The organism is Rhizobium sp. LjRoot30 (genome assembly GCF_964253915.1).
GTDB lineage: Bacteria > Pseudomonadota > Alphaproteobacteria > Rhizobiales > Rhizobiaceae > Metarhizobium.
The window spans coordinates 1-112,612 of sequence record NZ_CAXUSG020000001.1 but is presented as its reverse complement, the minus strand read 5'-3'; the positions used below and the strand labels follow the sequence as shown (position 1 = coordinate 112,612).

Annotated in this window: 106 protein-coding genes, 1 tRNA gene, 1 other RNA gene and 3 pseudogenes (1 of these 111 cut by a window edge); 46 read left to right on the top strand and 65 right to left on the bottom strand. The window is 62.7% G+C overall.

The window, feature by feature from the left end; translation table 11 throughout:
• Positions 1-421 carry the 5' end (the start) of an aminopeptidase gene (locus ACSQ3I_RS00555; RefSeq protein WP_435995284.1) on the bottom strand. Its footprint begins 830 nt before the window's first position, so the window shows 421 of its 1,251 coding nt (coding positions 1-421); its start codon is at positions 419-421; its stop codon lies off the left edge, out of view.
• A gap of 149 nt (positions 422-570) precedes the next feature.
• Here ACSQ3I_RS00555 and ACSQ3I_RS00550 point away from each other — a divergent pair, with 149 nt between their 5' ends.
• From ACSQ3I_RS00550 to ACSQ3I_RS00535, 4 genes are all read left to right on the top strand, one after another.
• Complete coding sequence (locus ACSQ3I_RS00550) at positions 571-1,320, top strand: helix-turn-helix domain-containing protein (protein WP_435995282.1); 750 nt, start codon at positions 571-573, stop codon at positions 1,318-1,320.
• Positions 1,321-1,624: 304 nt separating this feature from the next.
• Entirely contained in the window at positions 1,625-2,503 is an 879-nt protein-coding gene (yddG, locus tag ACSQ3I_RS00545; protein WP_435995280.1) for an aromatic amino acid exporter YddG, read from the top strand.
• Between the two features lie 71 nt (positions 2,504-2,574).
• Positions 2,575-3,699: a glycosyltransferase family 4 protein gene (locus tag ACSQ3I_RS00540; protein ID WP_435995278.1), complete on the top strand. Its 1,125-nt coding sequence runs from the start codon at positions 2,575-2,577 to the stop codon at positions 3,697-3,699.
• Complete coding sequence (locus tag ACSQ3I_RS00535; protein ID WP_435995276.1) at positions 3,696-4,625, top strand: UDP-glucose 4-epimerase family protein; 930 nt, start codon at positions 3,696-3,698, stop codon at positions 4,623-4,625. Before ACSQ3I_RS00540 ends, ACSQ3I_RS00535 begins: the two co-directional genes overlap by 4 nt.
• 111 nt (positions 4,626-4,736) lie before the next feature.
• Here ACSQ3I_RS00535 and ACSQ3I_RS00530 read toward each other — a convergent pair whose 3' ends face one another.
• The 3 genes from ACSQ3I_RS00530 to ACSQ3I_RS00520 all read right to left on the bottom strand — a co-directional run bounded on the left by ACSQ3I_RS00530 (position 4,737) and on the right by ACSQ3I_RS00520 (position 6,749).
• The gene (locus ACSQ3I_RS00530; RefSeq protein WP_435995274.1) at positions 4,737-5,798 is read right to left on the bottom strand and encodes a peptidase M14; all 1,062 of its coding nucleotides are present in this window, start codon (positions 5,796-5,798) and stop codon (positions 4,737-4,739) included.
• Between the two features lie 69 nt (positions 5,799-5,867).
• Entirely contained in the window at positions 5,868-6,494 is a 627-nt protein-coding gene (locus tag ACSQ3I_RS00525; protein ID WP_435995272.1) for a hypothetical protein, read from the bottom strand.
• A gap of 96 nt (positions 6,495-6,590) precedes the next feature.
• Entirely contained in the window at positions 6,591-6,749 is a 159-nt protein-coding gene (locus tag ACSQ3I_RS00520) for a hypothetical protein (RefSeq protein WP_435995270.1), read from the bottom strand.
• 313 nt (positions 6,750-7,062) lie between these two features.
• Here ACSQ3I_RS00520 and ACSQ3I_RS00515 point away from each other — a divergent pair, with 313 nt between their 5' ends.
• The 4 genes from ACSQ3I_RS00515 (at position 7,063) to ACSQ3I_RS00500 (ending at position 13,535) form a co-directional block, all read left to right on the top strand.
• Entirely contained in the window at positions 7,063-9,366 is a 2,304-nt protein-coding gene (locus ACSQ3I_RS00515) for a transglycosylase domain-containing protein (protein WP_435995268.1), read from the top strand.
• 276 nt (positions 9,367-9,642) lie between these two features.
• Positions 9,643-11,556 carry a molecular chaperone DnaK gene (dnaK, locus tag ACSQ3I_RS00510; RefSeq protein WP_435995266.1) on the top strand — a complete coding sequence of 638 codons (1,914 nt, stop codon included), beginning with the start codon at positions 9,643-9,645 and terminating at the stop codon, positions 11,554-11,556.
• A gap of 79 nt (positions 11,557-11,635) precedes the next feature.
• A complete protein-coding gene (gene dnaJ, locus ACSQ3I_RS00505) occupies positions 11,636-12,772 on the top strand; it encodes a molecular chaperone DnaJ (RefSeq protein ID WP_435995264.1) in 1,137 nt (378 codons plus the stop codon).
• 235 nt (positions 12,773-13,007) lie between these two features.
• Positions 13,008-13,535: a MarR family winged helix-turn-helix transcriptional regulator gene (locus ACSQ3I_RS00500; RefSeq protein WP_435995262.1), complete on the top strand. Its 528-nt coding sequence runs from the start codon at positions 13,008-13,010 to the stop codon at positions 13,533-13,535.
• 79 nt (positions 13,536-13,614) lie between these two features.
• Here the strand turns inward: ACSQ3I_RS00500 and ACSQ3I_RS00495 are convergent, their stop codons facing one another.
• The 8 genes from ACSQ3I_RS00495 to ACSQ3I_RS00460 all read right to left on the bottom strand — a co-directional run bounded on the left by ACSQ3I_RS00495 (position 13,615) and on the right by ACSQ3I_RS00460 (position 21,759).
• The gene (locus ACSQ3I_RS00495) at positions 13,615-14,289 is read right to left on the bottom strand and encodes an amino acid ABC transporter permease (RefSeq protein WP_435995260.1); all 675 of its coding nucleotides are present in this window, start codon (positions 14,287-14,289) and stop codon (positions 13,615-13,617) included.
• A 191-nt stretch (positions 14,290-14,480) separates the two neighbouring features.
• The gene (locus tag ACSQ3I_RS00490; protein WP_435995258.1) at positions 14,481-15,278 is read right to left on the bottom strand and encodes an ABC transporter substrate-binding protein; all 798 of its coding nucleotides are present in this window, start codon (positions 15,276-15,278) and stop codon (positions 14,481-14,483) included.
• A gap of 82 nt (positions 15,279-15,360) precedes the next feature.
• Positions 15,361-16,569, bottom strand: a complete 1,209-nt coding sequence (locus ACSQ3I_RS00485; RefSeq protein ID WP_435995256.1) for a pyridoxal phosphate-dependent aminotransferase — start codon at positions 16,567-16,569, stop codon at positions 15,361-15,363.
• A gap of 181 nt (positions 16,570-16,750) precedes the next feature.
• Positions 16,751-18,238 carry an aldo/keto reductase gene (locus ACSQ3I_RS00480; RefSeq protein WP_435995254.1) on the bottom strand — a complete coding sequence of 496 codons (1,488 nt, stop codon included), beginning with the start codon at positions 18,236-18,238 and terminating at the stop codon, positions 16,751-16,753.
• 26 nt (positions 18,239-18,264) lie between these two features.
• Positions 18,265-19,266, bottom strand: coding sequence for a branched-chain amino acid ABC transporter permease (locus tag ACSQ3I_RS00475; RefSeq protein ID WP_435995252.1), 1,002 nt, complete (start codon positions 19,264-19,266; stop codon positions 18,265-18,267).
• Positions 19,266-20,174, bottom strand: coding sequence for a branched-chain amino acid ABC transporter permease (locus ACSQ3I_RS00470; protein ID WP_435995250.1), 909 nt, complete (start codon positions 20,172-20,174; stop codon positions 19,266-19,268). The genes ACSQ3I_RS00475 and ACSQ3I_RS00470 overlap by 1 nt, the downstream gene beginning before the upstream one ends.
• Positions 20,171-20,941, bottom strand: coding sequence for an ABC transporter ATP-binding protein (locus tag ACSQ3I_RS00465; RefSeq protein ID WP_435995248.1), 771 nt, complete (start codon positions 20,939-20,941; stop codon positions 20,171-20,173). The genes ACSQ3I_RS00470 and ACSQ3I_RS00465 overlap by 4 nt, the downstream gene beginning before the upstream one ends.
• A complete protein-coding gene (locus tag ACSQ3I_RS00460) occupies positions 20,938-21,759 on the bottom strand; it encodes an ABC transporter ATP-binding protein (RefSeq protein WP_435995246.1) in 822 nt (273 codons plus the stop codon). Before ACSQ3I_RS00460 ends, ACSQ3I_RS00465 begins: the two co-directional genes overlap by 4 nt.
• Positions 21,760-21,866: 107 nt before the next feature.
• On the opposite strand from ACSQ3I_RS00460, the gene ACSQ3I_RS00455 reads away from it, so the two are divergent.
• From ACSQ3I_RS00455 to ACSQ3I_RS00415, 9 genes are all read left to right on the top strand, one after another.
• The gene (locus tag ACSQ3I_RS00455) at positions 21,867-22,649 is read left to right on the top strand and encodes a GntR family transcriptional regulator (RefSeq protein ID WP_435995244.1); all 783 of its coding nucleotides are present in this window, start codon (positions 21,867-21,869) and stop codon (positions 22,647-22,649) included.
• A 19-nt stretch (positions 22,650-22,668) separates the two neighbouring features.
• Positions 22,669-23,019, top strand: a complete 351-nt coding sequence (locus ACSQ3I_RS00450; protein WP_435995242.1) for a TIGR04076 family protein — start codon at positions 22,669-22,671, stop codon at positions 23,017-23,019.
• Positions 23,020-23,021: 2 nt separating this feature from the next.
• Positions 23,022-24,077 (top strand): aldo/keto reductase, encoded by a 1,056-nt coding sequence (locus ACSQ3I_RS00445; protein WP_435995240.1) that lies wholly within the window; start codon positions 23,022-23,024, stop codon positions 24,075-24,077.
• Positions 24,077-24,511 (top strand): DUF4440 domain-containing protein, encoded by a 435-nt coding sequence (locus tag ACSQ3I_RS00440; protein WP_435995238.1) that lies wholly within the window; start codon positions 24,077-24,079, stop codon positions 24,509-24,511. Before ACSQ3I_RS00445 ends, ACSQ3I_RS00440 begins: the two co-directional genes overlap by 1 nt.
• Before the next feature lie 38 nt (positions 24,512-24,549).
• A complete protein-coding gene (locus tag ACSQ3I_RS00435) occupies positions 24,550-25,812 on the top strand; it encodes an ABC transporter substrate-binding protein (protein ID WP_435995236.1) in 1,263 nt (420 codons plus the stop codon).
• A 253-nt stretch (positions 25,813-26,065) separates the two neighbouring features.
• Entirely contained in the window at positions 26,066-26,794 is a 729-nt protein-coding gene (locus ACSQ3I_RS00430; RefSeq protein WP_435995234.1) for a transcriptional regulator NanR, read from the top strand.
• Positions 26,795-26,892: 98 nt separating this feature from the next.
• A complete protein-coding gene (locus ACSQ3I_RS00425) occupies positions 26,893-27,519 on the top strand; it encodes a ribonuclease D (protein ID WP_435995232.1) in 627 nt (208 codons plus the stop codon).
• 105 nt (positions 27,520-27,624) lie between these two features.
• Positions 27,625-28,887 carry a hypothetical protein gene (locus ACSQ3I_RS00420; protein ID WP_435995230.1) on the top strand — a complete coding sequence of 421 codons (1,263 nt, stop codon included), beginning with the start codon at positions 27,625-27,627 and terminating at the stop codon, positions 28,885-28,887.
• A gap of 124 nt (positions 28,888-29,011) precedes the next feature.
• Positions 29,012-29,353, top strand: a complete 342-nt coding sequence (locus ACSQ3I_RS00415; RefSeq protein ID WP_435995228.1) for a hypothetical protein — start codon at positions 29,012-29,014, stop codon at positions 29,351-29,353.
• A gap of 156 nt (positions 29,354-29,509) precedes the next feature.
• Here the strand turns inward: ACSQ3I_RS00415 and ACSQ3I_RS00410 are convergent, their stop codons facing one another.
• Positions 29,510-30,979 carry a nicotinate phosphoribosyltransferase gene (locus ACSQ3I_RS00410; protein WP_435995226.1) on the bottom strand — a complete coding sequence of 490 codons (1,470 nt, stop codon included), beginning with the start codon at positions 30,977-30,979 and terminating at the stop codon, positions 29,510-29,512.
• 183 nt (positions 30,980-31,162) lie between these two features.
• Here ACSQ3I_RS00410 and ACSQ3I_RS00405 point away from each other — a divergent pair, with 183 nt between their 5' ends.
• The gene (locus ACSQ3I_RS00405; protein ID WP_435995224.1) at positions 31,163-32,947 is read left to right on the top strand and encodes a hypothetical protein; all 1,785 of its coding nucleotides are present in this window, start codon (positions 31,163-31,165) and stop codon (positions 32,945-32,947) included.
• Between the two features lie 104 nt (positions 32,948-33,051).
• Here ACSQ3I_RS00405 and rpsA read toward each other — a convergent pair whose 3' ends face one another.
• The 3 genes from rpsA to aroA all read right to left on the bottom strand — a co-directional run bounded on the left by rpsA (position 33,052) and on the right by aroA (position 36,925).
• Entirely contained in the window at positions 33,052-34,755 is a 1,704-nt protein-coding gene (gene rpsA / locus ACSQ3I_RS00400; RefSeq protein ID WP_435995222.1) for a 30S ribosomal protein S1, read from the bottom strand.
• A gap of 167 nt (positions 34,756-34,922) precedes the next feature.
• Positions 34,923-35,561 carry a (d)CMP kinase gene (gene cmk / locus ACSQ3I_RS00395; protein WP_435995220.1) on the bottom strand — a complete coding sequence of 213 codons (639 nt, stop codon included), beginning with the start codon at positions 35,559-35,561 and terminating at the stop codon, positions 34,923-34,925.
• Complete coding sequence (gene aroA, locus ACSQ3I_RS00390; protein ID WP_435996216.1) at positions 35,558-36,925, bottom strand: 3-phosphoshikimate 1-carboxyvinyltransferase; 1,368 nt, start codon at positions 36,923-36,925, stop codon at positions 35,558-35,560. The genes cmk and aroA overlap by 4 nt, the downstream gene beginning before the upstream one ends.
• A 267-nt stretch (positions 36,926-37,192) precedes the next feature.
• Here aroA and ACSQ3I_RS00385 point away from each other — a divergent pair, with 267 nt between their 5' ends.
• The 3 genes from ACSQ3I_RS00385 to ACSQ3I_RS00375 all read left to right on the top strand — a co-directional run bounded on the left by ACSQ3I_RS00385 (position 37,193) and on the right by ACSQ3I_RS00375 (position 38,987).
• Positions 37,193-37,579 carry a TIGR02300 family protein gene (locus ACSQ3I_RS00385; RefSeq protein ID WP_435995218.1) on the top strand — a complete coding sequence of 129 codons (387 nt, stop codon included), beginning with the start codon at positions 37,193-37,195 and terminating at the stop codon, positions 37,577-37,579.
• A 146-nt stretch (positions 37,580-37,725) separates the two neighbouring features.
• Positions 37,726-37,801 (top strand) — tRNA-Ala (locus ACSQ3I_RS00380).
• A 127-nt stretch (positions 37,802-37,928) separates the two neighbouring features.
• Complete coding sequence (locus ACSQ3I_RS00375; protein ID WP_435995216.1) at positions 37,929-38,987, top strand: hypothetical protein; 1,059 nt, start codon at positions 37,929-37,931, stop codon at positions 38,985-38,987.
• 111 nt (positions 38,988-39,098) lie between these two features.
• Here the strand turns inward: ACSQ3I_RS00375 and ACSQ3I_RS00370 are convergent, their stop codons facing one another.
• Complete coding sequence (locus tag ACSQ3I_RS00370) at positions 39,099-40,472, bottom strand: DUF4214 domain-containing protein (protein WP_435995214.1); 1,374 nt, start codon at positions 40,470-40,472, stop codon at positions 39,099-39,101.
• 241 nt (positions 40,473-40,713) lie between these two features.
• The gene (locus ACSQ3I_RS00365; RefSeq protein ID WP_435995212.1) at positions 40,714-41,265 is read right to left on the bottom strand and encodes a hypothetical protein; all 552 of its coding nucleotides are present in this window, start codon (positions 41,263-41,265) and stop codon (positions 40,714-40,716) included.
• Positions 41,266-41,501: 236 nt separating this feature from the next.
• On the opposite strand from ACSQ3I_RS00365, the gene ACSQ3I_RS00360 reads away from it, so the two are divergent.
• Positions 41,502-41,744, top strand: coding sequence for a hypothetical protein (locus ACSQ3I_RS00360; RefSeq protein ID WP_435995211.1), 243 nt, complete (start codon positions 41,502-41,504; stop codon positions 41,742-41,744).
• 52 nt (positions 41,745-41,796) lie between these two features.
• Here the strand turns inward: ACSQ3I_RS00360 and ACSQ3I_RS00355 are convergent, their stop codons facing one another.
• Positions 41,797-42,066 carry a hypothetical protein gene (locus tag ACSQ3I_RS00355; RefSeq protein ID WP_435995209.1) on the bottom strand — a complete coding sequence of 90 codons (270 nt, stop codon included), beginning with the start codon at positions 42,064-42,066 and terminating at the stop codon, positions 41,797-41,799.
• A 354-nt stretch (positions 42,067-42,420) separates the two neighbouring features.
• On the opposite strand from ACSQ3I_RS00355, the gene ACSQ3I_RS00350 reads away from it, so the two are divergent.
• Together ACSQ3I_RS00350 and ACSQ3I_RS00345 are read left to right on the top strand one after the other, a co-directional pair.
• Positions 42,421-43,383, top strand: a complete 963-nt coding sequence (locus ACSQ3I_RS00350) for a phosphatase PAP2 family protein (protein WP_435995207.1) — start codon at positions 42,421-42,423, stop codon at positions 43,381-43,383.
• An 85-nt stretch (positions 43,384-43,468) separates the two neighbouring features.
• Complete coding sequence (locus ACSQ3I_RS00345; RefSeq protein WP_435995205.1) at positions 43,469-44,230, top strand: SDR family NAD(P)-dependent oxidoreductase; 762 nt, start codon at positions 43,469-43,471, stop codon at positions 44,228-44,230.
• 104 nt (positions 44,231-44,334) lie between these two features.
• On the opposite strand, the gene ACSQ3I_RS00340 is transcribed toward ACSQ3I_RS00345, so the two are convergent.
• Positions 44,335-44,556 (bottom strand): hypothetical protein, encoded by a 222-nt coding sequence (locus ACSQ3I_RS00340; protein WP_435995203.1) that lies wholly within the window; start codon positions 44,554-44,556, stop codon positions 44,335-44,337.
• Between the two features lie 332 nt (positions 44,557-44,888).
• Between ACSQ3I_RS00340 and ACSQ3I_RS00335 the strand changes: the two genes are divergently transcribed.
• The 3 genes from ACSQ3I_RS00335 to ACSQ3I_RS00325 all read left to right on the top strand — a co-directional run bounded on the left by ACSQ3I_RS00335 (position 44,889) and on the right by ACSQ3I_RS00325 (position 47,901).
• Positions 44,889-45,605 (top strand): YoaK family protein, encoded by a 717-nt coding sequence (locus ACSQ3I_RS00335; protein ID WP_435995201.1) that lies wholly within the window; start codon positions 44,889-44,891, stop codon positions 45,603-45,605.
• 138 nt (positions 45,606-45,743) lie between these two features.
• The gene (locus ACSQ3I_RS00330) at positions 45,744-46,916 is read left to right on the top strand and encodes a TMEM43 family protein (RefSeq protein WP_435995199.1); all 1,173 of its coding nucleotides are present in this window, start codon (positions 45,744-45,746) and stop codon (positions 46,914-46,916) included.
• Between the two features lie 199 nt (positions 46,917-47,115).
• Complete coding sequence (locus ACSQ3I_RS00325) at positions 47,116-47,901, top strand: YdcF family protein (RefSeq protein WP_435995197.1); 786 nt, start codon at positions 47,116-47,118, stop codon at positions 47,899-47,901.
• 3 nt (positions 47,902-47,904) lie between these two features.
• Here ACSQ3I_RS00325 and ACSQ3I_RS00320 read toward each other — a convergent pair whose 3' ends face one another.
• A complete protein-coding gene (locus tag ACSQ3I_RS00320) occupies positions 47,905-48,375 on the bottom strand; it encodes a hypothetical protein (protein WP_435995195.1) in 471 nt (156 codons plus the stop codon).
• A 158-nt stretch (positions 48,376-48,533) separates the two neighbouring features.
• Here ACSQ3I_RS00320 and ACSQ3I_RS00315 point away from each other — a divergent pair, with 158 nt between their 5' ends.
• Positions 48,534-49,166 carry a trimeric intracellular cation channel family protein gene (locus tag ACSQ3I_RS00315; protein WP_435995193.1) on the top strand — a complete coding sequence of 211 codons (633 nt, stop codon included), beginning with the start codon at positions 48,534-48,536 and terminating at the stop codon, positions 49,164-49,166.
• Positions 49,167-49,182: 16 nt separating this feature from the next.
• Here ACSQ3I_RS00315 and irrA read toward each other — a convergent pair whose 3' ends face one another.
• Complete coding sequence (gene irrA / locus ACSQ3I_RS00310) at positions 49,183-49,602, bottom strand: iron response transcriptional regulator IrrA (RefSeq protein WP_109458586.1); 420 nt, start codon at positions 49,600-49,602, stop codon at positions 49,183-49,185.
• Between the two features lie 331 nt (positions 49,603-49,933).
• Between irrA and fabA the strand changes: the two genes are divergently transcribed.
• The 3 genes from fabA to fabI are packed head-to-tail and all read left to right on the top strand — an operon-like array spanning position 49,934 to position 52,541.
• Positions 49,934-50,449, top strand: coding sequence for a 3-hydroxyacyl-[acyl-carrier-protein] dehydratase FabA (gene fabA / locus ACSQ3I_RS00305; RefSeq protein ID WP_435995191.1), 516 nt, complete (start codon positions 49,934-49,936; stop codon positions 50,447-50,449).
• Positions 50,450-50,507: 58 nt separating this feature from the next.
• Complete coding sequence (fabB, locus tag ACSQ3I_RS00300; protein WP_435995189.1) at positions 50,508-51,728, top strand: beta-ketoacyl-ACP synthase I; 1,221 nt, start codon at positions 50,508-50,510, stop codon at positions 51,726-51,728.
• Between the two features lie 6 nt (positions 51,729-51,734).
• Positions 51,735-52,541 (top strand): enoyl-ACP reductase FabI, encoded by an 807-nt coding sequence (fabI, locus tag ACSQ3I_RS00295; RefSeq protein WP_435995187.1) that lies wholly within the window; start codon positions 51,735-51,737, stop codon positions 52,539-52,541.
• Positions 52,542-52,601: 60 nt separating this feature from the next.
• Here the strand turns inward: fabI and ACSQ3I_RS00290 are convergent, their stop codons facing one another.
• The 13 genes and pseudogenes from ACSQ3I_RS00290 to recR form a co-directional block, all read right to left on the bottom strand.
• The gene (locus ACSQ3I_RS00290; RefSeq protein WP_435995185.1) at positions 52,602-53,618 is read right to left on the bottom strand and encodes a class I SAM-dependent methyltransferase; all 1,017 of its coding nucleotides are present in this window, start codon (positions 53,616-53,618) and stop codon (positions 52,602-52,604) included.
• 176 nt (positions 53,619-53,794) lie between these two features.
• Entirely contained in the window at positions 53,795-55,945 is a 2,151-nt protein-coding gene (gene pnp / locus ACSQ3I_RS00285; protein WP_435995183.1) for a polyribonucleotide nucleotidyltransferase, read from the bottom strand.
• A gap of 393 nt (positions 55,946-56,338) precedes the next feature.
• Positions 56,339-56,608 (bottom strand): 30S ribosomal protein S15, encoded by a 270-nt coding sequence (gene rpsO, locus ACSQ3I_RS00280; RefSeq protein WP_435995181.1) that lies wholly within the window; start codon positions 56,606-56,608, stop codon positions 56,339-56,341.
• 171 nt (positions 56,609-56,779) lie between these two features.
• Positions 56,780-57,712, bottom strand: a complete 933-nt coding sequence (gene truB / locus ACSQ3I_RS00275; protein WP_435995179.1) for a tRNA pseudouridine(55) synthase TruB — start codon at positions 57,710-57,712, stop codon at positions 56,780-56,782.
• A gap of 10 nt (positions 57,713-57,722) precedes the next feature.
• Positions 57,723-58,130, bottom strand: coding sequence for a 30S ribosome-binding factor RbfA (gene rbfA / locus ACSQ3I_RS00270; RefSeq protein WP_109458594.1), 408 nt, complete (start codon positions 58,128-58,130; stop codon positions 57,723-57,725).
• Positions 58,131-58,292: 162 nt separating this feature from the next.
• Positions 58,293-58,676, bottom strand: a complete 384-nt coding sequence (locus ACSQ3I_RS00265; RefSeq protein ID WP_435995177.1) for an IrmA family protein — start codon at positions 58,674-58,676, stop codon at positions 58,293-58,295.
• A 215-nt stretch (positions 58,677-58,891) separates the two neighbouring features.
• Positions 58,892-61,315, bottom strand: a pseudogene (infB, locus tag ACSQ3I_RS00260) (translation initiation factor IF-2); the annotation flags it as partial.
• A gap of 246 nt (positions 61,316-61,561) precedes the next feature.
• Positions 61,562-61,666, bottom strand: a pseudogene (locus ACSQ3I_RS00255) (hypothetical protein); the annotation flags it as partial.
• A 101-nt stretch (positions 61,667-61,767) separates the two neighbouring features.
• Positions 61,768-62,457: an RNA-binding protein gene (locus ACSQ3I_RS00250; protein WP_435995175.1), complete on the bottom strand. Its 690-nt coding sequence runs from the start codon at positions 62,455-62,457 to the stop codon at positions 61,768-61,770.
• Positions 62,457-64,079, bottom strand: coding sequence for a transcription termination factor NusA (gene nusA, locus ACSQ3I_RS00245; RefSeq protein ID WP_435995173.1), 1,623 nt, complete (start codon positions 64,077-64,079; stop codon positions 62,457-62,459). The genes ACSQ3I_RS00250 and nusA overlap by 1 nt, the downstream gene beginning before the upstream one ends.
• Before the next feature lie 47 nt (positions 64,080-64,126).
• Positions 64,127-64,729, bottom strand: a complete 603-nt coding sequence (rimP, locus tag ACSQ3I_RS00240; RefSeq protein WP_435996215.1) for a ribosome maturation factor RimP — start codon at positions 64,727-64,729, stop codon at positions 64,127-64,129.
• A 245-nt stretch (positions 64,730-64,974) separates the two neighbouring features.
• Positions 64,975-66,213, bottom strand: coding sequence for a lytic murein transglycosylase (locus ACSQ3I_RS00235; protein WP_435995171.1), 1,239 nt, complete (start codon positions 66,211-66,213; stop codon positions 64,975-64,977).
• Between the two features lie 12 nt (positions 66,214-66,225).
• Positions 66,226-66,831, bottom strand: a complete 606-nt coding sequence (recR, locus tag ACSQ3I_RS00230; protein WP_435995169.1) for a recombination mediator RecR — start codon at positions 66,829-66,831, stop codon at positions 66,226-66,228.
• Between the two features lie 58 nt (positions 66,832-66,889).
• On the opposite strand from recR, the gene ACSQ3I_RS00225 reads away from it, so the two are divergent.
• Entirely contained in the window at positions 66,890-67,501 is a 612-nt protein-coding gene (locus ACSQ3I_RS00225; RefSeq protein WP_435995167.1) for an MOSC domain-containing protein, read from the top strand.
• On the opposite strand, the gene ACSQ3I_RS00220 is transcribed toward ACSQ3I_RS00225, so the two are convergent.
• The 4 genes from ACSQ3I_RS00220 to ffs form a co-directional block, all read right to left on the bottom strand.
• Complete coding sequence (locus ACSQ3I_RS00220) at positions 67,502-68,113, bottom strand: LysE family translocator (protein ID WP_435995165.1); 612 nt, start codon at positions 68,111-68,113, stop codon at positions 67,502-67,504.
• Between the two features lie 58 nt (positions 68,114-68,171).
• Positions 68,172-68,495, bottom strand: a complete 324-nt coding sequence (locus tag ACSQ3I_RS00215) for a YbaB/EbfC family nucleoid-associated protein (protein WP_435995163.1) — start codon at positions 68,493-68,495, stop codon at positions 68,172-68,174.
• Positions 68,496-68,516: 21 nt separating this feature from the next.
• Positions 68,517-70,391, bottom strand: a complete 1,875-nt coding sequence (locus tag ACSQ3I_RS00210; protein ID WP_435995161.1) for a DNA polymerase III subunit gamma/tau — start codon at positions 70,389-70,391, stop codon at positions 68,517-68,519.
• Positions 70,392-70,470: 79 nt separating this feature from the next.
• Positions 70,471-70,567: signal recognition particle sRNA small type (ffs, locus tag ACSQ3I_RS00205), an RNA gene on the bottom strand.
• 62 nt (positions 70,568-70,629) lie between these two features.
• Between ffs and ACSQ3I_RS00200 the strand changes: the two genes are divergently transcribed.
• The 4 genes from ACSQ3I_RS00200 (at position 70,630) to ACSQ3I_RS00185 (ending at position 73,160) form a co-directional block, all read left to right on the top strand.
• Entirely contained in the window at positions 70,630-71,061 is a 432-nt protein-coding gene (locus tag ACSQ3I_RS00200; RefSeq protein WP_435995159.1) for an HIT domain-containing protein, read from the top strand.
• A gap of 2 nt (positions 71,062-71,063) precedes the next feature.
• A complete protein-coding gene (gene nudC / locus ACSQ3I_RS00195; protein WP_435995157.1) occupies positions 71,064-72,023 on the top strand; it encodes an NAD(+) diphosphatase in 960 nt (319 codons plus the stop codon).
• A 4-nt stretch (positions 72,024-72,027) separates the two neighbouring features.
• Positions 72,028-72,723 (top strand): helix-turn-helix transcriptional regulator, encoded by a 696-nt coding sequence (locus ACSQ3I_RS00190; protein WP_435995155.1) that lies wholly within the window; start codon positions 72,028-72,030, stop codon positions 72,721-72,723.
• A 68-nt stretch (positions 72,724-72,791) separates the two neighbouring features.
• The gene (locus ACSQ3I_RS00185; protein WP_435995153.1) at positions 72,792-73,160 is read left to right on the top strand and encodes a VOC family protein; all 369 of its coding nucleotides are present in this window, start codon (positions 72,792-72,794) and stop codon (positions 73,158-73,160) included.
• Between the two features lie 64 nt (positions 73,161-73,224).
• Here the strand turns inward: ACSQ3I_RS00185 and ACSQ3I_RS00180 are convergent, their stop codons facing one another.
• A complete protein-coding gene (locus tag ACSQ3I_RS00180; protein WP_435995151.1) occupies positions 73,225-74,079 on the bottom strand; it encodes a prephenate dehydratase in 855 nt (284 codons plus the stop codon).
• A gap of 11 nt (positions 74,080-74,090) precedes the next feature.
• On the bottom strand, positions 74,091-74,846 hold the full coding sequence (locus ACSQ3I_RS00175; RefSeq protein WP_435995149.1) for a 3-deoxy-manno-octulosonate cytidylyltransferase: 756 nt from the start codon (positions 74,844-74,846) through the stop codon (positions 74,091-74,093).
• A gap of 156 nt (positions 74,847-75,002) precedes the next feature.
• On the opposite strand from ACSQ3I_RS00175, the gene ACSQ3I_RS00170 reads away from it, so the two are divergent.
• Positions 75,003-75,584: a c-type cytochrome gene (locus tag ACSQ3I_RS00170; protein WP_435995147.1), complete on the top strand. Its 582-nt coding sequence runs from the start codon at positions 75,003-75,005 to the stop codon at positions 75,582-75,584.
• Between the two features lie 66 nt (positions 75,585-75,650).
• Here the strand turns inward: ACSQ3I_RS00170 and ACSQ3I_RS00165 are convergent, their stop codons facing one another.
• Positions 75,651-76,598, bottom strand: coding sequence for an AEC family transporter (locus ACSQ3I_RS00165; RefSeq protein ID WP_435995145.1), 948 nt, complete (start codon positions 76,596-76,598; stop codon positions 75,651-75,653).
• Positions 76,599-77,037: 439 nt separating this feature from the next.
• Here ACSQ3I_RS00165 and ACSQ3I_RS00160 point away from each other — a divergent pair, with 439 nt between their 5' ends.
• Entirely contained in the window at positions 77,038-78,030 is a 993-nt protein-coding gene (locus tag ACSQ3I_RS00160; protein ID WP_435995143.1) for an adenosine kinase, read from the top strand.
• On the opposite strand, the gene ACSQ3I_RS00155 is transcribed toward ACSQ3I_RS00160, so the two are convergent.
• Positions 78,023-78,565: an SH3 domain-containing protein gene (locus tag ACSQ3I_RS00155; protein ID WP_109458615.1), complete on the bottom strand. Its 543-nt coding sequence runs from the start codon at positions 78,563-78,565 to the stop codon at positions 78,023-78,025. The two genes, ACSQ3I_RS00160 and ACSQ3I_RS00155, sit on opposite strands and share 8 nt — an antisense overlap.
• Positions 78,566-78,764: 199 nt before the next feature.
• Here ACSQ3I_RS00155 and ACSQ3I_RS00150 point away from each other — a divergent pair, with 199 nt between their 5' ends.
• Entirely contained in the window at positions 78,765-79,766 is a 1,002-nt protein-coding gene (locus tag ACSQ3I_RS00150; protein WP_435995141.1) for a 2-hydroxyacid dehydrogenase, read from the top strand.
• 18 nt (positions 79,767-79,784) lie between these two features.
• On the opposite strand, the gene ACSQ3I_RS00145 is transcribed toward ACSQ3I_RS00150, so the two are convergent.
• The 4 genes from ACSQ3I_RS00145 to ACSQ3I_RS00130 all read right to left on the bottom strand — a co-directional run bounded on the left by ACSQ3I_RS00145 (position 79,785) and on the right by ACSQ3I_RS00130 (position 83,836).
• On the bottom strand, positions 79,785-80,255 hold the full coding sequence (locus ACSQ3I_RS00145) for a GNAT family N-acetyltransferase (protein ID WP_435995139.1): 471 nt from the start codon (positions 80,253-80,255) through the stop codon (positions 79,785-79,787).
• Complete coding sequence (locus tag ACSQ3I_RS00140) at positions 80,252-81,019, bottom strand: molybdopterin-synthase adenylyltransferase MoeB (RefSeq protein ID WP_435995137.1); 768 nt, start codon at positions 81,017-81,019, stop codon at positions 80,252-80,254. The genes ACSQ3I_RS00145 and ACSQ3I_RS00140 overlap by 4 nt, the downstream gene beginning before the upstream one ends.
• 46 nt (positions 81,020-81,065) lie before the next feature.
• A complete protein-coding gene (gene recF / locus ACSQ3I_RS00135) occupies positions 81,066-82,190 on the bottom strand; it encodes a DNA replication/repair protein RecF (protein ID WP_435995135.1) in 1,125 nt (374 codons plus the stop codon).
• Positions 82,191-82,264: 74 nt separating this feature from the next.
• On the bottom strand, positions 82,265-83,836 hold the full coding sequence (locus tag ACSQ3I_RS00130; protein ID WP_435995133.1) for a phytoene desaturase family protein: 1,572 nt from the start codon (positions 83,834-83,836) through the stop codon (positions 82,265-82,267).
• Positions 83,837-84,182: 346 nt separating this feature from the next.
• Here ACSQ3I_RS00130 and ACSQ3I_RS00125 point away from each other — a divergent pair, with 346 nt between their 5' ends.
• The 3 genes from ACSQ3I_RS00125 (at position 84,183) to ACSQ3I_RS00115 (ending at position 87,326) form a co-directional block, all read left to right on the top strand.
• Entirely contained in the window at positions 84,183-84,971 is a 789-nt protein-coding gene (locus ACSQ3I_RS00125; protein WP_435995131.1) for a cyclase family protein, read from the top strand.
• A gap of 237 nt (positions 84,972-85,208) precedes the next feature.
• Positions 85,209-86,795: a phytoene desaturase family protein gene (locus ACSQ3I_RS00120; protein WP_435995129.1), complete on the top strand. Its 1,587-nt coding sequence runs from the start codon at positions 85,209-85,211 to the stop codon at positions 86,793-86,795.
• Positions 86,796-86,819: 24 nt separating this feature from the next.
• A complete protein-coding gene (locus tag ACSQ3I_RS00115; protein WP_109458621.1) occupies positions 86,820-87,326 on the top strand; it encodes a MarR family winged helix-turn-helix transcriptional regulator in 507 nt (168 codons plus the stop codon).
• 60 nt (positions 87,327-87,386) lie between these two features.
• Here ACSQ3I_RS00115 and ACSQ3I_RS00110 read toward each other — a convergent pair whose 3' ends face one another.
• The 12 genes from ACSQ3I_RS00110 to ACSQ3I_RS00055 all read right to left on the bottom strand — a co-directional run bounded on the left by ACSQ3I_RS00110 (position 87,387) and on the right by ACSQ3I_RS00055 (position 101,134).
• A complete protein-coding gene (locus tag ACSQ3I_RS00110; protein WP_435995126.1) occupies positions 87,387-88,205 on the bottom strand; it encodes an endonuclease/exonuclease/phosphatase family protein in 819 nt (272 codons plus the stop codon).
• A gap of 17 nt (positions 88,206-88,222) precedes the next feature.
• Complete coding sequence (locus tag ACSQ3I_RS00105; protein ID WP_435995124.1) at positions 88,223-89,683, bottom strand: phospholipase D-like domain-containing protein; 1,461 nt, start codon at positions 89,681-89,683, stop codon at positions 88,223-88,225.
• Positions 89,684-89,894: 211 nt separating this feature from the next.
• Positions 89,895-91,901 carry a 3-hydroxyacyl-CoA dehydrogenase NAD-binding domain-containing protein gene (locus ACSQ3I_RS00100; RefSeq protein WP_435995122.1) on the bottom strand — a complete coding sequence of 669 codons (2,007 nt, stop codon included), beginning with the start codon at positions 91,899-91,901 and terminating at the stop codon, positions 89,895-89,897.
• Positions 91,902-91,914: 13 nt separating this feature from the next.
• Positions 91,915-92,310, bottom strand: coding sequence for a RidA family protein (locus ACSQ3I_RS00095; RefSeq protein ID WP_435996214.1), 396 nt, complete (start codon positions 92,308-92,310; stop codon positions 91,915-91,917).
• Positions 92,288-92,716 (bottom strand): acyl-CoA thioesterase, encoded by a 429-nt coding sequence (locus ACSQ3I_RS00090; RefSeq protein ID WP_435995120.1) that lies wholly within the window; start codon positions 92,714-92,716, stop codon positions 92,288-92,290. The genes ACSQ3I_RS00095 and ACSQ3I_RS00090 overlap by 23 nt, the downstream gene beginning before the upstream one ends.
• A gap of 13 nt (positions 92,717-92,729) precedes the next feature.
• The gene (locus ACSQ3I_RS00085; RefSeq protein WP_435995118.1) at positions 92,730-93,908 is read right to left on the bottom strand and encodes an acyl-CoA dehydrogenase; all 1,179 of its coding nucleotides are present in this window, start codon (positions 93,906-93,908) and stop codon (positions 92,730-92,732) included.
• Positions 93,909-93,924: 16 nt separating this feature from the next.
• On the bottom strand, positions 93,925-95,100 hold the full coding sequence (locus tag ACSQ3I_RS00080; protein WP_435995116.1) for an acyl-CoA dehydrogenase family protein: 1,176 nt from the start codon (positions 95,098-95,100) through the stop codon (positions 93,925-93,927).
• Between the two features lie 4 nt (positions 95,101-95,104).
• The gene (locus ACSQ3I_RS00075; protein ID WP_435995115.1) at positions 95,105-95,947 is read right to left on the bottom strand and encodes an enoyl-CoA hydratase family protein; all 843 of its coding nucleotides are present in this window, start codon (positions 95,945-95,947) and stop codon (positions 95,105-95,107) included.
• 181 nt (positions 95,948-96,128) lie between these two features.
• Positions 96,129-96,575: a cupin domain-containing protein gene (locus tag ACSQ3I_RS00070; protein ID WP_435995113.1), complete on the bottom strand. Its 447-nt coding sequence runs from the start codon at positions 96,573-96,575 to the stop codon at positions 96,129-96,131.
• A 99-nt stretch (positions 96,576-96,674) separates the two neighbouring features.
• Positions 96,675-97,466, bottom strand: coding sequence for an SDR family NAD(P)-dependent oxidoreductase (locus ACSQ3I_RS00065; protein WP_435995111.1), 792 nt, complete (start codon positions 97,464-97,466; stop codon positions 96,675-96,677).
• 10 nt (positions 97,467-97,476) lie between these two features.
• A complete protein-coding gene (locus ACSQ3I_RS00060) occupies positions 97,477-99,798 on the bottom strand; it encodes a bifunctional salicylyl-CoA 5-hydroxylase/oxidoreductase (protein ID WP_435995109.1) in 2,322 nt (773 codons plus the stop codon).
• A 232-nt stretch (positions 99,799-100,030) separates the two neighbouring features.
• Positions 100,031-101,134 (bottom strand): LLM class flavin-dependent oxidoreductase, encoded by a 1,104-nt coding sequence (locus tag ACSQ3I_RS00055; protein ID WP_435995107.1) that lies wholly within the window; start codon positions 101,132-101,134, stop codon positions 100,031-100,033.
• Positions 101,135-101,271: 137 nt separating this feature from the next.
• On the opposite strand from ACSQ3I_RS00055, the gene ACSQ3I_RS00050 reads away from it, so the two are divergent.
• Positions 101,272-101,814, top strand: a complete 543-nt coding sequence (locus ACSQ3I_RS00050) for a winged helix DNA-binding protein (protein WP_435995105.1) — start codon at positions 101,272-101,274, stop codon at positions 101,812-101,814.
• A 7-nt stretch (positions 101,815-101,821) separates the two neighbouring features.
• On the opposite strand, the gene ACSQ3I_RS00045 is transcribed toward ACSQ3I_RS00050, so the two are convergent.
• The 6 genes from ACSQ3I_RS00045 to ACSQ3I_RS00020 all read right to left on the bottom strand — a co-directional run bounded on the left by ACSQ3I_RS00045 (position 101,822) and on the right by ACSQ3I_RS00020 (position 108,140).
• Entirely contained in the window at positions 101,822-102,415 is a 594-nt protein-coding gene (locus tag ACSQ3I_RS00045) for a VOC family protein (RefSeq protein WP_435996212.1), read from the bottom strand.
• A 245-nt stretch (positions 102,416-102,660) separates the two neighbouring features.
• Complete coding sequence (locus tag ACSQ3I_RS00040) at positions 102,661-103,479, bottom strand: ATP-binding cassette domain-containing protein (RefSeq protein WP_435995103.1); 819 nt, start codon at positions 103,477-103,479, stop codon at positions 102,661-102,663.
• Between the two features lie 15 nt (positions 103,480-103,494).
• Positions 103,495-104,355 carry an ABC transporter ATP-binding protein gene (locus tag ACSQ3I_RS00035; RefSeq protein WP_435995101.1) on the bottom strand — a complete coding sequence of 287 codons (861 nt, stop codon included), beginning with the start codon at positions 104,353-104,355 and terminating at the stop codon, positions 103,495-103,497.
• Entirely contained in the window at positions 104,352-105,245 is an 894-nt protein-coding gene (locus tag ACSQ3I_RS00030; RefSeq protein WP_435995099.1) for an ABC transporter permease, read from the bottom strand. Before ACSQ3I_RS00030 ends, ACSQ3I_RS00035 begins: the two co-directional genes overlap by 4 nt.
• Complete coding sequence (locus tag ACSQ3I_RS00025) at positions 105,238-106,245, bottom strand: ABC transporter permease (RefSeq protein WP_435995097.1); 1,008 nt, start codon at positions 106,243-106,245, stop codon at positions 105,238-105,240. Before ACSQ3I_RS00025 ends, ACSQ3I_RS00030 begins: the two co-directional genes overlap by 8 nt.
• Positions 106,246-106,607: 362 nt before the next feature.
• Complete coding sequence (locus tag ACSQ3I_RS00020) at positions 106,608-108,140, bottom strand: ABC transporter substrate-binding protein (RefSeq protein ID WP_435996210.1); 1,533 nt, start codon at positions 108,138-108,140, stop codon at positions 106,608-106,610.
• 352 nt (positions 108,141-108,492) lie between these two features.
• Between ACSQ3I_RS00020 and ACSQ3I_RS00015 the strand changes: the two genes are divergently transcribed.
• From ACSQ3I_RS00015 to ACSQ3I_RS00005, 3 genes and pseudogenes are all read left to right on the top strand, one after another.
• Positions 108,493-110,646, top strand: coding sequence for a thiamine pyrophosphate-dependent enzyme (locus ACSQ3I_RS00015; protein WP_435995095.1), 2,154 nt, complete (start codon positions 108,493-108,495; stop codon positions 110,644-110,646).
• A gap of 8 nt (positions 110,647-110,654) precedes the next feature.
• Positions 110,655-112,211 carry an indolepyruvate oxidoreductase subunit beta family protein gene (locus ACSQ3I_RS00010; RefSeq protein WP_435995093.1) on the top strand — a complete coding sequence of 519 codons (1,557 nt, stop codon included), beginning with the start codon at positions 110,655-110,657 and terminating at the stop codon, positions 112,209-112,211.
• Positions 112,212-112,271: 60 nt separating this feature from the next.
• A pseudogene (locus tag ACSQ3I_RS00005) lies at positions 112,272-112,416 on the top strand (integrase core domain-containing protein); the annotation flags it as partial.
• Between the last annotated feature and the right edge of the window lie 196 nt (positions 112,417-112,612).

Sequence of the window (112,612 nt, the reverse complement as noted above, 5' to 3'; positions counted from 1 at the left end):
TCTTTTCCAGCGCCGGCTTGTAGGCCATCGAATTGGCACGGTTTGCCCGCGCCACCTTGGCCGGATCCTCGGCCGACAGCAGCATCGGGTTGTCGCCGGCAATCGCCAGCCGGGCAGCACCGTTGGCAAAGGCCTTGGCCATGCCATCATAAAGCCAGCCGGACGCCTTGTCGAAACTCTCGTCAGGCGCATGGCGGTAGCGGGCGAGCGTCGCCTCCTCGTCGGCATAGAAGGTGGTGACGAGGCCGGCGCCGGCAAGATAGGCATGCTTGGTGATCAGCCGCGCCAGCGGCAGGGCGGCGATCGGCGCGGTCACGACGAGATCCTGCCCCTTCTGCAGCTGCAGGCCCACCCGGATGGCGGTTTCCGCGAGCTTTTCGAGTTTGACGGGATCGACGGGGGACGAGGAGGAAACGGTCATGGACGGCTTTCTGTGTTGTCTGCTTCGCATGACTATGTAGGCCATGACCGGACAAAACTGAATGCGCACGCCCAAGGATTTTGGCTTTTGCCGGAAAGCCGGCCAATGATATAGAGCCGCCAGACGCACTCCTGCCAGCGCGGATCACCATGGACGTTTCGGCCAGCGACGACTATCTCGGCTTTCGCAGCTATGGCGGCGAGGCGGAGCTGCATTGCCATGATTTCCACCAGATCGTCCTGCCGCGGCTCGGCGTGCTGGAACTGGAGATCGGCGGCAAGGGCGGCGTCGTGGCGAGCGGTCGCGGCGCAGTCATTCCCGCCGGCACCCGCCATGCCTTTCGCGCCGGCGGGCGCAACGGTTTCATCGTAGTCGACGCCCGCTGCCCGGCTCTGGATGAACCGGCCGTCGCCCGCTATTCCGCTTCCGCCTTCTTCGAGGTCCGCCCTGCCGTGCAGGCCTTGCTCGACCATCTCTCTGCTGCCGCCGGGGAAGGCGAGGTCACAGGCAGCCTGCGCAGCAATTGGTGCGGCCTGCTGTATGCCGCCCTTTCGCAACCGGCCAAACCCTCCGCCGATGGCTCCACCCGACATCTCGACCGCGCGCTCGCCTTCATGCGCGCCCATCTCCACCGCCCGCTCGGCGTCGCGGACATCGCCCGCGAGGCCGGCGTCGGCGAGACGCGGCTGCACGGCCTGTTCCGCACGCATCACGGCACGACGCCGCATGCGATGTTGATGGAGATACGCCTCGACGCCGCCCTCGAGCTGCTGGCGAATACGGAACTGCCGATCGCCGATATTGCGCTCCTAACCGGCCATGCCGACCAGAGCGCGCTGACCCGCCGGCTGCGCCAGTCGCGCGGCATCACGCCTCTGCGGTTTCGCAAGGGTCATTGAGCCGGGCACGCCGTCCTTTCATCGCATGCGAAGGATTTGCACAAAATCACGCAGGATCTGGCTATCCGGCTTTTCGATGAGCGGTTAGGCATCTGCCGAGATGGCGACGGGAGACTTTGGCATGAGCGGGTGCCACCTGCCCCTTCTCCCCCTGGGGAGAAGGGTCCGTAGGACGCAACGGGATGAGGGGGTGCCACAAGCGCATCCCCTGCCGTATGCCCCCCTCATCCGACCCTTCGGGCCACCTTCTCCCCGCTGGGGAGAAGGGAAAAAACAACGGCCTCAATGCCAGACAGGAAACGACATGACGACGGCAAACCGCACGAGAGCAACGACGATCGGCATCGTGGCGATCCTTCTCTGGGCGTGCCTCGCCCTGCTCACCGCCAATGCCGGCAGCCTGCCGCCGTTCGAGTTGCTGGCGCTGACCTTTGCTGTCGCCTTCATCGCGGGCATCATCCTGCTCGCCGTGCGGGGCCGGGCGGCGCTGGCGGAGATGCGCCAGCCCTGGCAGCCCTGGATCGTCGCTTTTCTCGGTCTGTTCGGTTATCACGCCCTGTATTTTTACGCCTTGCAGACGGCGCCGGTCGCGGAGGCGAGCCTCGTGGCCTATCTCTGGCCGCTGTTCATCGTGTTGTTTTCCGCCTTGCTGCCGGGTGAAGGCTTGAAACTGCGCCATGTCGTCGGCGCCCTGCTCGGTTTTGCCGGAACCGGCATCATCATTCTCGCCCGCAACGGCGGCGGGGAAGGGTTTACCGGCGCCGTCAGCGGTTATCTCGCCGCCTTTGCCTGCGCCCTCGTCTGGTCGGGTTATTCGGTGCTCAACCGCCGCTTCGAAGGCACGCCGAGCGGCATGATCGTCGGCATCTGCGGCGCCGTGGCGCTCGCGGGCGGGCTTTGCCACCTGGCGTTCGAAACCAGCGTCGCGCCGGATACCGGCCAGTGGATCGCCATTTTCTGCCTCGGGCTGGGGCCGGTCGGCCTCGCCTTCCTGGCGTGGGATCATGCCACCAAGCACGGCCATCTGCCGCTGCTCGGCGCGCTGTCCTATCTGGCGCCCCTGATTTCCACCGCGCTGCTGGTGGCGACCGGCGCAGCACCGGCCACACTGACGCTTGGTCTTGCCGCTTTGCTGGTCCTCGGCGGCTCCGTCTTGGCAACCGTCGGCGGCAAGCGCGGCTGACGCTTTCTTCTTGGAAAGGCGGGCGGCCTGTCGTATCACCGGCCCCGTTTCTCCGATCCGAAGGCCCCGGCATGCGCGTCCTGCATTTCTTCAAGACCTACTGGCCCGATACGTTCGGCGGCGTCGAGCGGACGATCCATGCCATCGCCAAGGGGACCGCACCGCTGGGGGTACAAACGGACGTGCTGTCGCTCAGCCGGGAGCCGGACCTGAACACGGTGCTGTTCGAGGGGCATTGGGCCCATAAGGCAAAACTCAATCTGGAAGTCGCCTCGACCGGTTTTTCCCTGGAGGCATTCGGACGTTTTCGGGCGCTCGCGGCGGAAGCGGACATCGTCCACTATCATTTCCCCTGGCCGTTCATGGACCTGGTGCATTTCGCCAGCTGGCTCAAAAAACCGTCGCTGGTCACCTACCATTCCGACATCGTCAAGCAGAAGGGGCTGCTGACACTCTACCGGCCGCTGATGCGGGCGTTCCTCGGCAGCGTCGACCGCATCGTGCCAACCTCGCCCAACTACCTGCAATCGAGCCTCGACCTGCGCGATTTCAGAGACAAGTGCACGGTGATCCCGATCGGCCTCGACCGCGCCTCCTGTCCGCCGGCCAGCGAGGAAAGAAAGGCGGCATGGCGGCTGAAACTGCCGGAAAAATTCTTCCTCTTCGTCGGCGTGCTGCGTTACTACAAGGGCCTGCACATCCTGATCGACGCGGCCAAACGCACCGGGCTGCCAGTCGCCATCGTCGGCGCCGGGCCGATGGAAGCGGAACTAAAACAGCAGGCGGAGCGGCTTGGCGCCGGCAATGTGTTTTTCCTCGGCGCGCTCGACGACGAGGACAAGAGCGCGCTGCTAGAACTGAGCTACGCCACCATTTTCCCTTCGCACCTGCGCTCGGAGGCCTTCGGCCTGTCGCTGGTGGAAGCATCGATGTTCGCCAAGCCGATGATCACCTGCGAGGTCGGCAGCGGCACCAGCTACGTCAACCTGAACGGCACGACCGGCATCGTCACCGCGCCGAACGATCCCGACGCCCTTGCCGAGGCGATGACCCGGCTTGCCGGCGACCCGGCCCAGGCCGCCGTCTTCGGCCAGGCGGCGCTCGCGCGCTACGAAGCACTGTTCACCATCGACCGCATGTGCGCCGCTTATGCCGATCTCTACGGTGAGCTTCTGTCGCGGAACAGGCCAAGATGATCCTGGTCACCGGCGCCACGGGTTTTGTCGGCCAGGCCCTGACAAAGGACCTTGCTCAACGCGGGCTGGCCTTTCGCGGCGCGAGCCGTGCGCAGGGAACCGATTACGTCGCGGTGGGTGAGGTGACGGCCGGTACCGATTGGAGCGCGGCGCTCGACGGCGTCGACACCGTCATCCATCTCGCAGCCCGCACCCATGTGCTCAACGAAACCGCGGCAGATCCGCTCGCCGCCTACCGCGCCGTCAATGTCGATGCCACGCTCAACCTCGCCCGCCAGGCGGCGCGGGCCGGCGTGCGCCGCTTCGTCTTCCTGAGTTCGGTCAAGGTCAATGGCGAGCGCACGCTTCCCGGCCACCCATTCCGCGAAAGCGATCCGCCTCGGCCGGAAGATGGCTACGGCATATCGAAACGGGAAGCCGAAGACGGCCTGTTTGCGCTGGTCGGCGAAACCGGCATGGCGGTGACCGTGCTGCGCCCGCCGCTGGTCTACGGCCCGGGGGTGAAGGCGAATTTCGCCAGCCTCGTCAGGCTGTCCACGGCCGGCCTGCCTTTGCCTTTCGGCGCCGTTCGCAACGAACGGTCGCTGGTCTATGTCGGCAATCTGACCGACGCCATCATTCGCGTTCTCGATCACCCCGCCGCCGCCGGAGAGGTGTTTCTGGTCGCCGATGCCAAAACTCCGTCCATCGGTGCGCTGGCGAAGGAGATCGCCGCGGCTGCCGGAAAGCCGGCGCGCCTGATTTCCGTTCCCCCGTTCTGGATTTCCGGGGCGCTGAAATTTTTGGGCCGTGGGGCGATGGCCGAGCGGCTGCTCGGCTCGCTGACGGTGGATACGGGCAAGATCGCCGGCCTTCTCGGCTGGACGCCGCCCTATTCGCTACAGGACGGATTGCGTGCGACCCTTGGGTCGAAGCCGCCTGCATAGAAAGCGATGCATCGCGGCGAATATGCTCCGGCATTGCCGCCGGAGATCAGCCAAACAGGCATGTCCTCCGTTCCCGGCACCCCGCAGTACAGACGCCCGAAATCCCTCCGATCAATCCTCCAGCGTGCCCGGCTTGCGGTTCGCACGGCTCGGTGAATCGCAGGCGATCTTCATCAAGTCGCCGCGGCGGCGGGCGAAGCGGCTGGAGACGCGGGTGACGATCAGGCCGGCCTGCGGCGCCCGCACCTCGATGGCACCATCCGGGAAACCGGGGCGGGTGACGATGGTCGCCAGCCGTTCGCCGGCCTCGACGCGGTCGCCGATGTCGCGGTGAAAGAGAACTGTGCCCGCTTCCGGGGCGCGGATCATCTCGATATTGTCGAGCGGTGCGGCCGGGCCGGCAAAGGCAGGTAGAGGTTCCGACACGGCCCTGACGATACCGCGGGCGACGAGGAACCGGAAAAGCCCTTCGGCATCGGCGGCCGCCATCTCGGGATAGACCTCCCGCGTGCCGCGCAGTTCCAGCGTGGTCGACAGCCGGCCGGGCAGGCTGGTTTTCCGCTCGCCGGCGCCCTCATGTTTCCAGGCATATCCTACCGCTTCCTCGAAGGCGGAGCTTTCGCCGTCAGAGAGCAGTACGGCATCCATGGACAGCGCCGAAGCCAGATCAGACGCCTCCGGCCAGAAGGCGGTGTCGATATAGGCATATTGCAGCGATTCATCGTCGCAATGCAGGTCGAGCACCAGATCGGCGCCGAGCGCCATGTGCAGAAGCTTGCGCTTCAGTCGGTCGGTGGCGGAAAACCGATCGAGATCGGCGAGCAGCGTGTCGCGCTTTTCCAGTGGGATCAGCGGAAAATCGCGGTTGAAATTCGCCCGCGAACCAAGGTCGAAACGCCCCTGCAACTCGCCGAAATGCAACTGCGCCAGGCCGATCGGGTTGGCATGCGGCACGATGGTCAACGAACCGGCAATCGCCCCCTCCGCTTCGGCATGGCGCAGCCGCTCGCAGAGGAAATGGATGAGCGCCGTGCCCGGCAGCTCGCCGGCATGCAGGGCCGCCTGGATGTAGACGGTCGGCGCCCGGCTGTCGTTGCCCTTGAAGTGGAAGACCGGCAGGCGCCAGGCGATGCCGGGCGTATCGCCTTCAATGGTGATTTCGGAAATATCCATGGTCTTTTCCTTCCCGCGCCGCATTCAGGCTTGCCTATCGCCTATTCCTTCGGCCGGACGAAGGCAAGCTCAGCCTTTCAGGTCGGGACCGGGTGGAAACCCCCGGTAGAATTCCGCATGGCTTCCCTCATGGTTGGCCATGCCCGGCTTGGTCAGCAGGCCGCGGGGAGCGGCAAAACTGCGGATCGTGCGGCGCGGCATTTCGTGCCACTGGATATTGACCGCCCAGAGTTTCGGAAAGAAGCACAACGACGCATAAGGCAGGTGATCGTGGATCCACCAGGCAAGAGACTGCCAGCCGCCCTCCTCGCGCCGCCGGTCCCAGGCCCACGGCACGACGATCGTCGCCGTGGCACCCATGAAGCCCTGCGCGTCGCGCCGGTCCCAGATGTGGTCGGCGGAACTGGCCTCGTTGGAGGAACAGTTGAGATTGTGCTTGTTGCCGAAACCGTTGACAGCGGCATTGCGATACGCTGAGCGCACATGGATACGCCCGAATGTCTGCTGCAACGGTTCGAGCAGCTCCTCGCACAGCTTGGTGCCGGCAGCGATCGCCAGGTCCGGATCGTCCGGTATATTCGGTATCTGGTAGAAATCGGCGATTTCCGAATGCAGGAATTCGCGCATGAAGAAGTTCTGGGAAAGCCGTACCCGGCCGAACTCCTCCAGCCCCTTCATCGATCCCGGTTTCTTCATCTCGTCCTCCACCCCTCTGCCCTATGCCGGAAGGGCGAACCGGAAACCACCCGATTCCTGCGCAAGTCGCCTGGGATGGCGCCTTGGGTGGCCGGTTCAGCCGTTCAGCTTCAGTTGTAACTGTACGCCGTTCTTCAAAACATATTTCGGCTTGGTGGAAAGGTCGATGCGGGCGAGCCGCTTTCGGCGCATCTCCATCTCGCGCTCGCGCGCCGCCCTGCACTGCGCCACCACCGCCATTGCCCGTTCGATCACCTGTTCCGCATGGGTTATAACGATCTCCTTTGTTCACTGTATGTTCTCATTGGAATTTTGATCTGTCAAGAGAGAGGAACACCGGGATTTTCAGGCACCGGCACCAGCCGGAATCTTCCAGCAAGGGATTGAGGTCGTTAACGTTTTCTCAACAAAGCCTTTAACGCCCCCTTAAATCGCCGCATTTAAAGTTCATCGCCAATGCCGGGGAAAGAACGGCCGCAACGCATGTGCCGTTCGGCAACTTCAAGGCTTTGGGCGGCACGCAAAACGCTGACCGCATCGAACAGAACGGGACGCAGCCGGTCGGCATATGGCAGGGAACGACAGATCACGTCAGCGCATTGAACCTTCCTTCGAGGCGGACCGCCCGCGTGGCGGCGGCGAGATGCGCATGGAAGCGGAAGACCGCATCGGCGGATCGGGGCGCGGCGCACGGCCGGCAAAGGCAGCCAAGCCGGCGAAGGCCGGCAAGACCCGCCGCGCCAGGGGCGGCGGCATCAGCGGTTTCCTGCGTTTCGTCACCTACTGGTGCCTGGTTCTCGGCATCTGGGGCGGCATCGGGATCGCCGGCCTGGTCATCTATTACGGCGCCCGCATGCCGAGCGCCAGCACCTGGTCGATCCCCGACCGGCCGCCGAACATCAAGATCACCGCCGTCGACGGCACGACGATCGCCAACCGCGGCTCCACCGGCGGCGAGGCTTTGTCGCTGGAAAACATGTCGCCCTATATTCCGATGGCGGTGATCGCCATCGAGGACCGGCGGTTCTATTCGCATTTCGGCGTCGATCCGCTCGGCCTTGCCCGTGCCATGCTGACCAACGTCACCACCGGTCGCATGGTGCAGGGCGGCTCGACGCTGACGCAGCAGCTGGCGAAAAACATGTTCCTGTCGCAGGAGCGCACGCTGGAGCGCAAGGTGCAGGAAGTGCTGCTCGCCTTCTGGCTGGAACAGAGCTACTCCAAGGACCAGATCCTGGCGATGTATCTCAACCGCGTGTTCTTCGGCTCGAACGCCTATGGCGTCGAGGCGGCCTCACGGCGCTATTTCAACAAGTCGGCCCGCGACGTCAATCTCGGCGAGGCGGCGCTGCTTGCCGGCCTGCTGAAAGCCCCGTCGCGGCTTTCGCCGGCGCGCGATCCGGCCGCGGCCGAGGCGCGTGCCCAGCTGGTGCTGGGGGCGATGCGCGAGGAAGGTTTCATCACCGAAACCGAGATCAAGACGGCGATGTCGCAGACACCGACGCAGGCGAAAAGCTATTGGTCGGGCGCCGAACACTATGTCGCCGACATGGTGATGGACCAGCTGCCGGCGCTCGTCGGCGACATCAAGGAAGATTTGGTCGTCGATACGACCATCGATATCGGCCTGGAAAAGAAGGCGGAAGAGGCCCTGACCAAGGCACTCGACGCCGACGGCAAGAAGCTCAACGCCTCGCAGGCAGCACTCGTGTCCATCGACGGCACCGGCGCCGTCCGCGCCCTCGTCGGCGGCCGCGACTATGCCGAAAGCCAGTTCAACCGCGCCGTCACCGCCAAGCGCCAGCCGGGGTCGGCCTTCAAACCCTTCGTCTATGCCGCAGCGCTGGAGATGGGCATCAGCCCCGGCTCGATCCGCAACGACGCGCCCGTCAAGATCGGCAAGTGGACGCCGGAAAACTACGACCTGAAATATCGCGGCCAGGTGACGCTCGCCTCGGCGCTCGCCAATTCGCTGAACACCATCGCCGCCCAGCTCGTCATGGAAGTCGGGCCGGCGCAGGTCGCCAAGGTCGCCCACCGGCTTGGCATCGAATCCTCGCTGCAGGCGAATGCCTCGATTGCGCTCGGCACCTCGGAAGTCTCGCTGCTGGAGCTGACTTCGGCCTACGCGCCGTTCATGAACGGCGGCTACAAGGCTACCGCCCATGTCATCCGCCGCATTTCCACCGCCTCCGGTACGGTGCTGTACGAAAACACCTACGACAACCCGCCGCGGGTGCTGAGCGAGGCGGTGGTGATCAACATGAACGCCATGTTGATGCGGGTCATCACCGAAGGCACCGGCAAGAAGGCACGGCTCGATGGCTGGCAGGTGGCGGGCAAATCCGGCACGACGCAATCCTTCCGCGATGCGCTGTTCGTCGGTTACACCAGCAACCTGACCACCGGCGTCTGGTTCGGCAACGACGACGGCAAGTCGATGAAGAAGGTCACCGGCGGCGGCCTGCCGGCGATCGCCTGGCACGATTTCATGACGGCGGCGCATGAAGGGCTGTCGCCCGCGCCGCTCTTCGGCAGCGGCCAGCCGGCCGAAGAAATCCCGCCGAGCACCATCGAGCCGGCGGAAGAACTGCCCTCGACCATCGGCGACATCATCTCCAACGCCGACCCCGAAACCAACGGCAATTTCCCCGACCTGCCGGCCGAAGGCGTCGGCGGCGAGGCGACGGCCTCCACCCCCCGCCGCCTGCCCGGCGACCTGGAGGAGGGCGTGCCCATGGAGTTCCCGGAAGACAGTACCGATGCCGCGCTGAACCAGGATCTGGTGCCGCCGGCGGAGGTCGGTGGGAATGCCGTGGTTTCAACGCAAAACCAGCGCCGGACGCTGCTTGACGTGCTCATGGGTCAATGAGGTTTTCATCCGCCCGGGGATGACTTATATCAGTGCGAACGGCGCGCTTGTCCGCTGTGGCCGATTCGCGTGACCATACCCCCTGATTTTGTGTAGCAAAGGGCTCAATTTGCTCGCTTCTGGGCGATCATCCGCCTTGCAGTCGTCAAAAGCCCTTCTTATATACGCCGCATCGCCGCAGCACACGCTTGCGAAATCCAACAGACCATCCCGTAAGGGGCTGTCACAGGAATGCCTGGTAAGGGTCCCGACAGCTTGCTTCAAGGAGAGAATGATATGGCTAAAGTTATTGGTATCGACCTCGGAACCACGAATTCCTGCGTCGCCGTCATGGACGGCAAAGACGTCAAAGTGATCGAAAATGCCGAAGGCGCGCGTACGACGCCGTCGATGGTGGCATTTTCGGATGATGGCGAGCGCCTCGTCGGCCAGCCGGCCAAGCGCCAGGCCGTGACCAACCCGACGAACACGCTCTTCGCCGTCAAGCGCCTCATCGGCCGCCGCTACGAAGATCCGACCGTCGAGAAGGACAAGAAGCTCGTTCCCTTCGACATCGTCAAGGGCGACAATGGCGACGCATGGGTCGAAGCCAACGGCAAGGGTTATTCCCCCTCGCAGATCTCGGCCATGATCCTTCAGAAGATGAAGGAAACCGCCGAATCCTACCTCGGTGAAAAGGTCGAGAAGGCCGTCATCACCGTTCCCGCCTATTTTAACGACGCCCAGCGCCAGGCCACCAAGGATGCCGGCCGCATCGCCGGTCTCGACGTGCTGCGCATCATCAACGAGCCGACCGCGGCAGCGCTTGCCTACGGCCTCGACAAGAAGGACGGCAAGACCATCGCCGTCTACGACTTGGGCGGCGGCACCTTCGATATCTCGGTTCTCGAAATCGGCGACGGCGTCTTCGAAGTGAAGTCGACCAACGGCGACACCTTCCTCGGCGGTGAAGACTTCGACATGCGTCTCGTCGAATATCTGGCCGGCGAGTTCAAGAAGGACCAGGGCATCGACCTCAAGGGCGACAAGCTGGCCCTGCAGCGCCTCAAGGAAGCTGCCGAAAAGGCCAAGATCGAGCTGTCCTCGTCGCAGCAGACCGAAATCAACCTGCCGTTCATCACGGCGGATGCGACCGGTCCGAAGCACCTGACGATGAAGCTGACCCGCGCCAAGTTCGAAAGCCTGGTCGACGACCTGATCCAGCGCACCGTGGCACCCTGCAAGGCCGCCCTCAAGGATGCCGGCGTGAGCGCCGCTGAAATCGAGGAAGTGGTTCTCGTCGGCGGCATGAGCCGCATGCCGAAGGTACAGGAAGTCGTCAAGCAGCTGTTCGGCAAGGAGCCGCACAAGGGTGTCAACCCGGATGAAGTCGTCGCCATGGGCGCCGCCATCCAGGCCGGCGTTCTGCAGGGCGACGTCAAGGACGTCCTGCTGCTCGACGTTACCCCGCTGTCCCTCGGCATCGAAACGCTGGGCGGTGTCTTCACCCGTCTGATCGATCGCAACACGACGATCCCGACCAAGAAGAGCCAGACCTTCTCGACCGCCGAAGACAACCAGCAGGCCGTCACCATCCGCGTTTCGCAAGGCGAGCGCGAAATGGCGCAGGACAACAAGCTGCTCGGCCAGTTCGACCTCGTCGGCCTGCCGCCGTCGCCGCGTGGCGTTCCGCAGATCGAAGTGACCTTCGACATCGACGCCAACGGTATCGTCCAGGTTTCGGCCAAGGACAAGGGCACCGGCAAGGAACAGCAGATCCGCATCCAGGCTTCGGGTGGTCTCTCCGACGCCGACATCGAAAAGATGGTCAAGGACGCGGAATCGCATGCGGCCGAAGACAAGAAGCGTCGTGAAGTCGTCGAAGCCAAGAACCAGGCCGAAAGCCTGATCCACTCCACCGAGAAGTCGGTGAAGGATTTTGGCGACAAGGTTTCGGAAGCCGACCGCAACGCCATCACGGCTGCGATCGAAGCGCTGAAGACCGCCACCGAAGCTTCCGAACCGGATGCAGAGGACATCAAGGCCAAGACCCAGACGCTCATGGAAGTCTCCATGAAGCTTGGCCAGGCGATCTATGAAGCCCAGCAGGCCGAAGGCGGCGCCGAGGCCGGCGCTGGCGGTGACGACAACGTGGTCGATGCCGACTACGAAGAAGTCAACGACGACGACGATCGCAAGCGCTCCGCGTAAGGCTGAGCCAAGTCTAATATGACAATGAACTCCGGCTGCCTCGGCAGCCGGAACGCTATTGACCGGGGTCTCCAACTTTATGGCTAAAGCTGATTTTTACGAAACGCTCGGCGTCGCCAAGACGGCGGACGAAAAGGAGCTGAAAAGCGCCTTCCGCAAGCTGGCGATGCAGTATCATCCGGACAAGAATCCGGACAATGCCGAAGCAGAGCGCAAGTTCAAGGAAATCAACGAGGCCTATGAGACGCTGAAGGACCCGCAGAAGCGGGCGGCCTACGACCGTTTCGGCCACGCTGCCTTCGAAGGCGGCATGGGTGGCGGCGGCGGTGCCGGCTTCGGCGGCGGCGGCGGTTTCTCCGATATCTTCGAAGACATCTTTGGCGAGATGATGGGTGGCGGGCGTCAGCGCCGCTCCTCCGGCGGACGCGAACGCGGCGCAGATCTGCGCTACAACATGGAAATTTCGCTGGAAGAATCCTTCGCCGGCAAGACGGCGCAGATCCGCGTACCGACCTCGATCACCTGCGATCTCTGCACCGGTACCGGCGCCAAGCCCGGCACCAGCCCGAAGACCTGCGCCACCTGCCAGGGCTCCGGCCGCGTGCGTGCTGCGCAAGGTTTCTTCTCGATCGAACGCACCTGTCCGACATGCGGCGGGCGCGGCCAGACGATCACCGATCCCTGCACCAAGTGCCACGGCCACGGCCGCGTCACCGAGGAGCGTTCGCTCTCCGTCAACATTCCGGCCGGCATCGAAGACGGCACCCGCATCCGCCTTCAGGGCGAAGGCGAGGCCGGCGTGCGGGGTGGCCCGGCGGGCGACCTCTACATCTTCCTCTCCGTCAAGCCGCATGAGTTCTTCCAGCGCGACGGCGCCGACCTCTATTGCACCGTGCCGATCTCGATGACGACGGCAGCGCTTGGCGGCAAGTTCGACTGCGCCACGCTCGACGGCACCAAGTCGCGCGTCTCGGTCCCAGAGGGTACGCAACAGGGCAAACAGTTCCGCCTCAAGGGCAAGGGCATGCCGGTGCTGCGCTCCAACCAGGTGGGCGATCTCTACATCCAGATCCAGATCGAGACGCCGCAGAAGCTGACCAAGCGCCAGCGCGAACTGCTGCAGGAATTCGAGCAGATCTCCTCCAAGGAAAACAACCCGGAATCGACCGGTTTCTTCGCGAGGATGAAGGATTTTTTCGACACTCTGAGTGATTGACGCCCGTATTGCGTCGTTTTTGCAAGGCCGGCAAGCGATTGCCGGCCTTTTGTTTACATGAAATCCGCAAGCACGGAGATGGCATCGGCCCCTCCCCGATTCTGGCGGTTTTGTCGTCAATTAAATCGATTGTATAACTGTACTTGCGGCACCTGCAGGGACTGAGGCTAATCATTTGACATTTCAAATATTGGCCCCTAGATCATCTGTTGCGGCTATATGTGGACACATGAACATGGGCGTCGAGACGATGGAAGCGGACAGCGAAACAATCGATCTGGAAATCATCGCCCATGGCGTCCATGGCGGCGGCAAGCCGGAATTGCGGCTGTGGCTGCGCATGCTATCGACCACCAAGCTGATCTCGCAGGAAATCCGCCGCCGGCTGCGGTCCGAATTCGGCGCCACCCTGCCGCAGTTCGACCTTCTGGCCCAGCTTTACCGCGAACGCGACGGTCTCCGCCTCGGCGAACTCTCCAAGCGCACCATGGTAACCAACGGCAACATCACCGGCCTGGTCGAGCGGCTGGAATCCGACGGGCTGGTGCTGCGCGAAACGCCCGACGGCGACCGGCGCGTGACGGTGGCCAAGCTCACCAAGCGCGGCGAGGAGTATTTCAGTTCCATGGCCAAGGCGCATGAGGGCTGGCTGCGCGACATCATGGCCGATGTCGATCCGGACATGGTGGCGACGCTGCTGACACAGATCGGTGTCGTCAAGACCTCCGCCAACAACCACCTCTCCGCCGGCGCTTTCGACTGAAGGCGCGCACGCCTTAAAGCATTTTTTGTTTTGCCGCTTTGTCCGACGCCAAAGCGATTCCGCTTCGGCTGGAAATGCTTTAGCGCACCTTTTCCTTCTGGAACCGCTTTTCGAGCAGGCTGACGAAACGCACCATCGGCCACAGGCAGATGATGTAGATGATTGCTGCGCCGATCAGCGGCGAAGGGTTGGCATGCAATGCCTGCGCATCCGTCGCCTCCTTCAGGAGTTCCGGCAGGGCAACCGTCGAGGCGAGCGCGGTATCCTTGAACATCGACACGCAGTTGCTGGTGGTCGGCGGGATGACGATGCGCATCGCCTGCGGCAGCACCACCAGGCGCAGGGTGACGATGAATGGCAGGCCGAGCGCGGCGGCGGCCTCGAACTGCCCCACTGGCACGCTCTGGATGCCGGAGCGAAACACTTCCGCCGAATAGGCCGCCATGACGATCGACAGCGCCAGCGCCGCAGACGTCCAGGACGAGAAGCGGATGCCGAGGAACGGCAGCGCATAATAGATCAGGATCAGCACCACCAGCACCGGCGCAGCGCGAAAAATGTCGATGTAGAACACCGCCAGCAGCCGGAAGGGTTTTGGCGCATAGAGGCGGACGAGGCTGATGAACAGACCGGCCGTCACCCCGAAGACGATGCCGGCGATGCCAAGCAGGAATGTGGTCAGCAGGCCGCGCATCAGGGCCGGAAAGCTGGCGACCAGCACGTCGTAGTTAAAGAAGGTTTCGACCAGCGTCATCGGCGTTCCAAGCGGCTTGCGGGGCAACTCCGGCTAAAGGCGCGCAGCGGATTCGGCATCCGGAATTGCTGGGGAAAAAGATGGCCGGAGCGTGCTGCGGCTTCTGGGAAGCGCAATGCCCCGGATCATGGAGAATGCCCGCGCCGGACGATCAGCCGGCGCGGGTCTTCGATTGGTTCAGCGCAAGGCGATCAGGGCGTCGGGATCGGCAGCTCGGTCACCGTTGCCGAACCGGCCGGTGCGTCGGTGCCGAACCACTTCTTGTGGATCGCGGCCAGCGTGCCGTCCTTCTTCATCTCGGTGATGGCGGCATTGGCCTTTTCGAGCAGCGGATGGTCCTTGGTCATCATCAGGCCATACTGTTCGCCGGTCTTGATGCGTACCTTGACGGTGAGGTCCTTCATCTTCAGGAAGGCGTATTCCATGCCCGGAATGTCGCTGACGGCGGCATCGACGCGGCCGGCGGTCAGATCCATCAGCAGGTCCTGCTGGGCGTTGTAGCCCTTGATTTCGGTGATGCCGAGCTTTTCCTGGTTGTCCTTCGACCACTTGTCGCCGGTGGAGCCGGAGAGAACGCCGACGATCTTGTCCTTGAGGTCGGCTTCGGCCGCAACGCCCGATTCCTTCTTGGCAGCAATGCCCATGTCGGCATCATAGTAAGGCTGCGTGAAGGACTGGCTGCCGAGACGCTCCTTGGTGATGGTGATCGAGGAAATCGCCACGTCGATGCGCTTCGAGCTGGTGGCCGCAAACAGCGCCTGGAAGCCGAGGTCGGAGATTTCGGTGGTCAGGCCGAGACGCTTGGCGACTTCGGTGGCGATATCGACTTCAAAACCCTCGAAGGTGCCGCTCTCGGTCTTGTATTCGAACGGCGGGTTGCTCGGGTAGGATCCGATCACCAGCGCATCGGCGGCAGCGGTATGCGCGGTGGCGGTCATCAGGCCGACGGCAGCCATGATGCCCATGAGATGACGGCGCGTAAAACTCATTTCGTTCTCCCTCTGGCGTTGAGCCATTGTGCACTTGATTGTTCTTCACTTGCCTGCCGGCCGTGCGGGGCCGGCAATCTCTTTATGACAGGGCATCAACCATTCGGTCGAGCGCCGTTGCAATCTGATCCTTATCACGGAAAACGCACATCCGCAGGAAGGCCTTCGACGAGTCGCCGAAAAGATAACCGGGCGCCAGGCCGACTCGGGCGGCCTCCAGAATCCGGGCGCAGGCGGCCCTGGAATCCGGCTCGCCCTCCAGCGCGAAAAAGGCGTACATGCCGCCCTTCGGCTTGTCGGGCAGGATCATGCCCGGGATCGACGGCAGCCGTTCGTAAGCGAGATCGAGGCCGGTCTTGGCGCGGTCGCGGATTTCAGCGACCAGCGGTTCCCCCTGGCGGATCGCCGCCACGGCGCCCGCCTGCACCATGCCCGAGGTGCCGCTGTTGATATACTGCGTCATGGCGCCGAGATGGGCGGCGACACCGGTCGGATGCGTCAGCCAGCCGATACGCCAGCCGGTCATCGCCCACGCCTTGGAAAAACTGTTGATCGAAATCACCCGGTCGTCATCGCCGGCGATCTGCAGGATCGACGGCGCCACCGGGCCATCGAAATACAGCCGGCCGTAAACCTCGTCGGAAAGGATCCAGATGCCGGTCTTGCGGCTGAAATCCAGAAGCGCCTGCATCTCCTCCAGGCTCGCGGTCCAGCCCGTCGGGTTGGAGGGGGTCGAGAGGAAGATCGCCCGGGTGCGGGCATCGCAGCGGGCGAACAGCTTGTCGAGGTCGAGGCGGAAATCCGTGTCGAAGTCGAGCGCCACCGGGCGCGGCTCGCCGCCGATCAGGTGGATGGCATTATGGATGTTCGGCCATTGCGGCGCGACGTAGACGACGTTGGTGCCGACATCGACCAGCATTTCCAGCGCGATGTAGAGCGCCTGCATACCGCCCGGCGCCACCGTGGTGCGCTCGATGCCGATTGGACAGCCGTGCAACGCCGTCTGGTATTCGCTGAGTGCGACATTGAGCGGATCGAGGCCGCGCATGTTTGGAATGTAGAAGGTCTTGCCTTCGTCCAGCGCTGCGGCCGCCGCATCGCGGATGAATTTTGGCGTCACCACATCGCCTTCGCCGTACCACAACGGAATGACGTTGCCGAGTTCGCGGGCACGCATGGCGAGCAGCGCGATGTTTTCCGTATGCAGGTCCTGGATCTGCGGCCGGATGCCGGAGAGGGCGTATTGCCCCGAATTATGTCCCTGCCTGAACGAAGCATGGTTGACGGTCATCGAAACGCTGCCCTTGACGTGTTTTTTGCCCGTTTCCGCAACAAAGGCGGAAAAAACGGCTCGTATATTGCGAAAGGGTGAAACAAATCCTCGCGCATTTCAAGCGAGAAGTTTTAAGTTTAAAAAGAATCTTGCCGCGTCAAGACCGCCGCACGGCGGCCTTGACGCAACGGCGCAACCGTCAATCGACAATGGCCTCGCAATCGATCTCCACGAGGTAGTCACCGATGAGATCGCCGACCGCAAGCAGGGTGTTGGCCGGACGGATTTCACCGAAATAACGGCCATGAATGCGCGACACCGGCTCCCAGTCATCGACATGGCGGAGGAAGACGCGGGTGCGCACCACATCCTCCATTCGCGCGCCCAGCGCTGCCAGGCTGGCGGCGATCTTGTCGAGAATGAAGACGGTCTGGCCGGCGGGATCTCCGGGGCAGACGACTTCACCGGAGCCGTTCGTCGCCGTCGTGCCGCTGACGAGCACGCGGTCCTTGACTCGTACGGCGCGGCTGTAGCCGGCCAGCGGCTCCCAGACACTGCCGGAATCGACGCGCAGACGACCCGGTCGGCCGGGCGTCGGGGTGGCTGTGAAATATTTCGGCACGCTGTCGAGGTGGTGGCTGAGGTCTCCCGATGCCGTGAGGAAAGGCGGACGACGGTATTCGTCACCGCAATCACCGGCGAGCATATGTGTGCCGGCGAGTGCCTTGTCGATGGCGGCATGGTCTTCGCCATCCAGCGCGAAGGAGAACAGTTTCAGGTTGTCGCCGCGGTGCTCCCGTTCGCCCAGCCGTGCGCCGATGATGGTGGCGGCCACCGCCTCGTGCTCCAGCACCCAGCGTGTGGCGACGTTGGAGATCGAGACGCCATGACGCCTGGCGACGACATCGAGGGCAGACAGAATGCCCTGCAGCGCCGGCCAACCGCCGATCTCGTCGACGAAACGCTTGTATTTCGACTTGCTCCAGTCGGCGATGTCGCCTTCGGCCGGCTCCGGCTTGCCGAGCCAGCGCTCCGACATCAGCCCGCCGGCGAGCGTGCCATAAGCGAGGAGCCGGATACCGTTTTCCAGGCAGAAATCGCTCATCTCGCCGGCGGCACGCCGATCGAGCAGCGAGAAGCAGACCTGGTTGGAAACAACGGGAATACCGTGCTTGACCAATACCTGCAGGTGCGCAGTGTCGAAATTGGTCAGTCCGATATGGCCGATCAATCCCTCCTCCTTCAGCACCGCCAGGCCTTTCATGGCATCGAGATAGGCCGGATGCTCAAATGTCCACCAATGGAACTGCATCAGGTCGATACGCGAAACGTTCAGCCGCTTCAGGCTGCGCTCCACCCCCTCCCGCACGACGGACAACGGCATCGGACCGGGAACCGGGCACCATTTGGTGAAGGCAACCGGACGGTTAGGGCCGGCCGCTTCGCCGGCGGCGGCACGTGCCAGCAGGCGGCCGGCGATGATTTCGGCGCTGCCGTAATGATCGGCCATGTCGAAACTGTCGAAGCCGGCGCGGGCGTAATCGAGCAGCACGGAGGACATGGCGTCTGGATCGAGCGCCGGACGATCGCGCTCCATGTCCGCCACCTGCCAGAGGCCGGTGACGATGCGGGAAATTTCGAGATCGGGGGCAAGCTTGAAACGGTCGGGCGTTGTCGGGACGGTCATGGCTTTATTCCGGAAAAGAGAAGGGATCAGTCGGCTTTGGCCGAAGCCGGCGGGGCGAGTGTATCGGCAAGGTCCATGTGGCGGGAGACGATGATCTTTTCACCCAGCAGGCCGCGCGGCCGCAGGATGAGCGCGACCGAGAGCAGCACGCCGATGCCGGTGATCTGCAATGCAGCCGCACGCGCCTGCTGTTCCGGCGGAAAGATCGCCTGGATGGCGCTGCCGGACAATGCCCAGAGCGCCCAGATGACCACGCCGCCAAGGATGGCGCCGAGATTGTTGCCGGAGCCGCCGATGATCAGCATCGTCCAGACCTGGAAGGTCAGGGTCGGCAGGTAGTTTTCCGGCGCGATGAAACCGATGAAATGCGCCTGTACGGCACCACCCAGCCCCATGATCGCACCGCCGAGCACGAAAGCCTGCAGTCGGTAGCGTGCCGGGCTCTTGCCGAGCGAGGTGGCCGCCTCCTCGTCCTCGCGCACGGCGCGGAGAACACGGCCCCACGGGCTGCGCACCAGCCGCTCCAGCGCCAGATACAGCACCAGCACGACGACGGCGATGGTGGCGAGATTGGCGAAGTTGAAGGCGAGTGCATTGCCGGCCAGCCCGCCGAACAGCCGCGGGATGAAACCGATGCCGAAGGGACCGCCGGTCAGCCATTGCGCATTCAGCGCCACCAGCTGGATGGTGACGGCAACGCCGAAGGTGGCAATGGCGAGGTAGTCGGAGCGCAGCCGGAGCGTCGCCAGGCCGATGAAGCCGGTGACGGCGGCGGAAACCAGCATGGCGCCGGCCCAGCCGACGACGATCGGCAGGCCGAAACCGCCGAAATGCACATCGCTCGGCGGCGTGGTGAGGATCGCCGAGGTATAGGCACCGACAGCGGCAAAACCGGCGACGCCGACATTGAACAGGCCGGTCTGACCCCATTGCAGGTTGAGGCCGAGGCAGAGGATGGAATAGCTGAGCGCCGTTGCCAGGAAGAAGGCGATGTAACCGGCAAGGCCGAGATTGATGAGGTCGAGCATCAGGATCTAGCTCCGAACAGGCCGGACGGCCGCACGATGAGGACGACGATCAAAAGGAGGAAGGCGACCGCGGCGCGCCATTCGGCGCCGACCGTCTGTACTGCCATCGCCTCGGCGATGCCGACGATCAGACCGCCGATCAGAGCGCCCGGCACGCTGCCGATGCCCCCGAGGATGGCGGCGGCAAACAACGGCAGAAGCAGATCGAAACCCATATAGGGACGGATCTGCACGAGCAGACCGACCATGATGCCGGCGGCGCAGGCAAGCGCCCCGCCGATCATCCAGGTGATGTTGACGATGCGGGCAACATCGATGCCGGCCACCCGCGCCAGATCCGGGTTTTCGCTGACCGCCCGCATCGAGCGACCGGTCTGGGTGCGCGTCAGCAGCAGATGGATGGAGAGCACGAGAGCAGCGGTAAGGCCGATCAGCACCATCTGGTCCGGCGTGGCGCGGATGCCGAGACCCAATTGTTTGGCGATCTGCAGCTTCTTGCTGAAATAGGTCGGGCTGGAGGTGAAGAAGAATTCGAGCAGGCTGCGCAGCGCCATCGAGGCGCCAAAACTTGCCATGACGGCGGTGATGGCGTTGGCGCGCCGGCGCAGGTGGCGGAAGAGCACGTAATCGAGGCCGAGCGCCAACAGGCCGGTCAGGACCATGGCGATGATTGCGGCGACAAGCAGCGTCCAGCCGAAGGAGAACGGCCCGATGGCCGGCACCGCGCCGCCCATGGCCCAGCCGAGAATGCCGGAGGTAAACAGCGTCGCATAAGCGCCCCAGGAGATGAACTCGCCATGGGCGAAGTTCGAAAACCGCAGGATGGAATAGGTCAGCGTCACGCCGATGGCGCCGAGACCAATGATCGAGCCTGTCAGCAGGCCGTCGACGAGGAATTGCAGGTTCATGCCGGCACCTCCTTGCCGCGCAGCTTGCCGCCGCCGAGATAGAGTGCGGCAATGGCCGGATCGTTCCAGAGGTCGGCGGCACCGCCCTCATGGGCATTGCGGCCTTCGGCGAGGATATAGGCGCGGTCGGCGATCGCCAGCGCCGCCTTGGCGTTCTGCTCCACCAGCACGATGGTGACGCCCGCCTTGCGGATGCCGGCAAGATTGACGAACACCTGCTCTACCAGTTTTGGCGACAGGCCGGCGGAGGGTTCGTCGAGCATGACGACACGCGGCGAGACCATCAGCGCCCGGGCGACCGCGACCATCTGGCGCTGGCCGCCGGAAAGCCGGCCGGCGAGGAGATGGCGCTGGCGGGCGAGATCGGCAAACATGCCGTACATCTTGTCGAGCTGCGGCGCGCGTTCGGCCTTCGGCAGAATGCCGGCGGCGAGCCGCAGATTGTCCTCGACGCTCATCTGGCCAAAAACGTTTTCCGTCTGCGGCACGAAGGCAAGCCCTTCATGCACCAGCCGGTGCGCCGGCAGCGCGGCGATTTCCCGGCCTTCGAGCCGGACCGAACCCGACTGTTTCGGCACCAGGCCGGCAATCGACTTGATGAAGGTGGATTTGCCGGCACCGTTCGGGCCGAGGATGACGACGATCTCGCCCGGCGCCACCGTCATCGAGGCGCCGCGGACGATCGGCACGCCCGGATCGTAACCCGAGACGAGGTCGGTGACGGCGAGGATCGGCTCGGCCTGACTTTCAGGATGAGGGGCGCTCATTGCAGGTGCCCTCCGCCGAGATAGGCCTCGATCACCCGCGGATCGGCCGCCACATCCTCGGGCGTGCCCTCGCAGAGCAGCTTGCCCGTCGCCATGACGAAGACGTGGCTGCAGAGGCGAGCGATCATGTCCATATTGTGCTCGATGATCAGGAAGGTCGTACCGCGGCGGTTGATCTCGACGATTCGGTCGATGATCACTTCCAGCAGGCTGGGGTTGACGCCGGCGGCCGGCTCGTCGAGCAGGATGATGCGCGGTTCGGCCATCAGCACGCGGGCAAGCTCGAGAAGCTTGCGCTGGCCGCCCGAAAGTACCTTGGCCGGCTGGCGGGCAAGATGCGTCAACGTCACGAATTCGAGCAGCGCCATCGCCTTGTCGTAGGTTTCTCTTTCCTCGCGGGCGACACGGCCCGGCATGATCCAGTTGGGCAGGATGTGTTCGCCGGCCTGGTTCTGGCGGCCGAGCATGACATTTTCCACCAAAGACATGTTGGGAAAGGGTTTTGGGATCTGGAAGGTGCGGCCGAGGCCGCGGGTGATGCGCCGGTGCGCCGGGCTTGCCTCCACCGCCTCGCCCTCGATCAGCACGCGGCCGGCTGTCGGGCTCATGGCGCCGGCGAGCAGATTGAACATCGTCGTCTTGCCGGCACCGTTCGGGCCGATCAACCCGACGATTTCGCCGGCACCGATCGATAGCGATACGCCATCGACGGCGGCGATGCCGCCGAAGCGCTGCACCACGTTTTCCGCGGCAAGCACCGGCCTGTCTCCGGTCCGCTGGCGCCGGCCTTCCGGCGGCGCTGCCCCTGTCTGCTGCATCCGGCGAAACCTCAAAAAAGAGTTTGATATTCAATTTGTGATCAAATATCGTCATTTACACGGTAACGCGCACTTAACCCTCTGGCAAGAGTGATCCGGGCAGGCAGATGGCGGATTTTTCAAGGGTGCTGAAAATCGACGGGAGGCCGCGGGAGCCTGCGCCTCTGCGCGACAAGCTGACGCCGGTCGTGCGCGAAACAGTGCAGGACCGGGTCTACCAGCAGCTGCGCCAGGCGCTGATCTACGGGCTTTTCGATCCCGGTGAGGTGCTGATCATCCAGGATCTCGCGGTTTCGATGCAGACCAGCACCATGCCGGTGCGCGATGCCCTGAGCCGGCTCATTTCCGAACAGGCGCTGGAGGCGCTGCCGAACCGCTCCGTGCGCGTGCCGGTGATCGACCCGAAGCGGCTCGACGACCTCCTCAAGGCCCGTATCGTCATCGAGGGTGCGGCCCTAGAGCTTGCCACCCATCGCATCACCGACGAAGAGATCGAGGCGCTGCATCCGCTGATCGGCCATTACGACGAGGCGCTGGCGAACCGCTCCGATTATCCGATCGAGGAGGAGCTGGATCTCAACAAGAGTTTCCACTTCCGCATCTACCAGCATTCCGGCTCCGACGTGTTGTTTCCGATCATCGAGAGCCTGTGGCTGCAATCCGGCCCTTATGTGCGTGCCGCCGTGCTGAAATTCGATCCGAAGAGCGAAATATCAGCGCTGCATTATCACCGGGAAATCCTTGCAGCCCTGAAGGCACGCGATGCGGAAGCTGCAAAACGGGCGCTCGCCTCCGATATCAGCCGCGCCTTCGACCTCTTGCGCGACACGCCGCTGACCGACAGCGAACCGGCGCCGCCGACCAAGAGACGTTACAGGCGCAAGACGTGAAGAACAGGATGGAACGGACATGACGGCGACGGATGACGGTTTCGAGCTTTACGACCTGCGGGTCGAGGCGGTGGTGCCAGAGGGCAAGCCGATCTATTGCGGCGCCAAGCCCGGCGATCATTTCGAACTGCGCGGCGAGATGCTGAGCCTGCCACCGGGCCAGGGTTTTTCCATCTATTCGCTGGCCGCAGTGTTGCCGCTCCTCGCCGCCAAGCAGCGCGTCACCCACAAGAACGACTGGATGACCAGCGACGCGGAAATCGCCTGCCCCGACCCCAACTGCGCCAGCCGCCTGAAAATCGTGCGGCTCGGCAAGCGCCGTTTCAGCCATGCCGAAACCACCGCCGTGCCGCTGCCCAAGGAAGAATGAAAATGACCGCCAAGACCTATGACCTCCGCCCCGGCTATACGATTTCCCGCGTCATCCGCGGCGGCTGGCAGCTTGCCGGCGGCCACGGCCCGATCGATCGCACCCAGGCAGTAGACGACCTGATCGCCGCCTATGATGCCGGCCTGACCACCTTCGATTGCGCCGATATCTATACCGGCGTCGAGGAACTGATCGGCGATTTTCGCGTCAAGCTTGCCGACAAGCGCGGCGTCGATGCGGCGGCGAAGGTGAAGGTGCACACCAAGATGGTGCCGGATCTCGACGTGCTGCCGCGCATCAGCAAGGCCTATGTCGCCGGCATCGTCGAGCAGTCCCTGAAGCGGCTACGGCTCGAGCGGCTGAACCTCGTGCAGTTCCACTGGTGGGACTATGCTTTTGACGGCTATCTCGACGCCTTCGGCTGGCTGAACGAACTGCGCCAGGAAGGCAAGATCCAGAATGTCGGCGGCACGAATTTTGACGTGGCACGGGTAAGACAGGTGCTGGACGCCGGCATTCCGCTCGCCAGCATGCAGGTGCAATATTCCGTGCTCGACAACCGGCCGGAACACGGCTTTGCCGACCTCGCCGCCGCAAACGGCATCACCCTGCTCTGCTACGGCTCCGTCGCCGGCGGTTTTTTGAGCGACCGTTGGCTCGGCGTGTCTGAGCCGGAAATGCCGCTCGAAAACCGTTCGCTGGTCAAATACAAGCTGATCATCGACGATTTCGGCGGCTGGGACCTGTTCCAGGAACTTCTGCACACCCTGAAAACCGTTGGAGACCGCCACGGCGCCGACATCGCCACCATCGCCAGCGCCACCATGCTGGAGCAGCCGGTGGTCGGCGCGGTTATCGTCGGCGCGCGCAACCAGGCGCATGCGCTCGCCAATGCGAAAATCATGGACATCGCCCTGACGGAAGCCGACCGCGCCGCGATCGCCGCCGTTTTGTCCCGCCGCACCGGCCCGGACGGCGATATCTATACGCTGGAGCGCGACCGCCACGGCCGCCACGGCTCGATCATGCATTACAACCTCAATGCGGGACGACACTGATGGCTTCGACCCTTCTCGATATTGCGACACGCGAAATCGTCGAACTGCACGAATTCTTCGTCCGGTGGTTTGTCGATGACGGCTCGCCGGCGCCGGATTTCTCCCGTTTCGAAAAAGCCATGGCAGCCGACATGACGATGATCCCGCCGGAAGGCGTCATCCTCGATCGCGCCGCCGTCGTCGAGCACGTGCGTTCGGCGCGCGGCAAGGTCGCTGGCGATTTCTCGATCACGATCGAGGACGTCTGGTCGGCCTATGAGGACGAAAACAGCATTCTCGCCTGCTACGTCGAGGTGCAATGGCGCAATGGCCAGTGGAGCCGGCGCCGCTCCAGCGTGCTTCTTTCCAAAAATTCATCGGCGCCGCTCGGCGTCGAATGGCGGCATCTGCATGAAACCTGGCTGCAGGCGCCGAATGCATCACAGGCTCCGTAAGTGTTCAAACTCTGAGTGTTAAAATAAGGGGAACCCGCATGAAAAAGACACTTCTTTCTCTCTCCACCGGCCTGGCGATGCTCGCCGCCGCCGGTGTCGTCCAGGCCGCCGATTGCAAGATCACCGTCGGCCTCGTCATGGAACTGACCGGCCCTGCCGGCGAGTATGGCCAGGCCGGCGCCAAGTCGGTGGAAATGGCCTTCCGCGACATCAACGAGGCCGGCGGCGTGCGCGGCTGCGATCTCGTCACCGATACCCGCGACAGCCAGAGCCAGGGCAACGTCGCCGTCGATGCGGCAACGCAGCTGGTGCAGGTCGGCAAGGTGCCGGTGGTCATCGGCGGCATCATCTCGTCGGTATCGATCCCGATCCTGACCTCGGTCACCGGCCCGGCCAAGGTGGTGCAGGTGTCGCCTGCTTCGTCTTCGCCGACGCTGACCGCACTCGGCCGCGACGGCAAGACCAACGGCGTCTTCTTCCGCACCATCACCTCGGATGCGCTGCAGGGTGTTGCGGCGGCGAAATACGCCCTTGACCAAGGCTTCAAGAAGCTCGCCGTCATCCACGTCAACAACGACTTCGGCGTCAACATGGTCTCGGAATTCTCCCGCGCCTACAAGGCGCTGGGCGGCGAGATCGTCTCGGTCACGCCCTACAACGAAAAGCAGTCGAGCTACCAGTCGGAAGTCACCAAGGCGATGGAAGGCGGCCCCGACGGCCTCTACCTGATCAGCTATCCGGTCGATGGCGCCACCATTGCCCGCGCCTGGATCTCGCAGGGCGGCGTGCAGAAATTCCTGCTCAATGACGGCATGAACAGCGCCGACTTCATCTCCGCCGTCGGCGCCGAATATCTCAACGAAGCCTATGGCACCTCCTCGGGCACCAGCCCGACGAAATCGACCGAATATTTCAACGCCAACTACAAGGCCTTCTCGAACATCGGACCGTCGAACCCGGCGGCCGACCGTTCCTACGATGCCGGCGCCATCGTCGCGCTTGCCATCGCCGCAGCCGGTTCGGAGGATCCGGCAGCGATCCGCGACGCGATCTACAAGGTCGTCGATCCCGCGGGCGAGCCGATCTTCGCCGGCAAGGAAGAGTTCGCCAAAGCGCTCGGCCTGATCAAGGACGGCAAGCCGATCAAGTATGAAGGCGTCATCGGCCCTGTTTCCTTCGACAAGTACGGCGATATCACCGGCCCGTTCCGCCTGTGGAAGGTGACGGACGGCGAGGTCAAGACGGTCGGCGAGATGACCACCGACGACGTCAACAAGCTGAAGGCTGAAATCGACAAGTAAGCCGGTTAGCCGACAAGACGAAAACCCCGGAGCGCAGCCTCCGGGGTTTTTCTATTCCTGACTGTTTCGCCTGCATCGGTTCATGCTGCCGGGCTTCCGCATCTTTCACTGGCGCAGCCTCGATAACTGGTATAATGAGTATATCAATAATCGATTGAATTCCGTGGCTGGTGACAAGGCGATAACGGCATTTCCCGCTTTCCAACCGCATCGATCCCGCCTAACCATGAAGCGTGCCAAACCGAGACCGACCATGAGCCCGCGATCCGAACCCATCGTCCGCCGCAAACTGTCCGACGAGGTCTTCGACCGCCTCGAACGTTTGATTACGTCCGGCGAGTTGAAGCCCGGTGACGAGATGCCGTCCGAGCGCGAGTTGATGGAACGTTTTGGCGTCGGTCGCCCGGCGATCCGTGAGGCAATGCAGTCGCTCGCCAACATGGGCCTGGTGGCGATTTCCCATGGCGAGCGCGCCAAGGTGCTGGAGTTGACGGCCAAGTCTTTGTTCCGGCAAGTGGATCTCACCGCCAAGATCATGCTGTCGAAATCCTCCGACACGCTGGAACACCTGAAGAATGCCCGCATCTTCTTCGAGCGCGGCATGGCGCGGGTGGCCGCCGAAAAGGCTTCGCCGCAGGACATCGCCGATCTGCGTGTCATCCTGGAGCGGCAGCGCTCGTCGCTCGGTCAGGCCGAAGCTTTCATCGCCGCCGACATGGCGTTCCACACCCGCATCGCCGAAATTTCCGGCAATCCGATCTTCACCGCCGTCAGCGAGTCCATGCTCGCCTGGCTGAAGGAATACCACACCGAGATGCTGATCTGGACCGGCAAGGAAAAGTTCACGCTGGCCGAACACGAGGAGATCATCCATTGCCTGGCGCAAAACGACGCCGACGGCGCCGAACAGGCCGTGCTGAAACATCTGGAGCGATCCCGGGCCCTCTACGCACTGGCGAACGCCCGCACCGCGGAGGAATGAACCGCCCGACGGCGGTGCCGCTATTCGAAAGCCGTTTCGCACACCGGCCGTTTGGGCTATAGCCAGCTTCCGTTGACCAGCAGAGTTCGGAGTTTCCCATGGCCGCCACCATCCGCTACCACGAAGGCGATATTTCCGCCGCCGATGCCGCCCGCTACACCGGCGACGTCGCCATCGATACGGAAACGCTCGGCCTCGTGCCGCGCCGCGACCGGCTATGCGTGGTGCAGCTTTCACCGGGGGATGGAACCGCCGACGTCATCCGCATCGCCGCCGGCCAGACGCAAGCGCCGAACCTCGTCGGCCTGCTCGCCGATCCGACGCATCAGAAAATCTTCCACTTCGGCCGCTTCGACATTGCCGTGCTTTTCCATACCTTCGGCGTGACGACGACACCGGTGTTCTGCACCAAGATCGCCTCGCGGCTGGTGCGCACCTATACCGACCGACATGGGCTGAAGGACAATCTCAAGGAAATGCTCGAAGTCGACATCTCCAAGGCGCAGCAATCCTCCGATTGGGCCGCCGCGACGCTGTCGCAGGCGCAGCTCGAATATGCCGCCTCGGACGTGCTGCACCTGCATGCGCTGCGCGACAAGCTGACGGAGCGGCTGGTCCGCGACGGACGCAAGGATCATGCGGACGCCTGCTTCGCTTTCCTGCCGACCCGTTCCAAGCTCGACCTGCTCGGCTGGGAAGAAACGGATATTTTCGCGCACAGCTGAGACCAGCCGGTATTCATACATCTTGGGATTGTCTATTAACGCGACATTAAGCATCGCGACCTATTTTCGTGCATATTTCAGAGGAAATATTCTCGGAGGTTTTTCGTGCTGCTCCCCACCCAACAGGCCAGCGGCGATTTTCTGACCGGCTTCATGCGCAACATGCTCGAGCAGATCGAGGAGCGGCGCACCGAGGAGGAAGAAAAGACCAAGGGCAAGAAGGATACCAAGGACGACGATCTTCTCAAAGCGAAGATCAAGTCGGACGAAGCCCAGCAGTCCGCGAATGCCAAGATCAACGAGCATTTCTTCGGCGCGCTGCAGAACGACCAGAACCGCATGGCCGAGCTGATCTCGCGCTTCTCCGACGTGCTCGGCGTTGCCCAGGCCGATGGCGAGAGCGCTACCGATTTTGCCGACCGGCTTCAGGACGCCCTGACCATGGTCGGAACTGCGGCGAAGAACTATTCCGATGGCTCAGCCATTCCGATCGGCCTGAAGACCCTCAAGGTCTCGACCGAAGATCTCAAGGCGGTGTTGAACAACACCTTTCCGGAAGGAGAGGAGCCGAGCTCGATGACGCTTTATGCGGCCCGCATCGTTTCGGCTGCCGGCGTCAGCACCAGCAGTGAAACATTCTACGAAGATGTGGTAAAAGCCCTGACGGATTACCGCCAGACGCTCGCCAATACCGTCGAGGATGTGGAAAAGCAGTCGGGCCTGACCGAACTCGGCATATCCGCCGCGCAGATGATCGAAGCGATTCGCCGGCCCTGGGGCGAGTCGGCACAGGCGGTGACCAAGGCCTTCGACGACCAGGCCGCTCAGGACAAGACCCTGACCAAGGATATCGCCAAGGCCATCCAGCGCCTCGAAGATGTCGCCGATCCGAAAACCGTTGCCGAACTGAAGGTCGAGCGGACGGAAAACGACCCGACGCAGGTCGAGGACGAAGAAACCCGCCAGGAACGCGAAGCCGATATCAAGGCACAGGAGGTCTTCGAGAAGGTTGAGGACGTCAAGAAGGCGCAGGACGCGATCAGCGAGAGCAATGAGGCCACGGCAGGATCCGGAGAAACCGATCCGGCGGCCGATGCCACCGAGGTCATCCAGGCGCTCGCCGCCAGCGCCGAGGCGATCGAACAGAGCGAAGACGGCAACGAGACGGAAACCGCCGAGGAACCCTCCGCCGTCGACGACGGCGACCCGGCCACGCTTTCGCGCGATGAACAGATCGCCATCGTCGTCGAACACACGCCGGAGGCAGCCATGCAGGCGGCGGCCGAGGCCGCCAACGACATCGTCGCCGTTTCCGTCGACGAGATCGGCATCTACGAGATCCTCAAGAAGCAAAAAGAAGCCGCATAATTTTTGCGGCTTTTACGCGGTTATTAAGCATTTTGGCGTTTCATAGGCACCGCCGGATCGGGAGCGGACCACCGCAAGAGACCCGCCCGTGCGCTACCAGTGTGTGTTGTGAGTAGGAGTAGGAATGGGAAGTGTTTTCCCGGCGGTTCAGGGCTCCGAGGGTTTTACCTCATCCTCCCTGGACCTGGGCGAGCATGCCGACATGTTTGCGGCTCTGCTCGATCCCGAAACAGCAAGCGCGTTCGATCCCCACGCGGCCGAACCGTCCTTCAATGACAATCCCTACGATACCCCTGGCGGCATGCACGGCATGGCGGCGCCATCGGCAAAGAGCGTCAAGGGAACATGGCTCGATGCATTCCAGCGCGAGAACATGGACGAGTTTCAATCGGAAACCGGCCATCTCACCGCCGTCAACTCCGACGAAACCGGCCTCTACCGGCTGTTTCGCAACCTTTCCCCCTGAACCGCTGGCCTAGAGCAATTCCAGCAAAAGTGCGTAGCGGTTTTGCTGGAATTGCTTAGAAACAATGAGATAGAGCGTTTTCGCGTTTCAGAGAAAGGCGGAAATTCTCTGAAGAAACGCCGGCAGAAGCGCGCTCCGCGCCCTGCCGGATCTGTTTCAGGCCTCTGCGGCGCGGCGTCGAATATCGTCGAACGACTGGTCGACGAGCAATTCGCCGTTCTTCCAGACGGGGATCAGGCTGTTGGGCTGGCGTCCCAGCTCGTCGAGCCGGATGCCGGCGAGATCGCCGAGCTGGTTCGTGACGGCAAGGCGGCCGCTCTTCGACGCCTTCTCGTGCATCGTCGCCGGGCGCTTGGCGACATCGTGCCAATGGCCGGTGGCATCCTGGCGGGCGCTGGCCTTCATCGTGAACGAATAGCTGTCGCGCGTCACCTTCTGCATCAGGCCCGAGCCCATGCCGAACAGGATGTTTTCGGCGGAAAAACCCGCCGCTTCCATGCGTCCGAGCACCATGGTGATATCCTGCCCCGAAACGCCGTCGCCCTGCAGCACACGAACATTGTCGTTGATGACCTTGAAACCCTTGGCATTGAGATGGGTGCCGAAAGCGTAAGCCAGCTGGGCGACCACCCGGACCGGGGTATCGATCGGATCGCCGCTGTCGGGGCGGACGATCAGCGTGCCGCCGGCGGCGCGCACCCTGTCGATCAGCTGTTTGCCCCAGATCTCCGCCACGGCATTGTTGATATCGTAGCTGTCGGAGACCACCGAATAGGTTCCGGTCCCGAATTTTTCGATCATGTTGGCATAGGCTTCCGCCTCGCGGGGCTGGCCCCAGGAGGTCATCGTCGCATGTTCGGCCGCCGGAAACGACGTGCCGGCCATGCGCGCGCCGTAATATTTGCGGGCGTAGAGGATGCCGACCAGCGTATCGGTCGTCGCAAACTGCACGAGATGCGCCGCGCCGCCGAGGCCTGCCTGTTCATGGCTGGTTGCCGCCCGCGAGCCGAAATCATGCAGCCGTGACGGCAGCATCGCCGCCGGATCCTCGCAGGTGCGCTCCAGGAAGGGCATGAGGATGTCCTTCAACTTGCGGGCGTTGCTGGCGACGGAAGACGGATACCAGACGGCGCGCAACAGCGCCGTTTCCAGGTAGGAGGTCACCCAGGCGAAGTCCGGATCGGTATTGACGATCTGCAGCACCGGCACGCCGCGCCGCACGACGGTTCCTTCCGCCAACGCCTCGATCGCCACCGGCATATGGCCGCCATGCCGTTCGACGATGCCCAGCCAGCCTTCCCGGTTGAATGGCAGGCCATGGGCGACGGAGATCTCGGCCGCCTCCAGGATGTCCATCTTCGTCACCGGTCGGGCGAGATACTCCTTCAGGAACATCTGCAGCCCGAAAAACACCACCTCGGGCCGTTGCGACAGGCCGCGCGCCTCGATGTAGGAGGAGATCGCCCGGGTATCAGCGGGGTACTGCAGGTAATGGCTGAGCTTGTAGCTGTCGGTGTTGAGGATGGGATTGGCGAGGCTCATGACGGGTTCCGGCAGGCAGGGTTGATGCGGGCTGCGGGCAGCATGATGCGGCACGCCGATGGTATCTATAGCAATCTCCGGCACTTGGCATCGCCATTAGCGTTTTATTAACCATTGGAGGATAAATTAAGGGTTAATAAAGGAGCATTCGCAGGCGCTATGAAGCGCCACGCAGCTTTCAAAGCTCGCGATGGGATGCCGCGGACCGCATGAGCGGCCTTGTTGAACCCCTGCTTTCCATCGCCATCGATACCTGAAGGAGTCACCATGCTGCCTCCGCTTCGCTCGTCGTCAAATTCGAATTCACAGTACCAGAACCAGGCAAGCCTGAACACGTCGGGTCAGACCGTGTCCGTCTCCGCATACAAGGTGCATTTCGCCGGCGGAGATCGCGACCCGAATTCCAATGCCGCCGGCAAGCTGAGCGTCCTGCTTCTCGCCGGTCGCGACCGCATGACCGATCACCTGGCAATGCTGGCCGATATCGTCGGCGAGACCATCGGCATGCCGCGCAAGGACGGTGAAAGCAGCGTCGACTACATCCAGCGCCTCAGCGAGGTGATCCGCAAGCTGACGCCGGCGCAGCGGATGGAGGTGGAACGGCAGCTCAACCTGGCGATCCAGGGTCTGAAATTGCGCTTCCTGCTGGCAGCCTTCGAAAACCCCACCGGCCCGGAAGCCGCCCGCATCGCCGCCTACCTGGAAACGGCCCGCAACGTCGAGCGCGATCTCGCCGCCAAATCCGTGGTGACCTCCTACCGGCAGCACGAAGAGGCCGAAACACCGCAGGCCCAGCAGCTGGAAGCGGAAAAGACACCGGCCGCCGGCAGCGGCAACACCGCCACGCCTGCCTCCGCGGCCGCCGAAGACACGACCGAAACCGGCGATGCCGCCCCGGACCACCAGACAACGACAAACCAGGCATCTGCTGCAGAAACGCCGACCGACGAAACACAGGAAGGGGAAACATCCATGCGACGTGAATTTCCGGAGCAATATCTGCTCGAGGCAGAACCGGAAACCCAGGCCGGCCCTTCCCCCGAGATGTCGGAGAAAACTCCGGATGCCCGCACCCTCCAGGATATGCTGAAAAAGGCGTTCCAGCAGGGGGAAAGCAACGATGCCACCATCCAGGCCAAGGCGACGGCGCAACTGCGCGAGGAAGCCTCGCGGGCGGCACTGCTCGACATCGCCTCCGGTTTCGAAACCGTCCAGGAGGAATTGACCGAGTTCGATTTCGACTCGCAGCCCTCCCTGCCGGCGCGCACCGAAACATTGGCGAAACGCACCGCCGACACCACGGCAGAGCGCCCGGCTCAGGCTTTCGAGCAAATGGAGACCGAAGACACCGCCGCGCACGGCCAGACAGCCGTCCGCCAGCAGGCGACGGCCGCCAAGCTCGATGCCGCTGCGCTGCGCAGCGTCTTTACGCCCAATCCGATCCGCGAAGGCGACTACCATCCCACCCTCTATGTCCTCAAGGGCTGGACGGAACTGACCACGCCCGAAGGACAGCTGCCGCTGGACGAGATGTCCGTGCCGCTTTCCCTTTCGGAGGCGGAAATCGAGATGGCGGCGATCCGTTTCTCATCCAGCGCCGCGAAAGCGCCGGCCGGCGAAACGACCGAACCCACAATGCCGTCCCTGAGCGCTGCCGCTTCGGAACCCGAAGCCGAGGCCGAGGCAGCGCGGGGCGAGCGCCACACGGCGACGGCTGACGGCGCGACCGCCAAGGCCGCACCGACCCTGATCGAAAAGCAGGTGCTCATGCAGCTGGCGCTCGCCGCCCGCGACGGCGTCCCCTACCCGCTCGTCGGATATCCGTCGGCGCAGGAACTGCTTTCGGACGACGTCGAGGAAGCGCGCCGACGCGAAGATGACGAAGACACCGAAGAGGACGACAGCCGGCAGAACGACGAAGACCGGCAGGCCGGACAGGACGACGAACTGCTTTCCCACGAGGAGACGGACGAACTTTCGCCACTCGCCGACAATGACGACGATGCCGAACGCGCCCATGACCTCTACCAGCGCATGGCAGGCTGGTCCTGAGGCTGGCCTCCCACAGCCCGACAGGTAAAACGCCATGAAAAAACCCGCCGGAAGATCGCTTCCGGCGGGTTTTCTTATTGTCTTGAGGCCTTGGCCGCCGATGATTATTCGGCGTTGCGGTTCTTCAGAGCCGCGCCGAGGATGTCGCCGAGCGATGCGCCAGAGTCGGACGAACCGAACTGAGCAACGGCTTCCTTCTCTTCGGCAATTTCCAGTGCCTTGATCGACAGAGTGATCTTGCGATCCTTCTTCGAGAAGTTGGTCACGCGTGCATCGACGGTCTGACCGACCGAGAAACGCTCCGGACGCTGCTCGTCGCGATCACGCGACAGGTCCGAACGGCGGATGAACGAGGTGATGTCTTCGTGGTTGACGAGACGCACTTCGATGCCACCGTCGTTGACAGCGATGACTTCAGCCGAAACGACGGCGTTCTTGCGCAGTTCGCCGGAAGCGGCGGCTTCACCGACAGCATCCTTGCCGAGCTGCTTGATGCCGAGCGAGATGCGCTCCTTGTCGACGTCAACATCGAGAACGACGGCGCGAACGACGTCACCCTTGTTGAACTCTTCGATGACCTGTTCGCCCGGACGGTTCCAGTCGAGGTCGGAGAGGTGCACCATGCCGTCCACGTCGCCGTCGAGGCCGATGAACAGGCCGAATTCGGTCTTGTTCTTGACTTCGCCTTCAACTTCCGTGCCAGCCGGATGGCTGTGCGCGAATGCCTGCCACGGGTTCTCGAGCGTCTGCTTGAGGCCGAGCGAGATACGACGCTTGGACGGATCGACTTCGAGAACGACAACGTCGACTTCCTGGCTCGTGGACAGGATCTTGCCGGGGTGTACGTTCTTCTTGGTCCAGGACATTTCCGAGATGTGGATCAGGCCTTCGATGCCCGGCTCCAGCTCGACGAACGCACCGTAGTCGGTGATGTTCGTGACGGTACCGGAAATCTTCTTGCCTTCCGGATACTTGGCCGAGATGCCATCCCACGGGTCGCTCTCGAGCTGCTTCATGCCGAGCGAGATGCGGTGGGTTTCCTGGTTGATGCGGATGATCTGAACCTTGACCGACTGGCCGATGTTCAGGATCTCCGACGGATGGTTGACGCGGCGCCATGCCATGTCGGTGACGTGCAGCAGGCCGTCGATGCCGCCGAGGTCAACGAACGCACCGTAATCGGTGATGTTCTTGACGACGCCGTCAACAACCTGGCCTTCTTCAAGGTTCTGAACGATTTCAGAACGCTGCTCGGCGCGCGACTCTTCAAGAACCGTACGGCGCGAAACGACGATGTTGCCGCGACGCTTGTCCATCTTGAGGATTTCGAAGGGCTGCGGAATGTGCATGAGCGGCGTAACGTCGCGGATCGGACGGATGTCGACCTGCGAACGCGGCAGGAAGGCGACAGCGCCGTCGAGATCGACGGTGAAACCACCCTTGACCTGGTTGAAGATGACGCCTTCGACGCGCTCGCCGGCTTCGAACTTGACTTCGAGACGGGTCCAGCTTTCTTCGCGGCGAGCCTTGTCGCGCGACAGAACGGCTTCGCCCAGGGCGTTTTCGATGCGCTCGACGTAGACTTCAACTTCGTCGCCGACCTTCAGCGTGCCGTCCTTGGCCTTGGCGCCGAATTCCTTCAGAGCGATGCGGCCTTCGACCTTGAGGCCGACGTCGACGATGGCGACGTCCTTCTCGATAGCCGTGATGATACCCTTGGTTACGTAGCCTTCAGCCAGATCGTTCTTGGCAAAGGACTCTTCGAGAAGGGCTGCGAAATCCTCACGAGAGGGAGTAGCTACAGACATAAAATCTCCTGGTGTGCCCGGTTACGGACACGGCGCGCCGGTGGCTGGTGTTGAACAGGCCTGAACCCAGTCCGCCTCCATCAGAGGCTATCCGGCGCATGGACGGAATTTCAGGCTTTTGTCAAAACTAACAGGCCTCGTGCGAAAGCACGCAAACCCGATAACTTTTAGGCATTCTGGCTCAGGGCCGCGTCGATGATCGATTTCGCCGCCTGAAACGCGGCCTCTATACTCATTTCCGACGTATCAAGCAAGTGCGCGTCTTCAGCCGGTTTCAAAGGGCTGTCGGCGCGCCCCATGTCGCGTTCGTCACGCTGCTTCACATCGGCGAAGATTGCCGCGTAATCGGCCGCACCACCCTTGCCGACGATCTCGTCGTAACGCCGCCTTGCCCGAACCTCCGGCGACGCCGTGACGTAAAGCTTCACCAGCGCATCCGGGCAGACGACCGTACCGATATCGCGGCCATCGAGCACCGTTCCCGGCGCCTTTTTCGAGAAGGCGCGCTGCGCCTCCACCAAAGCCTTGCGAACCGACGACATCACCGCAATCTTCGAAGCGGCCTCGCCGATCGCGTGTTGCGACAGGATATCGCGCTCCAGCCCGGCCAATTCAAGGGTTTCCGCCACTTTTGCCGCCACCGGCTCGTCGTCGAGCGGCAGGCCGGCATCGACCAGCGCCTTGGCCGTGGCGCGATACGTCAGGCCGGTATCGAGGTGGTGAAACCCGTAAGCCTCGGCAATCCGCCGCGACAGCGTGCCCTTGCCGGCCGCTGCCGGGCCGTCGATGGCGATGACCGTGGTCAAGCGGCTCCGCCTTCGTGCAGCTCGATCTTTGCGCCCAGTCGCGCCATCAGGTCCATGAATTCCGGGAAGCTGGTGGCAATCATCGTTGCGTCGTCCACCGTTACCGGATGTTCGGATGCAAGCCCCATGATCAGAAAACTCATGGCGATGCGATGGTCGAGATGGGTGGCGACGGCCGCTCCCGAAGCATTGCCGAGGCCCTTGCCGCCGGGCACGCCACGCACGACCAGCGAGCTTTCGCCCTCGTCGCAATCGACGCCGTTGAGCTTCAAACCGTTGGCGACGGCAGAGAGGCGATCCGATTCCTTCACCCGCAGCTCCTCGAGGCCGTTCATCACGGTCGCGCCCTCGGCAAAGGAGGCGGCCACGGCCAGCACCGGATATTCGTCGATCATCGACGGCGCCCGGTCTTCCGAAACCGTCACACCCTTGAGCTCCGAGGAGCGCACACGAAGATCGGCGACATCCTCACCGCCGGCAAGCCGCGGATTGAGGATCTCGATATTGGCGCCCATTTCCTGCAGCGTCAGGATCAGGCCGGTGCGCGTCGGGTTCATCAGCACGTTGAGGATGGTAATGTCGGAGCCGGGCACCAGCAGGGCCGCCACCAGCGGGAAGGCGGTGGAGGACGGGTCGCCCGGAACGTCGATCGTCTGGCCGGTGAGCTTGCCGCGACCTTCAAGACGGATGGTGCGCACGCCCTCGCCGTCGGTCTCGACCGTCAGGTTGGCGCCAAAACCCTGCAGCATCTTTTCCGTATGGTCGCGGGTCATGATCGGCTCGATCACCGTGGTGATGCCGGGCGTGTTGAGACCGGCGAGCAGCACCGCCGACTTCACCTGGGCAGACGCCATCGGCACGCGGTAGGTGATCGGCGCCGGCGTTGCCGGGCCATGCAGCGTCACCGGCAGGCGACCGCCTTCGGCAGACTTTACCTGCACACCCATCTGCTTGAGCGGATCGAGCACGCGGCCCATCGGTCGCTTGGTCAGTGAGGCGTCGCCGATGAAGGTGCTGTCGAAATCATAGACGCCGACGAGGCCCATTGTCAGGCGGCAGCCGGTGCCGGCATTGCCGAAATCGAGCGGTGCTTCCGGTGCCAGCAGCGCGCCGTTGCCGGTGCCGTTGATGATCCAGACGTCGCCGTCCTTGCGGATCTTGGCGCCCATCGCCTGCATCGCCTTGCCGGTGTTGATGACGTCTTCGCCCTCAAGCAGGCCGGTGATGCGCGTTTCGCCGGAGGCCAGGCCGCCGAACATGAAGGAACGGTGCGAAATCGACTTGTCGCCGGGAATGCGGGCTGTGCCGGAGAGGTTGGACGAACGGCGTGCGGTGGCAGGTTTAGCGGCGGCCCCATGCGACATGGAAAAATCCTTTGCAAAGCGCTTCATTCTTCCGCACAGTCCCCTGACCTCTGGCGGTCGGGCGGCGGGTTCGGCGGGGTCGTTAACACAAACTCCCGGTGCGGTCATCCGCCCCGCCCCAGAAAAGCAGGCGAAGGCGGCATAAAGTTTGCTTTGACATGAGAAGCCGCAACGATTAAGGGGACCGGCTGATAAATTCCCCTAAAACGCCGGTTGTAACGGCATTTGCCGAATCTTTCATTCGGCCATTCTCACGAGGCATTGACAGTGGCAAAAGCGGAACTTGGAACCAAACGCACCGATCCGGATACCGGCAAGAAGTTTTACGACCTGAACCGGGATCCGATCGTTTCTCCCTACACCGGCAAATCCTGGCCGTTGTCCTACTTCGAGGAAACCTCCGTGGCCGCCATCATGGAGAAGGCCGAAGACGAGGAGGTCGCGGAAGTCGATACCGAAAGCACGGAAGTCGAACTGGTTTCGCTGGAAGACGGCGACGATTCAGCCGGCGGCGACGACCTGCCCGACATGGGCGATGACGATGTCGATATCGGCGACGATGACGACGATACCTTCCTGGAAGCCGACGAAGACGAAGACGAAGATGACGTCAGCGGCATCATCGGCGTGACCGGCGACGACGACGACGTTTAAGCATTTGATTGTGCCCGGCGAACAAAAAATCGCCGGGCATCGTTTTTTGGGCTTGCACTCTGCGAAAAGCAGAAGTAATAAGCCGCCACCCCGACGGACACAGCGCCTTCGGACTTCCCGGACCCGGTTCGCCGGACCCAAGAGATGGGGCTATAGCTCAGCTGGGAGAGCGCTTGCATGGCATGCAAGAGGTCAGCGGTTCGATCCCGCTTAGCTCCACCAAATCTTTCCAGACGTACAGATTTGATAAATTTAACAAGACTTTGAAATCTATTTTGCGAGAGTCTCTCGCCAAATCCTATAAACATTTCTGGCCAAATTTTCTCAATCGCTGGTTCGCCTTGGAACGATGAAGACCCTGCTGAACGAAAAATTTGAGTTGATTGCGTTATCGCAAAAGATTTTTGGAAACCAAGAGGATCTTTCCGATTGGAGTCCGGTTATCAGCATGAGTGGGCACCTCAGTATGGAACATGCGCCCCATTCGGTCATCAAGATTGAGCAGCGCAATGGCAGCGGCCTTATCAAGCTCGCTCCAAACATCGACACGATAACCGACACATCCAGGATACTCGCCTTCCAAATTACGTTAGATCGCAAACTCGTTGCGACCTACTTGGAGCGAACTCGCGAGCTTATAGCCGCGAAAATCAAGGCGAGCGAGCGCCCCAAAGAAATCAATATCGAACAGGTTTTCCGCCGCTCCAAAGGTACGATTTTCCGTGGCGAATTAGTTCGGGATTTTGAGCTAAAGGCATATTCGATACTGGTGGCAGCACATCTGGCGGACCCGCTGGGCGTCTCGACCCATCGGATTGTCTCTCTCAACGGGGGTGACACGGCGACTTCAGAAGGCTTCAAAATGAGCCTTGGCCCCCGTGGAGCTTTCGCGTCCGACGTTGCGCTGCGGAAGCTAGCTCCGAGGACCGTGTTTGACTTTCTTTGGGCCAAGCCGCAAGAGATCGCGGGCGAACCAAAGTCGCAATTCATGAAGGGCTTAAGCTACATTTCTCAAAGCTTTAGATCCTCACAGGATCCCTTGGTTACGTTTATGTGGTCCCTGTCTGCAATTGAGGCAATGCTTTCCACAAACTCAGAAAAAGCAAACATCGGAGTTTTGGAGTTTCGACTGCGTGCTTTACTAGACGAAAACCAAGACAACATTGTCAGTAAATTTCGCGAACTCTATAAATACCGAAATGCAATTTTTCATGGCAACGTTTCGCTTCCGTACTCATTTGATAGCCGAAACCTGTTTGGCTTTAGCGGCGTCAAGCACTCGAACACGATGCCGTTTGAGATTGCAACATTTACGTACGCGCTGTCTTTAAAGATCCTCCAACGGTTTGTTGAGTTGGGAAGGCGTGATGTTGCTTATCAGGCAGTCATTACGGCTGCGGGCCCGTAAATCTGTCTACCATGGCAAAAGCCGCGCGCACCTGACGAACCGGAAACGCTGCCGTGATCGTGGCCAAGGCAGCGTTGTCCGGTATTGTCGCCGATGTATTCGACAGCAGACTTACGTCAGGAAAATCCCGTCGTCGATCTGGGGCGAGACGCCGGTGATGTTTTCTGCGCTTTCCGAGAAGCCGAACAGGACGCGGGCGCGGTCGGAGGCGCCGGTGTCGAGCTGGCCGGTCCAGAAGGTGATGCCGGCTGCTTCGCCTTCTCTGCCGAGAACGTTCTGGTAGAGTCGTGCCACAAACTGGGCATTCGTCGAATTCGACCCGTATATTTCGACGAATTCCGCCGAGACGATGAAGTTTTTCGACACGTCGAGCAGCGACATGCCTGCATCCATCTTGTTGATCCAGAATTTCAGGCCGGGAATGTCGGGCGTCCGGTCGAAGGCCGCCTGGTAGATCCGGTAGGAACTGCCGGCTATCTCGCCGCCCTGGACATCCAGCCGCAACACGCCGTTGTTGAATGCGATCTGGTCGGCGTCGACATAGATCCGCTGTCCGTTCGCAAATGTGAGAAGATCCGATCCCGGGCGGATGGAATCGAATTGTCCTGCCGCAAAATTGGTCGCTATTTTCACCGATTGTCCGGCCACCTCGATGGTGCCGTTGCCTGCAAAGCTGATGTCACCGCCGCCAAGCAGGATGTCACGGACGAAATCAGCGGCGCTCGGACCGTTCGGCAACTCGGCGAAGACCTGTGTCAGCGCCGTCGCGAAGGCCACTTCCGCGGCGGGATCGAAGGGACCGGCCGCCTCGATCTCCGCGTCGCGTGCCGGTATGTATGTTCCGTCGATCCCCTTGCCGAGGAAAACCTGGTCCATCGCCAGAAGCTCGGCCCCGTCGAACTCGCCATCATGAGAGGATGCAAACAGATCCTCGATGATCCAGTCGAGCAGCTGATTGTCCAGGTCGGCTTCCGAGGGCGGGTTGAGGATGAAGGTCCGTTCGAAATTGTCGATGACGCCATCCTTCAACACGAGATTGACGTGAAACTGATCGGCGACATGGTTTGCAGCAAGATCGTCGTTTTTCACCGTCGACACCGCCGAGCCGTCTATGCCCCGCGCCGTCACCGAACTTTCGGTGGCGTTGATCTGCCCCCAGGAGGTCAGGGTCAGGCGGATGAGTTCGTCGTTTTCGACAAGACGGTCACCGCGGACGGCAACCGAGATGGTTTTCTCCGTCTCGCCGGGATTGAACACCACGCCCAGCCGGGTGTCGTCCCGGCCGAAGACGCGGCCTTGCGACGGGTCGAAGGAGAACCCGTCGAAGCCGTCAATATCCGGCGTGTCGAGTTTCAGGTGGACACGCTCGAACTCCGCATCGGGGTTCAGCGCCCCGGCTCGGGTGATCGTGAAACGGAACAGGGTAACGCCGTCGTCGCCTTCCGGTTTGATGGCGTCAAGTGCTTTGATCGTATAGGTCGGCATGGAAATCCCCCATGGCGGGCAACACCCGCCCCTGATTGTTTTTAGGAAGGCTTCGTGCTGGCCAGAGGCTGAAGGCAATGTAACCGGTGGTCGGCGCGTTGGGTTACCTGAGATGCCTGCGTCCCGTTATTAACGGATCGCTAATATTAACATGAGACCAAACTGCCGTAAAGCAGATGGTGGTTGTGTGACGGGCCGCCTGCCGAAAATCACACGGTCCTGACCGAAGACCCGGCATGCCTCACTTCTTGGCGGCAGGGGTACAATGCGTCGCCAGGTTTGCTTCGATCCAGATCATCCAGCGGTGATCGTCAGCAACCAATGCCAATCGCGACCAGCCGACCGGAGAGCCCGGTATGCCCTTGATATGGCCAACGACATGCGCGAGATCGGCAAGCGTGCCGGTAAAGACGCCGTAACGGCAATCCTCGAACGCGACCAGGGCGCTTTGGCTGTGCAGCGTCGCTTCGAACCAGAGAACGACGTTGCCATCTGCGCCATGCGGATGCGCGAGCCTTATCAGCGCATCGGCAATTGCCGCCGGATCGTCAGGGAGTGCGATTGTCCCAACGACGGTGCCGCCCCAATTCGGCAGCATCGGCTCGATGGCCCGGCCGACCGCATCTTCCGTCGCCGCGTCGCACGTGTATGCGTATCCGGAGGCGCGCTCGCGCAACACGCCGTGCAGCGGCTCCAGCATTTTCGCGCGTTCCGTCTCGACGGCGGCCAGAGCCCTGTCCAGCAGTTTCTGTTGCAGCGGGGTTCGCTGTGGCATGTGTCGACGATCAGGCACCAGGCGTCTCCGGTTGGGCAACATGCCGATCGCCAAGCATTTCCAGCCGAAGCGGCATCGCTTCGGCATCGGACAATGCGGCAAAAGACAAGCAAATAGAGCATGGCCGGCGGAGCGCCGGTTGTCACGGCCGGAACATCTGACGCAGAAAAATCGAATAGAGTCCCAGTCTATGCAGACGGACAAGGCTCTACCGGCACGGCGATCCGGCTACCAACATCTGGAAGGTTGAGATTATGGCGATGAACCTGCTTTTTCCCGAAGCGATGATCGCAGTCGCGGCTGCCGGCGGCGGCCTGGATATCGATTGTTCGCTCGATTACATCGATGCTGATATCATGGAACAGGTGGCCGCCGCCGCGGCCGGCAGCGGCAAGCGGCCGCAGATCATATTCCGCAACCTCACCATGCTCATACCGCACGTGGCAGAACGCATCGCCAAAGCCGGTGACGGATGCGTGATTTTCGTCGTGTACTGAGACGTCGCGAAAACCTGCGCCTGCTATGGCGCAGGTTTTCGGCATGCTGCCATTATTTGCAGATGCGGATCCGCTCGTAATAGACGTCGCCATATTCGTCATACCGGCGAACTTTCTTCCACCAGCAATGTTCTTCCTGGTAATAATTCTTTCTCTTGTACTTGCGGCGATGACCGTAATAATGATCGACAGGAACCACGTCACTGCCAATCCCAAGGCCTCGATGGCTGCCAGCGGTGTTTATCGGGGATGCATCCGCCATTGGCGTGAATCCGGTGATAAAGAATACTGACATGGTCGCAGCTACGATGAATTTTCGCATTTGCCTTCTCCCAAACAGACATTATTAAGTGAAAAATCCACGTATTACATCCTATACGTTTCTTTTCACTCACATATTTGATCTTGAGACATTTAAGCTACTACGAAATTACACTGGCGCAAAATCCAGCATCAGGCAATTGGAAATATGGCGCCGGACAATAGAATTTTCGCCTCCCGCCATGAATCCCGGCACTCGAAAGCAAAAATTCCGCCTTGTTATTTGCCGGATATGCCCTTGCAAGCAGTGCAACCGCCCTCCGGCGCAGCGGTCAAAAACTCGGGCCAACCGGATTTTCTTAACACTTCTTATAGTCATTCCGGCTCAGGATTTGCCCGCAAGAGAGGGTGATCCATGCGCTTGTTTCCCAGCCGATGGTCCTACGGCCTGATCGCGTCGATCGGATTGATCGACGGCATCTGGCTTGCCCTGTCGCCCGTTGGCCTTGCGCCCGCGCAACTGCTTCTGCCTGCCACCGGCATCCTGAGCGCTCTTCTCGCCCTTCATCTTGCCCGCCGGGCGCTGCACGGCAACGCTGCAAACCCGGGCCTGCTGACCGCGCTCGATCCACTGCTGCAGGGCATCGTTTTTCTGCAGCTGGCATGGGTCTGCCTGCGGGTCTTCAACCATGTCAGCATGAGTTCCGGCTTTCCTTATGCCGATGGCTTGCTGATGGCCGCCGATGCCTATCTGCCGCTGCGCTGGATGGATTATTTCGAGTTTTTCCAGGCGCGGCCGGTGCTCCTGTGGGTGCTGGAGCGCAGCTATACCTCCCTCGACATGCTCAGCCTGGCAGCTTTCCTTATCCTGGCGGCAAGGAGCGACAGGCTCAGGATGGCTTATTTCCTGGAAGCCTTCCTGACCGTGGCGACGCTCTGCACCGCCGTCGGCCTGTTCCTGCCGGCAAAAGCCGCCGTTGCCGTCAATTTTCCCGGTGTCGAGGTCTTCGCGAATTTTTCCTCGCCGCCCGGCCTCTACCACCTTTCGCACCTGGAACGCCTGCGCGCAGGCGGCCTCCACATGCTGGAACTGGGAAACCTGCCGGGACTGGTGACATTTCCATCCCTGCATACAGCGGCCGGTATCATTCTCGCGGTCAGCTTCTGGCGGACGGGCCTGTTTGCCGTCGCTGCCGCCTATTGTGCCATCATGATCCTCTCCACGCCGATCTTCGGCGGGCATTATTTCGTCGACCTGTTCGCCGGCGCGGCCCTCGCCGCCGTCGTGTTGCGGTTGCTGGCCGCGTCGCCACGCTATGCCGGCCTGTTCCGCGGGGCGAGCCGGCAGCCGCGGTCCCGTAAACTTTTGACTGCATAGGGCAACTCCAGCAAAAGTGCGCAGCGGTTTTGCCGGAGTTATCCAGGCGGCCAGGGAGAGGGCTGCCGTTTCAAGGGAGGATGTGATGAAACGTTTCGAAGGCAAGGTGGTGATCGTTACCGGTGCCGGTGCCGGCATGGGCGAGGCGACGGCGCGACGGTTTTCGGCGGAAGGAGCCGCGGTCGTGCTGGTCGATGTCGAGGAAGCACGGCTGCAGGCAATCGCGCGCGACCTGGACCCGGCGCGCACGCTGGTGCGAACGGCCGATGTTTCGGTGTCGCGGTCGATCGAGGCGGTGGTGGCAGCCGCCGTGGAGACTTTCGGGCGGCTCGACGTCATGGTCAACAATGCCGGGGTACACGATGCCGGCCAGCCGGATGAAATCACCGACGAGCGCTGGCGCCGGGTGATGAGCGTCGATGCCGATGGGGTGTTTTACGGCTGCCGTGCCGCCATCCCGCATCTGGAAAAGACGAAGGGCTGCATCGTCAACAATGCCTCCGTCTCCGGCACGGGCGGCGACTGGGGGATGAGCGCCTACAATGCCGCCAAGGGCGCCGTCGTCAACCTGACGCGGGCCCTGGCGCTCGATCTCGGCAAGCGCGGCATCCGCGTCAACTCCGTCTGCCCCAGCCTGACGCGCACGGCGATGACGGAAACGATGCTGGAGGACCAGGCGCTGGTGGCAAAATTCCGTCAACGCGTTCCGCTCGGCCGCGTCTGCGAGCCGGAGGAGGTGGCGGCCGTTATCGCCTTCCTGGCAAGCGACGATGCAAGCTTCGTCACCGGCACCAACATCGCCGTCGATGGCGGCGTTTCGGCATCGAACGGTCAACCTTCACCCTGAAGGGAAAGCGACCTGCGAAGCCCGCGTTGAGATGATTGTCGTTCGACCGCCGGCCCGGCAGGTGCTTCTCTCACCCGCCGGGCCGAGGCCACCTGCAGGGAATTCTACTCGATTACGGCAGGCGACTGGGTCTCGGCTTCGGCTGTCCGCCCGGTCTTCATCACGGCCTCGTCCTTCAAGTCCGTCTTTTCCGTCACGATGCTGGCGGTGGTCATCATCCGGTCGACATCGGCCGAAGCCGTCGTCTTGGTGTGGCCGATGCAGTCTGCAAGCGCACCGGTCGCCGATAGTCCAAGGGCGGCGGCGACTACAAGCACTGTCTTCATCGTCTGTCTCCTTTTCACTGTCGTTGCGGCAATAAAGGTAATGCCGCGTCGGCCGATCCCCTAATCACGATTTGGCGATGGCGTGCCGCACGCATGGCCGGACCTGCAATGGCCGGGAAAAGCCGGGCACCCCTCCAAAAGCGGCTGTCCGGCCAAAACGTTTTGCCGCGTGCGCGATTCCGTTTCGCCCGGATGGCGAAAACGCCTTGTCTTTTTGCCGTTACGCAATTGCGGGAGCAAAACCGCTTCGCACATCCATCGGAATTGCTTTAAGCTTGCGGGCAAGGGGCAGGCCGCTTTTTCTCTTCCGCAACCGGCGGCCGATGGATGGAATGACACGGCAGAGACGCAGGCGGATCATCGAGGCCCGGCGCACGGGAACCGGGCTTGCCCTTGTGGCAACCATTTCTTTCGTCGCCGGCATGACCGACGCGGTCGGCGTGATCATGTCGGGCGACTTCGTGTCCTTCATGACCGGCAACACGACCCGCGCCGCCATCGCGCTCGGCACCGGCAACCTGCAGCATGCGCTGACGCTTTTCCTGGCGATCGCCACCTTCGTCGCCGGCAATGCGCTCGGCGTCGTCGTGGCCTATTCAGCGCCGCGACCGATCTTTGCCGTGCTCGCCGGTGTCAGCCTCGTGCTGGCGGTTGCCTCGACGGTGCGCGCGCCGGATCTGGCACTTCTGCAGTTCCTGATGATCGTGCTCGGCATGGGCATGGTCAATGCCACCGTCGAGCAGGTCGGCGGCCTGGCGATCGGCCTGACCTATGTGACCGGGGCGCTGTCGCGGTTCGGGCGCGGCATCGGCCGGTTCCTGATGGGCGACAGGCGCCTCGACTGGACGATCCAGATCATTCCCTGGCTCGGCATGATCGCTGGCGCCATCGCGGGCGCACTGCTCGGCCAATGGCTGCAATCGGATGCCTTGTGGATCGTGGCCGTCTTGACCATGGCCGCCGCCCTTGTGTCGCGGCTGATACCGAGACGCCTGCAATCGCGCTTCGGGCATCAGACCATGCACCGGCCGCTGCAGCAGCGGCGTTGATGCGCCTCGCGCCAACGTCCCAAAAATGCTCTGCCGGCACAGCAATATGATCATGCCCCATTAAGAAGAATCTGCTACCAGAAAACAGAGGGCGAGCCCGCTCGGTTGCGAGCTTCGCGCAGTTTCGAGGGGCGGAACATGAGCTTTACGGAAACCACCACAACATCCTGGCTGTCGCGCATCAAGGGCGCCATCGGCCGGATCTTCTTCGGCATTATCCTGGTGATCGCCACCACGGTACTTCTGTTCTGGAACGAGGGCCGGGCGATCAAGACCTATCGCGCCCTTGTCGAAGGGGCCGGCCTGGTCGTCTCGGTCGACAGCGCCAGCGTCGACAGCGCCAATGAAAGCAAGCTCGTGCACATTTCCGGCCCGGTCAAGCCGCTGGCCACCCCGCAAGACGACACTTATGGAATCGTCGCCGAGAACGCACTTCGCATCGTCCGCGAGGTCGAGATGTACCAGTGGGTGGAAAAGAGCGAATCGAAGACCGAAAAGAACGTCGGCGGCAGCGAAGAAACCAAGACCACCTATACCTACTCGAAGGAATGGCGCACCGACACGGTCGATTCCAGCGACTTCAAGCAGCCCGGCGGCCATGAGAATCCGTCGCGACCGCTGGACGGCGAAACCTTCACGGTCGAGAAGGCCTCCGTCGGCGCCTTCACCCTCGATGGCAGCGACGTCGCGCCGCTTGGTTCTTCCAAGCGCATCCCTCTCGGTGCCGACCAGGCATCGGCCTTCCAGACGTCGCTCGGCGTGAATGTCCGTCCGCAGAACGGTGAACTATACGCCGGCAACAACCCGAATTCGCCGGTGATCGGCGACCTGCGCATCCGTTATGAGCGCGTCGATCTTGCCGAGGCAAGCTTCGTCGGCGGCCAGCACGGCGATACGCTGACCGCCTTTACGGTCAGCAACGGCCGTGAAATCTTCCTGAGTTCGGCCGGCAAGCAGACTGCTGCCGAGATGTTCGAAACCGCGCAGACGGAAAACAATATCATCACCTGGATCGTCCGCGTCGGCGGCCTGATCGGCATGTTCGTCGGTTTTGCCTGCATCCTGTCGATCTTCGGCGTCATCGGCGATGTCATCCCGTTCATCGGCTCGATCGTCAGCTTCGGAACGACGCTGATGGCAGCGGTCGCCACCCTGATCCTCGGGCCGATCGTCATCGCCATCGGCTGGATCGCCTACCGGCCGATCCTGGCGATCTCGATCATCGTCGGCGGCATCGTCCTCGCCTTCCTGTTCATCCGCCTGCGCCGCAAGCAGCCGGAAACGGCAGCGCTCGGCCGCCCGGCAACCTGAGCAATTCCAGCAAAAGCGTGAAGCGGTTTTGCGTCCGGAATTGCGTTAAAACAAGGAGACAGAGCATTTCCGCGTTTCGGAGAGAAGCGGAAATGCTCCAAGCGCCGATACCGTAAGCAGGGCGGCAAGCGTGGCGCCCTCCGGCAGAATAGGGTAACGAAACCTGTCTCGTTACCAACCTGCCCATGGGAAACCCGATTTGTTTCTTCTGTCGAAACTGTTCTGGCTCGTCGCCCAACCGCTGTCGCTTTGCTTTTTCCTGATCGCGTTCAGCCTGCTGGCCGGCCTGTTCGGCTGGCGCAAGCTGCGCGGCCTCTCGGCGTTCCTGGCAGCACTTATCCTGTTCGTCACCCTGTTCACCAGCAGCGGCACCGTGCTGCTGCAGCAGCTCGAAGCACGGTTTCCACGGCCGCAGGAGCCAGCAGCGGCAAGCTGCATGATCGTACTCGGCGGCGGCTTCGAGACCGAGGTGACAACGGGACGGGGCGGATACGAACTCAACCAGGCAGGCGACCGTTTTACCGAGATGCTGCGGCTGGCGCTGGTGCATCCGCAGGCGCGTATCCTCGTCTCCGGCGGCGACGGCTCGTTCAGCGGTCGCTACGAGGGCGATGCTGCGGTTTCGGAGCGCTTCCTGCAGGCCTTCGGCGTCGATCCGGCGCGGCTCGTCCGGGAAGACGCCTCCCGCACCACTTTCGAGAATGTTGCCAACACCAAGGCCTTGCTGGAAGAGCATGGCCTCAGCGACTGCCTGTTGATCACCTCGGCCTTCCATATGCCGCGCGCCATCGGGCTGTTCCGCAAGGCCGGCATACCGGTGATCCCGTGGCCGTCGGATTATCGCACCAGCGGCGACGTGAAACTGGGTTTCGATTTCACCCAGCCATCGCTCAACGCCCAGCAGACGACGACGGCGACGCGGGAATGGATCGGCCTTCTCGCCTACTACCTGACAGGGCGCACCGATGCGCTCTATCCGGGCTGAACCTTATTTTTTCGAGATCGTCACCATCTTGGCGCCGCGCACGCGCACGGTCATCAGGCAGGGTTCCGAATCGGTGCGCTCGCAATAGCGCGGATGCATCTTCATGACGAAGACCATGTTGCCGAAACGCTTGATGAAATCGTAGCTGTAGATCTGGGCGGTGGCGATCATGAAATAACCGCCTTCCTTGACCTGCAGGTAAAAATTGTAGGGGCAACCGTCGTCGTTGCAATCCGGGCCCTTCTTGCCGTCGCAGGTCAGTTCACCCTCATTGACGACGGCGTCGGTGATGCCGTCATTGTTGATGTCGATACGGCTGATGTAGCCATCGCCGAATTCCGCCGTCTGGCACTGCTTCTGGAAATGCGATTTTTCGTAGGTCTCGGGATCGCCGATCAACTCCTGCTGCGAAAACGCCGGCAGTGGCGACAGGAGGAGAGCGATCTGTGCGAGAATGGCAATGGCATGTTTCATGAACGGCTCCCTCCGAGGCAGGCATCGCGGCAATGGCCAACGACGCTATCGGCGAGGCACTAACAGCTTCGGCTTGCGCCGCCCTTGACATTGCCGCCGCGACAAGGTGCCCTGACACCGATCGGCGCGAAGCAGCGTCGAGGCCCGGGGGAGCATCGATGTCGCCGTTGGAAATTCTCGATTATGCCGGCGTCGCGGTGTTTGCAGCAACGGGCGCGCTTGCCGCCTCACGCAAGCAGCTCGATATCATCGGCTTCCTGTTCCTGGCCGCCGTCACCGGGCTTGGTGGCGGCACCGTGCGCGACGTCGTCCTCGGACGGGCAGTCTTCTGGGTGATGAATCCCACCTACATCCTGGTCTGCGTCGGGGTCGGCATCCTCGTCTATTTCACCGCCCACGTCATCGAATCGCGTTACCGCCTGCTGATCTGGCTCGATGCCATCGGGCTTGGCGCCTATTGCGTGCTGGGCGCTGCCAAGGGGCTGGCGGCGACGGGCTCGCCGACCGTAGCGATCATCATGGGCATGCTGACGGCAAGTTTCGGCGGCATCCTGCGCGACGTATTGGCCAGCGAACCATCCGTGCTGCTGCGGCCGGAAATCTACCTGACGGCGGCACTTGCCGGTGCTGCGGTGTTCACCGCCATGCATGCGTTCGGCCCGCCGCTGTTCGTTTCGGCGAGCGTCGGTGCTGTCGCCGGTTTTGCCGTGCGCGGCGGCGCGCTGCTGTATGGTTGGACGTTGCCGCGCTACAAGGCGCGGCCGGGCCGGCATCCGGACGACGTTCTCTGAAAATCGAAGGAACGGATCAGCGGCTCTTCGGCCGCAGGCGGATCACCACGTCGACATGCGAGATTTCCATGCCCTCAGGCGGTTCCGGCAGGTTGGAAATCGAGATGTTGCTCACCGGGATATCGAGAACCTCGTTCTCTCCCTCGATGAAGAAGTGATGGTGATCGGAGACGTTGGTGTCGAAATAGGTCTTGGCGCTTTCCACCGCCAGCACCCGGATCAGGCCGGCCTCGGTGAACTGGTGCAGCGTGTTGTAGACGGTCGCCAGCGACACCGGCACATTGGCGGTCACGGCTTCCTCGTGCAACTCCTCGACCGTCAGATGCCGGTCGCCCTTGGCGAAAAGCAGGTCGGCAAGGGCAATACGCTGGCGCGTCGGACGCAGTCCGTAGCGCCGCAGCCTTGCTTCCACAGTCATGATGCCTTCAGCCGTCATGGGGGCCAAAACGCTCTTTCCTCTTCAAAATTCGTCCAGGGACATTCTGCCATATAACTTTTACTTGAGTGGCTTTCAATAGTTTAGACAGCTGCGCAAGCGGTGGTAAATCGGGACAAACCCCACAAAGCGGCCTGCAAAGGCCGGGATTTGCCATTTGCCTCTGGTCCCTGGCCTGCGCTTCCTGTATGCGAACCTTCATCAACGATCGCAAGGATCACACCTTACAGGCGGTTGCGGGAGCAAGGTTGTTCGTGTTGCACTTCAATTCGGACCGATCTTGCTCTAAAGCTGCAGAACCGCCGGCGGCATTCTGAGGAAACCAGGGTTCATGGCAACCAAACAATCGAGCTACAACTACGAAGAAATTCTCACCTGCTCCCACGGCAAGATGTTCGGCCCGGGCAATGCGCAGCTGCCGCTGCCGCCGATGCTGATGTTTCATCGCATCACCGAGATTTCCGAGACGGGCGGCCCGAACGACAAGGGTTTCATCCGCGCCGAGTTCGACATCACGCCGGACCTGTGGTTCTTCCCCTGCCATTTCGAAGGCGATCCGGTGATGCCGGGCTGCCTCGGCCTCGATGCCATGTGGCAGCTCACCGGTTTCTATCTCGGCTGGCTCGGCGAACCCGGCAAGGGACGCGCCATCTCCACCGGCGAAGTGAAATTCACCGGCATGGTGACGCCGCAGACGAAGCTTGTCGAATACGGCATCGACTTCAAGCGTGTCATGCGCGGCCGCCTGGTTCTCGGCATTGCCGACGGCTGGATGAAAGCCGATGGCGAAACTATCTATAAGGCGAGCGATCTGCGCGTCGGTCTTTTCCAGGAAAAGGCGGCCTGACGCTCATCGGAGCGCAGTTCGTTTTCCTGAAGCACTTAGAAAAAAAGAGGTCCTGAATATGAGACGGGTGGTTGTTACGGGTCTGGGCATCGTTTCCTCGATCGGAAGCGATGCTGCCGAGGTTGCCGCTTCCCTGCGCGATGCCAAGTCCGGCATCTCCTTCTCGCCCGATTTCGCCGAGCATGGCTTCAAGTGCCATGTCTGGGGCCGGCCATCGCTGGATCCGACCGACCTGGTCGACCGCCGCGCCATGCGCTTCCTGTCGCAGGGCGGCGCCTGGAACCATGTGGCGATGAAGCAGGCGATTGCCGATTCCGGCCTCGAGGAAAAGGACATCACCAACGAGCGCACCGGCATCATCATGGGCTCGGGCGGTCCTTCGACCAACACCATCGTCGAGGCGGCTGAAATCACCCTGAAGAACACCAGCCCGAAGCGCATCGGCCCGTTCGCCGTGCCGAAGGCAATGTCGTCGACGGCTTCTGCCACGCTCGCCACCTGGTTCAAGATCCACGGCGTCAACTACTCGATCTCGTCGGCCTGCTCGACCTCGGCGCATTGCATCGGCAACGCCGCCGAGATGATCCAGTGGGGCAAGCAGGACGTGATGTTCGCCGGCGGCCACGAGGACCTGCACTGGACGATGTCGAACCTGTTCGACGCCATGGGCGCGATGTCCTCGAAATACAACGACACGCCGGCAAGCGCCTCGCGTGCCTATGATGCCAATCGCGACGGTTTTGTCATCGCCGGCGGCGCCGGCGTGCTGATCCTCGAAGAGCTGGAGCATGCCAAGGCGCGCGGCGCCAAGATCTATGCCGAAATCACCGGCTACGGCGCGACGTCGGACGGCTACGACATGGTCGCCCCCTCGGGCGAAGGCGCGATGCGCTGCATGCGCCAGGCACTTGCCACCGTGAAGACCGAGATCGACTACATCAACACCCACGGCACCTCGACGCCGGTCGGCGATTCGAAAGAAATCGGCGCCATCCGCGAGGTCTTCGGTGACAAGATCCCGCACATCCAGTCGACCAAGTCGCTCACCGGCCATTCGCTGGGTGCGGCGGGCGTGCAGGAATCGATCTACTCGATCCTGATGATGCAGGAAGGTTTTATCGGCGAAAGCGCCCATATCACCGAACTCGATCCGGAATTCGACGGCGTGCCGATCGTGCGCAAGCGCATCGACAATGCCAAGATCGATACGGTTCTTTCGAACTCCTTCGGTTTCGGCGGCACCAACGCCACGCTCGTTTTCCAGCGCTACAACGGATAAGATTTCATGACCGGAATCATGCAGGGCAAGCGCGGTCTCATCATGGGGGTCGCCAACAACCATTCGATCGCCTGGGGCATTTCCAAGGCCCTGGCGGCACAGGGCGCCGAACTCGCCTTTACCTACCAGGGCGAGGCACTCGGCAAGCGGGTGAAGCCGCTGGCGGCGGAACTGAACTCGGACTTCCTGCTGCCTTGCGACGTCGAAGACATCGCCTCCGTCGATGCGGTGATCGCGGCGATCAAGGAGCGCTGGGGCGGCCTGGACTTTATCGTCCACGCCATCGGTTTCTCCGACAAGAATGAACTGAAGGGGCTTTACGCCAACACCACGCGGGAAAACTTCACCCGTACCATGGTGATCTCCTGCTTCTCCTTCACGGAAATCGCCAAGCGCGCCGCCGAACTCATGGGTCCGGGCGGCACGATGCTGACGCTCACCTATGGCGGTTCGGTGCGTCTGATGCCGAACTACAACGTCATGGGTGTCGCCAAGGCGGCGCTCGAGGCATCGGTGCGGTATCTCGCCGGCGATTACGGCCCGCGCGGCATTCGCGTCAACGCCATTTCGGCCGGCCCGATCCGCACGCTCGCCGGTGCCGGCATTTCCGATGCCCGCGCCATGCTCTCCTGGCAGCAGAAGAATTCGCCCCTGCGCCGCACGGTAACGATCGAGGATGTCGGCGCTTCGTCGCTGTACCTGCTTTCGGACCTCTCCAGCGGCGTCACCGGCGAAATCCACTACGTCGACGCCGGCTACAACATCACCTCGATGCCGACGCTGGAGCACCTGCGCCGCGCCGACAGCGATTGAGCACGAATTGATCGACAGACAGTAAAATGGCCGCTTTCGCGGCCATTTTCGTATCCAGCTTTATTTGCGCGCCCACAACACCTTGTAGCGGGCGTTGCGGCAAACCTCGCCGCTCTCCCTGAAACTCTCCGCCAGCACCGGCTCGTAGGGCAAGCCACGATTGGCGACCAGCAGCAGGCGGCCACCATTCTTCAAAACGCCGGCAGCGCGGCGGATGAAGGCCTGGCCGAGCGAGGGTTCGGCGGCATGCCCTTCATGGAAGGGCGGGTTCATGATGACGAAATCGTATTTGTCGCGAATCTCTTCCGCCGCCAGATCGTGCCAGAAGAAGCGTGTCGGCGTGTTCGGGCAGTTGGCTGCCAGATTGGCCTTGGCGCTCTCCAGCGCCTCGTAATCGGCCTCGTAGAGGTCGATACGATTGGTCCGCGGTGCACGTTTTGCCAGTTCCACTGAAAGATAACCCCAGCCGGCACCAAAATCGGCGACATTGCCGTCAAAATCGGCCGGCAGGCGTGCTGCCAGCAGTTCCGAACCGGCGTCGATGCGGTCGTGTGAGAACATGCCCGCCGACGTATCGAACCGGCCTTCGACACGCACCGGCTGCTTTGCGAACTTGGCGACGGCAGCAGACACATCCGCCGGGCGGACGAACGACAGGGCGACACCGTGATATTTGGGGGTCGATTCGGCATTGAGCCCAAATCCTTCGAGGCGCTTGCGCAGCGACTGGATGCCGTCTTCCTTGGCGCCGGCGATGACGACGGTGCCGCCTTCGCGCACCTGCTGCAGCGCCGTGGCGATGCGATCTTCATTCTCGCCCTTGTGCTTGCCGCAGAGGACAAGGGCGTGGTCGTAGACGCCTTCCTCCAGCACCGGGGTCACATCGGGATAACTTGCCTGCAACGGACGGAACAGCGCCCGCTGGCCCTGCACCGGCACAAGCGTCGCTTCAAAACCTTTCGGCAGGGCAAAACCCGCCTCGGCGCCGAGAAAGAGTACGCGCTCGCCGGCAACAGGGTTTTGCACCACGCCGCTGGCAAAGGGATGGAACAGGGTCTTGACGGCATCGCGGGCCATGAAACACCTCATGAGCTAAAGCATGTCGCGCACAATGCGCATCCGTCCTGCGACAAGACATGCAAACTGTCAAAAAAGAAAGCGCCGGAGCGGATCGTCGCCGCTCATCATGCGCTTCGGATAAGAAAAAGGCGCGGAAATCATCCCGCGCCTCGAACTCGGAACAGCGTGGCCGATTATTCGGCGGCTTCGCCGTCGTCCTTCTTCTTCTTTTCTTCGCCGACAACTTCCTTGCCGGTCGCCTGGTCGACGGCCTTCATGGAGAGGCGAACCTTGCCGCGCTCATCGAAGCCCATCAGCTTGACCCAGACCTTGTCGCCTTCCTTGACGACGTCCTGGGTCTTGGCGACACGCTCGGAAGCGAGCTGCGAGATGTGGACGAGGCCGTCACGGGCGCCGAAGAAGTTGACGAAGGCGCCGAAGTCGGCGGTCTTGACGACCGTGCCTTCGTAGATCTGGCCGACTTCCGGTTCTGCGACGATCGAGTGGATCCACTTGCGGGCCGCTTCGATCTCCTTGCCGGAGGACGAGGCGATCTTGACGGTGCCGTCGTCTTCGATGTTGATCTTGGCGCCGGTCTTTTCGACGATTTCGCGGATGACCTTGCCGCCCGAACCGATGACTTCACGGATCTTGTCGACCGGGATGTTCATCACTTCGATGCGCGGGGCGAATTCGCCGAGCTGGCCGCGGCTTTCGGTGATGGCGTTGGCCATTTCGCCGAGGATGTGCTTGCGGCCGCCCTGCGCCTGGCTGAGCGCGACCTTCATGATCTCTTCGGTGATACCGGCGATCTTGATGTCCATCTGCAGCGAGGTGATGCCGTCGGCGGTGCCGGCGACCTTGAAGTCCATGTCGCCGAGATGATCTTCGTCACCGAGAATGTCGGAGAGAACGGCGAAACGGTCGCCTTCGAGGATCAGGCCCATGGCGATACCGGCAACCGGCTTGGCGATCGGAACGCCGGCGTCCATCAGAGCGAGCGAGGTGCCGCAGACGGTAGCCATCGACGACGAGCCGTTCGACTCGGTGATCTCGGAAACGACGCGCAGCGTGTAGGGGAACTGCTCTGCAGACGGCAGCATCGGACGGATGGCGCGCCATGCGAGCTTGCCGTGACCGATTTCGCGACGACCCGGCGAACCCATGCGGCCGGTTTCACCGACGGAGTAGGGCGGGAAGTTGTAGTGCAGAAGGAAGCGTTCCTTGTACATGCCGGTCAGGCTGTCGACATACTGCTCGTCTTCGCCGGTGCCGAGCGTGGCGACAACGATCGCCTGGGTTTCACCGCGGGTGAACAGGGCAGAGCCGTGGGTGCGCGGCAGCAGGCCGACTTCCGAGACGATCGGACGAACGGTTTCCAGGTCGCGGCCGTCGATGCGGCTCTTGGTGTCGAGGATGTTCCAGCGAACGATCTTGGCCTGCAGGTGCTTGAAGATCGCGCCGACTTCTTCAGCCGTGTACTTGGCTTCGCCTTCTTCCGGCAGGAAGTGGGCCTTGACCTTTGCCTTGACGGCGTCGACGGCAGCGTAACGAACGGCCTTCTGGGTGATCTTGTAGGCTTCGCGCAGCTCGGCTTCGAAATGCTTGAGCATTTCGCCTTCGAGTTCGGAATAGTCTTCCGGCTGGAAGTCGCGCGGCTCCTTGGCGGCAACTTCGGCGAGCTGGATGATCGCGTCGATCACCGGCTGGAAGCCCTTGTGGCCGAACATGACGGCGCCGAGCATGATCTCTTCGTTGAGTTCCTTGGCTTCGGATTCAACCATCAGCACGGCGTCCTGGGTGCCGGCAACGACGAGGTCGAGAACCGACTCGTCCATCTCGTCGAGATGCGGGTTGAGCACGTATTCGCCATTGATGTAGCCGACGCGGGCGCCACCGACCGGGCCCATGAACGGAACGCCTGACAGCGTCAGGGCGGCAGACGTCGCAACCATGGACAGGATGTCCGGGTTGTTTTCAAGGTCGTGCTGGACGACGGTGACGACGACCTGGGTGTCGTTCTTGTAGCCTTCCGGGAAGAGCGGGCGGATCGGGCGATCGATCAGGCGGGAAACGAGGGTTTCGTTTTCGCTCGGACGGCCTTCGCGCTTGAAGTAGCCACCCGGGATCTTGCCGGCGGCGTAGGTCTTTTCCTGGTAGTTGACGGTCAGCGGGAAGAAGTCCTGGCCCGGCTTCGGCGCCTTGGCGGAAACGACAGTGGCGAGAACGACGGTTTCGCCGTAGGTCGCGAGAACGGCACCGTCAGCCTGGCGGGCGATCTTGCCGGTTTCGAGCTTGAGCGGGCGGCCGGCCCACTCGATTTCAACGGTATGGGTATCGAACATAACTTGTCCTTATGGAATGCGGAAAGCGGGCCGCGTTGCTGTGCGGGACCGGCTCGAGCCGCATAAACATGACACATCACGGGCAAGACAACGGGAGGCTTCATTGGCCGGGCGGCGTGCATCCTCATTGCACGCGGCACACAAGGCCGTTCATCCGGTACGTCCCTTTCGGGTTTTCTAGCGCACCGCTGCCGAAAACTTCGGCAAAAGCATCCGGCAATCCTGCCCCATGACAGGTCATCGGTTGGTTTTGGCAGATCCGGCCCATCCGGGCCTGCCGGTCTTACAGCATCCGACTGCGGCAACAGCTAGGCGCCATCGGATGAAGTACAAGGGCAACAGCCCTTAAAGAACTGGCGGGCGCCTCTTTTCGAGGCAGCCCGCCAGGCAATCTTAGCGGCGGATACCCAGGCTGGAAATCAGCTTGGAATAACGGCCTTCGTCCTTCTTCTTGAGGTAGTCAAGAAGCGAGCGGCGGCTGGAAACCATCGTCAGGAGACCACGACGGGAGTGGTTGTCCTTCTTGTGGCCCTTGAAGTGCTCGGTCAGGTTGTTGATGCGCTCGGTGAGGATCGCGACCTGAACTTCCGGAGAACCGGTGTCGCCTTCAACGGTTGCGTATTCCTTGATGAGTTGCGCCTTGCGCTCAGCAGTGATCGACATCGGACAATCCTTTCTAAGAGGAGGAAACAAGTCGCCAAAAGCCGGGATGTCGTCCAGCTTTGGCCGCGAAAAGCAACGGAAGCCCGTGTGCTGGCGCTGCCTATAAACCATTCAGGGCGCAAAGGGAAGAGGCACGCTCTTCCCGGTCCTTGCGGCCCGTTGCGGCAACCGTCAGGCGAAGACCCGCTTGGGGCGGAACTCGCCTTCGCCGATCTCGCCGATGGCAATCAGCTTGCCGCGCGCCGTGGCATAGGCCTCGGATTCGGCCACCGGCGCATCCCGGCCGCGCAGCAGGATCGGGTTGCCCATCTTCAGGCGATGCGCCTGGTCGTCGGAGATGACGATGTGCGGCAGCGCCGACAGCGCTTCTCCGGTATCGATGAGGAAAGCATCCAGCGCGGCGATCCGCTCGTCGCGATCCTCGATCGCTTCCAGCGCCGTCAGCGTGGCCAGCGGCACCATCACCTCTTCGGCGAAAGGCGCGACAAAGGAGCGGCGAAGTTGGGAAATATGGCCGTAGCAGCCGAGATCACGACCGAAATCGCGCGCGAGTGCCCGCACATAGGTGCCCTTGCCGCACTCCACCTCGAAATGCGCCGTATTGGCATCCGGGCAGGCAAGCAGCGTCAGGCGAAAAACCTCGACCTCGCGCGACGGGATCTCCACCACTTCGCCTTCGCGGGCGAGATCGTAGGCGCGGTTGCCGTCGATCTTGATCGCCGAGAACTGTGGCGGGATCTGGCTGATCGTGCCGGTGTAGTTCGGCAACAGGGCGCGGATCGCCTCTTCGCTCGGGCGCTGGTCCGAAGACTGCGTTACATCGCCCTCGAGATCGTCGGTCGAGCGTTCTTCACCCCAAGTGACGGTGAATTCGTAGATCTTACGACCATCCATGACGTAAGGCACGGTTTTCGTCGCATCGCCGAGCGCGATCGGCAGCATGCCCGACGCCAAGGGGTCGAGCGTGCCGGCATGGCCGGCCTTCTGAGCGTTGAACAGCCACTTAATCTTGGAGACAGCCTCGGTCGAGCCGAAATCCACCGGCTTGTCGAGGATCAGCCAGCCGGAAATCGGCCGGCCCTTGGGCTTGCGGGGTTTTGACATGCTTTTTCTTCTACTTCTCGTCTTCGGCGTCAGCATCGAGGTCGCGCTGGACTTCCGGCGAGCGGAGAAGCGCATCGATCTTGCTGTAGTTGTCGAAGGAGGTGTCGTCGCGGAAACGCACTTCCGGCATATATTTCATCTGCCGGAGCTGGTTGCCCAGCCGGCCGCGGATGAACTTGGCATTGCGGTTGAGCGCGGCGATGACGCCCGTATGGTCGGCGACGCCGAGCGGCGTCACATAGGCGGTGGCGATCTTCAGATCGGGCGACATGCGGACTTCCGAGATGGAAATCACCGTCTTCTCGATCAGGTCGTCGCGCACTTCGCCCCGTTGCAGCACCTGCGTGATCGCGGCGCGCACCTGTTCGCCAACACGCAACATGCGCTGCGAAGGCGCTGAGGAGGTTGCTCTTGTCATGGTTTTTCCGTTTGCAGCGTTCAATGGAACGCACATAAAGGCGGTGCAATGACTCGTTCCGCGGGAAAAATCAAGACAAAGCGTCCCTGCGGCGCATCAAATGCCCTGATCTGCCGCATGGAGGGGCTTCCGAAGCCTGGCAAGCGGCTCCCGCGCCCGCTTTCATTCCCCGATGGTCAAAGGCAAGGGCTGATACGTCTGGATCTCGACAGCCTTCTGTTGCAACAGATCCACCGCCTTGCCGTCCTGAACGGCGCGCGCCTTGACCACGACAAAACCGGTAACGCTGCAATCGGTCTCGATCTTCACGGCCTGCTGCGAATCGATCCCCGACGTGCCGAGCGATTCCAACGTGATCGTCTCGTCCTGAAGCTCGGTGTTGCCGGAGGCGGTGTTCTGCGGATCGTATTGCGGGCGCAGGGTGATCTCGACATTCTCGTAGGCATTCGCCTGCTCGATGACGGCAAAATCATAGGCGCAATAACCCTGGCCGCCGAACCAGCTGTAAGTGTTGACGAGGACGAGGGAAAAGAACTGGGCCAGCATGACGATCTCCGGTGCCTGTCTCCGCATGACGTGTCAGCGGCGGTTTCCAATCGGAGCATTTCCGCATTTCTCCGAAACGCGAAAAAGCTCTCCCTTTTTGTTTCTACGCAATTCCGGAGGCAAAACCGCTTCATACTTTTGCGGGAATTGCTCCAATGAAAAAACCGCCGGCGCAAGGCCGGCGGTTTGTAACATAGATCGGAGACCCCGAAAGTTTAGAGCGTCCGCGTGATGTGTTCGACGCGGAAGCACTCGATCGTGTCGCCGGCGCGGATGTCTTCGTAGTTTTCGAAGGCCATACCGCATTCCTGGCCGACCGGCACTTCCGAGACTTCGTCCTTGAAGCGCTTGAGGGTCTTGAGCTTGCCTTCGTGGATGACGACGTTGTCGCGCACCAGGCGAACGCCTGCACCACGCTCCACCTTGCCTTCGACGACGCGGCAACCGGCGACCTTGCCGACCTTGGTGATATTGAACACCTCCAGGATTTCGGCATTGCCGAGGAAGGTTTCGCGACGCTCCGGCGAGAGCAGGCCCGACATCGCCGCCTTCACGTCATCCACCAGATCGTAGATGATGTTGTAGTAGCGGATTTCGATGCCTTCACGCTCGGCCAGCGAACGGGCCTGGCTGTTGGCACGGACGTTGAAGCCGATGATGGCGGCGTTCGAGGCTTCCGCCAGCGAAATATCCGATTCCGTCACGCCGCCGACCGCCGAGTGGACGATGCGGGCACGCACTTCGTCGGTGCCGAGCTTTTCGAGCGCGCCGGCAATGGCTTCGATCGAACCCTGCACGTCGCCCTTGATCACCAGCGGGAATTCCTTCACGCCGGAGGTCTGCAGCTGGCTCATCATCTGCTCGAGCGAACCGCGCGAACCCGACTGGCGGGCAGCCGCCTTGTCGCGGGCCAGACGCTGGCGATACTCGGAGATTTCGCGCGCACGGCTTTCGTTCTCGACGACGGCGAACTTGTCGCCGGCAGCAGGCGTTCCAGACAGGCCGAGAACCTCGACCGGCATGGCCGGACCGGCCTCCTTGACGTGTTCGCCCTTGTCGGTGACGAGCGCGCGCACACGGCCCCACTGATCGCCGGCAACGACGATCTGGCCCGGACGCAGCGTGCCCTTCTGGACGAGTACCGTCGCCACGGCGCCGCGACCGCGGTCGAGCTCGGCTTCGATGACCGTGCCTTCCGCCGTGCGGTTCGGGTTGGCGCGCAGGTCGAGAATTTCGGCCTGCAGCAGGATGGCTTCGAGCAGCTTGTCGAGGTTGGTGCCGTTCTTGGCCGAAACCTCGACGTCGAGCACTTCACCACCCATGGATTCGACGAAGACTTCGTGCTGCAGAAGCTGCGTGCGAACCCGCTGAACGTCTGCCGTCGGCTTGTCGATCTTGTTGATCGCCACGATGATCGGCACGCCGGCCGCCTTGGCGTGGTTGATCGATTCGATCGTCTGCGGCATGACGCTGTCGTCGGCCGCAACCACGAGGATGGCGATGTCGGTGGCCTGGGCACCACGGGCACGCATGGCGGTGAACGCCGCGTGGCCGGGGGTGTCGATGAAGGTGATCTTCTGGCCGTTCTGCTCCACCTGGTAGGCGCCGATATGCTGCGTGATGCCGCCGGCTTCGCCAGCAACAACGTTGGCATGACGGATGGCGTCGAGCAGCGAGGTCTTGCCGTGGTCGACGTGACCCATGATGGTGACGACAGGCGGACGCGGCAGCATTTCGCCTTCGTCATCGGCAACGTTGAAGATACCTTCTTCGACGTCGGATTCCGAAACGCGCTTGACGGTGTGGCCGAATTCGCCGGCGATCAGTTCAGCGAGGTCGGCGTCGATGACGTCGCCCGGCTTCATCATCTGGCCTTCCTTCATCAGGTACTTGATGACGTCGACGGCCCGTTCGGCCATACGCTGCGACAGTTCCTGAATGGTGATGGTTTCCGGCAAGATAACTTCGCGCATAACCTTTTCGCGGGTTTCCTGCATCTGGCTGCGGCGGAATTTCTCCTGACGGCGGCGCATGGCCGAAAGCGAACGCGTGCGCGTGCCGCCTTCGTCGTCGACGCTGGCAGCCGTTACCGTCAGCTTGCCGCGACGGCGCTCGTCCTCGGTCTTGACGCGGGTCGGCTTGGCCGGCTCGGGACGAACCACCTTGCCGCGGGCCGGAGCACCGCCACCACGGTTTGCACCGCGGTTTTCGTCCTCGTCGGAATCCGCCTTGCGGCGGTTGAGACCCGGTGCCGCGGGCGTTGCGGCGGGCGCGGAGGCCGGACGCGACGCACCACCCTGCGGGCGGCCTTCGGGACGGCGGGCAGCCGGCGTCACCGATGGCTCGACCTTGGCCTGAACCTCGGCAGCAGCCGGAGCAGCCGTCGCGGTTTTTTCCGGCGCTGCAGCCGATGCGGCAGCAGCGGCTGCTTCTTCGGCAGCGCGACGGGCAGCTTCCTCGCGTTCGGCGGCGGCGCGGGCTTCTTCCTCGACCTTGCGGCGGGCTTCTTCCTCGGCGCGACGCTTGGCGTCCTCGATATCGCGGGCCTGGGCTTCCTGCAGCGCGCGACGGCGGGCTTCCATTTCGCCGGCGGACAGGCCGTGCAGCACGGCACCGCCGCGCGGACGATCGCGGTCGCGATCCCGGTTGTCACGGTCGCGGTCCTGGCGCTGCGGCTGGTAGCCCTGCTGCGGACGCTGCTGGTTGGGTTGATGAACGCGCGGCTGAGGCGCCTGCGGAGCCGGGCGCGCCTGAACGGGCTGCTGCGTTTCGGCAGGCTTTGCGGCCACGACCGGCGGCGCGTTCGGTGTTATCGGCTTTTCGTCTTCGGGGCGCATCGGGCGCCGCTTACGGGTTTCGACCACGACCGCTTTCGTGCGACCGCGGCCCATATCCTGACGCACCGTTCCCTGGCTGACGCCGGAGGGCTTCAGGGTGAGGGTCTTCTTGCCCGGTACGCTGATTGTCTTGTCGTCGTTGTTGTCGGTCATTCCGTTCCGTTCCTTCGGACAGGAGCGGATGGCGACCCATCAACACCTGTCGTTCAATTCCTGTATCTCGATCCCGCGCCCGGCTCCCGCCGGTGACCGCGTCATTGCCTTTGCCGGCCAGCGCCGCCAGATGCCCGGGACTGACCGCCATTGCGGTACTGTTCGAGCAGGTTTGCGCGCTTCACTACACCCTCACCCGCCTGCCCTGCAAGCGCTGCGGCATGGATAAAAGCATTCTGGCCCATCAGTTCCTCCAATTCCGCATCGTTGAAGAAGCGAAACGAAGGTATTTCCTCCTCGGTTTCCATTCCGAGGTGCCAGGCCTTGCGGGCCTGGTCGATTTTTCTCACGCCGTCGTCGGCGGCATCCAGCGAGTGAAAGACGGCAAGCGCCTCCCCCGATCGCACGGCGGCATCGACCTTCATCGAGCCGATGACCAGTTGCCCCGCCTTGCGGGCGAGGTTCATCATCCCGGTCAGCTGCTTGACGAGCAGCCTGTCGACCATGGCACCGAGATCGTCCGACGCCTTGACATCCGCCTTCAAGGCCCGGGCGAAAAGCCTCTTCGCCACCGCCTTGTCGACCAGGGCGCGCTCGGCCTTCACCCAACAACCCCGGCCGGGAAGCTCGCGCTTCAGGTCGGGTACCACCGCGCCGTCAGGCGCGGCGACAAAGCGGATCAGCGTTTCCGGCGTGCCGCTTTCGCGGGTGACGATGCACGTGCGACCGTTCATCTCTCCACCTGCAACGCCATCATCTCCCGGCAATTCGTCCGATTGGGCCGCGTTCATCACGCGTCCTGCTCAGCGGTGTCACCGTCCTCGACTTCTCCGGCTTCCTCGGCAGCCTGTTCGGCAGCCAGGTCCTCTTCGGTGATCCAGCCGGCTGCAAGGCGCGCCTGGACGATCATGTTCTCAGCCTCGACACGCGATACGTCGAACTTCGAGAACAGGCCCTCGAACTTCTTCGTCTCGCCATCCTTGCGCTCCGACCAGCCGACGAGATCGTCGGCAGCGCAGCCGGCAAAGTCTTCGATCGACTTGATGCCGTCTTCGCCAAGGGCGACCATCATCTGCGCCGTCATGCCATCGATGTTGCGCAGTTCGTCGGCAACGCCGAGCTTCTTGCGCTTCTCGTCCATCTCGGCTTCGAGGCGGTCGAGGAATTCGCGGGCACGGGTCTGGATCTCGACGGCGGTATCGTCGTCGAAACCGTCGATCGAAGAGATTTCGTCGAGATCGACGTAGGCCAGTTCCTCGACGGCGGCAAAACCTTCGGACGCCAGCACCTGGCCGACCATTTCGTCGACGTCGAGCGCGTCCATGAACAGGTTGGTGCGCTCGTTGAATTCCTTCTGGCGGCGCTCGGACTCTTCCTGCTCCGTCATGATGTCGATGTCCCAGCCGGTCAGCTGCGATGCGAGGCGGACGTTCTGGCCGCGGCGGCCGATGGCCAGCGACAGCTGCTCGTCCGGCACCACGACTTCGATGCGCTCGGCATCCTCATCGAGAACCACCTTGGAGACTTCCGCCGGCTGCAGAGCGTTGACGACGAAGTTCGCCGGCTCGTTGGACCACGGAATGATGTCGATCTTTTCACCCTGCAACTCGCCGACGACGGCCTGGACGCGGCTACCGCGCATACCGACGCAGGCGCCGACCGGATCGATCGACGAGTCATTGGAGATGACGGCGATTTTCGCACGCGAACCCGGATCGCGGGCGACCGACTTGATCTGGATGATGCCGTCGTAGATTTCCGGCACTTCCATGGTGAAGAGCTTCACCATGAACTGCGGATGGGTACGCGACAGGAAGATCTGCGGGCCGCGCTGTTCGCGACGGACGTCGTAAACGAAAGCGCGGACGCGATCGCCGTAACGCATGTTTTCGCGCGGGATCATTTCGTCGCGGCGGATGATGCCTTCGCCACGACCGAGATCGACGATGACGTTGCCGTATTCGACGCGCTTGACCGTGCCGTTGATGATTTCGCCGATGCGATCCTTGAATTCGTCGAACTGGCGATCGCGCTCGGCTTCACGCACCTTCTGGACGATGACCTGCTTGGCAGACTGGGCGGCGATGCGGCCGAAATCCATCGGCGGCAGCGGATCGGCGATGAAATCGCCAAGCTTGGCGTCCGGATTGCGGTCGCGGGCAAGCTCCAGCGGGATCTGCGTCGAATAATCGTCGGCCTTCTCGACCACTTCCAGAAGACGCTGCAGGCGGATTTCGCCGGTCTTCGAGTTGATGTCGGCGCGGATGTTCGATTCGGTGCCGTAGCGGGAGCGAGCCGCCTTCTGGATGGCATCAGCCATTGCAGCGAGAACGATCTCCCGGTCGATCACCTTTTCGCGCGCCACAGCATCCGCAATCTGCAGAAGTTCTAGCCGGTTCGCACTGACTGCCATTATCGGTCTCCATCGTCTGAATTGAGTTGCCCTCTTGGAGGGGACGTTTACTCGAAGGACTCGTCTTGTTGTTCGTTCTGGTTGGCCGCCTCAGCCTTGGCCAGCTTGTCGGCCCGAAGCGCGTCGCGGATCAGGTCGTCGGTCAGGATGAGCTTGGCCTCTGCCAGCGCACTGAACGGAATGACGACACGCGGCTCCTCGCCGTAAGCGATCTGGTCGCGCTCGAGCGTAAAACCGTCGGCATCGACATCGGCGATCTTGCCGCGGAACCGCTTGCGGTTGTCGATCAGGATCGACGTCTCGCACTTGACGATGTGCCCGAGCCAGCGGGAGAAATCCGACTTGCGCACCATCGGCCGGTCGATCCCGGGGGACGACATTTCAAGATGATACGCCTTATCGACCGGATCTTCCACATCCAAAACCGGTGAAATCGCCATGGACAGCGTTTCGCAATCCTCGACGGTCATGGTGCCGTCGTTCTTTTCCGCCATGATCTGCAGCGTCAGGCCGTTCTGGTTGAGCAGGCGCACGCGCACCAGCTTGTAACCCATCGAGACGATCACCGGCTCGATGATTTCGGCGATGCGCAGGTCGACGCCGGTCTCGACGATCAGCCGCGGCTCATGGTTTTCTTGCAGTTCGGTCATTTCCGACAATCGACGCCCTCCTGGCGTTCGGCCTCCGCCATCATCGGGATGATCGGAATGCCGCGTGACATCTTCGCTCCACCGCAGGATTGCCCGTCGATTTCGGGCCTCGACATGCAGGACGGAGCGATCGTTTCATGATCGCGGTAATAAAAAAGAGCGGGTCCTCGCGGTCCCACTCTTCATCTACCGATCAAGAATTTGAGACGCATATAGTCCGAAACGGTACAAATAGCAAGAACTGCTTACCGAAGCGCCGATTTCAACGATTCATCGGGGTAGCAACTCGGCTGCAGGCCATTCTTCTGCTGCCAGTCGCCGAGCGACCGGCGGGTCTTGTATCCGGGCAGGCCGTCGACCTTGCCGACATCGTAACCCTTGGCCACCAGTGCCTTCTGCATGGCGAGCACATCCGACCGCAACATCTTGCCGACGCTGCCCCATTCGGCCTTGAAAGGACCGGAGCCGAAGGCGATGCGATCGGCGAGATTGCCGATGAACAGGGCGTAGAGGTCGGAATTGTTGTATTCCTTGATGACGTAGAAATTCGGCGAGACGATGAATTCCGGCCCATGCCGGCCGGCCGGCAACAGCATCATGCTTTCGGCCTTCGCCTCATTGGATGGAAACGCCTTGCCGGTGATGCGCTTGATGCCGAGCTTGCCCCAGTCGCCGAGCGGTTTTGCGAGGTCGGGACCTTCCTGGGCGCAGCTGACGCCCGCCGGGATCGTCACCTCGAACCCCCAGTCGCGATCCGCCTTCCAGCCCTTCTTGGCGAGGTAGTTGGCGATCGAGGCGAGGCTGTCGGGCACCGAGGTCCAGATGTTGCGATGGCCGTCGCCATCGAAATCGGCGGCATATTTTAGGTAGCTGGTCGGCAGGAACTGCGGCTGGCCCATGGCGCCGGCCCAAGAACCCTTCATCTCGCCGGCCTTGACGTCGCCGCCGTCGATGATGTGCAGCGCGGCGATCAGCTCGCGGCGGAACAGATCCTTGCGCGTCGACATGAAGGCCTTGGTGGCCAGCACCTCGATAGCCGAATAAGGAATGGCGGCACGGCCGAAACCGCTTTCGCGGCCCCAGATGGCCAGCACGACGGACCCCGGGACGCCGTAGGTGCGCTCGATCTTCTTCAGCGTCGCAGCATGCGTCGCCGCCAGCGTCCTGCCGGAAGCGGCCAGGCCCTGCAGGCGTTTTTCGGAAAAATAGCTGGCCGGCGAGGAAAACTCGGCCTGGCTCTGCTTCTGCTCGCCCTTGGGCTTTTCACCCGGGGGAACGAGATCGGGCAAGTCCCAATTCAGTGTAACGCCGTCGAAGGCCGCCGTGATCGTCTGTTTCGAGACGCCGGATTTTTCCGCTTCCGGGGAAAGGTCCTTGGCGATCCAGGCGCGGAACTGCTTTTCGACGGCCGCCTTGTCGGCCGCCGCCGCCGGCAGCGAGAAAAGGGCGGAGACAACAAGCAGAATGACCGACGATATCCGCATAGGTTTCCTCCCCTAGATTGCCGTGCGGGCGCGCAGCGCCGCCGTCAGCGTTCCCTCATCGAGATAATCCAGTTCGCCACCGACGGGAACGCCGTGCGCCAGGCGGGTGATCTTGATCTCCAGCCCGGAGAGTTGGTCGGTGATGTAATGCGCCGTCGTCTGGCCCTCGACGGTGGCGTTGACGGCGATGATGATTTCGCGCACGCCGCCTTCGTGGACGCGGTCGATCAGGCCGCGGATGTTGAGATCGTCGGGGCCGACGCCGTCGAGCGGCGACAGCGTGCCGCCGAGCACGTGATAGGCGGCATTCATGGCGCCCGCCCGCTCCAGCGCCCAGAGATCGGCGACATCCTCGACGACGATGATTACCGACTGGTCGCGGCGGATGTCGGTGCAGACGGTGCAGGGATCGATGGTATCGACATTGCCGCAGGTAGAGCAGACCTTCACCTTGTCGTAGGCATCGCCCATGGCATGCGCCAACGGACCTAGAAGCTGGTCCTTCTTCTTCACCAGATGCAGCGCCGCCCGGCGGGCGGAACGCGGCCCCAGCCCCGGCACCTTTGCCAGCAGCTGGATGAGTTTTTCGATTTCAGGACCTGTGACTCGCTTTGCCATCCGGCGCTTTTATCCCATGTTTTCCCGCGAAGGAATCACCCTGACGAGAGTTTGACCGATGAAAATCCTCGCCGTCTCCACCGGCACCGCCCAACGCCTGCCCGGCAAGAGCTACAAGACCGGCATCGACAAGCACCCCGTCAACGGCCCGGTGCTGATCGATACCGAGGGCCTGGTCGGCGACGCGATCTGCAACCGCAAGCATCACGGCGGCCCCGAGCAGGCGGTCTATGTCGAGGGGTCGCTGACGCTCGACTGGTGGGCCGCCGAACTCGGCCGAGCCATTCCGCCAGGCACATTTGGCGAAAACCTCGTCATCGAGGGTATCGACAACCGGCTTGTTGCGGTCGGTGACCGGTTCGCTTTCGGCGACATCGTGCTGGAAGCCACTTCCGCGCGCATTCCCTGCGCCACCTTCGCTGCGCACATGGACGACCCCGGCTTCGTGAATCGGTATTTTCGCGCCGGGCGGCCCGGCATCTATTGCCGGGTGCTGTCGGGTGGTGTCGTCCAGGTGGGCATGCCCGTCAGCCATACGCCTTATGGCGGCGAAAAGGTGACTATGCCGGAACTGATGGAAACCTACGGCCGCATACCCGCAGCCGACCACGCCCGTTATCTCTCGACGCCGATCAGCGCCAAGATCCGCAAGCTTTTGACCGCGGGCTGATCAGCGCGAAGCGATGGCGACAGCCGCGCCCGCCATGGCGCCGGCGCTGGCGCGATTGGCGAAACGCACCGCACGCGGACTCCTGAGGAATTGTCGCGCCTTTGCGGCGGTCGCCACCCAGACGAAATCGACGACGACCAGCACCACCAGCATGGTCGCCACCAACTCGGCCCAGCCGACGAGTGTGACGCCGGCAAGATCGATGATCGACGGCAGGAGTGCGACGTAAAACATCATGATCTTTGGATTGCCGAGTGTCACCGTCAGACCGGCGAAGAACAGTTTTGCGGCAGAGGACCGTTCCGGCAAGGCATCCTCGCCCATCGTTGCCGGCGCGAACCACATCTTCCAGGCGAGGTAGAGCAGATAGGCGACGCCGAGCCACTTGATCGCCACGAAGACGACGTGGAAGGTTTCGGCAATCGTCGCCAGGCCGGCCACAGCAAAGGACAGCCAGACGGCCTCGCCGATCCACATCGCGGCGAGGAAGGGCAGCACGTCGCGGTACCCCTTGGAGAGCACGCGGGCGACGAGTGCTGCAATGCTCGGGCCCGGCGAACCGGCCGCGACCAGCAGCGCGCCGGCAAAAACAAGCAACGATGTCAGCGTCATGATGGCCTCCCCAGCGTTTTGCGGGGAGACTAGCATGGTTTTGGCGCAGTCAGAAAGATCAGAACGGCAGCTTGAAACCGGGCGGGATCGGCAGGCCGGCAGTCAGCGCCTTGGTCTTTTCCGCCGTCATCGCCTCGGCCTTGCCCTTGGCATCCTTGTGGGCGGCGACGATCAGGTCCTCGAGGATCTCGGCTTCGTCTTCCTTGAACAGCGACGGATCGATCTTCAGGCCGAGCATTTCGCCCTTGCCGTTGAGTTTTACCGTCACGAGACCACCGCCGGACTTGCCTTCGACTTCCAGAGTGGCGATTTCCGCCTGCATCTGTTCCATCTTGGCCTGCATTTCCTTGACCTTGCCCATCATGCCCATGATGTCGCGCATCGGTTTTCTCCTTTGAGCTTTTTAGAATTCGATATCGTCGCCGGGCAGGATGTCGCCCTCGGCGGATTCGGCAGCGGCCGGCAGCGCCTGGTTTTCTTCCTCTTCCGCCTCGGGCGCACGGATGCGCACGTCGATGATCCTGGCGCCGGGGAAACGCGACAGGATGGCGGCAACGTCAGGGTCCTGGCGGGCGTCCTGCAGGCGGGTCGCCTTGTCGCTTTCTTCCGCCTCGGTGAGCGTCGGTCCGCCTTCCTCGCGGCTGAGGATCACCATCCAGCGGATGCCGGTCCATTCCTCCAGCCGCTTCTGCAGCTCGCCGACCATCGATTTCGGCGCATCGGCTTTCAGATTGATCTCGATGCGGCCGGGTTCGAGGCTGACGAGGCGCACGAAGGCGCGCAGCAAAGCCCGAAGTTTTGGATCGCGGTTCTTGGTGCAGAGGTCGGCAATGTCGGCGAGCGAGGCAACCTTGACCTTTGCCTCGGGCTGCGCTGCAGGCGCCATCTCCACCCGGCCGACCGGCGCAGGCTCAGGCCGCGTTTCCGGGGTCGGCACGGCACGAAGCATTGTCACGGGGGCCGTCACCGGACGCGGCGGCGCGGTTTCCGCCGCTCTTGCCAGAACCGAAGACTGATAAGCAACCGGCGTGCCGCCGCCGCTGCCGGAAGGCGCCGGGGACCGCGGTGCGGGCGCCTCGCCCGATGCCAGTTCGGCCAGCCGTCGCGCCGCATCTTCCGGTGACGGCAGGTGGGCTGCATGCGCAAGCCGGATCAGCACCATTTCGGCAGCACCCGCCGGCCGCGAGGCCGTCTCGACCTCGGGAATGCCCTTCAGCAACATCTGCCAGATGCGCGACAGCGTCGTCACCGCGATGTTTTCGGAAAATTCCCGGCCGCGCGTACGCTCGATCTCGCTCAGCGATGGATCGTTGACCGCTTCGGGCACATATTTGAGGCGGGTGACCAGATGGGTGAAATCGGCAAGATCGGTCAGAACGACGCTCGGATTGGCGCCGGCCTCGTATTGGGCGGAAAATTCCTGCAGGGCCGCGGCGACATCGCCCTTCACCACATGCTGAAACAGATCGACGATGCGGGCGCGGTCGGCAAGGCCGAGCATGGCGCGCACGGCATCGGCCTCGACCGCGCCGCCGCCATGGGCGATCGCCTGGTCGAGCAGCGACAAGCCGTCGCGCGCCGAGCCTTCGGCGGCCCGCGCAATCATCGCCAGCGCTTCCGGATCGACGGAAATCTTTTCCTTGGCGGCAATCGTGGAAAACAGCCCGACGAGATCCGCAGCGCTGATGCGACGCAGGTCGAAACGCTGGCAGCGCGACAGGACCGTGATCGGCACCTTGCGGATTTCCGTGGTGGCGAAGATAAATTTCACATGCTCCGGCGGTTCTTCGAGCGTCTTCAGCAGGCCGTTGAAGGCCGCCGTCGACAGCATGTGCACTTCGTCGATGATATAGACCTTGTAACGCGCCGACACCGGCCGGTAGCGCACCTGCTCGATGATTTCCCTGATGTCGTCGATGCCGGTATGCGAGGCGGCGTCCATCTCGATGACGTCGACATGCCGGCCTTCCATGATCGCCTGGCAATGTTCGCCGGGCAGGCGCAGGTCGATGGTCGGCTTGTCGATTTCGGCGGTCTTGTAGTTCAGGGCGCGGGCGAGAATGCGGGCGGTGGTGGTCTTGCCGACGCCGCGCACGCCGGTCAGCATGTAGGCCTGGGCGATACGGCCGGTCTCGAACGCATTGGTGAGCGTGCGGACCATCGGCTCCTGGCCGACCATGAGATCGGAAAAATCCTTGGGGCGATATTTGCGCGCCAGAACGCGGTATCCGGCGCCGCCCTGGCCCGCCTGCGCTGTTGTCGGTTCGGTATCGCTCATCGCCCTGCCAGCGTTGTTGGATGACCCGGACCGCCGGGCATGGGCCTGGCCATGTGAAAACGCAGGCCAAACGAAAGAGGTGGGAGGCTGGAACGATGACCCGTGCCGGGTTCGTTAGGGCTGCTTCCTTCCGGACCTGACCCGGTTGGCGAGCGGCGCGTCCACCACCAACCTCCCGCCGCACATATCGGCAATATCGTCAGCAATTGCAAGCCAGCGCGTCAAAAAACTGCTAGAGATGAGGAAATGTAAGAGGAGGCGAAGCTTGCAAGGCTTTGAACTGGACGGAAGATTGGCCCGCGACAGCGAGTTGCTGATCAAGTTCGGCCTGACGCAACTGCGGCTGCAGAACGACCGTCGCTGGCCCTGGCTGGTGCTGGTGCCGCAACGCAACGGTCTTTCGGAGATCTTCGACCTCACCCCGCTCGACCAGGCGCTCCTGACCTTCGAGACCAATCTGGTGGCCACCGCGCTGAAGAAAGTGACGGGTGCGACGAAGATCAATATAGGTGCTCTCGGCAACATCGTGCGCCAATTGCATGTGCATGTGATCGCCCGGACGGAAGGCGACGCCAACTGGCCGGGACCCATCTGGGGACACGGCACGGCGGAGGCCTACGATACGCAGGAAAAGCAGATTTTCATCCGCAGGATACTGGAAGCTCTCTGACAATGAAGACCTCTATTTTCGACACCGATGCGCCGCATCCGGAAGCCAGCAGCCTTACCGCCTTTTCCGAAAACGACCTTGCCCGCGATTCCGAACATCGCGACGACGATTGCGTCGAAAAGGCGCTGGCGGTGGACGGCGCCCATATCTTCGCCTTCACCGGCAACCGGCTGATCCTCAAGCATGACGGCCAGGTGCTCGATCCGCTGTTCGCCCCTTACGAACTGGGCGAACTGCAGCCGGATTTCGATAATGCCGTGCTGCTCGGCCATCGCAAGTCGGGCGAACCGCGGCTGGCCGTGCCTGTCGGCATCGCCGAGGATAAACTCGCCAGCCACTACAAGCCGACGGATGGCCGCACGCTTTTCCGCGACCAGCTGGTCGGCGATGCGCTGCTCGGCGAATTCGCGCAAGGGTCGGCGCTTTTGACCTGGAACCGCGACAACCGTTTCTGCGGTCGCTGCGGCGGCGCCATGGAACAGAAGATCGGCGGCTACAAGCGCGTCTGCAGCGCCTGCGCCCACATGATTTTTCCGCGTACCGATCCCGTCGTCATCATGCTGGCGATCGATGTCGAGCGCGACGTCTGCCTGCTTGGGCGCAGCCCGCATTTTACCCCCGGCATGTATTCCTGCCTTGCCGGTTTCGTCGAGCCCGGCGAAACGATCGAAAATGCCGTGCGCCGCGAGACGCTGGAGGAAGCCAACATCCATGTCGGCCGCGTGCGCTACCATGCCTCGCAGCCCTGGCCGATGCCACATTCGCTGATGATCGGCTGTTACGGCGAGGCGACCTCCTTCGAGGTGCGCCGCGACGAGGCGGAGCTGGAGGATTGCCGATGGTTCACCCGTGAGGAAACGGCCGAGATGCTGGAGCGCGCCCAGGGCACCGGCCACAGTTCGCCGCCGAAAGGCGCCATCGCCCACCGACTGATGCGCGACTGGGTGGAGTGGAAACGCTGATCCGGTGACCGTCGCCCGTTCCGAACGGTTGCTGGCCCTGCTGCAGGCGCTGCGCCGCCACCGCCGGCCGGTGAGCGGTGCGACGCTGGCGGCGGAAACCGGCGTCAGCCTGCGCACGCTTTACCGCGACATCGCCAGCCTGCAGGCGCAGGGTGCCCATATCGAAGGCGAGGCCGGGCTGGGTTACGTGCTCAAGCCCGGTTTCATGCTGCCGCCGATGATGTTTTCGGCCGAAGAAATCGAAGCGCTGGTGCTCGGCTCGCGCTGGGTGGCGAAGGTGGCGGACGGCAAGCTCGCGACCGCGGCGAGCGATGCACTGGCAAAGATCGCCGCCGTCCTGCCCGCCGATCTTCGCGACGAGACCGATACGTCAACGCTGCTCGTCGGCCCCCGGCGGCAGCAGCCTGTGGAGATCGATCTTGCGATGCTGCGTGGCGCCATCCGCCGGCAGGATGTCCTGCATCTCGTCTATGCCGACGAAGCCGGCGCACGATCCACGCGCTTCATCTGGCCTTTCGCACTCGGCTTCTTCGAGGAGGTGCGCGTGCTCATCACCTGGTGCGAGCTGCGTCAGGATTTCCGCCACTTCCGCACAGACCGCATGATCGCCATCGAAAGCGCCGGACGGCGCTATACGAAACGACGGGCGACACTGCTCAAGCAGTGGCGGGAGGTCCACGGCATGACCCATGATATGTGAGGCTGCTGCCACGATCTGACAGCAGCTGCGTCTAGGGTCGCTGCATCCACAACAAAGGAGCACGACCCATGACACTGCCCAATCTCATCATCCTCTACGTCAAGGATACCAAGGCAAGTACCGCCTTCTACCGCAAGCTTTTCGGCCGCGATCCCGCCTTCGAAGCCCCCAACTTCACGGCATTTCCGCTCGACGGCGGTTTCACCCTTGGTCTCTGGGCGGAAGCGAACGTCAAGCCGCAGATGCCGGGTTCCCGTGCCCGCGGCGAGATCGGCGTCACCATCGCCGGCGACGGTGCCGTGGCCGCGAAATACGAAGAATGGAGGACCGAGGGCTACGATATCGAACAGCCGCTGACGGCAATGGACTTCGGCCCGACCTTCGTCATCAGCGATATCGATGGCCACCGCATTCGCGTTTGTGAGCCGGATAAATAATTTCCGGAGAATTGCGCGCCACCCTTCTTCCCCGCGGGAAGAAGGGTGGCGTTGTTGCCAAAGCTTACAGATCGCCGCGCATCGGATGGCCCTTGTAGACCCCGAGGATGCGGACTTTCTCCGAGAAGAAGCGCAATTCCTCCAGCGCCCGGCGCACGTTCGAATCGTTGGGATGGCCCTGGATGTCGGCATAAAACTGCGTCGCCACGAACTTGCCGCCAAGCTGGTAGCTCTCGAGTTTGGTCATGTTGATGCCGTTGGTGGCAAAACCGCCGAGCGCCTTGTAGAGCGCCGCCGGGATGTTGCGGACGTTGAAAACGAAGGTGGTGACGATCATCTCCTCCGGCGACGTGCGCGAGATCCAGTTCTCGTCACGCGACAGGATGACGAAGCGGGTGACGTTGTTTTCCGTGTCCTCGACGTTTTCGGCAATGATATCGAGGCCGTAGAGATCGGCAGCCAGCCGCGGCGCGAGAGCCGCCATCGTCCGGTCGCCGCGTTCGGAGATCAGCTTGGCGGCACCGGCGGTATCGCCGGCAACCACGGCCTTCCAGCCGTTGTGACGGATGATCTTGCGGCACTGACCGAGCGCATGGATATGGCTATGCACGGTGCGGACCTCGTCCTTGCTGACGCCCGGCAGAACCATCAGCTGGAAGCGGATCGGCATGAAATATTCGCCGACGATGTGCAGCCGCGATTCCGGCAGCAGATAATGGATATCGGCGACGCGGCCGGCAATGGTGTTTTCGATCGGGATCATCGCCAGATCCGCCTCGCCGCTTTCCAGCGCCACGAAGGCATCCTCGAAGGTGGCGCAAGGCAGCGGCTCCATCGAGGGGAACATGTCGCGGCAGGCCATGTCGGAATTGGCGCCGAAGTCGCCCTGGAAGGCGATGCGGTTGGTCTTGGCTATCATGGGATTATCCGTCAGAGAGTTCGCGCGGCGAGCATATGCCGCGCCTTTTCGAGGTCGGCGGGAGTATCGACGCCGAGCGGCACCGAGTCAACGATTTCGACATCGATGCGCATGCCCGCTTCCAGCGCGCGCAACTGCTCGAGCGATTCGCGCCGTTCGAGCGGCGACGGCCCGAGCGAGACGAATTTTTCCAGCGCCCCGCGCCTGTAGGCATAGAGGCCGATATGGTGATAGAGCGGCCCCTTGCCGTAGGGTGCGGTGGCGCGGGTAAAATACAGCGCCTTGAGCCGGCTGTCGGAGAGCGGCGAACCGACCACCTTGACGATGTTCGGGTTGAGCTTGTCTTCCTCGTCCCTGATCTCGACCGTCAACGTGGCGATATCGACCTCCGGCGTCTCGAGCGGCCGGAGCGCAGCGCGGATGGTCTCCGCCTCGATGGTCGGCAAGTCCCCTTGCACGTTGATGACGGTTTCGGCGCGGCCTTGCGGATCGGCGGCCTGCAGCGCTTCAAAAATGCGATCCGAGCCGGACTGGTGGTCGACCCGCGTCATCACCGCCTCGAAACCGGCTGCCGTCACGGCGGCGAAGATATCGGCATGGTCGACGGCGACGATGATTCGCCCGACGGCGGCCTCCTGGGCGCGCCGCGCCACCTGGACGATCATCGGCTGGCCGTCGATATCCGCCAAGGGCTTGCCCGGCAGGCGCGTCGAGGCCATCCGGGCCGGGATCAGAACCAAAGTTCGCTCAAAAATCTCTTTATTCATGGGCCGGCCTTCTAATCCCCGGAAAAAGGTGGCAAAAAGTCTCAGTCCGGTGATGACAATCACTGTTGCAACTGCGGATCAAAAGACATAGGTTCCGCGCGATTTCAAGATGGGACCGGTTTCCGGTCTGGCGGGGTGCAAGGGGAGCATTTGTAGATGAATTCATACGTGAATATGGGCGTTGGCGCGTTGCTTGGCACCGTCTTTGTCCTGATGTCCGTGTCCATCGCCTCGGAAGGGATTTTCCACTCGCCGGAGCCCGAGAAGGAAGGTTTTGCCATCGTCGCCGAAGAAGGCGCGAGCGAAGGTACCGGTGGTGAAGCTGCCGCCGCCATGACACCGATCGCGGCGCTTCTGGCCAAGGCTGATGCAAAGGCCGGCGAAGCCGTGTTCAAGAAGTGTCAAAGCTGTCACACCGACACCAAGGACGGACCCAACAAGACGGGTCCCAATCTTTGGGGTGTCATCGCTCGTCCGATCGCTTCGCATGAAGGTTTTGCATATTCGGCTGCCATGAAGGACTTTTCCAAGGGCGGTTCTGTGGTCTGGGACTTTGACCACATGAACCACTTCCTGCTGGCGCCGAAGAAATTCGTTCCGAACACGGCCATGGGTTTTGCCGGCCTGAAGAAGGACGAAGAGCGCGCCAACCTGATCCTGTATCTGCACACCATGTCCGACAGCCCGGTTCCGCTGCCCGATCCGGCCGCTGCCGATACGCTGGCTGTGACGCAGTAAGCTTCGGTACCACCGCTATTTTCAAAACCCGGCCGCGAAAGCGGGCCGGGTTTTTTGTTGTCCACCTCACTGCCCGAGCAGCAGGCTCCAGAAGGTGACCGAGATGACGCCGACCGCCGTCGTCATGGTGATGGTCGAGGCAGCCAGGCTGTGGCCAACGCCAAAACGATTGGCGATCAGCCAGGCATTGACGCCTGTTGGCACCGATGAGGTCAGGACCATCGCCGCCGTCCATTCCGGACTGAGGCCGATCAGGCGGCTTGCCGCCCACACGCTTGCCGGCAGAAGCAGCAGTTTTAACACCGACATAGTGGCGGCGATGCCGACATTGCCCGAAACACCGTATTTGCGCAGCGCCATGCCCAGCGAAATCAGCGCCGCCGGACCGGCCATTCCAGCGATCTGATCCACCACTGCCTTGGCGACGCTCGGCATCGGCAGGCTGGTAAGGTGAAAGGCAACGCCGGCCAGGAGGCCGATAACCAGCGGATTGCGAACGAGGTTGATGCCGATCTGGCGCAGCAGCAGGACAAAACTCCGCCTTTCGCCCCCCTTTTCCTTGCGCTCGGCATTTTCCATCAGCACCGTCCCGACGATCATCATGACGGGCAGGTGCACGGCGAGCAGGATCGAGAGCGCAACCACCCCGTCATCACCGACCGATCGACCGACCAGCGGCAGGCCGATGAAGACGTTGTTGGCAAAGGCGGAGGAGACGCCGGCCAGGACGCCGATACGCGAATCGCGCTTGAACACCTTGGTTGCCAGGATGTGCCCCGCTGCCCAGGTGACCGCCACGCCGGAAAAATAGGCGATCCACAGCCGGAACGGTGAAGCGCCATGGAAATTCGCCTCCGCGATCGTGCGGAACAGCAGCACCGGCACGGCGATCTTGAAAACGAAATCGCCGAGCGCATCGCCGATGCCGTCTTTCAGCAGGCCGGTGCGGACGATCAGCCAGCCGATCAGGATCAGGATGAAGACGGGAAGAACATTGAGCAGGATGGGAGACATGCGCGGAAGGCTTTCGCAGGCGAAGGTCCTTCGGCTGTAAAGGAAGTTGCCGCGCCGCACAAATGCTTTGGCCCCGTCGGCGGCCGGATGCCGGACAAACAAAAAGCAGGGGAGTGACCGCCCTGCTTTCCATTGCCGGTCCTGCCGGCTATCGAGCCACTTGCTGCTGCCAGTTCATCCGTGGTCAGCAGAAGCAACGTCGAAATGCGGGTCATTCATGACCCGAACGCCAACCGGAGACCCGAAGGTTCCGTACATGTCGGCGACACTTGAAATGCACCATAAGGGCGAAACGTGACGCAAGTATGACGCGCATGAATTTTCGCCGCCGCCTGCAAACGTTCTTTTTTCTTCCAAACTTCCAAGAATCCGCTATGACCAGACCCCGGCTATCACCCATAGGCCCGACACGGGCGGTCAACTCCGGGATCTTCTCTTCATGGCGAAATTCGACGTTCTCACCATTGGCAATGCCATCGTGGATATCATCGCGCGTTGCGACGACGCTTTCCTCACCGAGAACGCCATTACCAAGGGCGCCATGAACCTGATCGACGCCGAACGGGCGGAACTGCTCTATTCGCGCATGGGACCGGCGCTCGAAGCCTCCGGCGGCAGCGCCGGCAACACGGCGGCGGGCGTTGCCAATTTCGGCGGACGCACCGCCTATTTCGGCAAGGTGGCCGAAGACCAGCTCGGCGAGATCTTCATCCACGATATCCGCGCCCAGGGCGTCTACTTCGAAACCAGGCCGGAAGGCACCTTCCCGCCCACAGCCCGCTCGATGATCTTCGTGACGCCGGATGGCGAGCGCTCGATGAACACCTATCTCGGCGCCTGCGTCGAACTGGGTCCGGAGCATGTCGAGATCGACGTCGTCGCCGAAGCCAAGGTGACCTATTTCGAGGGGTATCTCTGGGACCCGCCGCGCGCCAAGGAAGCCATTCTCGACTGCGCCCGCATTGCGCATGAAAACGGCCGGGAAATGTCGATGACGCTCTCCGACAGCTTTTGCGTCGGCCGCTACCGCGCCGAATTCCTTGACCTGATGCGCAGCGGCACGGTGGACATCGTCTTCGCCAATCGCGACGAAGCCCTGTCGCTCTACGAGACCGACGATTTCGACCTGGCGCTGACGAAGATTGCCGCCGACTGCAAGCTGGCCGCGGTGACGATGAGCGAGGACGGCGCGATGATCGTGCGCGGCGACGAGCGCATCCACGTGCCGGCGACGACCATCAACCAGCTGATCGACACGACCGGCGCCGGCGACCTGTTCGCCGCCGGTTTCCTCTATGGTTACACCCAGGATCGTTCGCTGGAAGATTGCGGCAAGCTCGGTTGCCTGGCGGCCGGCATCGTCATCCAGCAGATCGGCCCGCGGCCGATGAGCTCGCTGTCGGATGCCGCAAAGGCCGCCGGTCTTATTTGAAGGCTTCGCCGGGATAGGCGCCCCAGACTTCCGTCTGCGCCACCCAGCCATCGGTGCCATCGGCATCGGCATGGCACCATTCGCCGTTGCATTCGCCGACCTTCAGCACCACGCCGGGCTCGACCTTGGCGATGACCGTGCCCGAAGGCTGCGGATCGCGGCGCATGTTGACGAAGATCGCCTCGCCCTTGCCGCGCATCCACGGGGCGGCGATTGCCGTGCGTTCGCCGGACAGAAGCGAATGGTTGACCCAGCCTTCCGTACCGTCGGCATCACGGATGCGGCGCCAGTTGTCATATTCCTGGATGATCTCCACCGGCAGGCCCGACTTCAGGTACATCCACGAGACGGCATAGGCCGTGCCGGGGCCGACCCGGAGATTGACTTTTTTCGACTTCAGGCTCACGAAACGCGGCAGCGGCAGGCCGCTGGCGCCCTTGGCGGCGCTCTGCGCTTCGGCGCTTGAAAAGCTGGCCGCAAGCACGGCCAGGCCGATGGTGAGGGCTATGCTGGATCTGACGAGAACACGACGCATGGTACTTATCCGTTGTTCCGGTTTATCGAAGGCTTATGATTTGATTTCCTTACCTTTCCCGGCTTCGCCCACAAAACCGGCGGCTGTGGCTGCGAGTTTTGTTTGTCTTCGCGGGCGGGAATGATAGAAAATGCCCTGAACGGGAGAATTATCGCCCATCTTGGTTAAAGACCTCTGAACAAGGCACCGAACGGCCACCATGACAGCGAAGAAAAAACCCAAGGTCTACATCACCCGCAAGCTGCCGGATGCGGTGGAAACGCGCATGCGCGAACTCTTCGACGCCGAGCTGAACATCGACGACACGCCGCGCTCGCAGCCGGAGCTGGTGGCGGCGGTGAAGGGCTGCGACGTGCTGGTGCCGACCGTCACCGACCGGATCGATGCCGCGCTGATCGAGCAGGCCGGCCCGGACCTGAAGCTGATCGCCAGCTTTTCCAACGGCACCGACCACATCGACGTCGAGGCGGCGGCCCGCAAGGGCATCACCGTCACCAACACGCCGAACGTGCTGACCGAAGACACCGCCGACATGACCATGGCGCTGATCCTCGCCGTGCCGCGCCGGCTGGCCGAAGGTGCGCGGGTGCTGACCGACAAGCCCGGCGAATGGGCCGGCTGGTCGCCGACCTGGATGCTCGGGCGGCGCATCTGGGGCAAGCGCATCGGCATCATCGGCATGGGCCGCATCGGCACCGCCGTCGCCCGCCGGGCAAAGGCTTTCGGCCTGTCGATCCATTACCATAACCGCAAGCGTGTCAGCCCGGCGACCGAAGACGAGCTGGAGGCGACCTACTGGGACAGCCTCGACCAGATGCTGGCGCGTGTCGATATCGTCTCCATCAACTGCCCGTCGACGCCGGCGACCTTCCACCTGCTCTCGGCCCGCCGCTTGGCGCTTTTGCAGCCGACCGCTTATCTGGTCAACACCGCCCGCGGCGACGTGATCGACGAGGCGGCGCTGATCAAATGCCTGCGCGAAGGCAAGCTCGCCGGCGCCGGACTGGACGTCTTCGAAAACGAACCGGTGGTCAATCCGAGGCTGGTGAAGCTGGCCAACGAAGGCAAGGTGGTGCTTCTGCCGCATATGAGTTCGGCGACGATGGAAGGCCGCGTCGACATGGGCGACAAGGTGATCATCAACATCCGCACCTTCTTCGACGGCCACCGCCCGCCGAACCGGGTGCTGCCAGGACGATAAGCGGCGCCACCTGCGCCCTCACAGCACCTTGCGCATCTCGACGAAGGTGACGCGCGAAAAACCGGGATGGCGGCGCTCTGCCGTCCGCTCGAAACCCCAGGCGCCGAACGTCGCATGGTTTTCCGCAAGTTCGATGCGGGTCTCCAGCCGCAGCGCCGGGAGCGACAGTCCTCTCGCCGTTTCCTCCGCCAGTGCCAGCAGCGTCCGGCCGAGGCCTTTTCCTTGCCGCGCTGGCAGGACGGCGAACTTGCCGATATAGAGGCAATCCTTCTCCGGCCGGCAGAACAGGCAGGCGACGGGCCTGCCCTCCTCCTCGATCACATAACCGATTTCCGCCCGTGCCTTTTCGGCCAGCAGCGCCGGCGTCAATTTCAGCGCCGAAGACGGCGGATCGATGCGGCCATTCATGAAGGCAAAGGCCTCGAGGATGAGATCCAGCAACTCCGGCCAGCGCCGGTAGCCATCATCCAGCCGAAAGGCAGTGCTCATGCCGGCTGGCGCGCCCGCCGGCGCTTGTATTTCACCGTGTCGAAGCGGGCGGTCAGCGAATCATACATCAGCAACCGTCCGACCAGCGGTTCACCGGCACCGGTGACCAGCTTGATCGCTTCCATGGCCATTAAGGTGCCGATCACCCCCGTCAGCGCGCCGATAACGCCGGCTTCGGCGCAGGAGGGCACGAGGCCAGCCGGCGGCTTTTCCGGAAACAGGTCGCGGTAGGACGGGTAAAGTGCGCCTTCGGCATCGGCCTCATAGGGTTTCAGCACCGTCAGCGAGCCGTCGAAGCGGCCGACAGCACCGGTCACCAGCGGGATTTTTGCCATTTCCGCCGCATCGGCGGCCGCATAACGCGTGTCAAAATTGTCCGAACCGTCGATCAGGAGGTGGAAGCCGGATAATTGATGGCTTGCAGTTTCGGCCGAAAAACGCTCTTCAAAACGGACGACTGTCACATGCGGGTTAAGCCGGGTTATCGCGTCAGCAGCACTTTGCGACTTCAATTCACCGATCGTGCTGGTGTCGTGGATCACCTGCCGCTGCAGGTTGGAAAGCGAGACGCGGTCGTCGTCGGCGATGCCCAGCGTGCCGACACCGGCGGCGGCGAGATATTGCAGGATCGGCGCACCCAGCCCGCCGGCGCCGATAACCAGAACGCGGGCGCGCTTCAGCCTCTGCTGGCCGGCGCCGCCGACTTCCGGCAACAGGATATGGCGATGGTAACGGGCGATTTCTTCGGAGGTGAGCGTGTCCATGGCCGAGCTATAGCACCCTTCAGGCGCACGCGAAACGGCCGGGGGATCAGCCCTCTACGGTACCGCCCGAGACCGTGAAGAACTGCGCGCGCTCGCCAAGAGCTGCAAACATCGCCCGGTCGGTACCCGTCATGAAGGCTTGCCCGCCGAGCCCATCGACGAGGTCGAACAGGGCGGCACGGCGGCCTTCGTCGAGGTGGGCGGCGATTTCGTCGAGCAGCAGCACCGGCGCATGGCCGGTCATGTTGGCGACGAGGCGGGCATGGGCGAGGATGAGGCCGACCAGCAAGGCTTTCTGTTCGCCCGTCGAGCACCGTTCGGCCTCGATATCCTTGGCCTTGTGGCGCACCAGCAGGTCGGCGCGGTGCGGGCCGTCCAACGTGCGGCCGGCGGCGGCATCGCGATGGCGGCCGTCGCGCAAAAGCGCAGCATAATCGTCCTCGAGATCGATGGCCGGGCGGTCGAACTGGTTGTCGAAAAAGCCGGAGAGTTCCAGCACGGCCGAAGGGAACGGCATTTCTTCGTGCCGCTCGTCGATGAGCCGGCTCAACAGGCCGAGCATTTCCTGCCGCGCCAGCGCCATGGCGACGCCGAGGCTCGCCATCTGGCTTTCGATGCCGGTGAGCCAGGCGGGATCGAAGCGGCCCTCCGACAGTAGGCGGTTGCGGCTACGCATCGCCCGCTCGAAATCGCCGGCGCGGCGGCCATGCGCCGGGTCGAGCGACAGGACCAGGCGGTCGAGGAACCGGCGGCGATCGGAAGAGGTGCCGGTGAACAGCCCGTCCATTGCCGGCGTCAGCCACAATACGCGCAGGTGGTCGGTCAGTTCGTCGATGGTTTTCACCGCCGTGCCGTTGAGACGGAGTTTGCGCGAGGTCGATTCGTCGTTGCTCTCTATGCCGGTGCCGATCGCCACTTCGCCTTCCATGCCGTCGACATCGGCAAAGATGGTGAAGCCGGCTTCCGCGCCGACGCGGGTGATGTCGGCATAAGCAGCGCGGCGCAGGCCGCGGCCGGGAGAGAGGAAAGAGACGGCTTCGAGCAGGTTGGTCTTGCCGGCGCCGTTATCGCCGGTCAGCACCACATGGCGGGCGTCGAACGTCAGCGCGACTTCCGCGTAATTGCGGAAGTCCGTGAGCTTCATGCGGCCCAGGCTGACCTTGTGCACCATATCTTCATCCCGGACCGGCCGAACGTTTCGGGGCAGAGCTATGCCGAACGGGCCGGAATGGCAAGGTCAGGCGCTCATTTCGCCAGCATGTTGGCGAGCATGAAGCCGGAACCGGCACCGGTGCCGGCGCCCGGCCAGGTGGAGGCACCGCAGAGATAGAGCGATTTCACCGGCGTCTTGTAGCGCGAATAACCGGCGACCGGGCGGAACAGGAAATTCTGGTCGAGATGGTGGCTACCGGAAAGATTGTCGCCGCCGATGAGATTGGGATTTTCGCGCTCCAGGTCGAGCGGCGAAAACACCGAGCGGCCGAGTATTTTTGCGCCAAGGCCCGGCGCATAGGTTTCCAAGAGCGCGAGGACGCGGTCGGCATAAGCTTCCTTGGCACCGTCCCAATCGGTCGCGCCGATCTCGCCCTTGGCATCGCCGCGGATCTCGGCCGGCAACACGCGCACCTGCACCCAGAGCACATGCTTGCCATCCGGCGCCCGCGACGGATCGAGCGCCGTCGGCTGGCCGACCACCAGGGCCGGTTCGGCCGGCAGCAGGCCGTTCATGGCTTCCGCATAGACCCGCGACATCATTTCGAGATCGGGGGCGACATGCACATAAGCAAAACTCTTCAGTGCCTCGCCGGCCTTCCAGTCCGGCAGGCCATCGAGCGCCAGGTGGATCATCATCGTGCCGGGGCCGGCCCGGAACGCCTCGACCTTCCTGTCGAAGGCTTCGCGTTCGGCCACCTTGGGCAAGAGCTTGCCGAAGACAAGCTTGGGATGGGCATTGGCGATGACAGCCTTGCGCGCCGAGAGAACACGGCCATCGGCCAATCTCACGCCGCTTGCCGAACCACCGGAAAGCTCGATCCGCTCCACCGGCGTACCGAGGATCAGTTCGCCGCCCTTTGCCGTAAACAGCTTGGTCATCGAGGTAATGATCGTATCCGCCCCGCCCTGGCCGATGACCATGCCGAAGGCCTGGTTGGCCATGGATTCCAGATAGGGGAACAAGGCGCCGCCGGCGACATCGGGGGCAAAATCGAGATGCAGGCCCCAGGCCGCCATCATCGTCTTGACCTTGGCATGCTCGAAACGGCTGTCGAGGAAATCGCGCGGCGACGCGAGCAGCAGCCGGGCGGTATCATAGAGCCAGCCGGTGCCCTTTTCACGCCATGCCTTCCACGCCACCTTGGCGGCCTTGAACGACGGCATCGGTGCGCCGAGCAGCCCGAAAATATGCGGCGCATCGCCGCCGAATTCCTGTAGCATCAGCCGCCAGGCCGCTGCATCCTTCTCGGACAGCGCCGCGATGCCGGCCGCCGTCTTTTCCAGATCGGTGCTGACACCGAGATAGCTGCCATCGCGGAAGACGCTGGCAAAACAGTCCGCCGCCGGCACGAAGCCGAGGCCGTTGGCCAGGAGGGCATCCTTGTTGGCGTTGAAGAAGGCGGAGCCTGCGAACATCGACAGGTTCATGGCACAGAGATCATGCCGGAAACCGGGCAACGTCACTTCCCGCGTCTTGACCGCGCCGCCGGCGACCGGCTTGCCCTCGACCACGGCAACCGACCAGCCCTTCGACTGCAGCTCGACGGCTGCGGCCAGACCATTGTGGCCGGCACCGATCACCACGGCATCATATGTCATCATCGTTCCCCTGCTGCGGGGATCCACCCCGGACTTTATCCGCATATGCATACATTTTTGAAAAATTGCCGCAAGCCATCCGATGCCGAAAGCACCGCGACAGTCAAAGAGTGATGCCCGGCGACATGCAGCAATGCCGACCGTCTGGCGTTTTCACAGCATTTTCCGAGCCTTGGCCGCCGCTATTGCGAGGCGAAAAACGCATGTCGCAGCTACGGCCTGTTACTTGCAATCTCATATTTTGTGTCATAGGCTCGCCTGCCTGGAACGCTGCCGCGGGGTTTTCGAGGAGGCCGGCAAGACCGTCGGCTCCCCCGTGGCGAACGCCTTCTATTTTGGGGAACAGACAATGACATCATCCGATATTCTTTCCGGTTTCGCCTCCGCGCTCCTGTCCGGCGCCGTCAAGGTCGTCGATCTCAGCGCCTCGCTCGGTCCCGATACGCCGGTGCTTTACCTGCCGCCGCAGTTCGGCAAGAACACGCCGAAGGTGAAGGTCCACACCATTTCCGAATACAATCAGGACGGTCCCTTCTGGGCCTGGAACTGGCTGGAACTCGGTGAGCACACCGGCACGCATTTCGACGCGCCCTGTCATTGGATCACCGGCAAGGACAACCCGGAAAACACCACCGACACCATTCCGCCGAAAAACTTCGTGGCGCCGGTCAACGTCATCGACCGCTCCAAGGAAGTGGCCGCAGATGCCGACTACCTGCTGACGGTCGAGAGCATCAAGGAATGGGAAGCCGAAAACGGCGAGATCGAAGCCGGCAGCTGGGTGCTGCTGCGCAGCGACTGGTACAAGCGCAACGGCTCGACCGACACCTTCCTGAATGCCGACGAGAACGGCCCGCACTCCCCCGGCCCGACGGCCGAAGCCATCGAATACCTGCTGTCCAAGGGCGTGATCGGCTGGGGTTCGGAAACGGTTGGCACCGACGCCGGTTCCGCCGGCGGCATGAACCCGCCCTTCCCGGCCCACAACCTGATGCACAAGGCCAACCGCTACGGCCTCGCCAGCCTGTGCAACCTCGACCAGCTGCCGGCCAAGGGCGCCGTGCTGATCGCCGCGCCGCTGAAATTCGTCAAGGGCACCGGCTCGCCGGTTCGCGCATTGGCGGTCGTCGCCAGCTGATGGGCTAAAAAACTCCTCGTCTCGCAGAGAGAGGAGCTGCATCTGAAATGAAAGGGCGCCGCCTGCCCCTTCTCCCCCACGGGGAGAAGGTCGCGGCAGCGGGATGAGGGGGTTGTCACAGGCGAAGGTTTTGCCGTGTATCGCCCCTCATCCGACCCTTCGGGCCACCTTCTCCCCCGCGGGGAGAAGGAGACACACCACTCTCTGCCCAAAATCTTACGCTGAAAGAAGCCTGCCATGAGCACCCATGACTACATCATCGTCGGCAGCGGCATCAACGCGCTGGTTGCCGCTGCCGTGCTCGGCAAGAAGGGCAAGAAGGTGCTGGTTCTGGAGCGCAACGACCGCATCGGCGGCTGCCTGCGCACCGAAGAAATCACCGCGCCCGGCTTTATCCATGACGTGATGGCGACGACGATGGTGCTGTTTCTCACCTCGCCCGCCTATGGCGCGCTCGGCAAGGACCTGGAAGCGCGCGGGCTGGAATTCGCCCATGCCGACCTGCCCACCGGCGTTTTGCGGCCGGATGGTTCGCATGTGATCTTCTCCAAGGACCGGCAGCGCAACATCGCCACTTTCGAGGCACTTTCGGCCGGTGACGGCGCCGCATTCTCCCGCGAGATGGACAAGCTCGGCGCCGATGCGCCCTTCCTCTTCTCGCTGCTCGGCGGCGCCTTGTGGTCCGGCAGCATCGCCAAGACGGTGGCGAAGGAAGCGTGGAGGCGGGGCTTGCGCAATCTTGCCGGCTGGTTCGGCGAAGCGCTGATGCCGGCGCGCGCCCATCTCGAAAGCACCTATCGCTCCGAGGATATCCAGGCCTTGTGGGCGCCATGGGTGCTGCATTGCGGCCTCGGCCCGGAAAGCGCCTATTCCGCCGAGATGGTCAAGGTCATCGGTTTTGCCATCGAGCTGGCCGGCTGCCCGGTTGCCAAGGGTGGTGCAAGGACGCTGCTGGCGGCGTTTGAAAAGCTGATCACCGACAATGGCGGCGTCATCCGCACCGGCGCCGATGTCGAAGCGCTGATCCAGGGCGCCGGCGGACGCGCCACCGGCGTGCGGCTCGCAAGCGGCGAGACCCTCTCCGCATCCGGCGGCGTGGTCGCTTCGGTGACGCCGACCCAACTGTATGGCCGGCTTTTGAAGGATTGGCCGGCGCCGCCGGCGGAGGTGAACGACGGCATAAAATCCTTCCGCTACGGCAAGGGCAACATGCAGATCCACTATGCGCTGAACAGCCCGCCGCGCTGGAAACACAATCCGGAACTCGGCCAGGTGGCGCTCTTGCACCTGACCCCCGGCCTTGACGGCGTGTCGCGCGCTGCCAACGAGGCCGAACGCGGCATGCTGCCGGCGGTACCGACGATCTGCGTCGGCCAGCCCGCCTCCTTCGATCCGAGCCGGGCACCCGAAGGCCAGTCGATCCTCTGGCTGCAGCTTCCCGAAACGCCGCGCTTCCTCAAAGGCGATGCCTCCGGCCAACTCGACATTCCGACAGACGGCCGCTGGAACGAGGCACTGCGGGAAAGCTACGCCGACCGCGTCGAGAAAATCCTCGAGAACCATATCGACGGGTTCGGGGAAACGGTCATTGCCCGCAAAGCCTATTCGCCGGCGGATCTCGAAACAATGAACATGAACCTCGTCGGCGGCGACCCCTATGGCGGCTTCTGCGGGCTGGACCAGTTTTTCCTGTGGCGGCCATTCAAGTCTTCTGTTAACCACCGCACCCACGTGCCGGGGCTGTATCATATTGGCGCATCGACGCATCCGGGACCCGGCCTTGGCGGGGGCTCCGGCTTCCTTCTGGCCTCATCCCTGAAATAGCATCGCTAAGAACGGAAAGGTGTCATGGAGGATCGGTTCGCAGGCATGGCGCTGAAGCGCAAGCGGGAGATGACCGAGGCACGCCCGACCATGGGCGAGATCGGCCTCAACCATTTCGCGCCCTACCTGATGAACCGCATCATTTCCCGCTGGAACGCCAACCTGGCGGAAGAGCTGAAACAGATGGAGATGACCACCGCCAAGATGCGGGCGCTCGCCATCCTCAGCATCACGCCGTCGGTGACGATCAACGAGCTTTCCGTCTTCGCCGTCACCGAACAATCGACCATGAGCCGGACGCTGGATTCACTGGAGGAGCAGGGGTATATCCGCCGCCAGCCGCGTCCTGAGGACATGCGCATCCGCGACGTGACGATCACCGAGGAAGGGCGCACCATTTTCGAAAAGGTGTGGCCGACGATGTATGATTCGCTGCTAAAGATGTTCGACGGCGTCGAGGAGGAGGAGTACCGCGCCTTCATCTCGGTGCTGCACCGTATCCTGCACAATATCCGCAAGCACGAGATCTAAGAGTAAGTTCCAGCAAAACTGCGTAGCGGTTTTGCGTCCGGAAATGCTCCAAGCCTCGCCTCAGGCGGCTGTCACGGCTTGCTGCAGGTCGATCACTGCCTTGACCGGCAAATGGTCGGAGGCAAGCCGCGCCAGCGGCGTGTCGTGCGTCTCGAAGCTGGAAATCAGCCCCTGGCGATTGGCGATGATGCGATCCAGCGCCAGCAACGGCAGGCCGGAGGGAAAGCTCGGTACCGCCGGCGGCATATGCCCGAAGGCGGGATGCAGCGTGTTGAGCGACGAGCGGTCGCCAAGACGCCATTCGTTGAGATCGCCGAGCAGCAGCGTCGGCGTTTCGTCGCGGCTCTTCATCAATTCCATGATCATATGCAGCTGCTGCGCCCGCGAGCGCCGGAGAAGGCCGAGATGGGCGGCGATGATGCGCAGACTGCCGCCCTGCTTCAAGTCGATTTCCACCACCACGGCACCACGCGGCTCCAGCCCCGGCAGCTTGACCGGATGCAGGTCGCGCACCACGCCCTGGCGGACGAGCACGACATTGCCATGCCAGCCATGCGCCTTGGGAAAGCCGGCCGCACCGACCGAGACGAGGCCGGTCTCCCGCTCCAGATGGGCGAGATCGAGCAGCCCGGCCCGTTCGCCGAACCGCTGGTCAGCCTCCTGCAGGGCGATGACGTCGGCGCCGATTTCCTGGATCACCCGCGCCGTGCGCTCCGGATCGAAGCGGCGGTCGACGCCGATGCATTTGTGGACATTGTAGGAGGCGACGAGCGTGCCCGACGAATGAGATTGGGACGGCAGGCTGCCATCCGGGCGTTTTTTTCGGTTTCGAAGCGCCTCCAGAACGGTGGAGGAAAAAGTTCCGTTCTTTCTTTGCATATCTTCGCCGTTGTTCCTCACAGATAGGGCGAACCCAGCCACAGGATGCGGTCGACTAGGCGCCACAGGAAGGGCCGCGCCCGCAGGTTTTCCAGCGTCACCGCCTTTGCCGTGCCGATGGCGGCGCCGATACGGGCATCGATTTCCCTTGCAAAATTGGTGTCGAGCACCTCGATGTCAACCTCGAAATTCAGCCTCAGCGACCGCGGATCGATATTGGACGAGCCGATATAGGACCATTGACCGTCAACGCAGAGCAGCTTGGAATGGTCGAAAGCACCCTCCGCCCGCCAGATCCGGCAATAATGTTTCAGCACCTGATCGAACTGCCCGGTCATGGCGTGATCGACGAGCATCAGGTTGTTGCGGGCCGGTACGACGATATCCACCTCGACGCCACGGCGGGCGGCGGTGATCAGCGCGGTGATCAGCTCCCGGTCCGGCAGGAAATAGGGAGACATGATGCGGATCGTCCGGCGCGCCACGGAAAAGGCGCCCATCAGCACCTTGTGGTTGGTTTCCAGGCTTTTGTCCGGCCCGGTGGCGATCGCCCGCATCAACATCGGCGAGCCGGCTTCCGATTCGGGCTCGGCGATCGTCCAGCAGGGATCGTCGAGCAGTTCGCCGCTGGCGAAACGCCAGTCTTCCGCGGCAATGGCAAAAAGATCGGCGACGACAGGACCGGTGAGACGGAAATGCGTATCGCGCGCCGCTTCTTCGCCGGCGAACTCCTGCGAAAACCCCTCGCGGATATTCATGCCGCCGGTGAAGGCGATCGCGCCGTCGATGATGACGATCTTGCGGTGGGTGCGCAGGTTGGCATAGGGCAGGCGAAGGCCCATGATGACATTGCCGTTGAACACCTCGATGGTGACGCCGCGTTTTTTCAGATGACCGAGGATACTCGGCACCGAATAGCGGGCACCCACCGCATCGACCAGCACACGCACGGTGACGCCGCGGCGAACCGCTGCGACCAGGGCGGCCGCAATCCGCAGGCCGATGCGGTCACGGTCAAAAATATAGGTTTCGAGGATGATGCTGCGTTCCGCCGCAGCGATGGCAGCTTCGATGGCGCTATAAGCCTGCTGGCCGCCATCGAGCAGCAAGACGGTGTTTCCCGTCGTCAGCTGGTGGCGGGTTACCCGGTCGCCCAGCGTTTTCAGCGCGGCGAAACGGTGGCCGAATTGCTGGGCAACCTCTTCATGCACGGCATCGTAGCTGACATAGGGGTCGGGAAGATCGGTCCAGGACGGCAGGTGATGGACAGCAAGCGAAGCGCGGCGCATGCGGTTGATGCCGGCCACCGCATAGATCGCTGCGCCGACGAGCGGCGACAGCACGATGACGCCGACCCAGCCGATCGCCGAGCGGACGTCTTCCTTGGTCATGGCCGCATGCACCGCCGCGATCGTTCCGGTCAGCAGCGACAGGGCACCGAGGATATGCGGCCAATAGTTGACGAGAAGATCAGACATGCGCCCAGATATAAGCTTTGCCGGCCACTCTTCAATCGCGTCCCGTCTCTGTGGTGCCCCTCGTACGGTAAATCACGGCACCACTGCCGTTGAATGCAAGGCCAGTCACCGAGATACACTGGCGTCTCAGCCCAAACCGCACGCGGAATCGTTTATCTTCTTGTTTTCAAAGCGGCTCCGAAGAGCCGCTTTGCCGAACCTCCAAAAAGTCTCAGGCCGGTTTGTTTCCGGCAGCAGCGGCTGCAAACATCGGCCCGCCGCGATAGGCGGGGAAACCGTAGCCGTTGAGCATCACCAGGTCGATGTCGCTCGCGCGGGCAGCGATGCCTTCGGCAAGCAACGCGTGGCCCTCGTCGGCCATGGCTTTCAGCAGCCGGCTAACGATTTCATCGGCAACGATCGACCGCGGCGTCAGGCCCTTTGCAGCGCGCGATGCCTCGATGATCTCCGTCACGACGGGATCGACGGTTCGCTTGCCGTCGACATACCGATACCAGCCACGGCCGCTCTTCTGGCCGAACCGGCCGGCTTCGCAGAGGCGGTCGGGAATATCGACATAACGGGCGGCCGGATCGCGGGTGGCGGCCTGGCGCTTGCGGCGAGCCCAGGCGATCTCCAACCCGGCAAGGTCGAAGACGGCGAAAGGCCCCATGGCCATGCCGTAGGCCTCCATGGCGGCGTCGATATCCTGCGGCAGCGCGCCGTCCTCCAGCAGGAATTCCGCCTCGCGGCGATAGGCCGAAAAGATGCGGTTGCCGATGAACCCTTCGCAGACACCGGTGACGACCGGCAGCTTGTTGAGTTTTTTGGCGACGGCAAGGCCGGTCGCCAGCACATCCGGCAAGGTTTTGGCGCAGCGCACCACTTCGAGAAGCTTCATGACATTGGCCGGCGAGAAGAAATGCAGGCCGAGCACCCGCTCGGGATGCTGGGTCGCGGCGGCGATCACGTCCGGATCGAGATAGCTGGTGTTGGTGGCGAGGATGGCATCGGGACGGACGATGCCGTCGAGCCGCTGGAACAAAAGCGTCTTGACGGAGAGATCGTCGAAGACCGCCTCGATCACCAGGTCCGCCTTGGCGAGATTGCCGATATTGCCGCTGACAATCAGCCGCGACAGGCGCTCCGCCTTGCCCTTGGCATCGATGCGGCCGGATTTCAGGTTGCGGTCGAGAAGGGCGGTGATGCGTTCCTTGCCCTTGTCCGCCGCTTCGCTGGTCTGTTCGATGCCGATGACGGTGTAGCCGGCATCGAGCGCGGCAACGGCAATGCCGGAGCCCATCAGGCCGGTGCCGACCACGCCGATGGTGGTGACGGATCTCGGCTCGACGCCCTCCAGCCCCTCGACCTTGGCAGCCGCGCGCTCGGCAAAAAACACGTGCCGAAGGGCCGCAGCCTCTTCAGAATCGCGCAGGCGCAGGAAAGTGGCCCTTTCATCCGCCAGGCCCTCGGCAAAAGTGGCGGTTTCCGCGCCCAGCACCAGCCGCACGGCCTCGAGCGGCGAGGTTTGGCCTTTTGCCTTCGAGCGCGCCTTTGCAGCTGCGGCTTCATTTTCTTCCGACGACGATGCCGGAACCGCAAGTTCGGCCGTGCGGCGAAGCGATTTGCCGGCAAGCTCTTGCGCCGCGGCAATGGCGGCACCGAGCAGATCTTCCATTGCGACGGCATCGACAATGCCAAGCGACAGGGCTTCCGTCGCAGCCACCATGCGGCCGGAGGAGATAATATCAATGGCGGCGGGAATGCCGGTCAGCCGCGGCAGGCGCTGCGTGCCGCCGGCGCCGGGCACGATGCCGAGCTTGACTTCCGGCAGGCCGAGTTTTGCGCTTGAAGCGGCAATGCGGTGATGGCAGCCGAGCGCCACTTCCAGCCCGCCGCCGAGGGCAGCGCCGTTCAGCGCGGCGACCACCGGCTTCGAAAACGCTTCGAGACGGTCGATCACCGCCGGCAGGGTCGGCTCGACTGGCGGCTTGCCGAATTCCTTGATGTCGGCGCCGCCGATAAAGGTCTTGCCGGCACCGGTGACGACGACGGCACGGATCTCCGCATCGTCTTCCGCCGCCGCAAGCGCCGCCATCAGCCCGCCGCGCACGTCGGCGGAAAGGGCATTGACCGGCGCATTGTCGATCGTCACCACCAGCACGCCGGCGGTCCGCGTGCCGCGGACGGTGCCGGAAAATTCATGGGTGGCGGTGGCGGCGGACGATGTGTCGGTCATAACCCGTTCCTTTTCATTCCGGCACGACGGCCGTTGCCTGGATCTCGATCTTGGCGCGGTCTTCCACCAGAGCGACGACCTGCATCGCCGCCATGGCCGGGAAATTCCGGCCGATCGTTTCGCGGTACACCTGCCCGAGATTTTTCAGGTTGCCAAGATATTCCGCCTTGTCGGTGAAATACCAGGTCATCGTGGTGATGTGTTCTGGGCCGGCGCCGCCGGCAGCCAGCACGGCCACGACGTTTTTCAGCGTTTGGCGCACCTGCTCGACGAAATCGTCGGTTTCGAACTGGCACTGCTCGTTCCAGCCGATCTGGCCACCGACGTAGATCACCTTGCCTTGGGCGGCGACCCCGTTTGAATAACCGATGGGTTTCGCCCAACCTTCAGGTTGCAGGATTGTGTGCATCATTGGCCTCCAGATGCTGTCTGAGCGCGGCGCGGATATCGTCCGGCCAGGCAATGGATGTGTGCGTGTCGGTCGAGGTGGCGACGACGCGGTGTTTTGCCGACCACAACAGCCGGTCGCCGACGCGGATCTCGTGGTCTAGATCAAGCGAACTGCGGCCAATGGCGCGGACGCGCAGCGTGAAATCGAGCTGGTCGCCGTGATAACCGGGGCTGACGAAGGTCAGGTCCAGCCGCACCGTCGGCCAGCTGATCTTCCGCTCGTCGATCATCTGGCGGATCGGCAGGCCGATACTGCCGAAGAAATCCTCCAGCACCCCCACCAGAATATTCAGGTAGGAGGGGAAATAGGCGATGCCGGAGGGATCGCAATCTCCGAAGCGCAGGGGTCTCGTCGTCTGAAACATCGGCCTTCCGCCCTCAGTTGAACGCGGCGATGCCGGTGATGGCGCGGCCGAGGATCAGCGCATGGATGTCGTGCGTGCCTTCGTAGGTGTTGACGACTTCCAGGTTGACCAGGTGGCGGGCAATGCCGAATTCGTCGGAAATGCCGTTGCCGCCCAGCATGTCGCGGGCCGCGCGGGCAATGTCCAATGCCTTGCCGCAGGAATTGCGCTTGAGGATCGAGGTCAGCTCCACCGGCGGATGACCGTCTTCCTTCATGCGGCCGAGACGCAGGCAACCCTGCAGGCCGAGCGAGATTTCCGTCACCATGTCGGCGAGCTTCTTCTGGATCAGCTGGTTGGCGGCGAGCGGCCGGCCGAACTGCTGGCGGTCGAGCACATATTGCCGCGCCGTGGCGTAGCAGGCTTCCGCCGCCCCCAGCGCGCCCCAGGCGATGCCGAAGCGGGCGGAGTTGAGGCAGGTGAACGGACCTTTGAGGCCGGTGACCTCAGGGAACATGTTTTCCTCGGGCACGAAGACATTGTCCATCACCACTTCGCCGGTGATGGAGGCCTTGAGGCCGACCTTGCCGTGGATGGCGGGGGCGGAAAGACCCTTCCAGCCCTTTTCCAGCACGAAACCGCGGATCAGCCCGTCCTCGGTCTTGGCCCAGACGACAAAGACGTCGGCGATAGGCGCGTTCGAGATCCAGGTCTTAGCGCCGGTCAGCGCATAACCGCCATCGACCTTCTTGGCGCGGGTGACCATCGAGCCGGGGTCGGAACCGTGGTTGGGTTCGGTGAGGCCGAAGCAGCCGATCCATTCGCCGGCGGCGAGTTTCGGCAGATATTTCTGCTTCTGCGCTTCCGAACCGAAGGTCTCGATCGGCACCATGACCAGAGACGACTGCACGCTCATCATCGAGCGATAGCCGCTGTCGACGCGTTCGACCTCGCGGGCGATCAGCCCGTAGGAGACGTAACCGAGGCCGGCGCCGCCGTATTCCGGCGAGATCGTCGGACCGAGCAGGCCAAGTTCACCCATCTCACGAAAAATCGCCGGGTCGGTCTTCTCCAGGCGGAAGGCATCCGGCAGGCGCGGCAGCAGCTTTTCCTGCGCGTAATCATGGGCGGTCTTCAGCACCATGCGTTCGTCGTCGTTGATCTGGTCCTCCAGCTTGAAGGGATCGGCCCAATCGAAGGTTTGTTTGCTCATGGTTTTTCCTTTCGTCTCAGGCCTTCAGCAGCTCGCGGGCAACGATGAGCTTCTGAACCTCGGTGGCGCCCTCGTAGATGCGGAGCGCGCGAATTTCACGGTAGAGTTTTTCGACGATCTCGCCGCTGCGGACACCGCGGCCGCCGAACATCTGCACGGCGCGGTCGATGACAGTCTGCGCCGTTTCCGTCGCCGTCATCTTCGCCATCGCCGCTTCCTTGGTGGTCGGCAGTTTTTGCACGTCGCGGCGCCAGGCGGCGCGGTAGGTGAGAAGCGCTGCGGCATCGATGCCGGTCGCCATGTCGCCGAGGGCTGCCTGCGTCAGCTGCAGGTCGGCCAGCGTGGCGCCAAACATCGGCCGCGCCTTGGCGTGTGCCAACGCCTCATCGATCGCCCGGCGGGCAAACCCGAGCGAGGCGGCGGCGACGGAGGCGCGAAAAATATCGAGCGTGCGCATGGCGATCTTGAAGCCTTCGCCCGGAGCGCCGAGGCGGCGCGAGGCCGGGATACGGCAAGCGTCGAAGCGGATCGTCGCCAAGGGATGCGGCGCGATCACATCGATGCGTTCGGAGATCGAAAAACCGGGATCGTCGGCAAAAACCACGAAGGCGGAGATGCCACGCGTGCCCGGCGCTTCGCCGGTGCGGGCAAACACGGTGTAGACATCGGCGATGCCGCCGTTGGAAATCCAGGTCTTTTCGCCGTCAAGCACGTAACTGTCGCCATCGGCCTTGGCGGCGCAGGCCATAGCGGCGACATCGGAGCCGGCTTCCTTTTCCGACAGGGCGAAGGCCGAAAGCCATTCGCCCGATGTCACCTTCGGCAGCACGGCACGCTTCAGCTCATCCGAACCGGCAAGGCCGATGGCGCCGGTACCGAGCCCCTGCATGGCGAAGGCAAAATCGGCAAGCCCGTCATGCCAGGCAAGCGTTTCACGCGCCAGGCAGGCGAGCCGCGAATCGATGACATCGGCGCCGGCATTACCCGTCGCGGCGGCGAGCAGGCCGGCTTCGCCGAGCAGCTTTACCAGCGCGCGGCAGGCGCCGTCGGTATCGTTGTGATCGACGGCGGCCAGGGTGCCGGAGGCGGCAAAGGCATCGAGCTTTTCGACGAAGGCGCGGTGCTGCGGTTCGAAGAACGGCCAGTCAAGATGGTCGCGGCTCGGGCCGGACAGGGAGGAGGAAGCGGCCATGATCTCAATTGCCCTCGAAGGTCGGCTTGCGCTTTTCGGCAAAGGCCTCGAAGGCGCGGCGGAAATCCTGTGTGGCCATGCAGATCGCCTGGGCCTGGGCTTCCGACTCGACCATCTCGTCGACACCCATCGCCCATTCCTGGTTGAACATGGTCTTGGTGATGCCATGGGCGAACCACGGCCCATCGGCCAGCGAATGCGCCAGCTTCAGCGCTTCTGTGTCGAGAACATCGGCGGCATGCAGCGCGTTGTAAAAACCCCAGGCATGGCCTTCGGCGGCGCTCATCGAGCGGCCGGTGAACAGGAGTTCGGCGGCGCGGCCCTGGCCGATGATGCGCGGCAGGAAACCGCAGGCACCCATATCGGCACCGGCGAGGCCGACGCGAGTGAAGAGGAAGGCGGTCTTGGCTTCCGGCGTGGCGACACGCAGGTCCGAGGCCATGGCGAGGATGGCGCCGGCGCCGGCGCAGATGCCATCGACAGCGGAGATGATCGGCTGCGGGCACTTGCGCATCGCCTTGACGACGTCGCCGGTCATGCGGGTGAAGGCGAGCAGGTCGGGCATCGCCATGCGGGTCAGCGGCTCGATGATCTCGAACACGTCGCCGCCGGAGGAAAAATTGTTGCCGGCGCCCTTCAGCACGATGGCACGGACATCAGAGGAATAGGCGAGATCGCGGAAAAGGTCGCGCAGCTCGGCATAGCTGTCGAAGGTCAGCGGGTTCTTGCGCTCCGGCCGGTTGAGGGTAAGTGTGGCGACGCGGCCGTCCTCGCTGACGTCCCAGAGGAAATGTTTCGCCTGGTAATCGCGAAAACTGCGCTTCATGTCTTTCATTACGTCGCTCATGTCTTTCTCCTCTGTGTCTGCGGGGCGCGGCAAGTGCCCCTCATCCGCCTACCGGCACCTTCTCCCCGCAAGCGGGGAGAAGGGGATATGCCGCACCGTTTTGCCAAACTCGACGCCGAGCAGGGCAAGTCCCCTCTCCCCGTAAAACGGGGAGAGGCTTAGGGTGAGGGGCAATCTCCCCTCAGTCATTCGCTTCCGGCGGCAGGAAATCCACCTCATGCTCGGCGGACAACCTGACGATTTCCGCCACATCGGTCTTTTCGTGCAGCGCCTTGAAAAGGTCTTCCAGCTGGCGGGCCGGCGAGACCCAGAACAGCGCCCGGCACGGCTTATCGGACTTGTTGAAATAGCCGTGCGGAATGCCGCGCGGCATGCGGACGAGATCGCCGGCCTTGGCCGTCGTCCACTGGCCGTCGAGCTTCAGTTCCAGCTGGCCTTCCTGCACCAGGATGAACTCGTCCTGGGTCGGATGGATGTGCACCGGCACGAACTGGCCGGGGTCGCTGTTGGTCTCGAAGGCAAAAGTGTCGTCCGAGACCGCCTTCGGGAAATACACCTGGCCGAGAATGTTCCACTGCACATCCTTGTAGCCCGTGCCGTCTTTGGTGATGCCCTTTTCCAGTTCCATCTGTTGCTCCCAGCGTTGGTTCCCTTGATTCATGCCCGGGCCATGTCTTCGCATGTGATCCCGGACACAAAACCGTTTCATATTCCGGCGGGAATTGCTCTAGCCCGCCATGACTTCTCCACCGGCCACAACGATGGCCTGCCCGGTGATCGACGACGCGCCTGGCGAAGCGAGCCACAGAACCGTGTCGGCGACCTCTTCGGGCTTTACCAGCCGTCCCTGCGGATTGGATTTGACGAATTCGGACAGCGCTTCCTCTTCCGTACGGCCGGTCTTGGCGGCAATGGCGGCGACGGAGCGCTGGATGATCGGTGTGTCGGTAAAACCGGGGCATACGGCATTGACCGTCACACCTTTGCGGGCGAGCTCCAGCGCCAATGCACGGGTGAGGCCGACGACACCATGCTTGGCGGCGCAATAGGCGGAGACATAACCATAGCCGACTAACCCGGCTGTCGAAGCGACGTTGATGATGCGCGCGCCGTCACCGACGGACTTCAGGTCGGGCAGCACCGCCTGCGTCACCTGGAAGACGCCGGTGAGATCGACGCCGATCACATGGCTCCACATGTCGAGGCTGGTCTTTTCGAACGGCGCGCTCGGCGCCTCGCCGGCATTGTTGACCAGGATGCCGACGGGACCGAACGCCTGCCGCGCCGCCTCAAGGCCTTTGGCAATCGCCGCGGCATCGGTGACATCGAAACCATCGGCAATGAAGACATCGCTGCCGGCAAGCTCGGACGCCAGCGCCTCCAGCGGCTCACGCCGCCTTCCGGCGAGCGTGACGCGGGCGCCGTTTTGCGAAAGCGCCCGCGCGATCGCCGCACCGATGCCGCTGCCGGCACCGGTCACCAGCGCATGCTTTCCGTCCAGCTTGCCCGTTCCGCTCATCGCTTGGCGCCTACTTGGTAACGGCCGGCGCGGTGGCGCGGGCGAGGTTGGTTTCGTACTGGTACTTGCTCGACTGGTACTGTTTCGGCCAGGCAACCGTCGTCAGGCCGATTTTGGCCGCCTCGTGCAGCGCCCAGGCCGGATCGGCAAGGTGCGGACGGGCGACAGCGCAGAGATCGGCGCGGCCGGCGGCGATGATCGAATTGGCGTGGTCGGCCTCGGAAATCGCGCCGACGGCAATCGTCGGAATGCCGATTTCATTGCGGATCTTGTCGGAGAACGGCGTCTGGAACAGGCGGCCATAGACCGGCTTTTCTTCCTTCGACACCTGGCCCGAAGAGCAGTCGATCAGGTCGGCACCGGCATCCTTGAACATCTGCGCGAAGATCGCCGCATCCTCCGGCGTGTTGCCGGCACCGTCCACCCAGTCGTGGCAGGAAAGACGGACGGAAATCGGCTTGTCATCCGGCCAGACGGCGCGGACGGCGCGGAAAACTTCGAGCGGGAAACGCGCCCGGTTTTCGTGGCTGCCGCCATACTCGTCGTCACGGTGATTGGTGAGCGGCGAGAGGAAGCTCGACAGCAGGTAGCCGTGGGCGCAGTGCAATTCCAGCCAGTCGGCGCCGGTGCTCGCCGCCAGTTCGGCGGAGCGGACGTGATCGGCAAGCACCCGGTCCATGTCGACCCGGTCCATCGCCTTCGGCACCTGGCTGTGCTTGAGGTATGGCATGGCGGAGGCCGAATAGAGCGGCCAGGCGCCTTCCTCCAGCGGCTGGTCGATGCCGTCCCAAGCACGCTTGGTGGCACCCTTGCGGCCGGCATGGCCGATCTGGATGCCGACCTTGGCGGCGCTGTTGCCGTGGACGAATGCGACAACGCGCCGCCATTGTGCGGCCTGTTCCTCGTTCCAGAGGCCCAGGCAACCTGGGGTAATGCGGGCATCCGGCGAGACGCAGGTCATTTCGGCGAAAACCAGGCCGGCGCCACCCATGGCGCGCGAACCCAGATGCACCATATGGAAATCGTCGATCAGGCCGTCCGTCGCCGAATACATCGCCATCGGCGAGACAACGACGCGGTTCGGCAGGGTGACGTCGCGGAGCTTATAGGGCGTAAACATCGGCGGCAGGCAACGGTCGTTGCCGACACTCAATCCCGACTTGCGGGCAAACCAGCGTTCGTAACCTTCCAGCCAGGTCTTGTCGCGCAGGCGCAGGTTTTCGTGGCTGATGCGCTGCGAGCGCGTCAGCATCGAATACATGAACTGTTCCGGCTCCAGCGTATCGGCATAACGGCGGCCGACCACCTCGAACCATTCCATGGCGTTGCGGGCGGCATTCTGGATGCGAGCGACGTCGACGCGGCGGATCTCTTCGTAGGTTTCGAGAACGGCCGGGATCTTTTCCTTCTCATGCCCGTGCAGCTCAAACTGCCGGGTGAGCTCGATCGCATCGTCGATGGCAAGCTTGGTGCCGGAACCGATGGCAAAATGCGCCGTATGGGCGGCGTCGCCCATCAGCACGACATGCGAATTGCCGTTGAAATGACTCCACTTGCCGCAGATCAGCCGGTTGAAGTTCAGCCAGGCCGAACCGCGCAGGTGGCGGGCATTGGTCATCAGCGAGGCGCCGTCGAGCACTTCGGAGAACAGGTTTTCGCAGAAATCGATCGAGGCCTGTTGGTCCATCTCGCCGAGACCGTGCGCCTCGTAGGCCTCTTCGGTGGTCTCGACGATGAAGGTCGAGGTCTGATCGTCGAACTTGTAGATATGCGCCTGGAACCAGCCGTGATCCGTCTTGCGGAAATCGAAGGTGAAGGCGTCGTAAAGCTTGTTGGTGCCGAGCCAGATGTAACGGTTCGGCCGCGTTACCAGATCCGGCTGGAACACTTCGGGATAACGGTTGCGGATCTTCGAGTTGAAGCCGTCGGAGGCGATGACCAGATCGGCATCGGCATAATCCGTATCGGCATTGACGTCCGTTTCGAACACCAGCTCGACACCCAGTTCTTCGCAGCGCTGCTGCAGGATGTTCAGCAGTTTCTTGCGGCCGATGCCGACGAAACCGTGGCCGGATGTGCGCTGGCGCGTGCCCTTGAAGAGCACCTCGATATCGTCCCAATGGTTGAAGGCATCCTGGATGATCGCGGCACTTTCGCCGTCCCAGACCTTCATCGATTCCATCGTCGCATCGGAAAACACCACGCCCCAGCCGAAGGTGTCGTAGGGTTTGTTGCGCTCGATCACCCGGATGTCGTGGGCGGGGTGAAGCTTCTTCATCAGCAGTGCGAAATAGAGCCCTGCCGGACCGCCACCGATACAGACGATACGCATCGCTTTTTCCTTCCCGGTCGAATGGGCCGATCCTGCAGCGGACGCTCCGCCTCGGCGCCAGTTATTTTAAGTTTAAAATATAGTCGGACAAAGCGAGCCGTCAAGGGCAAAAACCCCGAAAATGAACGATCTGGATAATGACGCGGCGATTCAATGCGCGCGATGAATCGTTGGCATGGCAATTCGCCACGCCGATCCATAGCGCGCTATTCTTGATCCCAGGACGGAAGTGTTACGCGACCGCCCGGCGGATGCCCTCGCTTTCGAGGATTGGCAGCACGTGATCCCGGAAATAGGGGAATTCCTCTGCATAATCAACAAAAGAAAGCGTCGTGCCGTTAAATCCGGCCTTGTGCAGCGCCAGGATGCCCTCGGCCACCTGCTCCGGCGTGCCAACCAGCGGATAGCCGCCATGACCGGCCGCCATGCGGTCGCGGATCAGCGCTAGGAGATCGTGCGGGAAGGATTGCGCATGGGCGAACTGCAGCCGCACGAGATTGTCGACGGCGTCCCAATCGGCATTGTCCTTACCGAAATATTTGAGGTAGTCCTGCGCTTCCTTCTCCGTCGGGCGGCAGACGACATGGGCAAAGGTCAGCACGCCCACGGACCGGCCGGCATCGGCGCCCTGCTGCTTCAATGCCGCAACCTCCTCGCCCGAGCGCGAAAGATCGATGGCGGGGGTGAAAAGGAAATCGGCATTTTGCGCGGCAAAGGCCCGTCCTTGGCCCGAGCCGGCGGCATTGAGGATCGGTACACGCGTGGTCGGCCGCGGGTCGCCAAGGATGTTCTTCAGCTGGAAATGTTTGCCCTCCCAATCGAAGGCTTCGGTGCGGCTCCACAGCGCCTTGACAACGTCGAACCATTCCTGCGCGTAGCCGTAACGTTCCTCATGGCCGGCCGGCAGGTTGAGGCCGAGCGCCTCGTATTCCGGCTGGTTCCAGCCGGCGACGATGTTGAGGCCGATGCGGCCGCCGCTGATCTGGTCGATGGTCGCCAGCTGCTTGGCGACGACGGCGGGATGGTTGGCCGCGGTGTGGATGGTGGCGAAGACGTTGATGTTGCAGGTCTTGGCCAGCAGGCCGGTGGCCCAGGTGATGGTTTCGAGCACGTTGCCATGGAAATTCGTCTCGCCGCCGTAACCGATCCAGCGGGCGATCGGCAGCATGAAATCGATGCCGGCATCGTCGAGCAGATGGGCGAGGCGGAGATTGTTGTCCCAGGAATTCACCCAGCGCTCCGGCACCTTGGTGACCGACATGCCGCCGGAACAATTGGAGGCGAACGTGCCGAGCAGAAACTGATTGCGATCGAACATGCTGTTCTGATGGGTCATGGCTGTTCCTCTTTGTTTTAAATTTCAAATAAAAAATCTATCGTAAATTCTATCCTTGTCAATCGAGCCCGGGCGTGGACGCGGACCGCATGTGGCGGTATTTCTAAAGCTTGCATTCAGGAAGGCAGGCACGACGTATGAAATCGCCCGAAAAGACCCCCGACGCCCTCGACAGACGCTGGCACCTGGCGCGCAATCCGGTCGAGGTGGATGTCGCCGAGATCGAATATGCGCTGATGCGCGCCTACGAGGCGTTCGGCCGCTGGCAATCGGAATGTCTGGCTTCGGTGATCGATTTTGCCGCGAGCGGGCCGGAAAACGCCATGCTGCACATCATCCGCATGAACGACCGGCCGAAGACCATCAAGGATCTCGCCCGGCTTGCCAACCGCGAGGATATTCCCAACATCCAGTACAGCCTGCGCAAGCTGATCGGTGCCGGCCTCGTGGTGCGCCAGGGCAGCGGCCGTTCCGGCGTCACCTATTCCGTGACGCCGAAAGGTCTGGAGGTAACGGAGCGGTATGCCGACATCCGCGCCTCATTGCTGATCGAGGCGGTCCGCTCCGTGCCCAACTTCCCGCAGAAGCTGGAGGAAGCGACCCGCACGCTCGATCTCCTGACCGGCATCTACGAGCAGGTGGCGCGCGTCGCCGCCACCCATCGCAGGCCGGCACCCTGAAGGGCTGTTACTTTGCCGGATTCTTGGGGTCCCAGAGCACCGTCTTGGCATCCTTTTCGTACGCCATGCCCTTGGGATAGCTGATCGCTTCGAACTGCATGCCCCAGGGCGCCTGGAAATAGAGGATGGTCTGGCCGGCCGCCGGACCCTGCTCGATCGGCAGCGGTCCGAGACGCGTCGCCACACCCTTGCCGTCGAGGTAAGCTTTTGCGGCGGCGACGTCGTCGACATAAAGCGCGATGTGGAAGGCGCCGATATCGCTGTTCTTGGCCTTCAGGTCGCGCTGGTCGGGTGCCGAATACTGGAAGAGCTCGATGTTCGAGCCGAACCCGCAACGAACCAGCGTGATTTCGTGGATGACCGCCTTGGCGTCGACGCCGACCAGATCGGTCATGAAGGTGCCCTTGTCATCGGCAAACGGTCCGAAGGACATCGCCTTTTCGCAACCGAGCACACCGGTGAAAAAATCCACCGCCTGCTTCATATCGGGTACGGTGACGCCGGTATGATCGTGACCGCGCAAGCCCGGCAGGCCGTCGGCCAGCGCCGGGCCGGACAAGACGGCCAGGGCTGCGAGAGTCCGCAGCGATTTCGTAAACATGGTTTTCATGGCATTCCCCTCTTTTGCAGGCACGAAAAGACCCTCGCGCCGGAGGCCCGCTTGCCCGGCACGTGTTCGACGAATTGCAATGTCCTCAGTTGCCGCCCGTAGCCGGTGCAGCCTATCGACGAAGCTCGGAACCCTCCTTCGTCATCCTCGGCCTTGTGCCGGGGATCCAATCACGTCAATCGGTTGGCAGTTCCTCGGCGCCAATCCGAGGGTGACGGCCGCATACTGAACTGCGCTTACGCCGCGTCTTCAATTCCGGTCTTGGGGTCCAGCCAGCCGGGATTGATCTCCGGCAGCGGGATGGCATCGAGCAGCATGCGGGTATAGTCGGATTTCGGATTGGCGAAGACCTCGGCGCAGGCGCCTTCCTCCTCCACCTTACCGAAACGCAGCACGTAGACGCGGTCGCAAACGGCGCGGATGACGGAGAGGTCGTGGCTGATGAAGGCCATGGCAAGGCCGAGATCGGCCGAAAGACCTTTCAAAAGTTTCAGCACCTGCGCCTGCGTCGAGACATCGAGGCCGGAAACGATCTCGTCGGCCAGCACGAAATCCGGCTCCAGCAGCGCGGCGCGGGCAATGCCGATGCGCTGGCGCTGGCCGCCGGACAATTCGTGCGGATTGCGGTCGAGACAGGCCACCGGCAGGGTGACGCGCTCAAGGATCTTTGCGACACGCGCCTCCGCTTCGGCGGCATTTTTTGCCAGGCCGTGCAGCAGCAGCGGCTCGACCAGGATGCGGCGGATGGTGTGGCGCGGATTGAGCGAGGCCATCGGATCCTGGAAGATCATCTGGATACGGCGGCGCAATGGCCGCATCTCGGCTTCCGGCAGATGGGTGATGTCGCGCCCGTCGAAATGGATCGAGCCGGAAGAGACATCCACCAGCCGCAAAAGCGCACGGCCGAGCGTCGTCTTGCCCGAGCCGGATTCGCCGACGATCCCGACAGTTTCGCCGCGGCGGATGGCGATATCGACGCCGTGCAGCACCTTTACGCCGCGCCTGCCGCCGTAAATGACTTCGAGGCCGGTGGCGGTGAGGAGGTTTTCAGCCATGTTTTTCCAGCCCTCTCAACGGATGCCGATTTCGGCGCGCAACTGTTCGAACACCGCCTGCGGCACCGGCTCCAGCCCGGCATCCGGCCGGTCGTAACGCGGGCCGGCAGCCATCAGAGCCTTCGTGTAGGCGTGCTTCGGGTTCTGCAGCACCTCGGCCGTTGCCCCCGCCTCGATGACCTTGCCGGCATAGAGCAGCGTGACGCTGTCGCAGATCTGCGCGACGACGCCGAGATCGTGGGTGACGAAGATGACGGCGGTGCCGTGTTGCTTCTGCATGTCGCGGATCAGCCGCAGGATCTGCTTCTGCACCGTGACGTCGAGCGCCGTCGTCGGTTCGTCGGCAACGACCAGTTTCGGTTCCAGCGCGAAGGCAGCGGCGATCAGCACGCGCTGGCGCATGCCGCCGGAGAGTTCGTGCGGGAAGGCGCGCAGCACCCGTTCGGGATCGCGGATCTGCACCTCTTCCAGAAGTTTTAGCGCCCGGGCATGCGCATCCTTGACGGAGAGGCCACCCCGCAGGCGAAGACCGTCGGTCAGCTGCGCCTCGATGCGCCGGCCGGGATTGAGCGCCGTCTGCGGATCCTGCGGGATCAGCGAAATCTGCGCGCCCATGATGTCGCGCAACTCGCGTCCCGGCATGGTCAGCAGGTCGCGACCTTCGAACTGGATGGTGCCTGAGGTAACGCGCACGGTGCGCGGCAAAATGCCGAGCAACGCCTTGGCGATGGTGGATTTGCCGGCGCCGCTTTCGCCGACGAGGCCGCGCACTTCGCCGCGCTCCAGCGTCAGCGAGACGTCGCGCAGGATCGGCGCTCCGCCTTCACGGTCGGACACGGCGGACAAGCCGGAGATGGAAACAAGGGACGTGGTCATCGACGCATCACCGGATCGAGCGCCCGGCGCAACCCGTCGCCAAGCTGGTTGAAGGCAAGCACGGTGGCAAACAGCACGACGAGCGGCGCGACCAGCACCCACCAGCCCTGATAGATGATCTGCCGCCCCTGGGCGATCATGCCGCCCCAGGTGGGCGTATCGGAGGACACCGACAGGCCGACGAAGGACAGGATCGCCTCGACGATGACGGCGATGCCCATTTCCAGGCTGACGAGCGCGATCAGCACCGGTGCGACATTCGGCAGGATTTCCCGGATCAGGATGTGCAGGCGCGGAAAACCGATGGTGCGGGCGGCAACGACATAATCCATCTTTGCCTGCGCCTGGGTTTCGGCCCGCACCACACGACAGAACCGCGTCCAGTCGATGATGACGATGGCGGCGATGACGGAATGGATACCGGAGCCGAGCACGGCGACCAGCAGGATCGACAACAGCACGGGCGGAAAGGCCATCCAGATATCGACAAGCCGGGAGATCACCTTGTCGGCCCAGCCGCCGTAAAAGCCGGCGATCAACCCGAGCACCGTGCCGAACAGGGCGGCAAGCCCGGCGGCAACGAAGGCGACGGTCAGCGCAATGCGGGTGCCATAGATGACGCGGGAGAGCACATCCCGGCCGAGATCGTCGGTGCCGAGCCAGTAGCCGGGTTCCGTGCCGGGATAACCCGCCGGCGGCAGGGTGCCGAGCATCAGGTCCTGCTCGAGCGGGTCCTTGGGCGCCAGCCAGGGCGCGAAGATCGCGATGAGCAGCAGCAGGAGAATAAAACCGCCGCCGATCAGCACTTTTGGCTCGCGCAGCATGGCGCGCAGGTTTTTCGAAAGGCCGGAGCGACGGACGGCGGGTGGGGTCAGAACGACATCAGCCATGACGCAGCCTCGGATTGAACGCGACGACAAGCATGTCGACCAAAAGGTTGATGACGATGAACAGGGCGCCGAACACCAGGACAAGGCCCTGGATCAGCGGCAGGTCGCGGTTGATCACCGCGTCGATCGCCATGTTGCCGATACCGGGATAAGCGAAGATGCGCTCGACGATGACGGTGCCGCCGATCAGGAAGGTGAACTGCACGCCGGTGAGCGCGATGGTCGGGCCGATGGCGTTGCGCAGCGCCTCCTGCAGCACGAGGCGCAGGCTGGACATGCCCTTGAGCCGGGCGAGCAGGATATAATCCTGCACCATGGCCTCCAGGAGCGCTTCCTTCAGCACGCGGGTAATGATTGCGGCCAGCGGCAGGCCGAGCGCCAGCACCGGCATGACCATGTGGGCGGCAACATCGGCGAAGACGCTGAAGCGCAACGTGACGAGGCTTTCAATGAGATAGAAGGGCGTGACAAAATCCACCTGAACGCCGGGATTGATGCGGCCCGACAGCGGGAAGATCGGGAAGGCGACGCCGAGCACCAGCACCAGCGCCAGGGCCCAGACGAAATCCGGTACGGCAAGACAGAGGCCGTTGACCGTATCGACCACCGGTTCACCCGGCGTGCGGCGCAAAAGCGTGCCGAGAACGGCAACCGCGCCGCCGAGCACGATGGCAACCAGCAATGCGACAACAGCCAGTTCCAGCGTCGCCGGCAGGCGCTCGGCCAGAAGTTCCAGGACATCGCGGCGCAGAGAGATCGAGGTACCGAAATCGCCGACGGCGACCGCCTTCAGCCAGACGAGAAACTGCACCGGCAGGCTGGCATCGAGCCCGTATTGCGCCCGGAGCGCGGCGATGCTTTCCGGGCTGGCGCCGGGCGAGATCATCATGGCGATCGGATCGCCGGGAACGACCCGCAGCAGGACGAAAACGATCACCGCCACGCCGAACAGCGTGATCGCGGCCATCAGAAGTCGTTTGAGGATAGAGACGGCAATCATGAAAGCTTCATTTCCTGGCCGCACGGAGGCGACAAGCGTAACAGTGGGTCTGCAAGGTGGCAAGCGGAGTGGGTGGCGCGGTTGCGACGGCCCCTCATCCCCCCTGCCGGGACCTTCTCCCCGCCAGCGGGGAGAAGGAGTTTTTGGGCACGCACGCCCTTATGTCGGAGGTCGAAAAGCGGGCGATACAGCAGGAGCATCACACATGGAATGAGAGTGCCGCTTGCCCCTTCTCCCCAGCGGGGAGAAGGTCCCGGCAGGGGGATGAGGGGGCGCCACAAAGAAGCGCCTTACCGTGTCTCGCCCCCTCATCCGACCCTTCGGGCCACCTTCTCCCCGTCGGGGAGAAGGGGAATGCCTCATCAGGCCGGCGAAACCAGCGTCGGCTGCAGGGCGCCCGAAACATTCGGCGTGACCTTCAACGTCGCCTTGTAGAGCAGCGGCTGGGCATATTGCAGCAGCGGGATCACATAACCCTCTTCGGCAATATACTTGCTGACGGCTTTCCAGCCGGCGATGCGCTTTTCTTCGTCCTTCTCGCCCCAGAGCGGGCCGATCATGCCGTCGAGGTCGTCGGTGTTCCAGACGGAGTGCGGCGACGGGCCGAACATGGCGAAACCGGTCGAGGTGGTCGGATCGCCGATGGCGTTGCCCCAGTTGTAGAAAGCGGCCGGCGCCAGCTGGTCGGCGGCACGCAGTTCGTAGTGTTTGGCGATTTCGTAGACTTCGATTTCCGCCTCGATGCCGACCTTGCGCCACATGCCGACGATCGCCTGGATCATCTCGTAATCCTTCGGCTTGAAGCCGCGCGTCGTCTGGATCTTGAATTTAGCCGGCTTGTCGGTTGAGAAACCGGACGCGGCCAGCAGCGACTTCGCCTTTTCCGGATCGAAGCCGACGACGATGGAGGCGTCATAAGCATCGTATTCCGGCGCTTCCAGCGTATCGATCGGCACGCCATAACCGCGCAGCAGGCGCTCGACGATCGCCTTCTTGTCGATGGCGTGGTGGGCGGCGAGACGGACGTTCTTGTCGAGCATCACGTCGATGTTGTTGAGGAAGATCATGCCGATATCGGAGATCGGCGTCGCGACGCCGGCAAAACCGTCCGTGCCCTTCAGGCGGTCGAATTCTTCGTAGGGAATTTCGAGCGTGATGTCGGAAGCGCCCGATTCCAGCTCGGCGACACGGCTCGTACCGTCCGGCACGAACTTGAAGACGACGGTATCGAAGGCCGGCTTGCCGCCGAAATAATTCTCATTGGCCTTGAGGCGTAGGAAGGCGTTGCCTTCGTAGGCATCGACCATATAGGGGCCGGTGCCGATCGGCGCCTTTTCGAAGCCTTCGGCGCCAACCTTTTCGTAATAGGCCTTCGGCAGGATGTAGCCGGTGAGGAAGGCCATCCATTTGAAGAAGGTCGGCTCGAAACGCAGCACGTCGCCGGTAATCTTGTTGCCTTCGATGGTGTAGTTGCCGGCGGTCGACCAGATGAACTGGATCGGGTTGCCGGTCTTTTCGTCGGCGGCACGGGTCAGCGACCAGACGACGTCTTCCGGCGTGAACGGCGAGCCGTCATGCCAGGTCACGCCCTCGCGCACGTCCATCCAGACCTTGGTCTTGTCTTCGTTCCAGCCCCAGGCCGTCAGCAGGCCCGGCTGGAAGGAAAGATCCGGCCCCTGGCCGATGAACTGGTCGAAGACCGAGCGATAGATCGCCTGGATGGACGGATTGACGGCGGAAGGCCCGACCGTCGGATCGAAGGACGGCAGGTTGACGTTGTAGGCGATCGTCAGCGTGCCGCTTTCGGCGGCGGAAACGATGTTACGGCCGGAAAATACACCGGTCAGAAAGGCAGCAGCACCCAGGCCCAGCGCCTGGCGTCTGGAAAGCGTCATCATGGTTCGAGCTCCGTCGGTTCCCCTGGTCCCGGCAGGACGGCTCTCCTGGCCGCCTGACCGAGCATTTTATTGATCGGAATGCTTTAATGTTAAAATAAGCAATTTTTGCTGGCAAGCGCTTTCTCGCAAAAGCGATGCGTCAAGGGCGCGGCAACAGGCTCCATTATATGCCATCGCATATAAATGCCGACAGTCACCGATGTCCTGTTCTTGCGCTTGTTTCAAAGGCTTGACCCCTCCTTTCACCGATCGCGGAATTTGCAGATTGACACAAAGCCGCGTCACAAAATATGATTTTGCAAATGATTATAAGATCACGCTCCGCTTGGGAGCAAGGGGAATTCTCGAAATGGCAGAACGGTCTTTTGCACGTGAGGTCGAGGACCTCAAATTGGGCGAAGGCGACATCTTTCGCGGCGAGGGAATCCTGGCGATCACCAAGGCGCTGTTGCAATCCGGCGTCTCCTATGTCGGCGGTTACCAGGGCTCGCCGATCTCGCATCTGATGGATGTTCTGGCCGACGCCAAGGACGTCATGGAAGAGCTGGGCGTGCATTTCGAGACTTCGGCCTCGGAAGCCGCCGCCGCTGCCATGCTATCGGCCTCGGTGATGTATCCGGTGCGCGGCGCCGTCACCTGGAAATCGACCGCCGGCACCAACGTCGCTTCCGACGCGCTCTCCAACCTCTCTTCCGGCGGCGTCACCGGCGGTGCGATGATCATCATCGGCGAGGATTACGGCGAAGGTTCCTCGATCATGCAGGAACGCAGCCACGCCTTTGCGATGAAATCGCAACTCTGGCTCCTGACCCCGCGCCCCAACCTGCCGTCTATCGTCAAGGCGGTGGAGGAAGGGTTCGAGCTTTCCGAAGTTTCCAACACGCCCGTCATGCTGCAGGTCGGCATCCGTAGCTGTCACGTCCACGGCCAGTTCGTCGCCAGGGACAACAAGCGTCCGGACTTCACCCTGCGCCAGGCGCTGGAAAACCCGGTGCGCGACGTCAGCCGCATCGTGTTGCCGCCGGCATCCTTCGTCCATGAGAAAGAGAAGCTCGAGCGCCGCTGGCCGGCCGCCGTCGAATTCATCAAAGAGCGGAAAATCAACGAATATTTCGGCCCTGAAGAAGGCGAAGTCGGCATCATTCTGCAAGGCGGGCTTTACAACGGCGTGATGCGCGCCCTGCAGCAGCTCGGCCTTGCCGATGTCTACGGCAATTCCTCCGTGCCGCTCTATGTGCTCAACATCTCCTATCCGCTGATCGACGATCAGATCGCCGATTTCTGCGTCGGCAAACAGGCGGTGCTGATGGTGGAGGAAGGCGCGCCGGAATATATCGAGCAGATGCTCAACACCATCCTGCGCCGCCGCGACATCCAGACCAGGGTTTCCGGCAAGGATGTGCTGCCGATGGGCGGCGAATATACCGCGCCGGTGCTGGTGAAGGGCGTGCAATCCTTCCTGGAAAAGTACCAGCGGGTGCTGCTCGGCAACCAGCCGCCGATCCCCGATCCGACCCCCATTCTGCAGGATCCGAAGATCAAGGCGCTGGCCGAAGTCGTGCCGCCGCGCCCGCCGGGTTTCTGCATCGGCTGTCCGGAAAGGCCGATCTTTGCGGCCATGAAGCTGGTGCAGGGCGAGCTTGGCGACCACCACGTTTCCGGCGACATCGGCTGCCACCTGTTTTCCATCCTGCCGCCCTTCAATATCGGCTCAACGACGATGGGTTACGGCCTGTCGCCGGCGGCGGCCTCCGCCTTCAACGTCGCATCCGACAAGAGGGTGATCTCGGTGATGGGTGACGGCGGCTTCTGGCACAACGGCCTTGCCACCTCGATCGGCAATGCCGTGTTCAACAAGCAGGACGGCGTCATCCTCGTCGTCGACAATTTTTATTCGGCTGCGACCGGCGGCCAGGACGTCATGTCGTCGCGCGCCATCAATCCGCGGCGCAAGACCAACAATTCCATCGTCAACGCGGTGAAGGGCATCGGCGCCACCTGGGTGCGCCAGATCGACCGCACCTACGACGTCACCAAGATGCGCGATACGCTGCGCGAGGCGCTGACGACGAAGGAGGAAGGCCCAAAAATCATCGTCGCCTCCTCCGAATGCATGCTGAACAAGCAGCGTCGCATCAAGCCGCTTTTCGCCAAGGCGGTAAAGGACGGAAAACGCATGGTCAAGGAGCGGTTCGGCGTCGACGAGGACGTCTGCACTGGCGATCACGCCTGCATCCGCCTTTCCGGCTGTCCGTCGCTGTCGGTGAAACACACCGACGATCCGCTGAAGGACGATCCGGTGGCGGCGATCGACAACAACTGCGTCGGCTGCGGCAATTGCGGCGAGGTTTCGGAAGCCGCCGTGCTCTGTCCGTCCTTCTACCGCGCCGACATCATCCACAACCCCACCGGCTGGGACCGTTTCCTCGCGAAAATCCGCGGAAAAGTCATCGGCTGGCTGCAGGCGCGCCGTCAGGCAAGCCGCATCGTCTTTGCGGATTGAGGCCGGTCATGAACGAACATGTTTCTCTCTCGCCCGCGCGCCATTCCACCGACAAGCCTTTGTCGCTTGCCATCCTCGCCATGGGCGGCCAGGGCGGCGGCGTGCTTGCCGACTGGATCGTCAACATGGCGGAAGCTGAGGGCTGGATGGCGCAGACCACCTCGGTGCCGGGTGTCGCCCAGCGCACCGGCGCGACCATCTATTACGTCGAGATGCTGCCGGCCCGCGACGGCCATGCGCCGATCTTCTCGCTGATGCCGACGCCGGGCGATGTCGACGTCGTCATCGCCGCCGAACTGATGGAGGCCGGCCGCTCGGTGCTGCGCGGCCTGGTGACGCCGGACAAGACGGTGCTGATCGCCTCGACCCACCGCTCCTTCGCCGTCAGCGAAAAGCAGACACCGGGCGACGGCATCGGCAACCCGGTGGTCGTCATCGACGCCACGGATTTTGCCGCGAAAAAAACCATCGCCTTCGACATGGAAAGCCTGGCCGTGAAGAACGGCAGCGTCATTTCTTCGGCGCTGTTCGGCGGGCTGGCGGCAGCCGAGATCTTGCCGTTTACCAAGCAGGCGTTCGAGGCGACCATCCGCGCCGGCGGTAAGGGCATCGAGGCCAGCCTGAAAGCTTTTAATGCCGCCTATGAACGCGCCAGGGACAAGCCGACCGAAAAACTGTCGGCAACGCCGCACAAACATTTCGACGTGTTGCCGGAAACCGCCGGCCACCCGGCGCTGGACCGTCTCGTCCACCGTATCCGCAGCGAGTTTCCGGAACAGGCGCAGCAGATGCTGTATGCCGGCGCCAAAAAACTCACCGACTTTCAGGACCCGGCCTATGCCGGGGAATATCTCGACCGGGTTTCATCGCTTCTCGCCGTCGACCGCCGTCATGGCGGCGAAGCGAAGGATTTTGCTTTCACCCTGCAGGCGGCAAAATATGTTGCCGTCGCCATGGCTTATGACGATGTGATTCGTGTGGCGGACCTCAAGGTGCGCGCCTCGCGCTTCGAGCGGGTGCGCAAGGAGGTCGGCGCCCGGGACGGTCAGATCGTCTACACGACGGAATATATGCATCCGCGCATGGAAGAAATCTGCGGCACGCTGCCGAAAAAGCTCGGCCTGTGGATCGAAAACCGCCCTGCTTTGTTCAACCGGCTCGACAGGCTGGTCAACAAGGGACGCCGGGTGAAAACCGGCACGCTGTTCTGGTTCAGCGGCCTCTACGTCGTCTCGGCCCTGCGCCGCGGTCGGCGCGGCACACTGCGCCATTCTCGCGAGATGGAACATTGCGGAGCCTGGCTCAAGACGGCGACGACGGTGCTTGGTGAAAATTACGATCTCGCCGTCGAAGTGCTCGGCTGTCGGCGGCTGGTGAAGGGGTATTCCGACACCCACGCCCGCGGCCTGTCGAAATTCGACCGCGTGCTCTCCGCCCTGCCACTCATCCGCCACCGCGACGACGGCGCTGCCTGGCTGAAACGCCTGCGCCAGGCCGCCCTGCTCGACGAAAAGGGCATCGCCCTCGACGGTGCGCTGAAGACGGTGGCGACACTGGATAGCTGATATCGATGCAAAACCGGCGAGTGCGGCATCCTGCCCTTCGCCCCTCGTTGCAGGTCGCGCCTGAATGCCCATTGGTTCCTGACCGTTGCGGATTCGCGCGAAAAGTTGCAGACTTGGCGTCGATACTACAACGAGGAACGCCCTCACTCGGCGATCAGATAATGACGTCCCAATTGAGCTGCATAATCCAGGTGGCCCAACCAGCCGGCATCATGATCGGAGCCGGAAAACTCCAGCTTTCGGCGGTCCAAGGTTTGGGCTCAGAGCAAACCCCGGAAAATTCCAGCACCCGCTGGCCCAAAATCGGGGAGCACATCAACTATGAACTCGCCAGCACGTATTGTCCATTAAACACAAAACCCCCGTTACATGAGGTGTAGCGGGGGTTTTGTGTATAGATT

Coding starts and splice junctions, on each gene's coding strand:
- ACSQ3I_RS00550 (WP_435995282.1), top strand. CDS start 571: ATGGACGTTTCGGCCAGCGACGACTATCTCGGCTTTCGCAGCTATGGC.
- yddG (WP_435995280.1), top strand. CDS start 1,625: ATGACGACGGCAAACCGCACGAGAGCAACGACGATCGGCATCGTGGCG.
- ACSQ3I_RS00540 (WP_435995278.1), top strand. CDS start 2,575: ATGCGCGTCCTGCATTTCTTCAAGACCTACTGGCCCGATACGTTCGGC.
- ACSQ3I_RS00535 (WP_435995276.1), top strand. CDS start 3,696: ATGATCCTGGTCACCGGCGCCACGGGTTTTGTCGGCCAGGCCCTGACA.
- ACSQ3I_RS00530 (WP_435995274.1), bottom strand. CDS start 5,798: ATGGATATTTCCGAAATCACCATTGAAGGCGATACGCCCGGCATCGCC.
- ACSQ3I_RS00525 (WP_435995272.1), bottom strand. CDS start 6,494: ATGAAGAAACCGGGATCGATGAAGGGGCTGGAGGAGTTCGGCCGGGTA.
- ACSQ3I_RS00515 (WP_435995268.1), top strand. CDS start 7,063: ATGGCAGGGAACGACAGATCACGTCAGCGCATTGAACCTTCCTTCGAG.
- dnaK (WP_435995266.1), top strand. CDS start 9,643: ATGGCTAAAGTTATTGGTATCGACCTCGGAACCACGAATTCCTGCGTC.
- dnaJ (WP_435995264.1), top strand. CDS start 11,636: ATGGCTAAAGCTGATTTTTACGAAACGCTCGGCGTCGCCAAGACGGCG.
- ACSQ3I_RS00500 (WP_435995262.1), top strand. CDS start 13,008: ATGGGCGTCGAGACGATGGAAGCGGACAGCGAAACAATCGATCTGGAA.
- ACSQ3I_RS00495 (WP_435995260.1), bottom strand. CDS start 14,289: ATGACGCTGGTCGAAACCTTCTTTAACTACGACGTGCTGGTCGCCAGC.
- ACSQ3I_RS00490 (WP_435995258.1), bottom strand. CDS start 15,278: ATGAGTTTTACGCGCCGTCATCTCATGGGCATCATGGCTGCCGTCGGC.
- ACSQ3I_RS00485 (WP_435995256.1), bottom strand. CDS start 16,569: ATGACCGTCAACCATGCTTCGTTCAGGCAGGGACATAATTCGGGGCAA.
- ACSQ3I_RS00480 (WP_435995254.1), bottom strand. CDS start 18,238: ATGACCGTCCCGACAACGCCCGACCGTTTCAAGCTTGCCCCCGATCTC.
- ACSQ3I_RS00475 (WP_435995252.1), bottom strand. CDS start 19,266: ATGCTCGACCTCATCAATCTCGGCCTTGCCGGTTACATCGCCTTCTTC.
- ACSQ3I_RS00470 (WP_435995250.1), bottom strand. CDS start 20,174: ATGAACCTGCAATTCCTCGTCGACGGCCTGCTGACAGGCTCGATCATT.
- ACSQ3I_RS00465 (WP_435995248.1), bottom strand. CDS start 20,941: ATGAGCGCCCCTCATCCTGAAAGTCAGGCCGAGCCGATCCTCGCCGTC.
- ACSQ3I_RS00460 (WP_435995246.1), bottom strand. CDS start 21,759: ATGCAGCAGACAGGGGCAGCGCCGCCGGAAGGCCGGCGCCAGCGGACC.
- ACSQ3I_RS00455 (WP_435995244.1), top strand. CDS start 21,867: ATGGCGGATTTTTCAAGGGTGCTGAAAATCGACGGGAGGCCGCGGGAG.
- ACSQ3I_RS00450 (WP_435995242.1), top strand. CDS start 22,669: ATGACGGCGACGGATGACGGTTTCGAGCTTTACGACCTGCGGGTCGAG.
- ACSQ3I_RS00445 (WP_435995240.1), top strand. CDS start 23,022: ATGACCGCCAAGACCTATGACCTCCGCCCCGGCTATACGATTTCCCGC.
- ACSQ3I_RS00440 (WP_435995238.1), top strand. CDS start 24,077: ATGGCTTCGACCCTTCTCGATATTGCGACACGCGAAATCGTCGAACTG.
- ACSQ3I_RS00435 (WP_435995236.1), top strand. CDS start 24,550: ATGAAAAAGACACTTCTTTCTCTCTCCACCGGCCTGGCGATGCTCGCC.
- ACSQ3I_RS00430 (WP_435995234.1), top strand. CDS start 26,066: ATGAGCCCGCGATCCGAACCCATCGTCCGCCGCAAACTGTCCGACGAG.
- ACSQ3I_RS00425 (WP_435995232.1), top strand. CDS start 26,893: ATGGCCGCCACCATCCGCTACCACGAAGGCGATATTTCCGCCGCCGAT.
- ACSQ3I_RS00415 (WP_435995228.1), top strand. CDS start 29,012: ATGGGAAGTGTTTTCCCGGCGGTTCAGGGCTCCGAGGGTTTTACCTCA.
- ACSQ3I_RS00405 (WP_435995224.1), top strand. CDS start 31,163: ATGCTGCCTCCGCTTCGCTCGTCGTCAAATTCGAATTCACAGTACCAG.
- rpsA (WP_435995222.1), bottom strand. CDS start 34,755: ATGTCTGTAGCTACTCCCTCTCGTGAGGATTTCGCAGCCCTTCTCGAA.
- aroA (WP_435996216.1), bottom strand. CDS start 36,925: ATGTCGCATGGGGCCGCCGCTAAACCTGCCACCGCACGCCGTTCGTCC.
- ACSQ3I_RS00375 (WP_435995216.1), top strand. CDS start 37,929: ATGAAGACCCTGCTGAACGAAAAATTTGAGTTGATTGCGTTATCGCAA.
- ACSQ3I_RS00370 (WP_435995214.1), bottom strand. CDS start 40,472: ATGCCGACCTATACGATCAAAGCACTTGACGCCATCAAACCGGAAGGC.
- ACSQ3I_RS00360 (WP_435995211.1), top strand. CDS start 41,502: ATGGCGATGAACCTGCTTTTTCCCGAAGCGATGATCGCAGTCGCGGCT.
- ACSQ3I_RS00355 (WP_435995209.1), bottom strand. CDS start 42,066: ATGCGAAAATTCATCGTAGCTGCGACCATGTCAGTATTCTTTATCACC.
- ACSQ3I_RS00350 (WP_435995207.1), top strand. CDS start 42,421: ATGCGCTTGTTTCCCAGCCGATGGTCCTACGGCCTGATCGCGTCGATC.
- ACSQ3I_RS00345 (WP_435995205.1), top strand. CDS start 43,469: ATGAAACGTTTCGAAGGCAAGGTGGTGATCGTTACCGGTGCCGGTGCC.
- ACSQ3I_RS00340 (WP_435995203.1), bottom strand. CDS start 44,556: ATGAAGACAGTGCTTGTAGTCGCCGCCGCCCTTGGACTATCGGCGACC.
- ACSQ3I_RS00335 (WP_435995201.1), top strand. CDS start 44,889: ATGACACGGCAGAGACGCAGGCGGATCATCGAGGCCCGGCGCACGGGA.
- ACSQ3I_RS00330 (WP_435995199.1), top strand. CDS start 45,744: ATGAGCTTTACGGAAACCACCACAACATCCTGGCTGTCGCGCATCAAG.
- ACSQ3I_RS00320 (WP_435995195.1), bottom strand. CDS start 48,375: ATGAAACATGCCATTGCCATTCTCGCACAGATCGCTCTCCTCCTGTCG.
- ACSQ3I_RS00315 (WP_435995193.1), top strand. CDS start 48,534: ATGTCGCCGTTGGAAATTCTCGATTATGCCGGCGTCGCGGTGTTTGCA.
- irrA (WP_109458586.1), bottom strand. CDS start 49,602: ATGACGGCTGAAGGCATCATGACTGTGGAAGCAAGGCTGCGGCGCTAC.
- fabA (WP_435995191.1), top strand. CDS start 49,934: ATGGCAACCAAACAATCGAGCTACAACTACGAAGAAATTCTCACCTGC.
- fabB (WP_435995189.1), top strand. CDS start 50,508: ATGAGACGGGTGGTTGTTACGGGTCTGGGCATCGTTTCCTCGATCGGA.
- fabI (WP_435995187.1), top strand. CDS start 51,735: ATGACCGGAATCATGCAGGGCAAGCGCGGTCTCATCATGGGGGTCGCC.
- ACSQ3I_RS00290 (WP_435995185.1), bottom strand. CDS start 53,618: ATGGCCCGCGATGCCGTCAAGACCCTGTTCCATCCCTTTGCCAGCGGC.
- pnp (WP_435995183.1), bottom strand. CDS start 55,945: ATGTTCGATACCCATACCGTTGAAATCGAGTGGGCCGGCCGCCCGCTC.
- rpsO (WP_435995181.1), bottom strand. CDS start 56,608: ATGTCGATCACTGCTGAGCGCAAGGCGCAACTCATCAAGGAATACGCA.
- truB (WP_435995179.1), bottom strand. CDS start 57,712: ATGTCAAAACCCCGCAAGCCCAAGGGCCGGCCGATTTCCGGCTGGCTG.
- rbfA (WP_109458594.1), bottom strand. CDS start 58,130: ATGACAAGAGCAACCTCCTCAGCGCCTTCGCAGCGCATGTTGCGTGTT.
- ACSQ3I_RS00265 (WP_435995177.1), bottom strand. CDS start 58,676: ATGCTGGCCCAGTTCTTTTCCCTCGTCCTCGTCAACACTTACAGCTGG.
- ACSQ3I_RS00250 (WP_435995175.1), bottom strand. CDS start 62,457: ATGAACGCGGCCCAATCGGACGAATTGCCGGGAGATGATGGCGTTGCA.
- nusA (WP_435995173.1), bottom strand. CDS start 64,079: ATGGCAGTCAGTGCGAACCGGCTAGAACTTCTGCAGATTGCGGATGCT.
- rimP (WP_435996215.1), bottom strand. CDS start 64,729: ATGACCGAACTGCAAGAAAACCATGAGCCGCGGCTGATCGTCGAGACC.
- ACSQ3I_RS00235 (WP_435995171.1), bottom strand. CDS start 66,213: ATGCGGATATCGTCGGTCATTCTGCTTGTTGTCTCCGCCCTTTTCTCG.
- recR (WP_435995169.1), bottom strand. CDS start 66,831: ATGGCAAAGCGAGTCACAGGTCCTGAAATCGAAAAACTCATCCAGCTG.
- ACSQ3I_RS00225 (WP_435995167.1), top strand. CDS start 66,890: ATGAAAATCCTCGCCGTCTCCACCGGCACCGCCCAACGCCTGCCCGGC.
- ACSQ3I_RS00220 (WP_435995165.1), bottom strand. CDS start 68,113: ATGACGCTGACATCGTTGCTTGTTTTTGCCGGCGCGCTGCTGGTCGCG.
- ACSQ3I_RS00215 (WP_435995163.1), bottom strand. CDS start 68,495: ATGCGCGACATCATGGGCATGATGGGCAAGGTCAAGGAAATGCAGGCC.
- ACSQ3I_RS00210 (WP_435995161.1), bottom strand. CDS start 70,391: ATGAGCGATACCGAACCGACAACAGCGCAGGCGGGCCAGGGCGGCGCC.
- ACSQ3I_RS00200 (WP_435995159.1), top strand. CDS start 70,630: ATGAGGAAATGTAAGAGGAGGCGAAGCTTGCAAGGCTTTGAACTGGAC.
- nudC (WP_435995157.1), top strand. CDS start 71,064: ATGAAGACCTCTATTTTCGACACCGATGCGCCGCATCCGGAAGCCAGC.
- ACSQ3I_RS00185 (WP_435995153.1), top strand. CDS start 72,792: ATGACACTGCCCAATCTCATCATCCTCTACGTCAAGGATACCAAGGCA.
- ACSQ3I_RS00180 (WP_435995151.1), bottom strand. CDS start 74,079: ATGATAGCCAAGACCAACCGCATCGCCTTCCAGGGCGACTTCGGCGCC.
- ACSQ3I_RS00175 (WP_435995149.1), bottom strand. CDS start 74,846: ATGAATAAAGAGATTTTTGAGCGAACTTTGGTTCTGATCCCGGCCCGG.
- ACSQ3I_RS00170 (WP_435995147.1), top strand. CDS start 75,003: ATGAATTCATACGTGAATATGGGCGTTGGCGCGTTGCTTGGCACCGTC.
- ACSQ3I_RS00165 (WP_435995145.1), bottom strand. CDS start 76,598: ATGTCTCCCATCCTGCTCAATGTTCTTCCCGTCTTCATCCTGATCCTG.
- ACSQ3I_RS00160 (WP_435995143.1), top strand. CDS start 77,038: ATGGCGAAATTCGACGTTCTCACCATTGGCAATGCCATCGTGGATATC.
- ACSQ3I_RS00155 (WP_109458615.1), bottom strand. CDS start 78,565: ATGCGTCGTGTTCTCGTCAGATCCAGCATAGCCCTCACCATCGGCCTG.
- ACSQ3I_RS00150 (WP_435995141.1), top strand. CDS start 78,765: ATGACAGCGAAGAAAAAACCCAAGGTCTACATCACCCGCAAGCTGCCG.
- ACSQ3I_RS00145 (WP_435995139.1), bottom strand. CDS start 80,255: ATGAGCACTGCCTTTCGGCTGGATGATGGCTACCGGCGCTGGCCGGAG.
- ACSQ3I_RS00140 (WP_435995137.1), bottom strand. CDS start 81,019: ATGGACACGCTCACCTCCGAAGAAATCGCCCGTTACCATCGCCATATC.
- recF (WP_435995135.1), bottom strand. CDS start 82,190: ATGGTGCACAAGGTCAGCCTGGGCCGCATGAAGCTCACGGACTTCCGC.
- ACSQ3I_RS00130 (WP_435995133.1), bottom strand. CDS start 83,836: ATGATGACATATGATGCCGTGGTGATCGGTGCCGGCCACAATGGTCTG.
- ACSQ3I_RS00125 (WP_435995131.1), top strand. CDS start 84,183: ATGACATCATCCGATATTCTTTCCGGTTTCGCCTCCGCGCTCCTGTCC.
- ACSQ3I_RS00120 (WP_435995129.1), top strand. CDS start 85,209: ATGAGCACCCATGACTACATCATCGTCGGCAGCGGCATCAACGCGCTG.
- ACSQ3I_RS00115 (WP_109458621.1), top strand. CDS start 86,820: ATGGAGGATCGGTTCGCAGGCATGGCGCTGAAGCGCAAGCGGGAGATG.
- ACSQ3I_RS00110 (WP_435995126.1), bottom strand. CDS start 88,205: ATGCAAAGAAAGAACGGAACTTTTTCCTCCACCGTTCTGGAGGCGCTT.
- ACSQ3I_RS00105 (WP_435995124.1), bottom strand. CDS start 89,683: ATGTCTGATCTTCTCGTCAACTATTGGCCGCATATCCTCGGTGCCCTG.
- ACSQ3I_RS00100 (WP_435995122.1), bottom strand. CDS start 91,901: ATGACCGACACATCGTCCGCCGCCACCGCCACCCATGAATTTTCCGGC.
- ACSQ3I_RS00095 (WP_435996214.1), bottom strand. CDS start 92,310: ATGCACACAATCCTGCAACCTGAAGGTTGGGCGAAACCCATCGGTTAT.
- ACSQ3I_RS00090 (WP_435995120.1), bottom strand. CDS start 92,716: ATGTTTCAGACGACGAGACCCCTGCGCTTCGGAGATTGCGATCCCTCC.
- ACSQ3I_RS00085 (WP_435995118.1), bottom strand. CDS start 93,908: ATGAGCAAACAAACCTTCGATTGGGCCGATCCCTTCAAGCTGGAGGAC.
- ACSQ3I_RS00080 (WP_435995116.1), bottom strand. CDS start 95,100: ATGGCCGCTTCCTCCTCCCTGTCCGGCCCGAGCCGCGACCATCTTGAC.
- ACSQ3I_RS00075 (WP_435995115.1), bottom strand. CDS start 95,947: ATGAGCGACGTAATGAAAGACATGAAGCGCAGTTTTCGCGATTACCAG.
- ACSQ3I_RS00070 (WP_435995113.1), bottom strand. CDS start 96,575: ATGGAACTGGAAAAGGGCATCACCAAAGACGGCACGGGCTACAAGGAT.
- ACSQ3I_RS00065 (WP_435995111.1), bottom strand. CDS start 97,466: ATGAGCGGAACGGGCAAGCTGGACGGAAAGCATGCGCTGGTGACCGGT.
- ACSQ3I_RS00060 (WP_435995109.1), bottom strand. CDS start 99,798: ATGCGTATCGTCTGTATCGGTGGCGGTCCGGCAGGGCTCTATTTCGCA.
- ACSQ3I_RS00055 (WP_435995107.1), bottom strand. CDS start 101,134: ATGACCCATCAGAACAGCATGTTCGATCGCAATCAGTTTCTGCTCGGC.
- ACSQ3I_RS00050 (WP_435995105.1), top strand. CDS start 101,272: ATGAAATCGCCCGAAAAGACCCCCGACGCCCTCGACAGACGCTGGCAC.
- ACSQ3I_RS00045 (WP_435996212.1), bottom strand. CDS start 102,415: ATGTTTACGAAATCGCTGCGGACTCTCGCAGCCCTGGCCGTCTTGTCC.
- ACSQ3I_RS00040 (WP_435995103.1), bottom strand. CDS start 103,479: ATGGCTGAAAACCTCCTCACCGCCACCGGCCTCGAAGTCATTTACGGC.
- ACSQ3I_RS00035 (WP_435995101.1), bottom strand. CDS start 104,355: ATGACCACGTCCCTTGTTTCCATCTCCGGCTTGTCCGCCGTGTCCGAC.
- ACSQ3I_RS00030 (WP_435995099.1), bottom strand. CDS start 105,245: ATGGCTGATGTCGTTCTGACCCCACCCGCCGTCCGTCGCTCCGGCCTT.
- ACSQ3I_RS00025 (WP_435995097.1), bottom strand. CDS start 106,245: ATGATTGCCGTCTCTATCCTCAAACGACTTCTGATGGCCGCGATCACG.
- ACSQ3I_RS00020 (WP_435996210.1), bottom strand. CDS start 108,140: ATGACGCTTTCCAGACGCCAGGCGCTGGGCCTGGGTGCTGCTGCCTTT.
- ACSQ3I_RS00015 (WP_435995095.1), top strand. CDS start 108,493: ATGGCAGAACGGTCTTTTGCACGTGAGGTCGAGGACCTCAAATTGGGC.
- ACSQ3I_RS00010 (WP_435995093.1), top strand. CDS start 110,655: ATGAACGAACATGTTTCTCTCTCGCCCGCGCGCCATTCCACCGACAAG.